Origin of the sequence: Rhodococcus mengyinensis (genome assembly GCF_048381435.1) — a bacterium.
GTDB classification, from domain to species: domain Bacteria; phylum Actinomycetota; class Actinomycetes; order Mycobacteriales; family Mycobacteriaceae; genus Rhodococcus_F; species Rhodococcus_F opacus_D.
The window spans coordinates 118092-233434 of the sequence record NZ_JBLWIT010000133.1; the positions used below are offsets into that span (position 1 = coordinate 118092).

Here is a 115343-nt window from a genome sequence, read left to right on the forward strand (position 1 = left end):
GCCCCTCCGCGTCGGTTCAGGCGCGTTTGCGTTCCGAAGTGGACGACTTGGAGGTGGCCTTCTTCGCGGCGGTCTTGGCCGGAGCCTTCTTGGCCGGCTTCTTCTTGGCGGGTGCGGCCTTCTTCCCGGCGGCGTCGACGCTGCGCTGCAGTGCCGCCACCAGGTCCACCACTTCGGCGTCCTCGCCGCTCTTCTCGACTTCGGCGACGGGGATGACCTTCTTGCCGCCCGACTCGATCATCTCGTCGAGCAGTTCACGCAACTGCACCTGGTAGTCGTCGGTGAATTCGGTGGGGTCGAAGTCGTCGGCCATGCTGTCGACGAGCGTCTCGGCCATGGCGAGTTCCTTCGCCTTCGGCTTGTCGACGCCGTCGAGCGAGGAGAACTCGGCGGCGCGTACCTCGTCCGGCCACAGCAGCGTCTGGATCACCAGCACCCCGTCGCGTGACCGCATCGCGGCCAGTCGGGTGCGCTGCCGGAGGGTGAAGTGGACGAGGGCTGTGCGGTCGCTGTTCTCGAGGGCTGTCGCGAGGAGGACATACGCCTTCGGAGAGCTGGAATCGGGTTCGAGGAAGTAACTCTTCTCGAACAGAATGGGGTCGATCTGTTCGGTCGGCACGAACTGCAGAACGGGAATCTCGTGTTTCTCGGCGGCGGGCAGTTTCCCGAAATCATCGTCCGTCAACACCACGCGCACGCCGTCGTCGGAGTCGTAGGCCTTGTCGATATCGGCGTATTGGACGACGTTGCCGCATTCGGAGCAGACGCGGTTGTATTTGATCCGGCCGCCGTCCTTGGCATGGACCTGGTGAAACCTGATGTCGTGATCCTCGGTTGCCGAATAGACCTTGACCGGCACATTCACGAGTCCGAACGCTATCGAGCCCTTCCATATCGACCGCATGCGTTCCATGATGGTCTCCTTTTCGCGTTCGCGCGACAGTTCATCGAACTTCCCGGCGAAGCGTCGAACGGAGAATTACACTGCGGATATCGCCGGAGGATGCCCGAAACATCCGCCCCATTGCGGACAGGGTTCCGCGCGGATTCGACCGTTCGGACAGATATGCCGCCTGGAGTTGTGGCGGTAGATCGAAGAAATGCTCGAAGAATTCGGGGACGTGTTCTGCATCCAGATTCAGGAGGACGCGAAGACCGACCGACCGCAGGGACGCGACGGTGCGGGCCTTCCATGGCCACAGTCGCGCGTTCGAACCGTCACGAAGATCGTGGGCCAGAACGTCTGCGCACAGGAGCGACGCTGCGACGCTGTAACCCGTTCCGGGGTGCATCAACCCGGCGCGGGCCCCAAAGCGCACCTGATCCGAGCTGTGGGCACGACCCGCCTCAGGGGGTGGTTCGACGGCGAATCTGACTCTCTCGACGTCCGAATGGGACGGTACGATGACGCCCCGCTGTCGGAGTCGGTCGTGGAGTCGGGTGGCGAGTTCCGAGATCGGGAGTGGCGGGCGACCGACCAGGCAGGTCTCTTCGAGCAGGAACCGGTCGTGCGCGAGGGGGACCCCGTAGAGGAAGGACGGCGCGTCCGAGGGCGATGCGCCGTTGTCGCGTCGCCAGTCCATCAACACCGCGGCGTCGCCGGCGAGCGCATGTGCGGCCGTGTCGGGGTCCACCACCACGCCGTAGGCCGTCTGCTGGGCGAGGTCGGGGCTGTCGCCGGTGCCGCGAGCGTCGACCACGACGTGCGCCTCCAGCGTGGACCCGTCGTCCAGCAGAACGGACGTGGGGGAGAGGTCCACGGCTCTACCTGCGAGTACAGTTCCGCATTCCCTACTGAGTATTGATTGCAGTGACGATGTATTCAAAACACAATATGTGCGATCGATGGTGTGGCGACGTGTCGTCCAGGCCGCTGGGCGAGAAGTTCTCGTTTCGATCGCGCCCCGAGGGAGCCAGTCGGGGAGCTCGTCTTCCCACGCCGCGTACGTCGCGGTCCACGACCTCCGGGGGAGTGGGTCGACCGAGACGACCGTCGCGCCGAGAGCTGTGGCCCGGTGGGCGAGGGCGCGGCCGGCAGGACCGAGGCCCACGATCGCAACGTCCCAGATCGCTGGACGGGGAGAAGCTGTCACGCAGCCAGCCTGACACGAGAGCCGAGTTTCCTGCCGCAGAATAAATCCATGCTCCAGAGTCGGACACGGACGGAAGAGCAATATTTCCTGAACTTATCTGGTGCGCTCCAGATAGCGCGGGGTAGTGGGGGCTTCGCCGGCGCACGTCACGACCTCGTCAACTCACCCTGGACGGCCCTGACCGGCCACGACGGGTGCTGGGGGGAGTGGGCGCCGCGGTCCGGCCTCGCCGACCGTGGGGGAGCGCGAAGGGTTGAGCGAGATCGAGTTGCGCGGGGTGGGGAACCTGAATGCGCCTGCGAAATCCCGGAAACGCCGGTCGGGCTTCCCGGCCCAGCAGGTTGGCAACCTGGTATAGACTCGGACCCGGACGGAACACCCTAATTTCCCGAATACTCATAGTGGCCATCTCTCCTGCCAACAATGGACGTCACCACGGTGCACACCTCTCGAACGCTTCACTCTCGAACAACAGGCCAATGACGAGGGGGCCAGGGCTTTCTGCGAGTCGGATACGGCCGCGAACGTTAGCGGGATCACTGGCGGGCGTGTTCCGAGTTGCCGGCGGTCGGGTAAAATTGCTGGTTCGTGTGTTCTTTGTGCAGTTTTTCTCATTCAACGCGAGCGTCATTTTCCTAGGAGTCTTGTTGATCACCGCTACCGACCTGGAAGTTCGAGCTGGAGTACGGACGTTGCTGTCCGCGCCCGGGCCGGCTTTGCGGGTGCAGCCCGGCGACCGCATCGGGCTGGTCGGCCGCAACGGTGCCGGCAAGACGACCACCCTCCGCATTCTTGCGGGGGAGGGGGAGCCGTATGCGGGTGCCGTGGTGCGCACCGGCGATCTCGGGTACCTCCCGCAGGACCCGAAGGAAGGCGACCTCGACGTCCTCGCGAAGGACCGCGTGTTGTCCGCGCGCGGCCTCGACTCGCTGCTGCGGGACATGGAGAAGCAGCAGATCCTGATGTCGGAGGTCGTCGACGACGCCGAGCGCGACAAGGCCGTGCGCAAGTACGGAAACCTCGAGGACCGCTTCTCGGCCCTCGGTGGTTACGAGGCCGAGAGCGAAGCTGCGCGCATCTGCAACAGTCTCGGCCTGGCCGACCGCATCCTCGGTCAGCAGCTGCACACGCTGTCGGGTGGTCAGCGCCGCCGTGTCGAACTGGCGCGCATCTTGTTCGCGGCGTCGGACGGTAGCGGCGGACGGTCGGACACGACTCTTCTGCTCGACGAGCCGACCAACCACCTCGACGCCGACTCGATCACCTGGCTGCGGGGATTCCTGCAGAACCACGAGGGTGGTCTGATCGTGATCAGCCACGACGTCGATCTGCTCAATGACGTCGTGAACCGGGTGTGGTTCCTCGACGCCGTGCGCGGCGAGGCCGACGTGTACAACATGAGCTGGAAGAAGTACCTCGACGCCCGCGCGACCGACGAACAGCGTCGTCGCCGCGAGCGCGCCAATGCGGAGAAGAAGGCCGGTGCGCTGCGCGCGCAGGCCGCGAAGCTCGGCGCGAAGGCCACCAAGGCGGTGGCGGCGCAGAACATGGCGAAGCGCGCCGACAAGCTGATGTCCGACCTCGACGCGGAACGCGTGTCCGACAAGGTGGCCCGGATCCGGTTCCCCGAGCCGGCCGCGTGCGGCAAGACTCCGCTGATGGCGGAGAACCTGACCAAGGTCTACGGTTCGCTCGAGATCTTCACCGGAGTGGATCTCGCGATCGACCGTGGGTCACGGGTCGTGGTGCTCGGTCTCAACGGTGCCGGTAAGACGACGCTGCTGCGCATTCTCGGCGGCGTCGAGACGCCGGACGCGGGCGGGCTCGTCCCCGGTCACGGTCTGAAGATCGGCTATTTCGCGCAGGAGCACGACACCCTCGACGACAACGCGTCGGTGTGGGAGAACATTCGCCACGCGGCCCCCGACACGGGGGAGCAGGAGCTGCGTTCGCTGCTCGGTGCGTTCATGTTCACCGGCCCGCAGCTCGAGCAGCCCGCAGGCACCCTGTCCGGTGGTGAGAAGACGCGCCTCGCGCTCGCGGGTCTCGTGTCGTCCGCGGCGAACGTCCTGCTGCTCGACGAGCCGACGAACAACCTCGACCCCGTCTCCCGCGAGCAGGTGCTGGACGCGCTCCGCAGCTACACCGGTGCCGTCGTTCTGGTGACGCACGATCCGGGTGCGGCCGAGGCACTCGACCCGGAACGGGTCATTCTGCTGCCCGACGGCACGGAGGACCACTGGTCGCAGGACTACCTGGAACTGATCCAGCTCGCCTGAGCGCTGCGCGTAGATATCGCCGTCGCGGGGCTCTACCGTGGAAACCACCGTCGCTCGCCGACTGGAGGAGTTCATGGCTGACATCGGGGTCTTCGCCAAGAGCGCTCGGATCACGGGACCGTCGCGCGCCGATCTGCAGGCGGAGCTGAAGGAGCGCTACCAGGCCGGAGCGAGTATTCGTTCCCTTGCCCGGGAAATGGGGAGATCGTACGGATTCGTCCGCAACATTCTCGCGGAGTCCGAGGTGGAGCTCCGCGGACGAGGCGGAGCTCACCGTCGCAAGACCTGACCGGTGTCGGTGGGGGAGTGCGGTGTCAGTCGCGGCGTCGGACGGATTCCTCGACGAGGTCGAGCACGGCCGACAGGTTGTCGCCGGCGTGCCCGGAGGCGATGCGCGCGACGAGGCCGTCGAGAACCAGGTCCAGGTAGCCGATCAGGACGTCGGTCGGGACGTCGTCGCGGAGGCGGCCCGCGGATTTCTGCCGCGCGAGACGCGCCATGGTCGCCTCGGTGAGTTCCGCCGACCGTTGTGACCAGCTTCTGCGGAAGTCGGGATCGTTCCGCAGCCGTCGGGCGATCTCGAGCCGGGTTCCCAGCCAGTCGAACTGTTCGGGCTGGGCGAGCATGTCCCGCATCACCTGGACGAGGCCCTCGTGGGCGACGACGTCGGCCATCCTGGTCGCGTCCTCGTGGGCGAGCGCCAGGAACAAGCCGTCCTTGTCCTTGAAGTGATGGAAGATCGCCCCGCGTGACAGTCCGGTCACTTCTTCGAGTCGGCGGACTGTGGCGCCGTCGTAGCCGTATTCGGCAAAGCAGCGGCGGGCGCCGTCGAGGATCTGACTGCGCCGTGCCGCGAGATGGTCTTCACTGACCTTGGGCAAAGTGCCTCCTTCGTCGGCCTGTGAGTGTTTTCGGCCCTCGACATCTGAGGGTCACCGAATGCACGAAGCGCGCACGACCACCTCGATCGGGAACAGCGGAGCTCCCCTGAAACTGGTCGTGCGCGCTTCGTGCCTGCCATGGCCGAAAACACTCACAGGTGCGTAGCGCCTGTGGGCCCGAAAGCTCGCACAGGCGCGGTAGCGCCTAGCCCTTGATCATGTTGCGGAGCACGTACTGCAGGATGCCGCCGTTGCGGTAGTAGTCGGCCTCGCCGGGCGTGTCGATGCGCACGACCGCGTCGAAGACGACCTTCTCACCGTTCTCGCGGGTTGCCGTGACCTTGACGGTCTTCGGCGTGACACCCTCGTTCAGCTTCTCGACGCCTTCGATGTCGAAGACCTCGGTGCCGTCCAGCTTCAGCGACGCAGCGGACTCGCCGGCCGGGAACTGCAGCGGCACGACGCCCATGCCGATGAGGTTGGAGCGGTGGATGCGCTCGAACGACTCGGTGATGACGGCCTTGACGCCGAGGAGGCTGGTGCCCTTGGCGGCCCAGTCACGGGACGATCCGGAGCCGTACTCCTTGCCGCCCAGCACGACCAGCGGGATGCCGGCCTTCTGGTAGTTCTGCGACGCGTCGTAGATGAACGCCTGCGGGCCGCCGTCCTGGGTGAAGTCGCGGGTGTAGCCACCGGAGACGTCGTCGAGGAGCTGGTTGCGCAGACGGATGTTCGCGAACGTGCCGCGGATCATCACCTCGTGGTTGCCGCGACGCGAGCCGTAGGAGTTGTAGTCCTTGCGGTCGATGCCGTTCGCGTCCAGGTACTGCGACGCAGGCGTTCCGGCCTTGATGTTGCCTGCCGGGGAGATGTGGTCCGTGGTGACCGAGTCGCCGAGCAGCGCGAGGACGCGGGCGCCCTTGATGTCGCTGACCGGGGTCGGCTCCTTCGGCATGCCGTCGAAGTACGGTGGCTTCCGCACGTAGGTGGAGTTGGCGTCCCACTCGAAGGTCTTGCCCTCCGGGGTGGGCAGTCCACGCCAGCGCTCGTCGCCCTTGAAGACGTCCGCGTAACCCTTGACGTACATCTCCTGGCTGATCGAGGAGTTGATGGTCTCCTGGATCTCCTGGGGAGAGGGCCAGATGTCCTTCAGGAACACGTCGTTGCCGTCGGCGTCCTGGCCGAGGGCGTCGTGCTCGAAGTCGAAGTCCATGGTGCCTGCGAGGGCGTACGCGATGACCAGCGGCGGGGAAGCCAGGTAGTTCATCTTCACGTCGGGGGAGATGCGTCCCTCGAAGTTGCGATTACCCGACAGCACCGCGGTGGCGGTGAGGTCGTTGTCCTGGATCGCCTGCGAGATCTGCTCGTCCAGCGGGCCGGAGTTGCCGATGCAGGTGGCGCAGCCGTAACCGACGAGGTAGAAGCCGAGCTTCTCCAGGTACGGCCAGAGGCCGGACTTGTTGTAGTAGTCGGTGACGACCTGCGAACCGGGAGCCATGGAGGTCTTGACCCACGGCTTGGCGGACAGGCCCTTCTCGACGGCGTTGCGGGCGAGCAGGGCCGCGCCGAGCATGACCGACGGGTTGGACGTGTTGGTGCAGGAGGTGATCGACGCGATCACGACGGCACCGTGGTCGAGGATGAACTCGCCCTTGTCCTCGGACAGAACTTTGACCGGCTTGGTCGGGCGGCCCTCGGATCCGTTGGCGGCCGACTGCACGTCGACGGCGCCGTCGTCGGCGAACGACAGGGCGGCGGGATCGCTCGCGGGGAACGACTCCTCGACGGCCTCGTCGAGCTGCGAGTGACCCGTGGGGTGGTGCTCCTCCACGTAGTTGTGGATGTCCTTGCGGAACGCGTTCTTCGAGTCCGACAACAGGATTCGGTCCTGCGGGCGCTTCGGGCCTGCGATGGACGGAACCACGTCACCGAGGTCGAGTTCGAGGTACTCGGAGTACTCGGGCTCGTGGTCGGCGTCGTGCCAGAGGCCCTGTTCCTTCGCGTACGCCTCGACGAGTGCGAGCTGCTCCTCGGAGCGGCCGGTGAGGCGGAGGTAGCTGACGGTCTCGGCGTCGATCGGGAAGATCGCGGCGGTGGAACCGAACTCGGGGCTCATGTTGCCGAGCGTCGCGCGGTTGGCCAGCGGAACCTCGGCCACGCCCTTGCCGTAGAACTCGACGAACTTGCCGACGACGCCGTGCTTGCGCAGCATGTCGGTGACGGTGAGGACCACGTCGGTGGCGGTGACGCCGGGCTTGATCTCACCGGTCAGCTTGAAACCGACGACGCGCGGGATCAGCATGGAGACGGGCTGGCCGAGCATGGCGGCCTCGGCCTCGATGCCGCCGACGCCCCAGCCCAGCACGCCCAGGCCGTTGACCATGGTGGTGTGCGAGTCGGTGCCGACGCAGGTGTCGGGGTACGCCTGGCCGTTACGGACCATGATCGTCCGGGCCAGGTGCTCGATGTTGACCTGGTGGACGATGCCGGTGCCCGGGGGGACGACCTTGAAGTCGTCGAACGCGCCCTGGCCCCAGCGGAGGAACTGGTACCGCTCACCGTTGCGGGAGTACTCGATCTCGACGTTGCGCTCGAATGCGTCCGCGCGGCCGGCGACGTCGATGATGACCGAGTGGTCGATGACCATCTCGGCGGGTGCGAGGGGGTTCACCTTGTTCGGGTCGCCGCCGAGTGCGGTGACCGCTTCACGCATGGTGGCGAGGTCCACGATGCAGGGGACGCCGGTGAAGTCCTGCATGATCACGCGGGCAGGCGTGAACTGGATCTCGACGTTCGGGTCGGCCGAGGGATCCCAGCTCGCGATGGCGCGAATGTGGTCGGCGGTGATGTTCGCGCCGTCCTCGGTGCGAAGCAGGTTCTCGGCGAGAACCTTCAGTGCATAGGGCAATTTTTCGGTGCCGGGCACGGCCGAGAGGCGGAAGATCTCGTAGGAGTTCTCACCGACCTCGAGGGTGCCTTTGGCGCCGAACGAATCAATACTCGTGCTCACGTCAGCTCCACTCGTCTATGAGGGTCGCCGCCGACGGGGCTGTGTCGACGGCTGCAGGCACTGCGGGGCACGGCTGATCCGTGTGCGCTGTCGTGCTAGCGATGACGGAATCGGCCCATACCGCGGTACCTCCGATAGTCTAACAGTACGCTTGTCCTGTGAGAATTCCGGGGGGATCGAGCGTGTACCCCCCGGCGATTCTCCTCGTCCCCGACGCGGGACGCGCGCGGACGGAACGGAACTTCGGGGACTCCTCACGTAGTGTTCACGCGAGGCTTACGTTCCTACAGCAAACCCGGATGAGAGATGCCTGCCCCTATCGCCACCGCACTTCCTGCCAGTGTCATGCTCCCCGTCCAGTCGGCCCTCCCGTTGTCGACGGACCTTCCGGAAGACATCGACGTCTCCGACGTGGTCGCGGACGTGTCCGACGACGGCGTGTCGGCGCCGTCCGACGAGGCGAGTGAACTCGCCGCCGTGGTCGACCGCGCCGCCGACCACGGGATCAAGCTGAGCATCGTGGTGCTGGACGAGGATCCCGGCCGCGATTCGCAGCTGCGCGACCTCGCGACCGAGGTCGGGGCGGAAGAAGGCGGCACCGTTCTGGTGCTGAGTCCCAGCTGGGTCGGCACGTACAGCGATTCGATCAGCCGGGTCCTGCTCGAATCGGGTCAGGACCGCACCTACACCGGCGATGCGGTGGTCTCCGCCAATCACTTCGTCGACGAGGTGATCGAGCCGGGACCCCCGTGGGCCCTGATCACGGCCGTCATCGTCGCGATCGTCGTGATCGCGTCGGCCGCCACGTTCTTCGCGAAATCGCGCCGGGCGTCCGGATCGCGTGACGACACTGCGGAAAAGGGCGACAACGCCGCGGGGGCCGGCACGTCGTACGAGCGACAGAAGCCCTGACGCCTGCCGAATTTCCGGGATAACTCGGCGGCAATTTCACGATTCGCCCGACTGTGGCCGCTGCCTGCGTCGATGCGCGTAAATAGCGCCGACGATTCACAGTTCGACATTTCCGCTGGTCAAATTACTCATGTGTTATTTGTGACTAAAGTTTCCATAGAGTCCGGAAGTGTCGTACGGTGCATTTGGCGCTCTTGGGGAAGAAGTGTCGCAGGCTGGTGATTGACGTCCAAAGTGACGACGATCCGGCGTATGTCGGTGTCGCCGAAGCACGGGAAGGTGTGGCTGCCGCAAATTTCTCCCCACGACGAGCACGGCGCGGTGTGCGTGATCGGTGCAGAACCGAGGGAGAGAGTTGTGAAGCGACAAGCACGAGCTGGAGTGGGGCACCGTAGCTTCTCCCGCGGGCACACTCGCACGGCGCGCCTCCTGATCGGATTGGGCATCGTCGGAGCCCTGGTCGGCAGCACACCCGGCCTGGCCGCAGCCGTACCGCCCCCGCCACCGAATCCGTCCGACAACGACATCGCGCAGGCCCAGACCCAGGTGTCGGCGGGCCTCGGGCAGGTCAGCGAACTGATCAACCAGGTCGCCTCCGCGGATCAGCAGCTCGCTCAGCTCGACAACGAGGTCGCCATCAAGCGCGAGGACGTGAACCGGGCTCTGGTCGATCTGCAGAACGCCCGCAGCGCCGCCGATCTGGCGGCCAACGTGGTCGGGGCCTCGCAGCAGGCGCTGCGCGACGCCGGGGCGCAGATCGAACTCGCGCAGAAGGACTTCGACAAGTACGCCCGGTCGAGCTACACGCAGGGCACCAACGTCTCCTCGATCTCGACGTACCTGGGCGCCCAGGGGCCCGGCGACGTCCTGGATCGGGCGCAGGTTCTGAAACTCCTGGCCACCAGCCAGAACGCGGTGCTCGAGGGTCTGCAGCGGGCACGGACCGCGCAGGCCAACAAGGATTCCGCGGCACGCGAGGCCAAGCAGCAGGCGGACGTGGCCGCCGACCAGGCCGCGGCGAAGAAGTCGCTCGCGGAGCAGGCGATCGCGATCGCCCGTTCGGCGCTGCAGGATCAGGCTGCCAAGAAGGCACAGATCGAGAGCAACCGCGCCGCCGCCCAGGCTCAGCTCGACGCCGCCCGAGGGAACGTCGCGGGGCTGCAGGGGCAGCGTGAGGCGTACGCGACGTGGGAGGAGCAGAAACGCGCCGAGGACGCGCAGAAGGCGGCCATCGCCGCCGCGGCCCGGGAAGCCGCGACACAGGCCGCCGCGACACAGGCCGCCGCGCGGGTCGCCGCCAACGAGGCGGCTCGACAGCGCGCCGCGGAACTCGCCGCGGGGCAGCGCGCGCACACCACGATCGAGGAAGACTCGGAGGACGAGGACTCCGACTATTCCGCGGACGGTGGGACGACCACACCGAAGTCCACCCCCAAGTCGAAACCGTCGACCAGCGGTGAGGACCTGACCGGTAGCGAGGCCATCGAGACCGTCATCGACCGGGGTCTGTCCCAGATCGGTGTGGAGTACGCGTGGGGCGGCGGCGACGAGAACGGCCCGACCCTCGGCATCCGCGACGGCGGTGTCGCCGACAGTTACGGCGACTTCAACAAGGTCGGTTTCGACTGCTCCGGCCTGATGATCTATGCGTTCGCCGGGATCGGCATCTCCCTGCCCCACTACACCGGGTATCAGTACACCGCGGGCGAGCAGGTTCCCTCGGAGGAGATGCAGCGCGGCGACATGATCTTCTGGGGCCCGAACGCCAGCCAGCACGTCGCCCTGTATCTCGGAAACGACGAAATGCTGGAGGCCCCGCAGTCCGGATCGACCGTCCAGATCTCCCCGGTGCGATGGGATGGCATGACCCCTTACGCTGTCCGTATGGTGTCGTGATCCATGATGTCGATGAAGTAGTCCGCAGTGCGGATCGTGCTTGGTTGCGGCGGGGGTTGCTTGCACCTGGAATAGTTGAGCAAGTACGTGAACGGGCGGAACGATCTAGGTGAAAGCGGTGGATTCTTGGTGACCTCACGTGATGATGCGGTATCGGAGGGTGCAGCCCGGAAGGAGTCGCCCGCGAAGGCCGCTCCCGAAGGTGTGAAGAATGGGGGTGCGGCCAACGGATCGGGTCCCCAGAACGTCACCGCGCCGAATGCACCCTCACAGAACACGGGCACGCAGAGCGCGACGACGAAGACGGTCGCGCCCAATCTCGCCGCCGACGTCCAGACGCTGGAACGCGCGATCTACGAGGTCAAGCGCGTGATCGTCGGGCAGGACCGGCTCGTGGAGCGGATCCTGGTCGGTCTGCTCGCGAAAGGGCACGTGCTGCTCGAGGGTGTGCCCGGTGTCGCGAAGACCCTGGCCGTCGAGACGTTCGCGAAGGTGGTCGGCGGATCCTTCTCGCGTGTCCAGTTCACCCCCGACCTGGTGCCCACCGACCTGATCGGTACGCGCATCTACCGGCAGGGGCGTGAGGAGTTCGACACCGAACTCGGACCCGTCGTCGCGAACTTCGTGCTCGCCGACGAGATCAACCGCGCGCCGGCGAAGGTGCAGTCGGCGTTGCTCGAGGTGATGGCCGAGCGGCACGTCTCGATCGGCGGCAAGCGGTACCACATGCCCGACCCGTTCCTGGTGATGGCGACGCAGAACCCGATCGAGAACGAGGGGGTGTACCCGCTGCCGGAGGCGCAGCGCGACCGCTTCCTGTTCAAGATCCTCGTCGACTACCCGACGGTGGAGGAGGAGCGCGAGATCGTCTACCGGATGGGTGTCGATGCGCCGGAACCCCACCAGGTCCTCGATCCCGAGGAGCTCGTCCGCCTGCAGAAGGTCGCGAGCGGTGTTTTCGTGCACCACGCGCTGGTCGATTACGTGGTGCGGGTCATCGCGGCCACGCGCACGCCGGCCGAGTTCGGTCTCCCCGAGGTCGACGGCTGGATCGCGTACGGCGCGTCGCCGCGCGCGACGCTGGGCATCATCTCCTCGGCCCGGGCGTTGGCGTTGCTGCGCGGGCGTGACTATGTGGTGCCGCAGGACGTGCTCGAGGTGATCCCGGACGTGCTGCGTCACCGTCTCGTGCTGTCCTACGACGCTCTCGCCGACGAGGTCAGCCCGGACGACGTCATCTCCCGTGTGCTGCAGACCGTGGGTCTGCCGCAGATCGCCGCACAGCCGACGACGGTCCCGGCCGCTCCCGCCGGTCACCACGGACCGCCCGTCCCGTCCACGTCGGTGCCCGGACCGACGGCGATGAGCCAGCCACGGTGAGTGCGCGTACCGCCGGTGCGCAGAGTTCCGGCCCGCCGCCGTCGTTTCGCTCCGGCGAACTCCGTGATCCCAAACTGTCCGCCGCGCTGCGGACGCTGGAACTGACCGTCCGCCGCCGCCTCGACGGGGTGCTGCACGGAGACCATCTTGGCCTGATCCCGGGCCCGGGCTCCGAACCCGGTGATGCCCGCGAGTACCAGCCGGGTGACGACGTGCGTCAGATGGACTGGTCGGTGACCGCCCGGACGACGCACCCGCACGTCCGGCAGTCGGTGGCCGACCGGGAACTCGAGACGTGGCTCGTCGTCGACCTGTCGTCGAGCCTCGACTTCGGTACCGCCGGCTGCGAGAAGCGGGACCTCGTGGTGGCGGCTGCCGCCGCCGTCACGCACCTGACCAGCGGCGGCGGGAACCGGATCGGGGCGATCGTCTCGACCGGCGCCCAGACCACCCGGATCCCGGCCCGCGGCGGCCGCATCCACGCGCAGGCGATGCTGCGTCAGATCGCGACCACCCCGCACGCCCCGGACGGGGTGCGGGGCGACCTGCAGGGGGCGGTGGAGTCGTTGCGCCGACCCCAGCGTCGCCGCGGTCTGGCCGTCGTCATCAGTGACTTCCTGGGGCCGATCGACTGGGAGCGGTCGCTGCGGGCGATCTCCGGCCGCCACGACGTACTCGGGGTCGAGGTGCTCGACCCGCGAGATCTGGAATTACCCGACATGGGGGATGTAGTGCTGCACGATCCGGAGTCCGGACGGACCCGCGAGTTCACGACCACACCGCAACTGCGCGCCGACTTCGCGCGGGCCGCGGACGAGCACCGCCTGCAGGTGGAGCAGTCGTTGCGGCGCTGCGGCGCCCCGCTGCTCAGTCTGCGGACCGACCGGGACTGGATCTCGGATGTCGTGCGGTTCGTGTCCGCCCGGAAGCACAGTTACGGGACCGCGACGAACCAGAGGTCCCGCCGGTGAGCCTGTCCCAGTTCACCTCACCGTGGTGGCTGCTGTTCCTCCTGGTCGTCGTGGCATTGGTCGCGGGATACGTGTGGGTGCAGCGTCAGCGGCAGAAGCACACCCTCCGGTTCACCAACTTCGCGCTCCTCGAGAAGGTGGCGCCGTCGCGGCCGGGCCGGGCCCGGCACATTCCGGCGCTGCTCATGGTGCTGGCGCTGGTGTTCTTCAGCGTGGCGCTGGCCGGACCGACGGAGGACAAGCGGGTTCCGCGGAACCGGGCCACCGTGATCCTCGTCATCGACGTGTCGTTGTCGATGAAGGCGACCGACGTGGAACCGACCCGGCTGGCCGCGGCGCAGGACGCCGCGAAGTCGTTCGCCGACGGGCTCACCCCCGGCATCAACCTCGGTCTCGTCGCGTTCGCAGGCACGGCCTCGGTGCTGGTGTCGCCGACCACCAACCGGGAGGCGTCGAAGGTGGCGATCGACAATCTGCAGTTGAGCGAGCGGACCGCCACCGGTGAGGCGATCTTCACGTCGCTGCAGTCGATCGACACCCTGGCCGCGGTGCTCGGCGGCAGTGATCAGGCGCCGCCCGCCCGCATCGTGCTGCTCTCGGACGGCAAGCAGACGGTCCCCGAGAACCCGGACGATCCGCGCGGCGGATTCACCGCCGCCCGGCAGGCGAAGGACAAGGACGTCCCCATCTCGACGATTTCGTTCGGCACCAGCTACGGCAAGGTCGAGATCGAGGACGAACGCATCCCCGTGCCCGTCGACGATCCGTCGCTGCGGGAGATCGCGAATCTCTCCGGGGGCAGCTTCTTCACGGCGTCGAGCCTGGAGGAACTGCGCGACGTCTACGACACCCTCGAGGAGCAGATCGGTTTCGAGACCACCCGCGGCGACGCCAGCCGCCCTTGGCTCGTGCTCGGTGTCCTGTCCGCCACGGCGGGGCTGATCCTCGCGCTGGTCCTGCGTCAACGGCTGCCGTGATCTGCGTTCCACCGCGGCCCCGCGCTTCCACTCCTGCACATCTGAACAGATAGGTTGATCCCCATGTCTACCCCACAAACTACTGACGCGTCAGTTAGGACGGTGTCCACTCCCCGGTCGGTGCTCGTCACCGGCGGCAACCGCGGGATCGGCCTCGCTGTCGCGCAGCGCCTCGCGGCGGACGGCCACAAGGTCGCGGTCACGCACCGCGGCTCGGGTGCGCCCGACGGGCTGTTCGGCGTCCAGTGCGACGTCACCGACACCGAGTCGGTCGACCGCGCCTTCAAAGAGGTGGAAGCGCACCAGGGTCCCGTCGAGGTTCTCGTCGCGAACGCCGGCATCACCGACGACACGCTGATCATGCGGATGACCGAGGAGCAGTTCACCTCCGTCGTCGACGCCAACCTGACCGGCGCGTTCCGCGTCGCGAAGCGGGCCACGCGGTCGATGCTGCGGGCGCGGTTCGGCCGGTTCGTGTTCCTCGGGTCGGTCGTCGGTCTGGCCGGTGGTCCCGGCCAGGTGAACTACGCGGCGTCGAAGGCCGGTGTGGTCGGCATCGCGCGGTCGCTGACCCGTGAGCTCGGTTCCCGGTCGATCACCGCGAACGTGGTGGCCCCGGGATTCATCGACACCGACATGACCGCGGTCCTCGACGACAAGTACAAGGACATGATCACCGGCGCGGTTCCGCTGCAGCGGCAGGGCAAGCCCGAGGAGGTCGCCGCGGTGGTGAGCTTCCTGGCCTCCGACGATTCCGCCTACGTCTCCGGCGCGGTGATCCCCGTCGACGGCGGCCTCGGCATGGGCCACTAGCTCTCCCCACCCCACTTCCCGGACTTTTTCTTCACAGGAGGACACCTCATGGGCGGATTGCTCGAAGGTAAGACCATTCTCGTCACCGGCATCATCACGGACGCGTCCATCGCGTTCCACGTCGCCAAGGTCGCCCAGGAACAGGGCGCCAAGGTGATCATCACCGGCTTCGACCGTCTCCGGCTGATCGACCGCATCGCGCAGCGCCTGCCGCAGCCGGTGCCGCCCGCGCTGGAACTGGACGTGCAGAACCCGGAGCACCTCGCGAGCCTCGCCGACCGCATCCGGGAGATCGCGCCCGAGGGTGTCGACGGCGTCGTGCACTCCATCGCGTTCGCGCCGCGGTCCTGCCTGGGCAGCCCGTTCTTCGACGCACCGTGGTCGGATGTGGGAGTGGCGTTCGAGGTCTCCGCCTACTCGTACGCGTCGCTGTCGAAGGCGCTGCTGCCGGTGCTGAACGACAACGCGTCGATCGTCGGCATGGACTTCGATCCCGCGCGCGCGGTGCCGTTCTACAACTGGATGGGCGTCGCCAAGGCGACGCTCGAGTCGGTGAACCGGTATGTCGCCAAGGAGGTCGGCGAACGCGGTATCCGCTCGAACCTCGTCGCGGCCGGCCCGATCAAGACCCTCGCCGCCAAGGCCATCGCCGGTACCGCCACCGACGACGCCAAGCAGATGAACGAACTGAACACGGCGTGGGACGAGCGTGCGCCCATCGGCTGGAACGTCGACGACCCGGAGCCGGTCGCGAAGACCGTGTGCACCGTGCTGTCCGACTGGCTTCCCGGCACCACCGCGTCGATCATCTACGTCGATGGTGGCGCCCACGCGATGGCCGGCTAGGGCACTACCCGGGGAGTGCGCCCCGAATGGCACCACGGAAGATGGGGATCATGATCGCTGCGAATTCGACGGACGGTTCCGGTTCCCGGTTCGATGCCCTTCTCGTGTTGTCGTTCGGGGGTCCGGAGCAGCCCGCCGACGTGCGCCCGTTCCTGGAGAACGTCACCCGGGGCCGGGGGGTGCCGCCCGAACGTCTGGACGCGGTCGCCGAGCACTACCTGCACTTCGGGGGTGTGTCGCCGATCAACGCCCTCAATCGCGACATCATCTCCCGCGTCGAATCCGAATTGGCAAGCGCCGGAATGGATCTGCCCGTCTATTTCGGTAACCGGAACTGGTATCCGATGGTTGAGGACGCCGTCGCCCGGATGGGCGCGGACGGGGTGCGGTCCGCTCTCGTGTTCCCGACCTCGGCGTGGGGCGGGTACTCGGGCTGCAGGCAGTACCACGAGGATGTCGCCCGGGCGCGGGCCGCGGCCGGGGACGGGGCACCGCACCTGCTGAAGCTGCGGCAGTACTACGACCACCCGCTGCTGATCGGGGCGTTCGCCGACGCCGTCCGCGAGGCCGCGGCGCAGCTCCCCGCCGGGCGCCGGGCCGGCGCCCGGCTGGTGTTCACCGCGCATTCCGTGCCGGTGTCCGCGGACGTCAACGCGGGACCGCCCACGGAGGGCGGTCATCTCTACAGCAGGCAGGTGGCCGAGGCGGCCCGGCTCACCGCCCGCGCCGCCGGCTTCGACGACTTCGACCTGGTGTGGCAGTCCCGGTCCGGGCCACCCCAGGTGCCGTGGCTCGAACCGGACATCTGCGACCACCTGGACGCCCTCGCCGGCCGCGGGGTGGGCGCGGTGATCGTGTGCCCGGTGGGATTCGTGTCCGATCACCTCGAGGTGGTGTGGGATCTCGACACCGAGGCCCGGGACAGGGCTGCCGAACTCGGCATCGACTTCGTACGCGCGGCCACCCCCGGAACGGATCGGCGGTTCGCGGAACTCGTCGTCGCACTCGTGGCCGAGCAACTGGCCGGCGCACCCGCCGCGCGGCTCGGTTCCGAGCCGCTGCTCGGTTCGACCCTCGACGGTCGGTCCTGCGCGGTCGACTGCTGCAAGGCCGTGGTCAGGCCGTCAGGCCGTCCCGCGCACACGCATTGACGGCGGCGGTGCGCGCCGAGCGCACCGCCGACCGCAGCGGCCGCAGTAGGTCTTCGAGCGTGGCCGCACCCGACGCGGACACGGTGCGCGCGGGGGCCATCTGCTCGGCGACCGTGAGAATCGCGGCCACCTGATCGGCCGAGTCCAGGATCCGCAGCGCCCGCGGGGCGATCGTCGTCGGATACCGGTGCCGCGCGGACTGCGCCAGCGCGTCGGCGATCAGCGCGCGCGGGTCGGCGCCGAAACCGGAATCGAGCATGTGCAGCGCCTCGAGCGCGGCCGCGGCGTCCCGCACCGCCTGCCGCATCGTGAACTCGGCCTCACCCAGCCCGGTGTGGTGGGCGTCGAGGGGAAGCCGCTCGATCGTCGACACCGTCCAGCGCAGCACGTCCGGACCCTCGACGTGCGGGACCAGCCCCGTTCCGGACCGGCCGGGCGGTCCGACGAGCACACCCTCGCCCGCGCTGATCGCGGCGGACGCGAACTCGGTGCCCGCGGGAAGCCCGCGCACGTCGCCCGGCCCGGGCAGCACCAGCCGGATCTCGGTCTCGGGCTGCGACACGGAGCGGCGCATCGTCTGCAGCAACGCCGTCACCCCGGCGTCCTGCGGGTGGGGCCACGGCAGCCCGGTGCGGCCGGCCGTCCCCTCGTCCTCGGCGCAGGCGAGATGCATCGGCGCCCACGCGTGGAGGGCGTCGATGACGTCGTCGGGTGCACTGTTCCCGGCGAGCCAGGAACTGGCCCACACGGTGAGAGTGGCGCTGGGTGAAGTCACGATAAACGAGCATATGTCGGCGTGGCGGCGTGTGCGTAACGGCGCCGCTGGCATAGCGTCAGCGCCCGTGAGCGGAGGCGACAGATACGGCGACATCTTTTCCGGACACCCACGCGCGCGGAAGCCCGTGACGCCGACGGTCCCGGCCGAGCGGGACCTGGTGGTCGAGGACGCCGGCACCGGTTTCTGCGGGGCGGTGGTCGGGTTCGAGCGCACCTACGACGGCGATTTCGTCCGCCTCGAGGACGGGGCGCGGCGCACCCGGTTGTTCGCGATGCGGGAGGCGGCGTTCCTGATCGACGGGAAACCGGTCACCCTGGTCCGCCCGGCGGCCAAGCCCGCCGGACCGGCCACCACCCGATCGGCGTCGGGATCCACCAAGGTGGAGGGGCTGCGGGCCCGGACGGCGCTGGCGAGCCGGATCTGGGTGGAGGGCGTGCACGACGCCGCCCTCGTGGAACGGGTGTGGGGGCACGACCTGCGCGTCGAAGGTGTCGTCGTCGAGCACCTCGAGGGTCTCGACAATCTCGGGGAGCGGCTCGCCGAATTCCGGCCCGGCCCCGGACGGCGCGTCGGGGTCCTCGTCGATCACCTCGTCACCGGATCGAAGGAGACCCAGCTGACCCAGGGCCTCGGGCCGAATGTGCTCGTGACCGGGCACCCGTTCATCGACGTGTGGGAGGCGGTCCGCCCGTCGGCGGTGGGCATCGAGGCGTGGCCGAAGATCCCGCGCGGTGAGGACTGGAAGACCGGGGTGTGCCGCGAATTGGGGTGGGGGACACCGCGCGACGGCTGGCGCCGGGTCTATTCGGCCGTCAACACGTTCCGGGACCTGGAGGCACCGCTGATCGGGGCGGTCGAACAGCTGGTCGACTTCGTCACCGTCGGTTCCGGAGATTCTGGTTAGATGGTGTTGTGGCTGCATTGATTTGGCTGGTAGCGGGGGTGCTGCTCGCCGCCGCGGAAGCGTTGACGGGGGATTTCTTCCTCCTCATGCTGGCGGGCGGTGCGCTGGCCACGGCCGGGGTCACCGCGATCACCGACTTCCCGGTCTGGGTCGACGCGGTGATCTTCGGGGTGCTGTCCCTCGCCCTGATCCTCGGGGTGCGGCCGGTGTTGTTGCGTAAGTTCGAGACCCCTCCGCCGACCCCGACCGGGATCGAGGCGCTGACCGGCAAGCAGGCCCTGGTGCTCCAGGAGGTCGCCGAACACGCGGGGCAGATCAAGCTCGGCGGCGACGTCTGGACGGCCCGCCCGCTCGACAGCACGGAAGTGTATCCACCGGGAACGACCGTGACGGTAATGCAAATTGACGGCGCGACCGCCGTCGTATGGAGGGGACCGTAGATGGCAGCGCTCATCGTGTTGATCGTGCTCGTGTTGTTCGTCGCCCTGGTGGTGGCCAAATCGGTGGCGCTGGTGCCGCAGGCCGAGGCCGCGGTGATCGAGCGACTGGGCCGGTACGCGCGGACCGTGTCGGGCCAGCTGACGTTCCTGATCCCCTTCGCGGACCGCATCCGGGCCAAGGTGGACCTGCGTGAACGGGTGGTGTCGTTCCCGCCGCAGCCGGTGATCACCCAGGACAACCTGACGCTGAACATCGACACCGTCGTGTACTTCCAGGTCACCAACCCGCAGGCCGCGGTGTACGAGATCAGCAACTACATCGTCGGTGTCGAGCAGTTGACCACCACCACGCTGCGCAACGTCGTCGGCGGGATGACGCTGGAGGAGACGCTCACCTCCCGTGACTCCATCAACGGGCAGCTGCGTGGCGTGCTGGACGAGGCCACCGGCCGGTGGGGTCTGCGCGTGGCCCGGGTCGAACTCAAGAGCATCGATCCGCCGCCGTCGATCCAGGAGTCGATGGAGAAGCAGATGAAGGCGGACCGCGAGAAGCGGGCCACCATCCTCACCGCCGAGGGTCACCGGGAGTCGGCCATCAAGACGGCGGAGGGCGACAAGCAGTCCCGCATCCTCGCCGCGGAGGGCGCGAAGCAGGCGTCGATCCTCACCGCGGAGGGTGAGCGGCAGTCCCGCATCCTGCGGGCGCAGGGTGACCGGGCCGCGAAGTACCTGCAGGCGCAGGGGCAGGCGAAGGCGATCGAAAAGGTGTTCGCCGCAATCAAATCCGGCAAGCCCACCCCCGAACTCCTCGCCTACCAGTATCTGCAGACGCTGCCGCAGATGGCGCAGGGCGACGCGAACAAGGTGTGGCTGGTGCCCAGCGACTTCGGTGACGCCCTCAAGGGGTTCGCGAAGACCCTCGGCGCGCAGGGGCAGGACGGGGTGTTCCGGTACGAACCGTCCACCACGGAGGAGGATCTGCCCAAGCCCGAGGACGATTCGGAAGAGGTCGCCGACTGGTTCGAGACCAAGTCCGACCCGGCCATCGCGCAGGCCGTCCGCGCCGCCGAGGTCGAGGCACGTCGTCCAGTCGACGGTCCGGGACCGCTCGCGAACCCCGGTGGCGCCGACGAGCATCCGCCGCTGGATCCGGGGGGAGCGCCCGGGCAGCTGCCGCCGCCCGTCACCCCGCCGGGACAGTAGCGGCGTACCGGCGCAGCACCGGCCGGAGCACACGGAAGAGTTGTTCGGGTGTGTGCTCGAGGTAGCAGTGATCGCCCGTCATGATGCGCACCTCGCGCAGCTCGGTGGTGTGCCGATCCCAGGCGCGGAGATCCCGCTCGCCGACCAGCGGATCGGCGTCCGCGCCGAGCACGTGCACCGGACAGGGAAGCGGCGGGTCTGCGGGATCGCGGTACCCGGTGCAGAGGCGCAGATCGTCGCGCAGTGCGGGGAGGCAGTGGTCCCGCCATGCCGGCCGGGCCGGGAGGTCGGCGGGCAGACCGCCCGTGGCGCGCAGCAACTCGATCAGGGACGGGTCGTCCAGGTCGTCGACCGGCGGCAGCGGCGAGGGCAGGTGCGGCGCCGAGTACGCGGACAGCAGCAGCGCGCGCGGGAGCGGGCGCCCGGCCGCGCGCCGGCGGCACGCGAGCCGGTACGCCACCAGCGCCCCCATGCTGTGCCCGAAGAAGACGTGCGGCTGCGTGAGCGGTTCGGCGAGTTCGGACTCGAGTGCGGTGACGAGGGACTCGACGTCGGTGAATCCGGTCTCGCCGGCACGGCTCTCCCGGCCGGGCACGTGCACGGGCCACACCGACACGTGCGGGCTCAGGGCGCGGTGCCAGTGCCGGTACGTCGAGGGTCCGCCGCCGGCGTGGGGGAAGCAGAACAGCAGGAGGGGGCCGGGCACGGCGCTACGCGGCCGCGACGAGCGTGGCGAGTTCGTCGGCGAGAGCTGCCACCGTGGACCGGATCTGGTCCTCGGTGTGGCACGAGGTGACGAAGAAGCGCAGCCGCGCGAGGTCTTCCGGCACGGCCGGGTAGAGGATGGGGTTCACGTTGATGCCGCGCCGGAGCAGTGCGTTGGACAGGGCGAGGGTGCGGAGTGAATCCCCGACGATGCACGGGATGACCGGGGTGTCCTTCGAGTCCCCGGTGTCGATTCCGGCGTCCGTGGCGAGCTGCAGGAAGAGCCGGGAGTTGCGCCGCAACCGGTCCAGTGCCTCGGGTTCGGCGCGCATCTGCCGGATCGCGGCCAGGGACGCCGCGGCATTCATCGGCGTGATCCCGACGCTGTAGACGAAGCCGGGCGTCGTGTACTTCAGGAAGCGGATGAGCTCGGCGCTGCCCGCGACGTAGCCGCCGCAACCGGCCAGGGCCTTCGACATCGTGCCGGACCACAGCTCCACGTCGTCGCGGTCGACGTCGAAGTGCTCGCCGATGCCCCCGCCGGTGGCGCCGAGCACCCCGATGCTGTGCGCCTCGTCGATCATCATCAGCGCCCGATGCTTCTTCTTCACCGCGATCATCGCGGGCAGGTCGGGGATGTCGCCGTCCTGGCTGTAGACGCCCTCGATGACGATGAGGACCCGCCGGTACTGCGATCGGATCGCGGTGAGGAGGGCGTCCAGCGCGGCGTGGTCGTTGTGCGGGAAGGGACGCCGGGTGGCGCCGGACAGGGCGCAGCCCTGCAGGATGCTGTCGTGCGCGAGGCTGTCGTGGATGACCAGGTCGCCCTCCCCGAGGAGATGACCGATGACCGTGACGTTGGTGGCGTGTCCGCTGACGAGGGCGATCGCGTCCTCGGTGCCGAGCAGGCCGGCCAGTTCGGCCTCGAGTTCCTGGTGTACCGGTTTCTCCCCGGACAGCAGCCGACTGGCCGAGCAGGAACTGCCGTAGCGGGCGACCGCGTCCTGCACGGCCGAGACGACGGCGGGGTGCCCGGACATGCCGAGGTAGTTGTAGCTGGAGAAGTTGACGACGTCCGCGCCCCCGATCGTCGACGTGTCCCGGGTGACGCCGTCGTTGACGAGGAAGTACGGGTTGGTGACCCCGAGCCCCTCGGCGGAGGTCAGCCGTGCGGCGAGCGCCTGAACCTCCGGGAACTCCGCGATGCGGAACTCGGGTGCCACGGTCCGTTCCGGTTCCGGGACAGCCGTCACCGTGCGGCGCGACCCGGGTGCGTGGTGCGCGGTCACGTGTTCGATCACATCGCCGAGTGTGCGGCTCGGTGAGAACCAGTGCGGTTCGACGACGAGACCGGGGAATGCGCGGCTCACCCCGCCGAACAGGTCGGTGATCATGATCGAGTCGAATCCGAGGTCGCCGACGATCGTCTGCGTCGTCTTCAGTGCGGCCGCGGGGAATCCGCTGACCCGGGCGACTTCCGTGCGGACCCTGGTCGCGACGTCGCCGACCGCGATCGCGGGACCCGGCCCGGCGTCCGGCGTCGCCGCCGGCGCGGGCGCGGGGAGGGCAACCGTGGGAGCGCCGTTGGCGGCAGCGGCGAGAACGGCGGCCTGTTCCCGGAAGAGCGCGATCAGCTGGTCCATGGTGGTGTCCTCGGGTTCTCGTGTGACGGTGGGCGATGCGGTGACGGTGGCCTGGGCCGCGGCGGCGGGTGCGTCCTCGGGTGTCCAGAAGCGGGCGGTGGTGGCGAACTGGTATCCGCTGAGCCGCCGCCGGACCCGTGAGTCCGGTTCGTACAGCGCATCCCACACGGGGTTCAGTCCGTCCCGGTACAGGGCGGCGACGGTGTCGGGGAGTTCGGCTCCGGTCGCGGCGGGACCGGGGCACGGTGCCAGGTGCCGCGCGGGCGAATCGTGATGGGCGCGAGCGACGAGCGGCAACAGGATTCGTGCGGGGCCCACCTCGATCAGGTGGGTCGGATCGCAGGTCAGGGCGGCCGCGGTGGCGTCCGCGAACCGCACGGTCGCCGTGATGTGGTCGGTCCAGTAGGCCGCGTCCATCGGCTCGTCGACGTCGAGCAACCGGCCGCGTGTGGTGGAGAAGATCGGGATCTCGGGCTGTCGGTACGTGCAGCCGGCGGCGACCTCCGCGAACGCGTCCTGTATCGGCGCCATGGCGGGGGAGTGGAAGGCATGCGACACGGTGAGCCGGCGGACGCGGAGTCCGGCCGCGGTCAGTGCGGCGCCGAGGCGTTCGAGTGCGTCGGCCGCCCCCGACAGCACCACGTCCCGCGGCCCGTTCACCGCTGCCAGCGCGGCCGCGGGTTCGCCGGCGAGCAGGTCGGCGACCTCGTCCGGGGTGGCCCGGACCGCGAGCATCGTGCCGGCGGCGGGCAGTTGCTGCATGAGCCGTCCCCGCGCGACGATCAGCCGGCACGCGTCGTCCAGGTCGAACACGCCGGCGTGCGCCGCGGCGGCGTACTCGCCGACGCTGTGACCGACCAGCCACGCCGGTTCGACACCCAGCTCGCCGAGCGTCCGGGCGAGCGCGTATTCGACCGCGAACAGGGCGGGCTGCGCGAACTCGGTCCGGTGGATGTCGTCACCGGCATCGAACAGCATCTCCCGCACCGAGCGGCCCAGATGCGGTGTCATCCGCTCGTCCACGTCGGACAGTGCACGCCGGTAGCCGCCGTGGTGCTCGTGCAGCGCGCGGGACATTCCCGGGTGCTGCGCGCCCTGACCGGTGAAGAACCAGCCGATGCTGACGGGGCGGGCCGCGCCGGACAGCGACGCGCGCAGGTCTTCGTCGGCCGCGACCGCGCGCAGCGCCGCGACGGCCTCGTCCCGGTGGTGTGCGGTGAGCGCGAGGCGGTGGCGCCCGGATGCCTTGACCGTGTTGGTGGTCCAGCACACCCGGCCCAGATCCGCGCCGGGTCGTGCGAGATCGTCGGCCAGGACGGCGGCGGTGCGGGCGAGGCCGTCCGGGTTGTTCGACGACAGGGTGAGCACGCCGCCGCCGGTGCTCGGCGCGGCCGGGGTGGTGGCGGGCGCGGAGGCCAGCAGCATGTGGGCGTTGGTGCCGCCGAGGCCGAAACTGCTGACGGCGCCGTGCGCGTCGTCGTCGGGCAGCGTCATCGGCTCGGACAGGAGTCGGAGGCCGTTGTCCGCCAGGCGGAGTCGCGGGTTCGCGTCCTCCGCGTAGCGGCTGGGGGGTACCACGCGGTGGTGCAGGGACAGGGCCACCTTGATCAGGCCGGCCACGCCGGCCGCCCCCTCCGTGTGGCCGAGATTGCCTTTGATCGATCCGATCGCGCACGGCTGCGGCCGGGTCACCCCGTGGACGTGGCCGAGGGCCTTGACCTCGATCATGTCGCCGAGCACCGTCCCGGTGCCGTGGGCCTCGACGAACGCGACCTGGGCGGGCGTGACACCGGCACGCCGGTAGGCCGTCTCGACGACCTGCTGCTGGGCCCAGCGGTTGGGTGCGGTGATCCCGTTGCTGCGGCCGTCGTTGTTGACGGCGCTGCCCTTGATCACCGCGTAGATCGGCAGGCCCTCGGCCTGCGCGTCCTCGAGCCGGCGCAGCACGAGCACCGCGACACCCTCGCCGCGACCGATGCCGTCCGCCGTCCCGCTGAACGGTTTGCACCGGCCGTCCGGTGCGGACAGCCCGGCCTGGGTGTAGAAGACGTTCACCGTGGGGGTCAGGGTGAGGTTGACGCCCCCGGCGAGGGCCTGATCGCATTCCCCGGACCGCAGCGCCGCGCAGGCGAGATGGACGGCGACGAGGGACGACGAGCAGGCCGTGTCGATCGCCATGCTCGGGCCCTGCAGGTTCAGGTGATAGGACACCCGGTTGGCGGTCATGAAATAGCCGTTGCCGCTGCCGAGTTGGGGGGTGATACGCGTGGTGTCACGCATCTGGAGATTCCACTCGTTGGCCATGACGCCCATGTACACGCCGGTGTTCGACCCGGCCTGCGCCCGCGGGTCCAGGGTGGCGTCCTCGAGCGCACGCCACGCCGCCTGCAGCAGCAGCCGCTGTTGTGGGTCCATCGCCGCGGCCTCGCGGGGCGCGATGCCGAAGAATTCGTGGTCGAACGCGTCGGCGTCGGTGAGGAATCCGCCGTTGCGGTTGTTGACCGCGCCGGGACCACCGGCGGCGTCGAAGACGTCGTCCGCGTTCCATCTCGAGGTGGGGACATCGGTGATTCCGTCGCCGCCGCCCATCAGCAGCGCCCACAGCGCGTCGGCGTCGGGTGCCTGCGGGAAGCGGCAGTCGAGGCCGACGACGGCGACGTCGGTCATGAGGCCGTCCGGTACCGGGCTGCGGCCTCGCCGACGACGAAGACGGCCATTTCGGCGATGGTCGGATACTCGAACACCACGGTGGGATCGAGTTCGAGGTCCCAGCGGTCCTCGATCTCGCCGCACAGGCTCACCGCGGACACCGATTCGATTCCCAGTTCGGCGAGGGGCAGGTGGGGGTCGACCTCGCGCACCGGTTGTTCGGTGTGGAAGGCCACCCTGCCGGCGAGCCAGTCGATGACGGGTGCGTGGTCGCGCGGGGTGCTCTGTTCGGGGATACGCATATGTGTTCTCTCCTGGTCGGTGATCGGGGGTCAGGCGGGTGCTGCGACGGCGGTGGTCCGGAGGCGTTGCACCGCCGGGTCGATCTCCTCGTGCAGCACCGCGTCGACGCGGGACTGCAGGAACGACGCGCGCATCGATCTGCGCTGGACCTTCCCGCTCGTGGTGCGGTGCACCCCGTGCCGGTCGACGAGCACCACACTCGGGGCGTGGACGTCGAAGTCGCGGGCGACGGCGAGCCGGATCCGGCGTGCGAGGCCGGGCAGCGTCAGGTCGTCGATCAGCGCGGTCTTGACCTCGTGGATCACCAGCAGCCGCTCGTGCTGCCCGGTATCCATCGACAGCACCACCCCGGTGGCACCGGTGAGCGCCGGGTGCAGGTCCCGGACGGCCTCCTCGATGTCCTGCGGGTACAGGTTGCGGCCGTTGACGATCAGCAGGTCCTTCAGGCGGCCGGTGACGTAGAGGTGACCGTCGTCGTCGGTCACCCCGAGGTCACCGGTGCGCAGGTACGGTCCGTCGCCGGCGAGGGTGGCGCGGAACTTCTGCTCGGTCTCGTCCGGCCGGTTCCAGTAACCGGCGGCGACGCTGCCACCGGAGATCCAGATCTCCCCGACCCGGCCGTGCGGCAGCTCCCGGCCGGTGTGCGGGTCGACGATGCGGATGTCGCACCCGAACGGCCGGCCGCTGCCGACCAGCCGGACACCGCCGACCCGCGGGGTGAGCTCGTGGCGCTCCAGCGCGGCGGCGTCGACGTCGAGATACTTTGGGGCGCAGCCCACCTCGCTCGCGGTGGCGAGCAGGGTCACCTCGGCCATCCCGTACGCGGTCAGGAACGCGCCCGCCGGGAAGCCGTAGGGCGCGAGCCGGTCGGTGACGGCGTCGAGGGTGCGTGGCCGGATGGGTTCGGCCCCGTTCAGCGCGACCCGCACCGAGGAGAGATCCAGCCCGGCCAGTTGGTCGTCGGAGATCCGGCGGGCGACGAGGTCGTACGCGAAGTTCGGGCCGAGGGTCATGTCGGCGCGGTACCGGTCGATCAGCTGCAGCCATCGCACCGGGCGCTTGAGGAAGGCCATCGGCGACATGAACACGAGATTGCCGCCGACGTAGAGCGGCAGCAGCAGCATCCCGATCAGCCCCATGTCGTGGAAGTGCGGGAGCCAGCCGGCGCCGGTCACCGTGTCGTCCGCACCGTTGGCGAGGGTCATGGCCGCGGCGTTGTGCAGCAGGTTCCCGTGGGTCACCATCACGCCCTTCGGCTCGCTGGTGGAACCGGAGGTGTACTGGAGGAACGCCAGGGTGTCGCCGTGCAGGTCCGGGAGCCGCCAGTCGTCGGGATCACCCGGTTCGGTGGTGTCGGTGGCGGCGACGGAGACCGTGGCGGCGAGCCCGGAGTCGCGGATCCAGGTGTCGAGCGGCTCGGCGACCGCGGCGGTGGTGAGGACGAGGCGCACGTCGGCGTCATCGAACATCGTGGCGACGCGCTGCATGCTGCGCGCGTCGTGCGGGACGGGCGCGGGGACGGCGACCACCCCGGCGTAGAGGCACCCGAGAAACGCGCGGAGGAAGTCGATTCCGTCGACGTACAGCAGCATCACCGGATGTTCGACCTCGGGCCGGGTCGACAGCCACACCGCCAGTGCGCGGGCGTCGCGATCCAGGTCGCGGTAGGTCACTTCCTCGGCGACGAGTTCCCGGCCGACCTCACGGTGGTAGATGTAGGACCGGTCGTCGCCGTAGACGGCGACCTGGGCGCGGACGTGGGACACGAAATCGGTAGGCACGAAACTTTTCTCCCTCGATGCGGACGAGTACGACTCTCGTCCGCGTCGAGGAGGGATCCCACCACCCCGAGGGCTGGTTCTGCGCACCCCTGGGGTGACGGTCCTGCACCGGTGGATGCCGCCGGGAACGGCTTACGTGATGAGGGCGCGTCCCGTTCCGCACACCGCGATCGCCCAGAGCACGCTGGTGAACGTGCCGATGATGAATTGTTCCGACGCGTGCGGTTCGCGCAGTTCGGGGTAGCGGGCCAGTCCCTTGACCGCCAGGACGACGGCGATGCCCTCCGGCCAGGCCGCGAGGATCGCCACCGCGACGGCGGCACGCTCGAGGAGTCCGATGATCCGTCCTCCGCGCAGCGGCCCGGCGTCCGGCCGCGGGTCGGAACCGGCGTCGGGCTGGCGGCGCGCGATCCGGAACGCGGCGAGCACGAGGGGCGCCCCGCCGGTGGCGGCGGCCGCGACGCACAGGACGAGGGTCGCGGCGAGCGCGAAGCCCGTGACCGGGGTGGTGGCGGAGGCGGCGAGCGCGGCGACGGCCAGGGCGAGCGCGACCACGATCGGTGCCGCCCACTGCGACATCCAGCGGGGGCTGCGGGGCGCCGCGAGGGCCAGCGGTGCGACGGCGGCGACGCCGAGGGCGATGAGTGCGAGGGTCGTCACGTGTCCGCCTTGCGTAGGAGTCGTTCGGCCAGTCGTCGTCCGGCGGTCTCGACGTGCCAGCCGGCGGTGGAGAGTCGTTGGGAGACCGCCTGCTTGCTGATGCCCAGCGCGCGGGCCGCCTCGGTCTGGGTGGAGCCGTGCCGCATCTGTTCGACGGCCTCGCGGCCCTCCTCGGTGCGGCGCGCGACGAGGATCGCGACGAGGGTGAGGGCGGTGTCGGCGTCGGCGGCGCCGTCGGGGTCGGAGCCTTCGACGGCCACCCGGCCGGGGGCGTTCTTGGCGCGGTCGACGGCGACCCGTGCGGATTCGAACGCGGGGCCGCGCCCGGCCCGGGTCTCGGCGGGGAGGGGTTCTTCGACGGGGCCGGCGCCGATGCCGATGCTCCAGTGTTCGCGTCCGACGAGGTCGAGTGCGAGGTCGACGACGGTGGCCGGGTCCGCGACCACGGCCTGGACCTCGTCGCCGGCGGTCCGCTGGAACGGGCGGACGAGGTCGCGGTGCGCGAATTCGGTGAGGAGTTGCGCGACGCGGTCGACGTCGCGGCGGCTTCCGCGCTGGTCGACCGTCAACACGAACATGGGTCAAGGTTAGAAACTGGATACCACGATGTCAAGACTCAAAGCTTGACTTTCCTGGTTCAAGGCTGCGCGATTGACTCGTCCTCGGTGGGGCGGTCCACGGCCCCGTCCGGCATCGCGTCGCCGGAACCGTCCAGCGGCCGCCGGGAATCGACCACCAGCCCGGCGATTCCGACGACGATGCACACCGCGGACAGCACGAGAAGGCCCGGCTTCGTCTCCCCGGTGAGGGCGTCGCCGAGAACGACGATGCCGACGGTCCCCGGCAGCACACCGACCACGGTGGCCAGCACGTACGGGACCAACCGGATCGAGGACACCCCGGCGCAGTAGTTCACCACCGAGAACGGGACGAACGCGATCAGGCGCAGCGACCCGACGGCGAGCCAACCGCGCCGGGCGATCCGCTCGTCCACCCGGCGGATCGTCGGATTGGAGATGCGCTGCCACACCACGTCCCGGCCGACGGCGCGCACCAGGTAGAGGGCGAGTACGGCACTGACCGTCGACGCCAGTACCGCGATCGCGATGCCCAGCCACGCACCGAACAGCAGGCCGGCACTCAGCGTGAACACCGTGCGAGGGAACGGGAACACCGTCACCACCGCGTGCACGGCGAAGAAGACGAGCGGAAAAGCCGGCCCGACGGATCGCGCCCATTCCCGCACCTGCAGCACGGACGGGTGCGGGGCCAGCAGCGCCACGACGACCAGCGCGACTGCCAGTACTGCGACGCCGATCACCCTGCGGTCCCCGAGGCGTCTCTTCACAGGGCACCAGGCTACCCGGGTGACCGGTGCGGGGCGCCGCGAGCGGCGGGTCAGGACGGGCGGCGGCGACCCGTCACGGTCGCCTCGACGCAGATCCGCCCGCCCGAGGTCCCGGCCACCCGGGCCACCGCCACCGAGCGGCCCGCCCTGACCACGTCCGCGGTGAACGTGGTGTCGCGGTCGAGAGGAATCGGGCGGAAGTAGTTGATCCGCGCGGACGCCGTGTCCGTGTCCGCGCCGGCCCGGCTCAGGGCCGCGTTCGCCGCGAGGTCCATCGCGCATGCCTGGACGCCGCCGTGCATGAACCCGAGCTTGTTCGCGATCAGCGGGTTGGCCGGCACCACGATCCGGGCGCCGGGTCCGTCCTCGATCCGCCCGCCGATCCAGTCGAGCGGCGCGACCCCCGGTTCCGGGAAGTCGGGCAGGGCCGACCCGTCCGCGCCCGGTGCCGGCAGGTCCACGAAGTTGCCCCACAGGGTGCCGGTGGCGATGAGGGTGCCCGCCGAGTCGTGGACGCGGGCGGTCGAGGTGCCGCCGTCGGCGGTGAGCGCGAGGAGCCGGCTCTCCGCCCGCAGCGTCGGACCCTGCCACCGCCGGGGTGTGAGGACGTCCACCGACAATTCGGCCGTGACCAGGCCGTCGCGTGCTCCGCGGCGGTCCCACACGGTGAATCCGAGGAGATCGTCGAGCAGCACGGCGAGGACACCGCCGTAGGGGGTGCGGGCGGTGTTCGAGGCGAGCGCACCGATGTCCATGCTCATACGATTGAGTGGTTCGCCGCGGTCGTCGACGTCCCGGGTCGGCGCGCCGAGACCGAACAACCGCTGCGTGGCGGTGCGATCGGTGACCACCGGTTCGTGCGCAATGCTCATGACCTGAGGTTATTCATCGTGTGGTGATCCTCACGATAGGGGTCGCCGAACTGCGGCTAGCATCACAGTCACACAATGTATTGATCGATCGCTCATCAGGGAGAGGAAGCCGACACCGTGTCATTAGCTTCAGAAGCCGAGGAAGCTGCGCGGGCATACGCCGACTGGCAGCACTCCGTGGCCGGAGTCCTCGCGAAGTCGCGTCGGATCGACGCCGCGGAACTCGGTCCGGAACCCCAGAAGCTCCTCGAGACCGTCACCTACGACGGTGTCACCGTCGCGCCGCTGTACAGCCCGCGCGACGAGCGTCCGGAGCAGCCCCTGCCCGGCACCTTCCCCTACGTGCGTGGCGCGGACGCCACCCGGGACGTGAACGCGGGCTGGCTGGTCAGCGCCCGCTTCGGCGAGGGCGCGGACGCGTCGGACGTCAACCGCGCCGTCCTCGACTCCCTGGAGAACGGTGTCAGCGCGCTGTGGCTCGCCGTCGGCGGCGCCGACCTTCCGGTCCGGTCGCTGGAGACGGCGCTCGACGGGGTGCTCCTCGACCTGGCCCCGCTGACCCTCGATGCCGGAACGGACGCACCGCTCGCGGCGCAGGCACTGTTCGCGCTGCTCGACGCGCGTGCCGCGGCGGGGGACGGGGTCACCGACCGCACCGCAGTCCGCGTCGACCTCGGGACCGCCCCGCTCACGAGCGCGTTCTCCGGTGCCGCCGACGTGGCACTCGGCGACGCGGTGGCCCTCGCGGCCGAGGCCGCGGCGCGCTCGGAGAGTGTGCGGGCAATCGCCGTGGACGGCACGGCATTTCACAACGCCGGCGCGTCCGACGCCGAGGAACTCGGCGCGGCGATCGCGGCGGGCCTCGAATACCTGCGGGCGCTCACCGAGAGCGGCCTGACCATCGGGCAGGCGCTCGGGCAGCTCGGCTTCCGGTTCTCGGCCACCGACGACCAGTTCCAGACCATCGCCAAGTTCCGGGCGGCGCGGTTGGTGTGGGCGCGGATCGCCCAGGTGTGCGGCGCGTCCGACTTCGGCGGCGCCCCCCAGCACGCGGTCACCTCGGCCGCGATGATGGCGCAACGCGATCCGTGGGTGAACATGCTCCGCACGACGCTCGCCGCGTTCGGTGCCGGCGTCGGCGGCGCGGACGCCGTCACGGTGCTGCCGTTCGACGCCGCGCTGCCCGCCGGGGCGCTGGGTGTGTCGAAGACCTTCGCCGCTCGCATCGCCCGCAACACCCAGCTGCTGCTGCTCGAGGAATCGCATCTCGGCCGGGTGCTCGACCCGGCGTCCGGGTCGTGGTACGTCGAGGACCTCACCCAGCAGGTGGCGGCCAAGGCGTGGGAGTTCTTCCAGCAGATCGAGGCGGCAGGCGGCTACCTCGCCGCGCTCGACGCCGGCCTGATCTCCGAACGCATCGCGGCCACCCGCGCCCAGCGTGATTCGGACATCGCGCACCGCAAGACCACCGTCACCGGGATCAACGAGTTCCCGAACCTCGCGGAAGCACCGCTGCCCGCGGGCGCCGCCGAGACCGGCAGCGTCGCCCGGTACGCCGCCGCGTTCGAGGCCTTGCGGGACCGCTCCGACGCCTACCTGGCGGCGCACGGTGCGCGACCCGCCGTGTTCCTGGCCCCGCTCGGCCCCGTCGCCGAGCACAACGTGCGGACCACGTTCGCCGCGAACCTGCTGGCGTCGGGCGGCATCGAGGCCCGCAACCCCGGCCCCCTCGCGGTCGGTGACGGCAGCATCGCCGCCGCCGCGAAGGACTCCGGCGCCGGTATCGCGGTGATCTGCGGTACCGACAAGCGGTACGCCGCCGAAGCCACCGCCGCGGTGGAGGAACTGCGCGCGGCCGGTGTCGGCACCGTGCTGCTCGCCGGCCCGGAGAAGGTCGTCGCCGACGCGGACGGCTCCGCCCGGCCCGACGGATTCGTCACCGCCCGTATCGACGCAGTCTCGGTCCTGTCCGGCCTGCTCGACACCATCGAGAGCTCGAGCGACTCCTCGGGCGACACAGGGAGCAAGAAGTGACTACTCGCGAGGTCAAGCACGCGATCGGCAGCTTCGCCGAAGTGCCACTAGAAGATCCGCAGTTTCCGCAGCCGTCCGCCCCCACGCCGGAGCAGACGGAGGAGCTGATCGCGGCCGCCGCGGCCGCGAACCACTACAGCCCGGAACAGGTGGTGTGGTCCACCCCCGAGGGCATCGACGTCAAACCGGTGTTCACCAAGGCCGACCGCGACGCCGCCGAGGCCGAGGGCTACCCGGTGGGCAGTTTCCCGGGCGCCGCACCGTTCCTGCGCGGCCCGTACCCCACCATGTACGTCAACCAGCCGTGGACGATCCGGCAGTACGCGGGCTTCTCCACCGCCGCCGAATCCAACGCCTTCTACCGCCGCAACCTCGCGGCCGGGCAGAAGGGTCTGTCGGTGGCGTTCGACCTGGCGACGCACCGCGGCTACGACTCCGACCATCCGCGGGTGCAGGGTGACGTGGGCATGGCCGGGGTGGCGATCGACTCGATCCTGGACATGCGTCAGCTGTTCGACCACATCCCGCTCGACAGCGTCAGCGTGTCGATGACCATGAACGGTGCGGTGCTGCCGATCCTGGCGCTGTACGTTGTGGCCGCCGAGGAGCAGGGTGTCGCCCCGGAGCAGCTGGCCGGAACCATTCAGAACGACATTCTGAAGGAGTTCATGGTCCGCAACACCTACATCTATCCGCCGAAGCCGTCGATGCGGATCATCTCCGACATCTTCGCGTACACCAGCGCGAAGATGCCGAAGTTCAACTCGATCTCCATCTCCGGGTACCACATCCAGGAGGCCGGGGCCACCGCCGACCTGGAGCTGGCGTACACCCTCGCGGACGGTGTGGAGTACATCCGCGCCGGCCTCGACGCCGGCATGGAGATCGACAAGTTCGCGCCCCGGTTGTCGTTCTTCTGGGCGATCGGCATGAACTTCTTCATGGAGGTCGCGAAGCTGCGGGCGGGTCGCCTGCTGTGGAGTGAACTGGTCGCGAAGTTCGAGCCGAAGTCCGCGAAATCGCTGTCGCTGCGCACCCACTCGCAGACGTCGGGCTGGTCGCTGACCGCGCAGGACGTCTACAACAACGTGGCCCGCACGTGCGTCGAGGCGATGGCGGCGACGCAGGGGCACACCCAGTCGCTGCACACCAACGCGCTCGACGAGGCCCTCGCCCTGCCGACGGACTTCTCCGCCCGCATCGCCCGCAACACCCAGCTGCTGCTGCAGCAGGAGTCGGGGACCGTCCGTCCCATCGACCCCTGGGGCGGATCGCACTACGTCGAGTGGCTCACCCACCAGCTGGCCAACCGGGCCCGCGCACACATCGCCGAGGTCGAAGAGGCCGGCGGCATGGCGCAGGCGATCAGCGAGGGCATCCCGAAGCTGCGCATCGAGGAGGCCGCGGCCCGCACGCAGGCCCGCATCGACTCCGGCAGGCAGCCGCTGGTCGGCGTCAACAAGTACGTGCCGGACGAGGCCGACGAGATCGAGGTCCTCAAGGTCGAGAACTCGCGGGTCCGCAAGGAGCAGCTCGAGAAGCTGGACCGGCTGCGCGCCGACCGCGACTCGGACGCCGTCGAGGCGGCGCTCGCCGAGCTGAGCCGCGCCGCGGCCACCACCGAGGCCGGGGCGAGCGAAGCGACAGGTCATGTCTCGATGGAGAACAACCTGCTGGCCCTGGCGATCGATGCGGCCCGCGCGAAGGCGACGGTCGGGGAGATCTCCGAGGCCCTCGAGAAGGTGTACGGGCGTCACCAGGCCGAGATCCGGACCATCAGCGGGGTGTACCGGGACGAGGCCGGAAAGGTCGACAACATCAGCAAGGCAACGGAACTCGTCGAGAAGTTCGCGGAGGAGGAGGGTCGGCGTCCCCGTGTCCTCATCGCCAAGATGGGGCAGGACGGCCACGACCGCGGGCAGAAGGTGATCGCCACGGCCTTCGCGGACATCGGATTCGACGTGGACGTGGGACCGCTGTTCCAGACCCCGGAAGAGGTCGCCAACCAGGCGGCCGACAACGACGTCCACGTGGTCGGTGTGTCGTCGTTGGCTGCAGGCCACCTCACGCTGGTGCCTGCGCTCCGGGAAGCCCTCGCGGCGGTGGGACGTCCCGACATCATGATCGTGGTCGGCGGCGTCATCCCGCCCGGCGACTTCGCCGAACTGTACGAGGCGGGTGCCGCCGCGATCTTCCCGCCCGGGACGGTCATCGCGGACGCCGCCAGCGGTCTGCTCGAGAAGCTGGCCGCGCAGCTCGGCCACGACCTGACGGGCACCCCGGAATAGCATGGGGCGCCCTCCAGTCGACATCGATGCCCTCGCCCAGGCCGTGCGCGCCAATCAGCGCGCCGGCCTGGCGAAGGCCATCACCCTGGTCGAGTCCACCCGGACCGATCACCGTGAGGCGGCGCAGCGGTTGCTGCTCGAGCTGCTGCCGGAGTCGGGGAAGGCACACCGGGTGGGTATCACCGGTGTGCCCGGCGTCGGGAAGTCCACGTTCATCGACGCGCTCGGGATGCACCTGATCGGCAAGGGGCACCGGGTGGCGGTCCTGGCCGTCGACCCGTCGTCGACGCGCACGGGTGGGTCGATCCTCGGCGACAAGACGCGGATGGCGCGACTGACCGTCGAGAAGGACGCCTACATCCGGCCGTCGCCGACGTCGGGCACCCTCGGCGGGGTCGCGAAGGCGACCCGCGAGACGATCGTGCTGCTCGAGGCCGCCGGATTCGACGTGATCCTCGTCGAGACGGTGGGTGTCGGGCAGTCCGAGGTGACGGTCGCGAACATGGTGGACTGCTTCTGCTTCCTCACCCTGGCCCGCACCGGCGACCAGTTGCAGGGCATCAAGAAGGGTGTCCTCGAACTCGCCGACCTCGTCGCCGTGAACAAGGCGGACGGCAAGCACGAGCGGGAGGCGAAGGGCGCCGCCCGGGAACTCGCGGGTGCGCTGCGGCTGATCTACCCGCACGACGCCGTCTGGACGCCGCCGGTGATCACGATGAGCGGCCTCGAGGGCGTCGGTCTCGAGGACTTCTGGGACACCGTCTGCCGGCATCGTGAGGTGCTGACCGCGGCCGGGCAGTTCGAGGAGAACCGGCGCCGCCAGCAGGTGGACTGGACGTGGACGATGGTCCACGATCAGCTGCTGCGCCGGCTCGCGTCCAACACCCGGGTCAAGGCGATCCGCGGCGAGGTCGAACAGCGGGTGCGGGACGGTTCCCTGACGGCGGCGCTGGCCGCCGCCGAGATCCTCGACGCGTTCGACGGCCCGGACGCGTCAGCCGACTGATTTCGCGAAGCGCCCGACCCGGTCGACGAGATCGTCGAAGAACGCGGCCGGGTCGGTGCGCACCGCGATGTCGACGTTGGGTTCCCGGTTCCAGTGCCCCACCCAGTCGGCGACCGTGGTGCCCCGGGTGAGCCGGCCGTGCAGTTCGACGTCGACGGTGGCCGGACGGGTCCTTGTGATCGCCGGGTTCAACGCCACCGCCGCCGCGAACGGGTCGTGCATGTGCGCCAGGAAACCCTGGTCGTGGGTGCGGTGAAAGTCCATGTAGAAGCGGATGGCGTCGGACAGGTGCCGGATCACCGGGTTGGACGCGGTCGAGCGCACCTGCGGTCCGTCGTCGGGGGAGATGATCTCGGCGGGTGTGCTGCCCGCCGCCTCCGCCAGCCGCCGGACGTGGTCCGGTGTCATCTCGATCGTTTCGGTGACGTCCAGTCCGCACAGGATCGGGCGCCTGCCCGCCGGCAGCCCGGAGAACGCGTCGAACACCTCCTTGGCGGCCTCCGGATCCACCGACACGTTCCATTCACTGGTGGGGGTGGTGTTGCCGGGGTGGTTGAACGCCCCGCCCATCACGACCAGGCGCCGCAGCAACCGGGGCAGCGCGGGTTCCTCGCGGATCGCGAGGGCCAGGTTCGTCAGCGGTCCCGTCACCAGCCCGGTCAGCTCGCCGGGGTGGGCGCGGACCAGGTCGACCCACAGGGCGGTGGCGTCCCGCTCCGACAGCGACCGCCCGGACGGGGGGAGGACGGCGTACCCGATGCCCTGGGGTCCGTGCGTGTCCTCGGTGGTGCGCAGCGTGCAGTCCAGCGGCCCCCGGGCGCCGAGCGCCACCTCGATGTCGGGTGCGCCGCACAGGGCGAGCCAGTTCAGGTTGTTCGCCGCGACCTGCTCGACGGGCACGTTGCCGGCGGTGCTGGCGATGCCGGCGATCTCGGCCTCCGGGCTGGCCAGCAGGTACAGCAGGGCGAGGGAGTCGTCGATGCCGGTGTCGACGTCCACGATCAGCCGGTGGGCCGGGGCGCTCATGCGACGCGCACCGCGGGACGGTGCCGGACCGTGAAGTTGACCGACCGGGCGATGAAACACTTCTCGTGTGCGCGGGTGTGCAGCTGTTCGGCGCGCGCGGCCATCGACCCGTCGGCGACGGTCACGACGGGCGCCAGCACGACCTCGGTGAATTCGCCTGCACCGCCGGGGTGTTCGGACATGGTCCCGGTCGGCTCGTCGCGGTAGTCGACGACGACCACACCGGCCGCGGCGGCCAGGCCCAGATACCAGAGCATGTGGCACTGCGACAATGCGGCGACCAGCAACTCCTCGGGGTTCCAGCGGGTGGCGTCGCCGCGGAACGACGGGTCCGCGCTGCCCGGCAGATCGGGTTTGCCGGGCGCCGACACCACGTGGTCCCGGTCGTAGGCGTCCGGTCGGGTGGTGCCGTCTCCGCGGTTCCCGGTCCAGGTGACCGTCAGCGTGTAGTCGTGTGTGCTCACCCGACCATTCTTCACGGCCGCGCGATGAGTTTCGCCGGCGGGCACGGTCTGCCTACGTAGGGCACGACACGGCGACCGGAGGAGACGGACATGACACGGAACACGGCACCGGACTGGGTCGCAGGGGAGCGGCGCGACCTGGCGTCGATGCTGGCGGGACTGACGCCGGAGCAATGGGACGCGCCGTCGCTGTGCACGGGGTGGCGCAGCCGGGAGGTGATCGCGCACATCACCATGCCGTACCGCCTGTCGACGCCACGGATCCTGCTGAAGATGGTGAAGGCGCGCGGCAACTTCAACCGGATGTCGGACACGCAGGCCCGCGAGGACGCACGGACCCTGACCGCCGACGCGCTGCTGCACACGCTGGAGGAGAACGTCGCGCACCCGTGGAAGCCGCCGGGCGGCGGCTTCGAGGGGGCACTGTCCCACGACGTCATCCACGGTCTCGACGTGTCGGTGGCGCTCGGCCTGGGCAGGCGGGTCCCGGACGACCGCCTCGACCGGGTCCTCGGCGGCGTCGGCCCGAAGCACGTCAAGTACTTCGGCACCGACCTGACGGGAGTGCAGCTGACCGCGGACGATCACCCCTGGACCTTCGGTGCGGGTGCGCCGCTGCGCGGTTCCGCCCAGGACCTGCTCCTCGTGCTGTGCGGTCGCCGGTTGCCGCCGGGACATCTGAGCGGAGAACCGAGCGCACGGTTCACAGCGACGGGCTGACCCCGGACCAGGAGGGGGCGTCGCCGCCCCAGGGCCGGGCCGGGAACGGGTAGTCGTCGAATTCGGCCAGGGCGGGACGGGCGGTCACCAGGTCGCCGTGCGCGGTGAGGCACCGGGGCCCGGGCACCGCGGGCGGCAGCGGGTCCTCGGATCGGCCGTCCGCGGTCAGCAGCCACGCGCCGGTACGGGCGAGGGACACGTCGACCGTACGGCCGCGTCCATCGACGAGCGTCGCGGCGAGGGCGTCGACGACGCCGGCGGCGAGCAGATAACCGGTGGCGTGATCGAGTGCCTGCGCGGGCAGCGCGCCCGGGGTGGTGTCGCCGCCCTCGATCGTCGCGATCCCCGACGCCGCCTGGACGATGCTGTCGAAGCCGCGGCGGTCCGCCCACGGTCCGGAGCCGCCCCACGCGCACACCCGTCCCCGCACCAGATGGTCGGGGGCGTCGTCGAGCAGCCCGTCCAGCGCGCCCGGACGGTACCCGGTGACGACGACATCGGCCTCGGCGAGCAGGCTGTCCCACACGAGCCTGCCGTCCGCGGACCGCACATCGAGCAGCGCGGTCCGCTTGCCCTGCCCGGTGTCGAGGTGCTGCACGACGATCTCGGGAATCGACGGCGGATCGATCCGCAGCACGTCGGCGCCGAGCAGCGCCAGCGTGCGGGTGGCGACGGGGCCGGCGATCACCCGGGTCAGGTCGAGGACCTTCACCCCCGCCAACAGCCCCCGGTCGGGTTCCCGGTGAGAGCGGTGCCGTGTTCGCGGACGGGGGCTCTCGGCGTGCACGACGGTGGACACGAGGTCGCCGGACGCGGCGGCCGCACCCTGCGCGCTCGCCGCCCACTCCGCCGCGGTCCGCACGCGCACGGCGATAGCCTGCGCCGCGGCGGCACGGTCCTCGACGTCGGCGGCGGTCAGGCGCCCGATCCGGGCGGCCACCGCGTCGCGGCCGGCGTCGTCCGAGAGGTCGAGTGCCGCCAGCAGTCTCGTGCGGTGATGCGGGTAGTTGGCGTGGGTCCGCACCCAGCCGTCCGACGCCGCGAAAAACCCCGACAGCTCCGCGAAACCGGACACCGGGGCCCCCGATACCCGCAGCAGCCGGTCGCTCGCGAACGAGGCGGCGATCCGCTCGGGATCGAGCCGCCACGACCGGGGGTCACGGCCGTGCGCGCTGTCTAACCGGTCGACGGCGCCGGTGAGCGCCGCCACCGACCCCGCCGCCAACGAGAGCACGGGGAGGCGGGCCGCCAGGTAGTCGCCGGGGTCGCCGTAGTCGATCACGGTGGGGATCATCCGGGCACCGGCACCGTCATGTCCGCGCCGTCGATGGTGGCGGCCGGCAGTTCGGTCTGCGTGACGATCTCGGAACAGTCGCGGTCGTAACCCGTGAGAGTCATGGGCTCACGGTAGCGAGCAACCGGTTGCACCGGTCGCGCAACGCGGCACGAAGCGGTGCGGCGCGGTCGGCCAGCGCCGACTGCTCCCGGACGTACTCGGCGCGGCCGTGCGGGGTCTCGATCGGGATCGGGGTGTACCCGTAGGCGGTGAGGTCGTACGGGCTGGCCCGCATGTCGAGTTCCCGTGCGGCGAGCGCCAGCTCGAAGCAGTCGACGGTCAGGTCCGAGTCGATCATCGGCGCCAGTTTGTAGCAGAACTTATACAGATCCATGGACGCGTGCAGGCACCCGGGCTGTTCCCGCCCGAGCTGGTCGTCGCGGGTCAACGGCTCACTGTTCCGCGGTTCGGCGGCGGGGGTGAAGAACCGAAACGCGTCGTAATGGGTGCACCGCAGGTTCAGCGACTCCACGACGGAGTCGGTGCCGCCCGGCCCGAGCCGCAGCGGGACGCTGCCGTGCCGAACCTCGTCGGAGCGGTAGACCATCGCCCACTCGTGCAGCCCGAAGCAGGACAGGTGGGTGGGACGCCCGGCGGTCGCCTCCATCAGGCGTGCGGTGAAGGCGACCGTGTCCGAGCGGCGCTGCAGGAATTCCGGGTCGACGGTGACGCCGGCATCGGTGCGGTGATACCCGCGGAGTTCGGCGTACTCCTGCCCGCCGGCGAGGACCGTTCCCCACCCGGGGTGCCAGCGCAGCAGCTGATTCGGCCGATAGCTGTAATAGGTGAAGAGGAAGTCGATCACCGGGTGGGGCTCGCCGCGTTCCCGGCGCTCCAGGTGCGGTCCGATCAGCGCGGATACCCTCGCCCGGTGCCGGTCGCGGCGAGGGATCCACTCCGACGCGTCCAGAACGTCCATCCGATCAGCTCGTTCGCTGTCCCGGATTGACGCCGTTGACGCGGTGGGTGCCGTCGCGGACGGTGCCCACGTATTCCTCGACGAGGTCCTCGAGGGCGACGATGCCGACGATCTGCCCGGACGCGTCCGCCGCCGCCCCCAGGTGCGAGCTGGCGCGCCGCAGACTCGCCAGGGCCTCCGCGAGCGGGGTGGTGGTCGACATGCACGGCAGCGGACGGATGTCCGACCGGGGGATGACGGTGTCGGGTCCGGCCTCCTCGTCGAGGATGTCGTCGAGGACGTCCTTGAGGTGCAGGTACCCGACCAGTGAGCCGTCGTCGGCGCGCACCGGGTACCGGGAGTACCCGGTCTCGACGACGGCCTCCTCGATGGCGCCGAGCCGGGTGCCGCCGTCCGACAGGGGGATGGTCCGGGCCTCGTCGAGCGGGATCATCACCTCGCTGACCGTGCGGTCGGTGGTCTCCAGCGCCTGGGTGAGCCGACGGTGTTCTTCCGCGTCGATCAGTCCCTCGGAACGGGACTCGCCGATCATCTCGGACAGTTCCACCGCCGACACGGTGACGTCGAGTTCGTCCTTCGGCTCCACCCGCAGCAACCGCAGCGTCAGGTTGGCGCACAGGTTGTAGAAGGAGATCAGCGGGCGGGCCAGCTTGATGAACAGCAGGTGCACCGGGACCAGCAGCATGGCCGTCCGCTCCGGGCCCGCGAGCGCGATGTTCTTCGGCACCATTTCACCCAGCAGGATGTGCAGCACCACGACCAGCGCCAGCGAGATCGTGAACGCCACCGGGTGCAGCAGCCCGGCGGGCAGGCCGACCGCGTGGAGCGGGACCTCGAGGAGATGCGCGATCGCCGGTTCGGCGACCTTGCCGAGCAGGATCGAGCAGATGGTGATGCCGAGCTGCGCGGCCGCGAGCATCAGCGACAGGTTCTCGCCCGCCGTGATCACGGTGCGGGCGCGTTTCTTGCCCTGCGACTCGAGGGCCTCGAGCCGGTCGCGGCGGGCCGAGATCAGCGCGAACTCGGCGCCGACGAAGAAGGCGTTGCCTCCCAGCAGCACGAAGGTGAGCAGCACACCGAAGAGGTCACTCATCGTCGTCCTCCTCGCTGTCGGTGTCGCCGGTCTCGTCGGGCTTGGGGGTGAGCAGCACCCGGTCGATGCGCCGGCCGTCCATGTGGGTGACGGTGGCGACCCAACGGCCGCCGGGGTCGTGCGCGCCCTCGGGCAGTGGCAGTTCCACCTCGTCGCCCTCGTCGGGTATCCGCCCGAGTTCGGTGAGGACGAGTCCGCCGAGGGTTTCGTACTCACCCTCGGGTGCGGTGTAGCCGGTGGTGTCGGAAACCTCGTCCACCCGGAGGAGCCCGGAGCAGGACCAGCCGTCACCGACCCGCTGGACGTCGATCTCGGATTCGTCGTGCTCGTCGCGGACGTCGCCGACGATCTCCTCGATCAGGTCCTCCATGGTGACCATCCCGGCGGTGCCGCCGTATTCGTCGACGACGAACGCGACCTGCATGCCGTCGGACCGGATCCGCTCCATCAGGGCGTCACCGTCCAGGCTGGAGGGCACCACCGGGACCTTCTGGGCCAGCGAGTTGAGGCGGGCGGTGCGCCGACGGTGGGCGGGCACCGCGAACGCATGCTTGATGTGGACGACGCCGACGGCGTCGTCCAGGTCCCCGTCGACGACGGGGAAGCGGGAGAACCCGGTGCGGGAGGCGGTGTCGATCAGGTCGGCGACGGTGTCCGTGGTGGACAGGGTCTCGATCTTCACGCGCGGGGTCATCAGTTCCTCCGCGGTGCGTTCCCCGAACCGCAACGATCGGTTCACCAGCAGCGCCGTGCCCTTGTCGATGGCGCCGCGCTGCGCGGACGTCCGCACGAGCGATCCCAGCTCCTGCGGGGACCGCGCCGACCGCAGCTCCTCGGCCGGTTCGATGCCGAGGCGTCGCACCAGCCAGTTCGCGGATCCGTTGAGCCCGTTGATGGCCCACTTGAAGATGAGCGAGAACGCCGCCTGCATGCCGGCCGTCGCGCGTGCCGTGGGCAGGGGGTGGGCGATGGCGAGGTTCTTCGGCACGAGCTCGCCGAACACCATCGAGAAGGAGGTCGCGAGGACGAGTGCGATCACCAACGACGTTGCCGCGGCAGCGGATTCACTGAACCCGATCGCGGACAGCACCGGGGTGATGAACCGGGCGAGGACCGGCTCGGACAGGTAGCCGGTGATCAGCGTGGTGATGGTGATGCCGAGCTGCGCCCCGGACAGCTGGAAGGACAGCGTGCGGTGGGCGTGCTGCACTTGCCGGGCCCGGCGGTCACCGTCGCGGGCGTGCGAGTCGACGGTGCTGCGTTCGAGGGCGGTGAGGGAGAACTCGGCCGCCACGAACAACGCGGTACCCGCGGTCAGGGCGAGAAAGCCGAGCAGGGCGAGAATGCTGAGCGCGATGTCCATGTGTCATCGCCGCCGAGCTGAGGAACGGGGGTCGCCGGGTTTGTCACCCGGCTCGCTAGAGGAGCCCTCCGAACCGGCGGAATCGGAGTCCGATTCCACGGAGCAGGAGGCGACGGCACTCCCGGAAACGGCGGGTGGGGCGCTTGCTTCGTGTGTGGGTGCCGCGGGCACCGGAGTCCTCTCGTTCGGCCTCGACGGCCCGGACGGGTCCGGCGCCGAGAACTGGTGTGGTTGAGCGACCCATGATACCGGTGGATGTCCGGTTCCGTGGAACAGGACACCCACCGGCGCATCAGGATGCGGTCGTCACCAGCCGGCCGGCAGCGGGCGGCCCTCGGCGAACCCGGCGGCGGACTGCACACCGAGAACGGCACGCTCGTGCAGTTCGGCGAGCGTCCGCGCGCCCGCGTACGTGCAGGTGCTGCGCACACCCGAACAGATGTGGTCGATCAGGTCCTCGACGCCGGGGCGTTCCGGGTCCAGGCGCATCCGGGAACTCGAGATACCCTCCTCGAACAGGCCTTTCCTGGCCCGGTCGAACGCGGTGTCCGTGGCGGTGCGCGCCGCGACCGCACGCTTGGAGGCCATGCCGAAGCTTTCCTTGTACGCGTTGCCGGACTGGTCCACCCGCAGGTCGCCGGGGGACTCGTAGGTGCCCGCGAACCACGACCCGATCATCACGTTCGACGCGCCGGCGGCGAGGGCGAGGGCGACGTCGCGGGGGTGACGGACGCCTCCGTCGGCCCACACGTGCGCGCCCATCGCGCGGGCCTGCGTGGCGCATTCCTCGACGGCGGAGAACTGCGGCCTGCCCACTCCGGTCATCATCCGGGTGGTGCACATCGCGCCCGGTCCGACCCCGACCTTTACAATGTCGGCGCCCGCGTCGATCAGGTCCCGGGTGCCGGCGGCGGACACGACGTTGCCGGCGACCAGCGGGACACCGAGGTCGGCCTTCTTCAGTGCGCCGAGGACGTCGATCATCTTCTGCTGGTGGCCGTGCGCGGTGTCGACGACCAGCAGGTCGGCCCCCGCGTCCACGAGGGCGCGGGCCTTCGCGGCGACGTCGCCGTTGACGCCGACGGCCGCGGCGACCCGCAGCTTCCCGTTGCCATCGACGGCGGGCTGGTAGATGCCGTCCCGGATGGCGCCGGTGCGGGTGAGGACCCCGGCGAGGGTGCCGTCGGGGTGGACGATCACGGCGAGGGAGTCGTGTTTGCCCTCGAGGAGTTCGAACACCTCCCGCGGCGACGCGGAGTCGGGGGCGGTGACGAAGTCGGTGAGCGCCACCGAGCGCAGTCGCGCGAACCGGTCGACGTCCGTGCAGGAGCCCTCGGTGACGACGCCGACGGGGCGGTCGTTCTCGACGACGACCACGGCGCCGTGCGCCCGCTTCGGCAGCAGCGCCAGGGCGTCGGAGACGGCGGCGTCGGGGCCGAGCGTGACCGGGGTGTCGGCGACCAGGTGCCTGCTCTTGACGAACGACACGGTCTCCGCGACGGCGGGTGCCGGAAGGTCCTGGGGGAGTACCACCAGACCGCCGCGGCGGGCGACCGTTTCCGCCATGCGCCGTCCCGAGACCGCCGTCATGTTGGCGACGACGATCGGAATGGTGGTGCCCGACCCGTCCGAGGTGGCCAGGTCGACGTCGAATCGCGAGGTGACCTCGGTGCGGTTCGGCACCAGGAACACGTCGTCGTACGTCAGGTCATAGGGAGGGCGATGCCCGTCGAGGAACTGCACATGTCAGGACGATACCGGGGAAGTTGCGGCGGTGTCGGATGTCCGCTGGGCCTGCGACCTGGACAGTCCGATCGTGGCCACCAGCATCACCGCGACCGCGCAGCCGACCACCACCAGTCCGGGGCCCGCCACCCGCAGCCGCTCGTCGAGGACGGTCATGCCGAGGAACACGGCGGCGAGTGGTTCTGCGATGGTCAGCGCGGGCAGCGACGCGGACAGCGGTCCCACCTGGAAGCCGCGCTGCTGCAGGTACACCCCGACCAGGCCGGCGGCGACGAGCGCCCATGCCTGCCAGCTGCTCAGCACCGCCCACAGTCCGTGGGGCACGAGTTCGACGACGTATTTGGTGAACGCGACCGCCACCCCGTACAGGATGCCGCCGGCCCCGCCGAGCAGCAGCGCCCGCCATCCGGGGTCGATCTTCGACATCCCCGCGGCGGCCGCGACCGCCACCACGGCGAGGAGGATGCCGAGCGGCACCACCCATTCGCGGAACGGGGCGTCGATGTTGCCCTCGGTGGGGTCGCCGATCACCAGGAACACCGCGAGCGCGACAGCCAGCGCGACGGCGAGGGCCCAGGTGGTGCGGCTGAGCCGGTACCCGGAGAACTTCGCCGACAACGGCAACGCGAACAGCAGCGCGGTCACCAGCAGCGGCTGCACCACGAGCACCGATCCGAGCGCCAACGCCACCGCCTGCATCGCGTACCCGCCGCCGTCCCCGACGAAGCCGGCCCACCAGCGGGGACTGCGCAGCAGGGTGGTCATCAACGCGGCGTCCTCGGGGACCGCGGACGCCGCGCTCTGCTGGGCGACCGACGCGCACGCGAACAGCAACGCCGCGATCAGCGCGCACACGATCGACGCGAACGGCAGGGACATGCCTCTCAGTGTGCCCCGCGGTTGCGGTGTCCGTGCGGAGTTGACGCAGGTCCGGGTTTCCGGCCGCGTCGGGCACCCGCCCGTGGTGCTCCGCCGTCCCCGGGGCGGCCGCGGCGGGCCGGGCGACCCCCGGTGTCGTGCGCCTGCCTGCCCTTCTTCGGGGTGTCCTGCGCCGGTGCCCGGGTGTCGGGCGCGGGGACCGCCTTCCCGGTGGGGCGGCGGGCGCCGGTGATCTCGGCCAGCACCGTGTCGCCGGGCCGCACCCGCACGCCGTCCACCTCGATCCCGGCCTTGCGGGTCAGCTTCTCGACCTCGGCGCGCTCGACCTCGGTGACGAGGGTGACCACCACGCCGGACTCGCCGGCGCGGGCGGTGCGGCCCGCGCGGTGCAGGTAGTCCTTGGGGTCGGCCGGGGGGTCGACGTGGACGACGAGCGAGATGTCGTCGACGTGGATGCCGCGGGCCGCCACGTCGGTGGCGACCAGGACCGGGGTGGTGCCGTCGGCGAACGATTCGAGGGTGCGGGTGCGGTTGTTCTGCGCCTTGCCGCCGTGCAGGGCGCCCGCGGAGATGCCCGCCTCGTGGAGTTGCTGCGCGAGCCGGTCCACTCCGTACTTGGTGCGCACGAACATGAGGGTCCGCCCCGCACGTGAACCGATATGTGCCACAACGGATCTCTTGTCGGCCCGGTCGACGAACAGCAGGTGGTGGCGCATGGTGCTCACCGACGCGGTGACCGGCGCCGTCGAGTGGGTGACCGGGTCCCGCAGGTACCGGCGGACGAGGGTGTCGACCTCCCCGTCGAGGGTCGCCGAGAACAGCAGCCGCTGACCATGCGCCGGGGTCTTGTCGAGGATCGTCGTGACCTGCGGCATGAACCCCAGGTCGGCCATGTGGTCGGCCTCGTCGAGCGTCAGTACGGTCACGTCGTCCAGGGACACCGACCCCTGCGCCACGTGATCGGCGAGGCGTCCCGGCGTCGCGATCAGCAGGTCGACCCCCCGCGACAGGATCTCGACCTGACGTTTGATGGGAATCCCGCCGACGACGTTCGCCACCCGCAATCCCACGGACAGGGCCGGCTCGTCCAGCGCCCGCTCGATCTGCAACGCCAGTTCACGGGTGGGCACCAGCACGATGCCGCGCGGGAAGCCCCGCCTGCTCGCGGCGCCCTTGAGTCGCACGAGCATCGGCAGTCCGAAGGCGAGGGTCTTCCCGGACCCGGTCGGCGCGCGGCCGAGTACGTCGCGGCCCGCGAGGACGTCGGGAATGGTGGCCGCCTGGATCGGGAACGGCGCCCCGATGCCGCTGCGGTCGAGGGCGTGGGTCATCACCGCGGGGAGACCGAGCGCGAGGAACGTCTCACCCACCGGTGCGGGGGAGGAGAACTCGTCGTCGGGCATATCGAGAAGGCTACCGCCTCCGAGAGGGGCCTCCGACGCCTCGGCCGTGACGTACACGCGGTACGTCACGGCCGGGGACGGGCAGTGTGCGAGGCTCAGGCCTGCACTTCGCTGCGGTCACCGCTCCAGAGGGTGTGGAACTTGCCGTCCGCGTCGATCCGCTCGTAGGTGTGGGCGCCGAAGAAGTCGCGCTGCCCCTGTGTCAGGGCGGCGGGCAGCCGCTCCGCGCGCAGGGCGTCGTAGTAGGACAGTGACGACGCGAACGCCGGCACCGGGATCCCCAGCAGTGTGGCGGTGGAGACCACCCGGCGCCAGCTGTCGATGGCCGTCTCGATGGCGTCCCGGAAGTACGGGGCCAGGATGAGGCTCGGCAGCTTCGGGTTCTCGTCGTATGCGTCCTTGATGCGGTTGAGGAACCGGGCGCGGATGATGCAGCCGCCACGCCAGATGGTCGCGAGGTCGGCGGGGTGCAGGTCCCAGTCGTATTCGGCGCTGCCGGCCGCGATCTGGTCGAATCCCTGCGCGTAGGCCACGACCTTCGACGCGTACAGGGCCTGCCGGATGTCCTCGGTGAACTGGGCGGCATCGGTGGGCTTGTCGGCGAGGACGCCGGACGCCAGCCCGACCGCGGCCTTGCGCTGCTCGCGGGACCCGGACAGGGCGCGGGCGAACACGGCCTCGGCGATCCCGGTGACGGGGACACCGAGGTCGAGCGCGGACTTGACGGTCCAGCGGCCGGTGCCCTTCTGCTCGGCGGCGTCGACGATCACGTCGACGAGCGGCTTGCCGGTCTTGGCGTCCTTCTGCCGCAGCACCTCCGCGGTGATCTCGACGAGGTAGCTTTCGAGGTCGCCGCCGTTCCAGTCGGTGAACACGTCGGCGATCTTCCCGGCGTCGTAGCCGAGGGCGGATCCGAGCAGGTTGTACGCCTCGCCGATGAGCTGCATGTCGGCGTACTCGATGCCGTTGTGCACCATCTTCACGAAGTGGCCGGACCCGTCGGGGCCGATGTGCGTGCAGCAGGGGGTGCCGTCGACCTGCGCGGCGATCGACTCGAGCAGCGGTCCGAGGGCCGCGTAGGACTCCTTCGGGCCGCCCGGCATGATCGACGGACCGTTGAGCGCGCCCTCCTCACCGCCGGAGATGCCGGCGCCGACGAAGTGCAGGCCACGCTCCCTCAGTGAGGCCTCGCGGCGGATCGTGTCCGTGTACAGGGCGTTGCCGCCGTCGATGATGATGTCACCGGGCTCCATCGCCGCGGCGAGTTCCTCGATGACGGCGTCGGTGGGGTCGCCGGCCTTGACCATGATCAGCACGCGGCGCGGCTTCTGCAGCGCGCCCACGAACTCCTCGATCGTCTCGGTGCGGACGAAGTCGCCCTCGCTGCCGTGCTCCTCGATGAGGGCGTCGGTCTTGGCGATGCTGCGGTTGTGCAGCGCGACCGTGTGACCGTGCCGGGCGAAGTTGCGGGCGATGTTCGAGCCCATGACGGCCAGTCCCGTGACGCCGATCTGGGCGCGGGCACCCTCAGTGTTGTCGATAGTCATGGATACAGCATTCCCTCTCGCTCGGCGGTAGTGAAATCGGCGGCTACGAAAAGCTCGACCGCCTAACCCAAACATACGAAGGCCGGCCGTCGCACATGCGACGNCCGGCCTTCTCTCACACTTCGATATTCGGTTGTCGGATCAGCGATCGATCAGCTGCGGCGCTCACGCCGCGGGCCGTCGAAACCGTCGTACGAGCGACGCTCCGTGCGGCTGCGGAATCCGCCACCGGTCGTCGCCGCGGGGCGACGCTCCGACGTGGCCGCGGGGCGGCGATCGTCACGGCGGTCATCCCGGCGATCGTCGCGACGGAACCCGCCTGCCGCACCGCGGTTGTCGCCGAAGTCGCGGCGGGGTGCGCTGCGGTCGAAGCTGCGCTCGCCGGTTCCGCGGTGGCTGTCGCCGCGGTCGCCGAAGTCGCGGCGCGGGGCCCGATCCGTGAACGTCCGGTTGTCCCGGTCGCCGCGGTAGCCGCCGCCACGGTTGTCACCGTCGCGCTGCGGACGGTCGCCCCGGTAGCCGCCGGACCGGTTGTCGGTCTGGTCGCGGCGCGGGCCGCGACCCTCGAAGCTGCGACCACCCGACGGACGGTCGCCGAAGCTGCGCTCACCACGGTCGCCGCGGTCGTTGCGATTGCCGCGGTAGCCGCCGCCGTCGCGGCCGGCGTATCCGCCCTCACGGCGGGGTCCGCGGTCACCGAACTTGCGGTCGCCGCCACGCTCACCGCGGGAGTAGGTGTCGCGCACCGGTTCTCCGCTGGGCGCCTTGGCGCCGGTGATGCTGGCCAGCTTCTCCGAGCCGGGGGTGACGGGTACGGCGGTGGCGTCGACACCGGCCATCCCGGTCAGGCGGCGGAACGTGCGCTTCTGGTTGGGGAGCACGATCGCGACGACGGTGCCCTTCTCGCCTGCACGGGCGGTTCGGCCTGCACGGTGCAGGTAGTCCTTGTGGTCGGCGGGCGGATCGACGTGCACGACCAGGTCGATGCCGTCGACGTGGATGCCGCGGGCGGCGACGTCCGTCGCGACGAGCACGGGGGTGCGGCCGTTCTTGAACCGTTCGAGGACCCGGGTGCGCTGGTTCTGCGCCTTGCCGCCGTGCAGCGCCTCGGCGGCGATTCCCACCGCGCGGAGGCGGTCGGTGATGCCCTCGCAGCCGAGCTTGGTGCGGGCGAACATGATCGTGCGGCCGTCGCGGGCACCGATTTCCGCGAGGACGTTGTCCTTCTGGCCGCGGTCGACGAGCAGCACGTAGTGCTCCATCGTGTCGACGCTGGCGCGACCGTCCTCGGTGGAATGCTGCACGTGGTCGGGCAGGAACTGGCGGACCAGCGACTGCACCTCACGGTCCAGGGTGGCCGAGAACAGGAGACGCTGGCCGTCGGCCCGGGTTTCCCCGAGGATGGCCCGGACCTCGGGCAGGAAGCCCATGTCGGCCATCTGATCGGCCTCGTCGAGCGCGGTGATCTCGATGGAGTCGAGGATGCAGGTGCCCTGACGCAGGTGGTCGTTCAACCGGCCGGGGGTGGCGACGAGGATGTCGACGCCGCGGCGCAGCTGGTCGACCTGCTTGCTGAACGGGGTGCCGCCGACGGCGGGGCGGACGGTCAGTCCCATGGCCCCGGCGTACGAGTTGAGGGAGTCGACCACCTGGAACGCGAGTTCACGGGTGGGAACGAGCACCAGCGCGCGGGGACGCTTGGGTGCGGGCCGGTCCTCGTGCCGGGACAGGCGGGTGAGCATCGGCAGGCCGAATGCGAGGGTCTTGCCCGATCCGGTCTGTGCGCGGCCGAGGACGTTGGTACCGGCCAGCGCGTCGGGGACGGCCAGCGCCTGGATCGGCGACGGGACGGTGATGGAGTTGCGGGCGAGGGCCTGCACCAGGGGTGCGGGCAGGCCGATCTCGGCGAACGTCACGGTGGCGTTCTGGTCAGGGGTTTCGGTCTCGGTCTGCTCTAGTGGGGCAGACGTCGTCTGGACAGCGTTGGTCACGCAAATACCTCTCCGGGCATAGGGCGCGTCGCGGAGCGGGGGCTGTCATGCAGCACGCACAAAGGGACGAGCCAGGGCACATGTCACCTGGTCAATCCATTCGCGGAAGTGCGGGGAATTGGGCTGTGTGCCGTTTCAGTGTTGATGGGCCGCAGTGGCGACCGTCGACCAGTGTACGCGACGGGGCACCCGGTTATCGAACCCGGCGGGATGTGAGCTGGGTGACTACACGGCGCTGAACAACCGGCTCAGTTCGGTGAGCCAGGGGACGGCGACGGCGATGGTCGGCACCACGAGGATGGCCACCGACGCGGCGTAGGCGGCGAGAGCCACCGGGGTTCCCGCCTCCGGGGAGGCCAGGCGCTGCACCCGCAGCAGGGTGCTGGGACCACCCGCGGCCATGGCGCCCTTGGGGGCGATCGACCCCGAACAGGCGACGAGCGCGCGGGCCAGCGCGGTCGGTCCGGTGGCGCGGACGGCGGAGTCGTCGGCCAGCATCTCGACCAGCAACTGCACCGACCCAAGCGCGGACTTGCTGCGCACGACGGTGGGGAAGGCGGCGTTGACCGCGGTGAACGCCTCGAGGACGAGGTCGTGCCGGGCCCGCAGATGGGACCGCTCGTGGGTGAGGATCGCGGTGATCTCCGCGTCGTCGAGATTGGTGAACGTGCCCTGGCTCAGCACCACCCGCTGGCGCAGACCGGGCAGGCAGTAGGCGATGGGCTCGGTGACGTCGAGGACCCGCAGGTCCGGGGTGCGGGCGAGCGGTGACGAGGAATCGCAGCGGTCGAGGAGGTCGACCAGCATGCGGTGCCGGGCGCGTCGGCGACGGGTGCGGACCCCGACCTGCACGATCGCGAAGATCAGTTTGGCGCCGACGAGGAGGGTGAGCGCAAAGACCACCACGTACAGCAGCCACAGGGGCAGGCCCAGGGCGTCGATCTCGGCGACCGGCGCCGTGGTCGGGCGTCCGTCCGGTCCGGGGACCAGGAGCTGGCTGGCGATCGCGAGGCCCGAACTGAATGCGGACAGAACTGCGGCGAGGGCGATTGCCTGCCACAGCACGAGTGCTGCTCGGGGGGCGCGATGCGGCCATCGGGCACGACTCAACAGCGCAGGGACAGGCCCTGCGAGTAGAAGTGCGAGTACTCCGAATACCAGCGCGGTGGTGGCGTCCATGTCCTACTCATCATGCATGACGAACGTCAGCCGGCGCGAACGGTTCCCGACTGATTGTCTCCGGTGGACCGCTCCTTGGCCTCGAGCGCGGCGAGGGCCTCGCGGAGCGCGTCGGCCTCGTCGGCGCCGACCTGGCCGACGAAGTGCACGAGTGCGGCGGCGCGGCTGCCGGACTTGTCGGCCTGCTGCAGTGCGTCCACCATGAGGCTCGCGACGAGCTCCTCACGCTGGTGCACCGGCAGGTATCGGTGGGCGCGGTCGTCGCGCTGCTGAATGACGAGGTGCTTCTTCGCCAGTCGCTGGAGCACTGTCATGACAGTCGTGTACGCGAGTTCACGGCGTGCCGCCAGTGCCTCGTGTACCTGCCGTACCGTCTGCGGTTCCGAAGTGGACCACAGGTGATCCATCACTGCGCGTTCGAGTTCGCCGAGTCCAGCCATAAACCGATTCTACGGATACGACGACGCAGATACGTACTACTGGTAGTAGTAAAACTGCGTCACAGCGTGTGGTATTGGCCATACTTCGAAGGGGTGGATTACGGTCGGGTTGGCAGCGGCCGACCCGCCGGGCAAGCGTTCGTTCTCGACATCGCGGAGAGTGGGGACCTGGCGGATGAAGACCGACGACAGCGCGACGACCGGGCACGATGCGGCGGCCAGGGTCAAGGGTCAGACCGGGCGGGCAGCGGAACGGGTCTGGGGCGGGGTGCGGGGTGCACCGGTCAGCATTGCGCTGCTGGTGGTGATCTGGATACTCGCGATCGCCACGTCCAGTGTGATCAGCGGCCCCTCCCACGACCTGTCCCAGCACGTCGCGATCGGGATCCGGGCGTTCCAGAACGGGTGGGTGTGGACCCTGCTCACGGCCGGGCTGTGGGGCGACGACGTCCTGGCGTACCTGTCGACGACCGTCCTCGTCCTCGTGGCGGCCGCACCGCTGGAACGTCGCATGGGGTCGGCGCGGTTCGCGCTGGCCGCGGTCGCCACCCAGGTGCTCGGCGGGCTGCTCGCACTGTCGGTGGCCGCCGTCGCGAAGGTCGTCGACGCGAACTGGGGTTTCCGGCTGCACGTGGGCATGGCCGTCGGCCCGAGCACGTGGATCGTCGGTGCCGCGATGGTCGCCAGTTCGAACATGGGCACCCTGTGGCGTCGGCGGATCCGCGTCGGCGTCCTCGTGTTCACCATCACCCTGGCACTGTTCAGTGGGTCGCTGCAGGACGTGGTCCGGCTCGCCGCGGCCGTGGTCGGGCTGGTGATCGGCCGCTGGATCGTCGGCCGCTCCGCCCGCGGCGAACGGATCGCGGGCACCCAGCGTGAGGGCCGGGTGCTGGTCGCGATCATCGTGGCGGCCAGTGCGATCGGCCCGATGATCGCGGCGCTGTCCGCGGAGGCGGTCGGACCGCTCGCCGTGCTCCGTGACCTGTTCCGCGGCATCCCCTACACGGCCGGCGAGGTGCGCGACCTGTGCGAGGTGTCGGCGTCGGACCCCGAATGCCGGCGCGGGCTGCTCGAACTGCGCCTGTCCGGGGTCGGGCCGACCCTGCTGAGTCTGATGCCGTCCCTGTTCCTCCTCACCCTCAGCGACGGCCTCCGACGGGGCCGTCGCTTCGCGTGGGTCGCGTCCGTGATCGCCCAGGTGATCCTGCTGGTGCTGTCGCTGCTGAACTTCGCGGTCCGGTTCGTGGACTCCCTCGACGAGGACTCCCTGTTCTACGGTCTCGCCGACCCGAACCTGTACCGGACGCTGGTGCCGTTCCTGACGCCGCTGGCGATCCTGATCGTGCTGCTCGCCACCCGGCGGTTCTTCGACGTCTCCGCCCCGGCCGGCACCTACCGGCGGCTGGCCGTCGTCCTGGTGTCCGTCCTGGGCGGGCTCGCCGTCCTCTACGTCCTGGGCGGGCTGTGGGCGCGGAACGGTTTCGACCCCCGGCCCGGCATGGCGACGCTGCTCGCCGACTTCCCGGAGCGGCTCATCCCGCCCGTGTACCTGCAGTGGCTCGACCCCCGGCTGCTGCCGGTGAGCATTCCCGCGACCCTGCTGTACGAGTGGACCGGGGTGGTGTTCTGGGTGGCGGCGTGCGCGCTCGTCGCCGCGACGTTCCTCAGTCCCGCCATCGGATCGGACTCGGAGTCCGCCGAACGGGCCCGCGCCCTGCTGAAGTCGGGGAGCGGAAGCCCGCTGTCCTGGATGACGACGTGGCGCGGCAACAACTACTGGTTCTCCGCCGACGGCACCGGCTACGTCGCGTACCGTGTCCTCGCCGGTGTCGCACTCACCACCGGCGACCCGGTCGGCCCGCCGGACCGGTTGCGGGACAACGTCGAACACTTCGCCGAATTCGCCGCCGCCAACGGGTGGATCCCGTGCTTCTATTCGGTGACCGGGGAGGTCCGCGCCGTCACGGACGCCCTCGGCTGGAGCGGCATCCAGGTCGCCGAGGAGACGGTGCTGGATCTGGGGCAGATCGCGTTCACCGGAAAGCGATTCCAGGACGTCCGGACCGCCCTGAACAAGGCGAAGAAGTCGGGGATCACCGCGGAATGGGTCAGCTTCCCCAGCGCCCCCCGGTCGATCACCGACCAGATCACGGCGATCTCCGAGGAATGGGTGGCCGACAAGGGGATGCCCGAGATGGGGTTCACGCTCGGCGGACTCGACGAGGTCGACGACCCGGAGGTGCGCTGCCTGGTCGCCGTCGACGAGGACCGCACCGTCCACGGCGTCACGTCCTGGTTGCCGGTGTACCAGGACGGGCGGGCGGTCGGCTGGACCCTCGACTTCATGCGGCGGCGCTCGGAAGGGTTCCGGCCGGCGATGGAGTTCCTCATCGCGTCCGCGGCGCTGAAACTGGAGGAGGAGGGGGCGCAGTTCCTGAGCCTGTCCGGCGCCCCGCTCGCCAAGGTCGAACAACCGGACGGCGACGCCGACGAGCAGGAACGGTCGGAGTCGTCGAGCCTGTCGGCGGTGATGGACAGCGTTCTCGATCTGCTCGGCCGGACCCTGGAACCGGTGTACGGGTTCCGTTCGCTGCTGGCGTTCAAGTCGAAGTTCCAGCCCCGGTACGTGGCCATGCACATGACGTTCGCCGACCCGGCCGCCCTGCCGAGCATCGGCAACGCCGTCGGCAGGGCGTACCTGCCGACGGTGTCGCTGGGACAGAGTTACCGGCTGGTGCGGACGATGATCGGCGGCCGACGCTGACAGCCGCTACTTCGACTCCGGTCCGCCGACCGCGCCGTACACGTGGCGGGTGCCGATCGGCACCACCAGCGGGCGATCGGACACCGGGTCGGCGATGACCGCGGCCTCGAGACCGAACACCTCGAGCAGGAGTTCGGCGGAGATGATGTCCTTCGGCGCGCCGGCCGCGACGATGGTGCCGTCCCGCATGACGATCAGCTGATCGCTGTAGCGGATCGCGAGGTTCAGGTCGTGGAGCACCATCACCACAGTGCGGCCCAGCTCCTCATGCATCCGGTCCACCAGGTCGAGCACCTCGATCGAGTGCGCCAGGTCCAGGTAGGTGGTGGGCTCGTCGAGCAGGAGGATGTCGGTTCCCTGCGCGAGGGCCATCGAGATCCAGGCCCGCTGACGCTGACCACCCGACAGTTGGTCGACGGGGCGGTCCGCGAGGTCGGACACCCCGGTCAACGCGAGCGCCTCGGCGACCTCGCCCTCGTCGTCGGACGACCACTGCCGCAGCCACGACTGGTGTGGGTGCCTGCCGCGGGCCACCAGGTCGGCCACCGTGAGCCCCTCGGGGGCCAGCGGCGCCTGGGGAAGCATGCCCAGTGTGCGGGCGACGTCCTTGGTGCGCATCGAGCCGATGGCCTTGCCGTCGAGCAGCACCGAACCGTTGCGCGGCTTCAGCAGCCGCCCCAGCGCGCGCAGCAGCGTGGACTTGCCGCAGCCGTTCGGCCCGATCACGGTGGTGATCACCCCGGTCCTCACCTCGAGGTCGAGGTTGTCGACGATGACCCGGTCGCCGTACCCGAGGCTCAGGTTCTCGGCGATCAGTCGAGAGTCAGTCTGCACGGTCATGCCGAGACCTTCCGATTGTTGCGCACCAGCAGATACAGCAGGAATGGACCGCCGAGTGCGGAGGTGACGATACCCACCGGCAGCTCGACGGGCAGGATCGTGCGGGCGACGACGTCGCTGCCCACCACGAGCACGGCGCCGGTCAGGGCGGACGCGATGAGCGGCGGGCCGGCGGACCGCACCAGCCGCAGCGCCACCTGCGGTGCGGCGAGCGCGACGAAGCCGACCGGGCCCGCTGCCGCGGTCGCGATGCCGGCCAGGGCGACGGCCATGAGCAGGAGCCGGGCCTGCGACCACTGCAGCCGCACACCCAGCGACACCGCGTTGTCGTCGCCGAGGCGGAGCGCGCCCATCGTGAACGACGAGATCACCGCGTAGCCGCCGACGAGGACGACGGCGATGGTGACGGGCCACACCTGACTCCAGGCGGCGCCGTTGAGGGACCCGTTGAGCCACACCTGGGCCCGCGACGCGTCGTTGATGTCCGCGGAGATCAGCAGCCAGCCGGTGACGGCGATCAGCATGGCGTTGATGCCGATGCCGATCAGGATCAGCCGGTAACCCTCCACCCCGCCGCGCCACGCGAGCAGGTAAATGACCAGCGCGGTGAGCAATCCGCCGAACAGGGCGGCCAGCGGGATGCCCAGGGTGGCGAGGAGGCCGACGAAGCTGCCGCCGCCGCCGAGGACGATCAGCGCGACCGCGGCGGCGCTGGCACCGGACGTGATGCCGAGGATGTCTGGGCTGGCGAGGGCGTTGCGGGCGATCGACTGGGTGATGGCGCCGGCCAGGCCGAGGGCCATGCCGATGAACACCCCGGTCAGCGACCGCGGCAGCCGGAGGTCCATGACGATGAAGTTCTGGGCCTTCGTGCCGCCGCCGAACAGCACCCGGGTGACCTCGGGGATCGACAGCGGGTAGTCGCCGCGACCGATGTTGAGGCACAGCACCAGGAACAGCGCCACCAGCAGGGCCACGTTCACGGCGATGCCGAGGGGGCGCAGGACCAGGGAGATCGGTCCGAGCCGGAACGCGGGGCGGGCCGGGACGCGGGACGCCGGGGCGGCCCCGAGGTCGGGGCGCACTTCGTCGCGAGTGATCACAGGCTTGCCAACTTTCTGCGCCGAACCAACGCGATGAAGAACGGTGCACCGAACACTGCCAGCACGATCCCCACCTGCAACTCACCCGGCCGGACCACGACGCGTCCGATGACGTCGGCGGTCACGAGCATGACGCCGCCGAGGAGCCCGGCGTAGGGGACCAGCCACCGGTAGTCGGGGCCGGTGATCGCCCGCGCGACGTGGGGGACGACGAGACCGATGAACGCGATCGGACCGCACGCCGCGGTGGCCGCACCGGTGAGGAGGGTGATCGCGACGATGCCGAGTGCGCGGCTGGCCGCGATGTTCGTGCCCAGCGACCGTGCCACGTCCTCGCCGAGGCTGAGGACGTTCAGGCCCGGTGTGCTGACGAGGGCGAGGATCAGTCCGATGACGAGGAACGGCAGCACCTGCCACAGCACGTCGAAGCCGCGGCCGGCCACCGACCCGACCACCCAGAAACGGTAGGAGTCGAGGCTGGACTGGTCGACGATGATGATTGCGTTGGTCATCGCCTGCAGGAAGAACGCGACGGCGGCGCCGGCCAGGGCCAGGCTCAGCGGGCTCGCCGCCCCGTTCCCGATCGATGACAGCCCGAACACGACCACGCTCGCCGCGAACGACCCGGCGAACGCGAACCACAGGTATTCACTGGGCGCGCTGAACCCGAACAGGTACATCGACAGCACCACGAGGAATGCGGCGCCCGCGTTGAGACCGAGGAGGCCGGCGTCGGCGAGCGGGTTGCGGGTGTGCCCCTGGATGAGGGCGCCCGCGACACCGAGCGCCATTCCGACGATGAGTCCCAGTGCGGTGCGCGGGCCGCGGAGGGTGCGCACGATGATGTCGGTCTGCGAACCGTCCGCGTCGAACAGTGCATGGAAGATCTCCGCGAACGACAGCGGCCGCGCCCCGACGGCGACGCTGGCGAGGAGCACCAACCCGAGCAGGACCACGAGGACGCCCAGCCCGACGAGCCGACGTCGCCGGATCGCCGCGACCGACACGTCCTTCTCGCGGACGGTGAAGCCCTCGTCGGACGCGGTGCTCTCCCGCACGACCTCGGCTCCGGAACGCCGGAACACCCGCTGCAGCGACCGTTTCGGGCCGATCGCGTCCTGGGTGTGGGTGTCGCGGGTGACCAGGCCGACCCAGCCCTTGCCCGAGCTCTGGCCGGTGTTGCCCTCGCGGAAACCGCGGTTCCACAGGGCCAGTCCGAGGGCGATCGCGACGGCGGCGCCGCCGAACACGACCCGGTCCGCCTGCCCGCCGCCGTTGTCGTCGCGGAGGGACTCCACGATGTACCAGCCGAGGACGAGGGGGATGGCCACTATCCCGATGTCGAGCAGTCCCGCGAGTGCCCGGAGGTACAGGGGGGCGGGACCGCGCGGGACGTCGCGCTTCCCGTAGGGCTCGTCGGTCGGCAGGTGCGGGATGTCGCTGCCGAACTGTCTCGTCGTCGTCACTGGCGGGGGAAGCTCCTGACGTGTGTGCCTGTGCACCGGATCTGCACCGAATTCAACTACTTAGGTTACGGAACCCTATCTCTGATGCCACATCCGGCGGGACGTCCCGGGCGTTGCGGTCGGCGGGGGTGCCTCACATCACATGATGTCAAGTCTTGATATTTGGTTAGGCTCACCTATGTTTGGTGGTGTTCCATCCCGACCGATTGGAGTGCACGGTGACCTCGACCCTGTCCGCCCCCGCGACCGCACTGGACGTGTCCTGCACACGACTTCGCGCGCTGAACGCCGAATATCCGCGCATGTACGCGGTCGCGACGATGGCAGACGAGGGTAAACGCCGGTGGTGGTCGCTGGCGGACGACCTCGACGGCGACCGGGTGCCCCGGATGTGGGCCCGTTCGCTCGAGGACGTTCCCGACCCGGACGTCGCCGCGATGCAGGTGGCCACCGCGCTCATACACGCCGTGGTCGGGCGCGTCACCGCGCTCGTCGTCCTGGAGGGCCGCGCGTGGGACCCGGGGCTCGAGAACCTGTGGATCCACATGGACAGCGACGAGGGCATCGACTGGGCGGGTGTCGCCGACGACACCATGCGCGTCCTGCCGGACGACCCGTACTCAGGCGCACCCCGGACGGTCACCGTGCCCTGCGAGCGGGCGCTGCTGCTCTGGACGGTGCACCGCAGTCTCACGTCGCTGCACGCGGTGTTCGACGCCATCGCCCGGCTGACGCCGATCGACGCGTCCCGCTTCTGGGGACTCGTGGGGGAGGCCGTGCTCGGAGCCGCGACTTACGTGCCGATCCTCGCCGGTGGCGGCGAGGCGGCCGCGCAGCGCCGCGGGCAGGGGATCCTGGACGCCTTCGTGGCCGCCGGGGTGCCGGTCCGCTCGAAGAGCCGGATCACGCGCCCGCACTGCGGCCGACTCGGGCAAGCCAGGAAGCGCTTGCTTAATTAGGGCAGCCTTGCCTATACTCGTTCCAGGCGCCGAGCAGAAATGCCGGCGCCGAGAACCGAACTACCGGACCGCGCCGGAGTCCTGAGGGCTGCAGTGACTCCCAGGTCCATCCCACGGCGGGCCTCACGCTGACACAGTGTGAGGCCCGCCGATCCGTTTGCCCCACCTGCTTTTCCCGCCTCCCTTCCCGTCGTGTAGGCAGGAGATCGGGTGCGCCGCGAGAGCGCACAGCGATCCGATGGAGAGTGTGATGGTGGATTCCGGGGAACAGCAGGCATCGAACGGTGACGGGCGGATCGACACTGCCGCGTTGGCCGATCAACTGGGCAAGGGCTTCGACGCCCTCATCGGGCTCGAATACACCGAACTCTCACCCGACCGCGTGCGAGCGCAATGGACGGTCACCCCGGACCTGCAGCAGCCGGCCGGAATCCAGCACGGCGGCGTCTACTGCTCCGTCATCGAATCGGTGGCCAGCGCAGCGGGCACGGTGTGGCTCGGCGGCCGCGGACACGTCGTCGGTGTCAACAACAACACCGACTTCCTCCGCGCGACCCGGGAGGGCACGCTGACCGCCGAAGCCAGCCCCGTCCACCGCGGACGCACCCAGCAGCTGTGGGAGGTCCGGATCACCGACGAACAGGACCGACTCGTCTCCAAGGGGCAGGTCCGGCTCGCGAACATCACCGACACCGGACGCCTCGGCAACTGACGACCACCCACGCGCACGGCGGAGGGGACGGACCCGACAGGTCCGTCCCCTCCGCTCTGTTCACGTCATGGGCGCGCCTGCGTCACCCCGCGGCTTTGCGCTGCGCGCCGCCGGACGACTTCTCGGCCTCTTTCTCCCGCTCGTGCCGCTCCAGCTGCTCCATCGCGTTGCGGGCGAACACCCACTGCTCGGTGGACGCCATCTGCGCGCGCCCGCGGCCGAGGAACGTCACCGTCCACGACAGCAGAGTGGACAGCCGGCTGCGGAACCCGACCAGGTACATCAGGTGGATCGCCAGCCAGGCCACCCAGCCGATGAAACCGCTGATCTCGAGCTTCCCGACCTTCGCCACCGCACTGAATCGCGAGATGGTGGCCATGCTGCCCTTGTCGAAGTACTTGAATGGCGGCCGGTCCTCCGGCTTCTGACCGCTCAGGCCGGCCTTGATCTGCTTGGCTGCGTACTTGCCGCCCTGCATCGCGACCTGCGCCAGACCCGGCAACTTGTCGAGCGCCATCATGTCGCCGATCACGAACACCTCGGGGTGGCCGGGCACCGACAGGTCGGGTTTGACCAGGACGCGACCGGCCCGGTCGATCTCGGCGTCCGACTGCTCCGCGATCTGCTTGCCCAGCGGGCTCGCCTGCACACCGGCCGACCACACCTTGCACTGCGACTCGATCCGGCGTTGCGTGCCGTCCTTGTCCTTGACGACGAGGCCGTCGACGTCGACGTCGACGACCATCGCCCCCAGCTGGATCTCGATGCCGAGCTTCTCCAGCTGCTGGCGGGCCTTGCGGCTCAGCTTGCCGCCGTAGACGGGCAGCACGTCGTCCGCGCCGTCCAGCAGGATCACGCGGGCCTCACGGGGATCGATGTTGCGGAACGCCCCCGACAGGGTGCGCCGCGACAGTTCCGCGATCTGGCCGGCGAGTTCGACACCGGTCGGACCGGCGCCGACGACGACGAACGTCAGGAGCCGGGCGCGTTCGGCGGGATCGTTCGACAATTCGGCCTGCTCGAACGCGCCCAGGATGCGGCCGCGCAGTTCGAGGGCGTCGTCGATGGTCTTCATGCCCGGCGCGAACTCGGAGAAATGATCGTTGCCGAAGTAGGACTGGCCCGCGCCCGCCGCGACGATCAGGCTGTCGTACGGGGTGACGGTGGTCCGGTCCAGGAACCGGGAGGTGATCGTCTTCGCCTCGAGATCGATCTCGTCGACATCCCCGAGCAGAACCTTGGTGTTCTTCTGCTTGCGCAGCACCAACCGGGTGGCGGGAGCGATGTCGCCGACGGAGAGAATGCCGGTCGCCACCTGATACAGCAACGGCTGGAACAGATGGTGAGTGGTGCGCGCGATCATGGTGATGTCGACATCGGCATTCTTCAGCGCCTGTGTGCCGAACAACCCACCGAAGCCGGATCCAATGACCACGACGCGATGGCGGCGTGACTCAACCGACTTGATACTCATTCCGTGCTCCTCGAAAAATAGACGACTCCTGTCACGGTAGTCGCCTTGTCCCCGAGCGTCTCAGTAAGCGTTGCTTCGCCCCGCCTGCACAGCGGAATCGATCCAGAAACCGGCGGCCCGTCCATACGTGAAGGCGGGCAGCCCCTCCGTGAGGAACTGCCCGCCTTCCGGTGCGTACGCGGCTATTCCGCCCGGCCGATCCGCTTCCGCCCCGTGGGAGTTCCCGGCGATTCCGGCGGAACGAAATCCGATTTGATCGAGAACACGAACAGTGCCGACACCCCGACCACGACGACAAGAATGGTGAGGACTACGACCACGTAGCCGAAACCGACACCAATTGCTGTCAAGTCCATCAGACCTACCTCCTCAGTCGCTGCTCACGCTACTGCGGAGGGTAGCCGCTGTCACCGCGTCGGCGGGGAAGAACGATTCGATGGCCAGCTCCGCGACCGTCACGTCGAGGGGAGTGCCGAACATCGTGGTCGTGCTGAGGAACGTCAGCACCGTGTCGTGGTGCCGGATACGCAGCGGCACGACGAGCGACCCCGGCAGTCCGGCGCCGTCGACGGTGCCGCCGGGGTAGCCCTCCAATTCCCGCAGCAGGTCACGCAGTCCGTCGTCGCCGGTGACCGCGATCTGGTGCCGCAGCCGGTGCAGGAGATGCCCCCGCCACTGCGCCAGGTCCAGGATGCGCGGTGCCATGCCGTCCGGGTGCAGGCTCAATCGCAGGACGTTCACGGGCGGCTCGAGCAGCTCCGCGGCGCAACCCTCGGTCAGCACCGCGACGGCCTCGTTGGCGTCCACCATGTTCCAGTGCCGGTCGACCACCACCGCCGGGTAGGGGGAATGCGCGGTGAGGATCTTCCCGATGGCGTCGGCGATCGACGCCATCGGCACCTCCGACAGTCGGTGCTCCGGGAAGGCGGGCGCGAAACCGCCGGCGAGGAGCAGTGCGTTGCGTTCACGCAGGGGAATGTCGAGATGGTCGCTGAGGCGCAGCAGCATCGCCCGCGTGGGATTCGACCGCCCGGTCTCCAGGAAGCTGATGTGCCGCGCCGAGATCTCCGCGCGGTTCGCCAGTTCCAGCTGACTGAGCCGCCGGCGTTCCCGCCACGCCCGCAGGTGGGTGCCGACATGCGACGTGCGCCGATCGTCGAGGGTGGTCATTCCGCCAGCTTAGGTCGGGCGGATCGCCGCGACCATTACCTCGGACGTCATGGTCAGCGGTCACGTGAGGTGATCGAACTCCCCGGTCACCCACGCGCAGTGCCGGGTGGCCGAGTATTCGAGCGCCTCCCGGCCGTCACTGTCGATCACGTTGTCGAAGTTGCCGATGATGCGGTCGAACTCGAGATGCGACAGCTGGTCCGCGATGCGCCGCACCACCGCCGCGGACAGCGGCAGCCGGTTGGGATACGACCGGAGGAACGACACCGTGCGGCGGTCCGGGTTGGGGAACACGCCGTCCCCGGTGAGGAGGACCCCCCGGCCGTCGGCGCCGTCCCGCCAGTGCGCGACGGCGCTGCCCGGAAAGTGCCCGCCGATCTGGTGCAGGGTCAGACCCGGCGTCACCTCGTGGGTGCCGGACCAGAACACGATCGGGCCGTCGGACCGCGCCAGCCACGCGCGGTCCGCGTCGGCCACCAGGATCGGCACGCCGCCGAGCGCCTTCGACCACTGCGTCTGGACCCCGAACATGTGCGGGTGGCTGCCGGCGACGGCGATGACCGGGCCGTGCGCGGCGACGGCGTCGACAGCGGCGTCGTCGACGAACCCGATCGGATCCCACAGCAGCGACCCGGCGGGGGTGCGGATCACGAGGGACTGCTGGCCGATCGCGGTCTTCGGGTCCACGTACAGGCCGTGCAGCCCCGGCTCGACCTCGTGCTCGATCGCGCGGTACCCCGCACCGGCGAGCTTCTCCACGGTGGTCCACTCCTGACCGCCCAGCGGAATGTACTGGCGTTCGTCCGCGCAGATCGCGCACTCGTCGGGGAGCGGGGTGTTCGGGTCCTGTTCGACGCCACACGTGGCGCACAGATGAAATAACACCCCTCGATCATGCATCCTCACGGCACCCCGAGGAGCCGCAATCCGGCAGTCGCTGCGGCCGCGGACAGGACGATCACGACGAAAGGTGCCTTCCGCCAAGCGAGTATGCCCGCGACGACGACGCCGGTGGGACGCGCCACTCCGGCGAGGTCGTGGCCTTCGGTGAGCGCGGTCGTGCCCACCAGTGCGGTGAGCAGAACCACGGCGGCCGTCGCCATGGTCCGCTCCACCCACGGCCGGGTGGCGATCCGTGGCCGCAGCACCGGTCCCGCGAACCGGAAGGCGAACGTGCCCGCCGCAAGGACCCCGACCGACCCGATCAGCACGAGGTTCCCGGTCACGGCAGCACCTTCCGCCGCACACCGGCAAGCAGCCCCACCAGCGCCGCCAGCACCGGAAGCCCTGCGGGCAGGAAGGGCGTGGTGGCCAGGGCGATCACGCCGCCGGCCAGTGCCGGCACCCGCACGTCCCGATCGCGCAACGCCGGCAGCACCAGCGCCAGCAGCACCGCCGGGAACATGGCGTCCAGTCCCAGCACCGCGGGGTCGCCGATCGCCGAGCCCGCCACCGCGCCGAGCACGGCCCCGAGCGGCCAGCACACCGCGATCCCTACACCGCACGCCCAGTACGCGGCGCGCCTGCGGTCGGCGTCCGTCTCACCGAGGGCGAACACCACCGACTCGTCGTTCATCAGGTGACTGCCGACGACGCGGCGCAGCCCGCGCCCCAGCACGTCACCGACCGCCAGACCGAACGGCAGGTGCCGCGCGTTCACCAGCAGCCCGGCGATCGTCGCCGCGACCGGGCTGCCGCCTGCCGCGACGATGCCGACGAACAAGAACTCCGCAGATCCGGCGAGGACCAGGACCGACAGTGCGACGGGCAACCAGGCGTCCAGGCCCGAACCCACCGCGATGGCGCCGTACGACATGCCGACCAGTCCGTCGGCGAGGCACACCAGCGCGATGTTTCGGAGGACCCGCGAATCGAGTGTTCGCTTCATCGAACGCATGACTTCTATACTGAACACATGGTGCATCGTTCGTCAAGACGAACATCGCGACCAAAATAATGAACGGGTTGTCGGGAAGGGAAACCATGGCAGGGCAATCCCCACTGGGCTACATCGGACCCTCGCTGCGCCGCGAACGCGAACGCTCGGGTATGTCCCTGACCGAAGTCGCCCGCCGCGCCGGGGTTGCGAAATCCACACTGTCCCAACTGGAATCGGGGGGCGGCAACCCGAGCGTCGAAACCCTGTGGGCCCTCTGCGTCGCACTCGACGTGCAGATGTCGCAACTGTTGGACCCGCCGCGGCCGCGCGTGCAGGTCATCCGGGCCGACGAAGGACCGGAACTGACATCCGACCGGTCCGACTACCGCGCCACCCTCGTCGCGTCCTGCCCGCCGTCCGCGCGCCGGGATCTATACCGCCTCGCCGTCGAACCCGGCCCCGCCCGGGAGTCCGAACCGCACTTGCCCGGGGTGGTCGAACACGTCATCCTCAGTGCCGGGCGCGCCCTCGTCGGCGTCGCGGGCGATCCGGTCGAACTCGGACCCGGCGACTACATCGCCTACCCCGGCGATGTCGCACATGTGTTCGAAGCGCTGGAGCCGGGCACCCGCGCCGTCCTGGTGTCCGAACACAACTGAGGACATTCGGCGAAATTTCTCCGCCCAGGGTGTCGATTCGGAAGGGTGACGTTCGTATAGGAGGTGAGAGCCGGCCACATCCGCAGTCGCCGGCTGTCCGATCCGAGGAGGAACCCGAGATGACCCAGTACCTGTTGAGCGTGTACCAGCCCGACGGACCCGCTCCCGACCCCGACGTCCTCGCGAAGATCGGCGACGACCTCGACGCCCTCAACCAGGAGATGGTGTCCGCGGGCGCGTGGGTGTTCAGCGGGGGACTGTGCGCCCCCACCACGGCGACCGTGCTGCGGGCCCAGGGCGGGGACGTGCTCCTCACCGACGGCCCCTACACCGAAGGCAAGGAACATCTCGGCGGATTCACCATCGTCGAGGCGCCCGACCTGGACGCCGCCCTCGAATGGGGTCGCAAGCTGACCCGGGCGACGACCCTTCCGATCGAGGTCCGGCCGTTCGTACACCACGGTGGAGCCGGCGACTGACGTGGTCGGGTCCGCCGACATCGAACGGGTGTTCCGTGAGGAACACGGCCGCGCGGTGTCCGTCCTGGTCGGCGTGTTCGGCGACCTCGACATCGCCGAGGACGCCGTCCAGGACGCGTTCACCGAGGCGGTGCGGCGCTGGCCCTCGTCCGGGCTGCCGCCGAGCCCGGCCGGATGGATCATCACCACCGCCCGGCGCCGCACGATCGATCGGCTCCGGCGCGAGGCCACCCGGCACGACCGCCACGCGCAGGCCGCCCTGTTGCTCGCCCGCGACGAACCGGTGGAGGAGGGCGTCGTGCACGATGACCGGCTACGCCTGATCTTCACGTGCTGCCACCCGGCGCTCGCCCCCGCCGCCCAGGTCGCGCTGACCCTCCGCCTCCTGGGCGGGCTCGGCACCGCGGAGATCGCGCGCGCATTCCTGGTCCCCGAGCCGACCATGGCGCAGCGCCTCGTCCGGGCCAAGGGGAAGATCCGGGACGCCCGGATCCCGTACCGGGTGCCGAGCGAGACCGATCTGCCGGACCGCCTCCGCGCCGTCCTGGCCGTCGTCTATCTGATCTTCAACGAGGGCTACACGGCCAGTTCCGGGGACCGGCTGACGCGGGCGAACCTGTGCGCCGAGGCCATCCGCCTCGGCCGGGTCCTGGCCGCGCTGATGCCCGACGAACCGGAGGTCACCGGGCTGCTCGCGTTGATGGTGCTGATCGAGTCGCGGCGAGACGCCCGCACCGACGGCGACGGCCGGCTCGTGCTCCTGCCCGATCAGGACCGCAGTCGGTGGGATCGTGACCTCGTCGCCGAGGGGCAGTCGCTGGTGCGGGAGTGCCTGCGACGGAACACCCCCGGGCAGTATCAGATTCAGGCCGCGATCAACGCCGTCCACAGCGATGCGGAGACGGCCGCCGACACCGACTGGTGGCAGATCCTGCATTTGTACGACCAGTTGATGTCGGTGGCGCCGAGTCCGGTGGTGGCCCTGAACCGGGCGGTCGCCGTCGCCGAGGTCAGGGGACCGGAGCAGGGGTTGGCCCTCGTCGACCAGCTCGACCTCGGCAAATACCACCTGTACCACGCGGTGCGGGCCGATCTGCTCCGCAGACTCGGACGTCCCGACGAGGCGGCGCGCGCATACGAGACGGCGCGCGACCGCACCGAGAACGCTGCCGAGCGGGAATTCCTTCGGGAACAGCGCGATTCGCTCCGGTGACCCGGACTGCCGGTCAGAGACCCAGGCCCGGCGGCAGGCACACCGACCCGAAACACGTTTCCGTGCTCACGGTGACGGGGAGAGGCTCCGCCGTCGCCGGCTTCGCGTATGCGGTCTCCGGGAGCGGCGCCGAACCCCACACCTCGTCACCGGGGCCCGCGTTCTCACTGCAGATCCAGTGGACCAGGTAGTCGCCGTCGGGCACCGCGTCGAACACGAAGTCCCGCGGTCCCGGCCCGATCACCACATTCGATGCGTGGAACACCGCCACGGACTCGGGGTTCACGATGTCATCCGCCGCATGCAGCCCGCCGAGTCCGCACACGATGTCCGCACCGGTGTCGTTCGCGATCGTCGTCGTGACGGTGCTCCCGGCCACCGCGGCGGCCAGGGTCACGTCGGGTGGGTCCGCGGCGACGGGAGCGGCCAGGAACAGGGCGAGGGGGCCTGCGGCGATCAGCGTGACCGCGGCCCGGGGCACGAGTGTCATCAGCGGAACCTTCGTTCTCGGCGGTCTCACTCCGGACGTCACGGTGTTGATACCCGCGGTGCGGGCGGATAAACGGCGGCGGGCGACACGTCAAGTTCCCCCGGTGGATCATTCGACGGCACCCGCCGGGGATCGGAGCATTCAGTGTCGGCCGCGTTTGGCGCGGGCGGCGAACTCGTCCAGCACCCGGACGACGTCCTTGGCCTGCCAGATCCGGTTCCGTCGCCCGTCGGTGATCTGGGTGAGGATCCCGGCGTCGACCAGGCGGTCGATGGCGATCTGCGCGTTGGCGCCGGTCACCCCGAGCGTGGATGTGACGAGCCTGTTGTCGACGACCGGTTGACGAAGGAGCACGTCCACCAGCCGGTGTACCGCCGCGCCGCGCCGCGCCGTCACACGGGTGCGCCAGTCGGCTCGAACCGCTTCCAGGTCCTGAACGAGGGTGCGACCGTTGGCGACCGCACCGAACGATGCCTCCGCGATCGACCGGACGATCGGCTCGACGTTCCCGGACCGGTACTCGCCGAGCGCGTCGAAATACTCTGCGGTGTCGTGTAGTAGGCCCGCGGACACCGGAACGGCAACACTGCGGGTGAGCTGTCCGCCGCGCAGCATCGCCTGAATCAGGGCGCGTCCGACACGCCCGTTGCCGTCCGGGAACGGGTGGATGGTTTCGAACTGCGCGTGCGCGACCGCAATCTGGGCGATCACGGGCACATCGACGCGGTTGGCGAAGACGATCAAGTCGTCGATCAGTGCGGGAACCCGGTCATGGTGCGGGGGGACGAACTGCGCGGTGTGGGGTCCGAGGCTTCCGCCGCCGATCCAGACCTGCTGCTGCCGCCATCGACCGGCGATGTTCGGATCGCCGTGTTCGAGCAGCGCGCGATGCATCTGCAGGATCGCCTCGGCGTCGATGGAGTCGGACAACTCCAACGCGGCGTGCATGGCCCGGACGTTTCCGACGATCAGGCGGGCGTTGCGGGAGGCGTGCTCGCCGAGTTCGGCCAGCGCGATCTGCCGCGCCCCGCTGCTGAGGTTCTCGATCTCCGAGCTCGACGCACTCTCGGTGCGGAGCAGAATGGAGGCGAACGGGGCGGTGATGTGGCCGACCTCGACGTCGAAACGGGTGAGCTCGGTCGCCGCTTCCTCCGTCAGCGATTGCAGCTCGCCGCTCAGTGAGATGGTTTGCTCCGCGATGAACGCCGGTACTGCCGCACGGTAGGAGCTGGCAGTGAGGCGCCGCTCGCGCCGAGAGCCGTAGTCGCCGGCGGTGCTGACCCACGGATGCTGCTCGTAGGCGACAGGAGGCCACAAGAGTCCGCCGTTAACCGATGCCACCCAGCGAACATACCATTGGTTAATAAGTTATCCAATGGTATGGACCCAGGTAGTGACGGTGCGCAACGCGATCGAGCGCCAGTTCTACGACTTCGGTTCCGGCGCCCAATCGCGTTCCGCGTGATTCTCGGTGTTCCCGTGTTCATCACGCGGTGACCGGCGTCGCCGGGACGCGGTGATTCGGCGACCGATGATTCCGTGCTGAGGTGCGAACAGGTAGACCAGCGCGAATGCCGCACCCTGGGACAGCACCACCATGCCGCCGCTGGCCGTGTCGAGGTGATAACTCAAGTACAGGCCGATGACGGCGCAGGCCGCCGAGATCGCCGGGGCGATGACCAGCATCCGGTGGAAGCTGTCGGTCAGCAGGTACGCGGTGGCCCCGGGAATGATCAGCATCGCGACGACCAGGATGACGCCGACGGCCTGCAGGGCCACCACCGCCGTCAGGGCCAGCAGCCCCAGGAGCGCGGCCCCGAGCAGGCGCGGGTTCAGGCCGATCGCGTGGGCGTGGGTGGGGTCGAAGGCGTACAGCGTGAAGTCGCGGCGCTTGACGATCAGTGCGACGAAGACGACGGCCCCGAGTATCGCGATCTGGACGAGGTCGGACCGGCTCACGCCCAGCAGGTTGCCGAAGATGATGTGGTTGAGGTCGGTTTGGCTCGGGGTGACCGAGACCAGCACCAGCCCGAGCGCGAACAGGGTGGAGAACACGATGCCGATCGCGGCGTCCTCCTTGACGCGGCTGGTGTCGCGGACCACCCCAATCAGTGCCACGGCAAGGAACCCGAAGATCACCGCGCCGATCGCGAACGGGGCGCCGACGATGTAGGCCAGGACGACGCCGGGCAGGACAGCGTGCGAGACCGCATCACCCATCAGTGACCAGCCGATCAGAACCAGCCAGCACGACAGCACCGCGCACACCACGGCGGCGATCAGGGTGGTGATCAGCGCGCGGACCATGAAGTCGTAGCGCAGCGGGTCGACGAAGAAGTCGATGACATCCATTGATTCTCAGGTCCTTGTCATGACGTCGAGGCCGAATGCGGCCGCCAGGTTCTCCGGTTGCAGCACGACCGTCGGGTCACCGTGCATGAGGACGGTGCGCATCAGCAGGATCGCCTCGTCGGCCAGGGTGGGCAGTGCGTGCAGGTCGTGGGTGGAGACCAGGATCGCCGCACCCGCGGCCGCGAGTTCACGCAGCAGTGCGGTGATGGTGGCTTCGGAGCGTTTGTCGACCCCGGCGAACGGTTCGTCGAGGAGAAGGATGGTGGCGCCCTGTGCGATTCCGCGGGCGACGAAGGTGCGCTTCTTCTGGCCGCCGGACAGTTGCCCGATCTGCCGGTCCGCCAGTTCGGTCAGTTCGACGCGTTCGAGGGCGTGGTCGACGGCCTCGCGGTCAGCTCTGCCGGGCCGCCGGGTCAGCCCCATGTGCCCGTAGCGGCCGGTCATCACCACGTCCCGCACCGAGAGGGGGAACGTCCAGTCCACGTCCTCGCTCTGCGGAACGTAACCCAGCACACCGGTCTTGCGTGCCGCGGCCGACGCCGTGCCGTTGATGCGGACCGTGCCGGAGTCGGGTTTGACCGTGCCCATGATCGTCTTGAACAGGGTGGACTTTCCGGAACCGTTCATGCCGACGAGGCCACAGACGCGTCCTGGCTGCAGGGCAAGTGAGACCTGGTCGAGCGCAAGGACATCGCCGTAGTGGACGGTGACGTCCTGTACCTCGACGGCCGGCTGGGTGGTCATGATTGCTGCCCGTTCAGTGCGGAGGTGAGGGTGTCGGCGTCGTGCCGGATCAGATCGAGGTACGTCGGCACCGGCCCGTCCGCCTCGGACAGGGAATCGACGTAGAGGGTGCCACCGAACGCGGCGCCCGTGGCTTCGACGACGCGTTGCATCGGCGCATCCGACACCGTGGATTCGCAGAACACCGCCGGAACCCGGTTGTCCTTGACGAACTCGATCGTCGAGGCGATCTGCTGGGGCGTGGCCTGCTGTTCGGCATTGACCGGCCAGATGTATTTCTCGGTCAGCCCGGCATCCCGGGCCAGATACGAGAACGCTCCCTCGCACGTGACCAGCGCCCGTTCGTTGACCGGCAGTGCCCCCAGCTCGGCGACCAACTCGTCCTGCACCTTCTGCAGCTGCGCCTTGTACGCGTCGCCGTTGATGCGATAGTCGGCCGCATGTGCCGAATCGAGTTCGCTCAACGCGGCGACCATGTTGTCGACGTAGATCTGCACGTTCAACGGTGACATCCAGGCGTGCGGATTCGGTTTGCCCGCGTAGGCGTCCTCGCCGATGGCGATCGGCTCGACGCCGTCGCTGACGACCACGTGCTCGACGTCCACACCGTCGACGAACTGGGCGAACCACGCCTCCAGGTTCATCCCGTTGTCGAGGATCAGGTCGGCCTCGGCTGCCTTCTTGATATCGCCCGGGGTGGGCTCGTATCCGTGAATCTCCGCGCCCGCCTTGGTGATCGACTCGACGGTCACGTGCTCACCTCCGACGTTCGCGGCGATATCGGCGAGAACGGTGAACGTCGTCAACACCACCGGTTTGTCGTTTTCCGGTCCGTCACCCGTGCCGCATCCCGACAGCATCAGCGCCGTGGCAAGCGCTGTCAGCACCGCGGCACCGGCTACCGGCCGTCGTCGCGCACCCACCTTGAAGCCCATTGTTTTCACGGTCGAATCATAATGTTCGGCTCGCCGAAACCACAAGGGCGGCACCTCTCAGTCACGTCGTCGGTCGACGGAAGTCGCCGTTGGAGCCCGCCTGGGAGCGCCGTGCCGCGACTGTGTCGGCGGTGGACCCGATCGTGGGCGCGAGCCGCCACAACCCAGCGGCGGCGAGAATGTGCCACAGCGCGTGGCCCTGCAGGACACTGCCCGGCCGGCAGATCGACGTCCGGTCGCCGATGGTGCCGAGCAGCGCGCCGGACACGAGAAGCAGTGCCGCGACGACGGTCGTGCGCCGCAGCTGCGGACGGACGCGGGCGCGTTCCAGACCGAGTCCCACGGCGACCGCGGCGAGTATTGCCTGCACGGCCGTCGAGGCCGTCGGGCCCGCCGCCACCGCGGGGATCATCACGACCGGGACGGCAAGCCACCACACCGGCGACAGCCGCCGGCCGAACCGGTCGGAGGCGGCGTCGACGGCGATGAAGGCCAGCAGTGTCGCGATCGGGATGTCGTGTGCGTAGGCCTGCCATGGTGGGTTGGGTCCGTGTGCAACGAGCGACCCGGCACCGACCGCGATGACGAGGAGGCCGTACGTCACGGTCGGCGCGCCGTGCGGACGACGCGCGACGACCGTGAGACCGGCAATCACGAAGGCGAGGCTGGTGACGGCGGCCGCCGTCTGCCCGATGAAACCTGCGTCGCGATACAGCTCGCAGGCATTCGCCAGCATCATGTCTTCGAGGTTTCCAAAGAGGTCCGCCGGCCGCAATCGCGGTAGCGCCGGCGGGAAGATGGGCTGGCAGTCATACGGTGCCCCCGTGCGGACACCGAAGTCGGTGTCGTGTCAGCTCGCCCGCGCGACGTCGGCTTCCGTGTCCTCGATGCGGCGTTCGAGGTAGTGCAGTTGCGCGATCGCGTTGCGGGCGGTGATCTGCTGGTGGGTGTTGGTCAGTTGACCGCGCCCGGTGCCGAGAAAGGTCCAGGCCCACGACAGCAGGGTCGCGAGGCGGCTGCGGAAGCCGACGACATAGACGACGTGCACGGCCAGCCACATGATCCACGCGAGGAAACCGGTCAGCTCGAGGCCGCCGATCTTGGCGACCGCGTTGAATCGGCAAATGGTTGCCATCGAGCCCTTGTCGCGGTACCGGAAGGGGTTCCGTTCCGGTACCGGGCGTCCCTTGGCTGCGGCGGTGACCTCGGCGGCGATCTGTTTCGCGGCGTAGCGGCCCCCTTGGATCGCGACCTGGGCGACGCCGGGCAGACGATCGCGCGACATCATGTCGCCGACAACGAACACATTCGGATTGCCCGGCAGGGTGAGGTCTTCGTCGACGGCCACGCGGCCTGCGCGGTCGATGTCGGCGCCGGACTGTTCGGCGAGCTGGCGGCCGAGGGGACTCGCGGCCACTCCCGCGGACCAGACCTTGCAGGCGGATTCGATGCGGTGCTCGGTGCCGTCGGCGTCGCGAACGGTTAGTTCGCGGGCGTCGACGTCGGTCACCGACGCACCCAGCCGCACCACGACGCCCAGCTTTTCGAGGGTTTCCGCCGCCTCGGAGCCGAGGTTGTCCCCGAACGGCGGCAGTACCGCCGAGGCGGCGTCGAGCAGGACGATCCGCGCATCCCGGGGATCGAAGTTGGAGTACGCCCCGACGAGTGTGCGGTGTGCGAGTTCGGCGATCTGGCCGGCCATCTCGACGCCGGTGGGGCCGGCACCGACCACGACGAAGGTGAGTAGGCGTGCCCGCTCCCGCGGGTCGGTGATGACCTCTGCCTGCTCGAACGCGCCGAGGATCCGGCCGCGGAGTTCGAGGGCGTCGTCGATCGTCTTCATGCCGGGTGCGTGCTCGGCGAAGTGGTCGTTGCCGAAATAGGACTGCTGCGCCCCGGCGGAGACGATGAGGCTGTCGTATCCGGTGACGGTGATCTGCCCGAGGTGTTCGGACGTCACCGTACGTTCGGTCAGGTCGATGGTGGTGACGTCGCCGAGTCGGACGGCGGCGTTGGCCTGGTCCTTGAGGATCATCCGCGTCGAGGGGGCGATCTCGCCTTCGGAGAGGATGCCGGTGGCCACCTGGTACAGGAGGGGTTGGAACAGGTGGTGGGTGGTGCGGTCGATCACCGTGACGTCCACGTCCGCGCGGCGGAGGGCCTTCGTCGCGAACAGCCCACCGAAGCCAGATCCGATGACGACGACGCGGTGGCGCGCGGGCGGGGACTGGGGGTTGCTCATGGTGAGCCTTTCCGATCACGCCCAGGGGCGACGATCTCGGTGTCGGGGAGATGGATGTCCAGGGTTCACGACCAGCAATTCGACTGACAGGCATCAATAGTGAACAAGCGGCGCAGGGAAGCCAAGGTGAGAGAACAAAATTCTCTAGACTGAGCCGATGAAGAAGAATGTTTCAGGCGCGCCGTATGCCGAAGGCTCGGGATCGAATGATGTTCGAACGGGGGCGCCGATCGATGAGATCGACCGGATCCTCCTCGATCAACTCTCGCGCGACGCGCGTACCCCGAACAACGCCCTCGCCGCCCTCGCGGGCATCGCCCCCTCGACCTGCCTGGGCCGAGTGCGTTCGCTGATCGATCGCGGAGTGATCCGCGGATTCCATGCCGACATCGATCCCGCCACCCTCGGCAGGGACCTGCAGGCAATGATCGCAGTGCGAGTACAGGCCAACGCAAGACAGCATCTCGGGCAGCTCGCCGAGCAACTCGCCACCCTCGACGAGGTGCTGAACGTGTACTTCATCGCCGGCGCCGACGACTACCTCATCCACGTCGCCACCGCGAGCAGCGAAGAGCTGAGGCGCTTCGTCCTCGACCACCTCAGCGCACATCCCGCGGTCGCCTCGACGGAGACCATCCTGATCTTCGAGCACGTGCGCCCGCGGCACCGAGCGCCCCGGGCCGAGCAATCGTCGGGCCGATGAGGACCTCCACCGTCGACGCTGCCGTCGTCCGGGGGCCGAGACCGGTACCCGTCAGGCTGCCGTGAGCGCCTTGATGCGGTCGGGCCGGAAACCCGCCCAATGGTCGTCACCCACCACGACGACAGGGGCCTGCAGGTAGCCGAGACCTCTTACGTAGTCATGGGCGTCGGGGTCTCGGGTGATGTCGACGATCGTGTAGTCGAGCCCCTCGTTGTCCAGGGCGCGGTAGGTGGCGGTGCATTGCACGCAGGCCGGCTTGCTGTAGATCGTGATGGTCATGGTGCACTCCGCTCCGTGATGTGTGCCGGCGGGGGACCGGAAGCATATGCTCTCCGGCCCGGGCTCGCGCGCTGACAGCGCGGAGCCGCCGAGTCCCGCCAACTCATCGAACATACATTCGATTATCTGTTATGGTGACCTTTCGGCGCCGGTGACGGTGTAGGGAAGACTCCGTCACTGGCGCCGTCAACGCAGCGGAAAACACGAGAGACGTTGTCGCGCAATGCTTGTCGGATAGATTCCGGAGTATCGGCACGGGGGAGAAGCGTCAGGACGCGGCCCGAACGTCCGTCCCGGCGAGTCGGGCGCTGTGCCGTTCCGGGCCGCTGTGGCTAGGACGCATCCATGACTTCGTGCCGGATTCCTCAGCGTTCAGGGACGGACGCACTCGTTCTCGGTTCCCGCGCGCGTTCTCGAGGCCGAAAACGGGTGCGTCTACGGAAAGGGTGCGCGGCTGTCGCCCGGAGCTCGACGCGCCGACGCTGCCGACCCGTCGTCCGGGTGTGGAGGTCGCCGGTGGCGCGGGGCAGGCCCTGCGATCCACTAGTTGACATAATGTCGATTATCGGCAAAAAGTGGCATTCTATCGCCGCAGGTCTGAGGCCTGGATTTGGCCTGCCTGTATACCCGCAGCCAGTTCTGCGTCGACCTGGCCCTCGGGCCCGTCCGGCGCTCATTCGCCACGTATTCGACTCGGCGCGTCGACGTCGAACCGTCGCGGCTGATGCACCCGTCGGCGCGCTGAATAATATTCACGCCGCCGGATGTGCGGCCCCGGACCGCTAAGGCCAATTCGGCGGTGTCGTCGAGTGGCCCGCTTTTCTGAATGAATGTTCGGTTTCGGGTCTCCCCTCCCTCCGACCCATGCACCCTCATTACGTCACTGTGACGTAATGAGGGTGCGCCCGGTCCACTCGGAACGTGGCCGGCTTCGGTATCACCCGTGCCAGGATCGAAGCACTCCACAACACGTTCGGAAAGGGTGTGCCGGTGTCTGAATCGCTGGTCTTCGACGATGAGCCCGAACCCCGGACTGCGCTCTGGCATGCCTGCACGCGGTTTCCGACCGGCGCCCCGGGCGACTCCGTGACGGCCGTACTGAGCGACATGGCCACGAAACGGTACGACTGCGCTTCGGTCGTCGCCGTATTGGACGGAGGCCGGCTCGGGGGTCGGGGAGCAGTCGCGTCAGATCCGGCGCTTAGAGCGATTATCGAGCGGCCCTGATCTTGGGGTGATTTCATGTCGTCGTGATCGATGATGGTGGCTACGGTCGGTTCGGTGCGCTGTCGCGGCAGGAGCTGGAGCGGTTCTGCTACCTCGATGATGAAGATCGGAGGTTGATCTCTGCTCGGCGGCGGGACTACAACCGGCTCGGGTTCGCCGTGCAGCTGGTGACCGTGCGTCACCTGGGCATGTTCCTGCCCGGTCCGCTGGACGTTCCCCCGGAGCTGGTCGACTATCTTGCCGAGCAGCTGGGCATCGACGACCCGTCGTGCGTGAAGCGCTACCCGGACCGGGAGAAGACCAAGCTCGAACATGCCTGGGAGATCCAACGCGAATACGGGCTGGCGCCGTTTACCGATGTCGAACCGGAGCTGAAGGCATGGATCGCCGACCAGGCGTGGATGACCGGTGACGGTCCGAAGGCGATCTTCGAGGGTGCGGTCACTTGGTTACGGGAGCGCCAGGCGCTGCTGCCATTTGGTGTCACGACGTTGCAGAAGCTGGTCGCGGCCGGCAGGGCGGCAGCCGATCAGCGGCTGTGGAATGAGTTGGACGGCCAGCTCACGCCGGTCACGGCGTCGGCGCTGCTGCGGTTGCTCGACGTGCCCGAGGGTGGCAAGCAGCGGGTCAGCGAGCTGGACCGGTTGCGCAAGGGTGTGTTCCGGCCCTCGTCGAAGGGGATGCTCGCCGCGCTGCACCGGTTGGCCGACCTGCATTCCCTCGGTATCGGGACGTTGGACGTGTCGGCGGTGCCGCCACGACGGTTGGCCGGATTGGCTACGTACGGCCTGTCGGGTAAGGCGAACGCGCTGCGCCGCCTGCCGCGTGAGCACCGCCTGGCGGTGCTGGTCGCCACTGTGGTGGCGTTGTCGGCGCGGGCGGCCGACGACGTACTGGAGCTGTTCGACCTGCTGATGACCACTGATCTGTTGTCGAAGGCCGAGCGTGAGTCCAAGGACGAGAAGCTGCGCCGATACCCGAGGGTCTCGCGGAACGCCGGCAAGCTGGCCACGGCGGTGAAGGTGCTGTTGGAGATGGCCGAGGTGAACCCGGACCTCGGGGTGGGCGTGGTGTGGGATCTGATCGAGAACACCGTCACCAAGAAGGAACTGCGCTCCGCGGTCGCGGTGATCGACGAACTGGTGCCGGCCAGCGACGCCGAACTCGACGGGCAACGCCTGCAGGAGCTGGCCGGCCGCCTGGCGACGGTCCGCCCGTTTCTGCCGGTGCTGATGAAGACCGTCGAGTTCGGCGCGACCCCGGACGGCGCACCGGTGCTTTCGGCGATGACTACGCTCGCGGAGTTGCTGACCGCGAAGTCGAAGCTGCCCGCGTCCTACCTGGATGCGCGTCGGGTCGACCACGATCTGATCACCGGCGGCTGGCAGCGCCTGGTCTATGCGCCGGGCCGCCCGGAAGCCACCGTGGACCCCGCCGCCTACACGTTCTGCGTGCTCGAGCAGTTCCATCGACATATCAAGCACCGCAACATCTTCGCCGCATCTTCGTCGCGGTGGCGCGACCCACGAGCGCACCTGTTGTCGGGGCAGGCGTGGGAGCAGGCCCGCGAGGCGGGCATGAACGCGCTCGGCCTGCCCGCCGTCCCGGCGGGGATGCTCGACGAGCACGCTGCCGCCCTGGACACCGCCTACCGCGAGGTGGCGTCCCGCCTGGACGCCGACACCCCGGCCACCATCGACGACGACGGCAAGCTGCACGTCGCCGCACTGGTCGCCGTGCCCGACCCGCCGAGCCTGGTCGATCTGCGGCGCCGCGTCGAGGCAATGCTGCCGCGTATCGATCTGCCCGAACTGGTGCTCGAGGTCATGTCCTGGCATCCCGGCTTCACCGAGGCGTTCACCCACACCTCCGGGAACGACGCCCGCGTGGCCGACCTCGGGCTGTCGGTCGCGGCGGTGTTGTGTGCGCACGCGATGAACGTCGGCTTCGGTCCGGTGACCGGCCGGGGCGTGGAAGCGTTGACCCGTGACCGGCTGCTGCACGTCGACCAGTGCTACGTGCGGTCCGAGACCCTGACCGCGGCGAACGCCGTGCTGGTCGAGGCGCAGGCGGAGATTCCGCTGGCGGGGGCCTGGGGCGGCGGAATGGTCGCGTCGGTGGACGGGATGCGGTTCGTCGTCCCGGTCCGCACCCACCACGCACGGCCGAACCCGAAATACTTCGGCCGCAAACGGGGTATCACCTGGTTGAACATGATCAACGACCAGGCTGCCGGGCTGGCCGCCAAGGTGTTGTCGGGAACCCCGCGCGACTCGCTGCATACCGTGGACGTGGTGCTGGCCCAGCACGGCGGAAGGGTGCCCGAGGCGATCATCACCGACACCGGCTCGTACTCCGATATCGTGTTCGGGCTGCTGCACCTGCTCGGTCGCCAATACCGGCCCCAGCTGGCCAACCTGCCCGATCAGCGATTGTGGCGCATCGACGGCAGTGCCGATTACGGCCCGCTCGACCGCGCCGCCCGCGGCAAGATCGACACCGACCGGATCGCGCGACACTGGGAGGACATGTGCCGGGTCGCGGTGTCGATCCACTCCGGCGAAGTGTCCGCGCACGAGGTGACGCGGATGATCTCCCGCGACGGCAACCCGACCTCGCTCGGGCAGGCCATCGCGCACTACGGGCGGATCTTCAAGACAATGCACATCCTGCGCCTGGCCGACGACGAGCCGTATCGGCGCGAGGGCAAGACGCAGTCCAATCTGACCGAGGGTCGTCACGATCTCGGCCGAAGGGTCTACCACGGCAAGAAGGGTGAGATGACCCGCACTTACTACGAGGGCATGGAAGACCAGCTGTCCGCGCTCGGGTTGGTGCTCAACTGCGTCGTGCTGTGGAACACCTTCTACATGGACCGTGCCCTGGACGAGTTGCGTACCCAGGACTACCCGGTGCTCGATGCCGACGTGGAACGGCTCTCGGCGTTCGTGCGCACCCACATCGGCATCGACGGGCACTACAGCTTCCACCTACCCGACCTCGCCGGCGCCCACCGGCCGCTGCGCGACCCCGACGCCCCCGATACAGAATAGGACCCGAACAACCCATCTGTTTGCCAGTGCGGCTCTTGTGCTCGCGGGCACGCCTGCTACCAGGTCCGCTACACGCTGGCGACGTGCATTGATCGCCTGATTCACGGGCGTGGTCGCGACCGCATCGTCGCACCGTTTTCGGGAAATTACCCCAGACGCTGGTAACACTTGAGCAGCACAATCAACGCGAGCAGATTCCGCTCGGTCTGCGTACGCCCCCGCGCCCACCCGGCCTTGTCGGCAGTCTCAGCTCCCGAGCCGAGACCACTGTTGAACTGCGGATACGCGGTCCGATCAATCGACGCCACCAGCACCCCGGCACCCGACCAACATGACGAAGTGCACCCTAATCAGTTCCCCCGTCCGCCGCCGACCCGGGCCAGCTCAAGTCAAACGAGCGTCCAACCTAGCTAGACCATGGGGTTCTTCGTTTCAGAAGCACCCTATCCATTTCCCTGGTCCACCGTTCGCACCAGAGTCTCCGTACCATCCGGCCTGTTTGTTATAGAAGCGACACCTGTGACAGGTGATGCTCCTGTGATCTAGCGCTAAGTTGCTGAGAAGCGTCGGGCCCGCCGCTGACCGAAGTCCCTCTCACAGGAACGGGATGTCAGATGGCCAGAACCATCATGCATCGGGATCACCCACGCCCGAAACGAGATTCACCGACGAAGAGCCTCCTCACTGCCGCGCTGATCGCCACGATGATCGCGGCGGGCGTCGGAATTGCCGCGGCTCAGCCGACCACCACGCCGACGCCGACACCAAGTACCAGCACCACAACGGAAGTGGCGCCGTCAACCACGACAACCGGACCGGCCTCGTCCCCCGCTCAACGGGTCGCGCCGAGCACCACGATTCCGGTCGAAACGCCGGCATCCTCTGATGCGCGTTCGTCGGCAGCCCCGCCGCCCACTCCCACGACGGAAGTGGCGCCCGCCACCCCCACCGCAGCCGGAGAGCGCGGCACCTGCTCCCGTCGATGTGCCGCTACCGGCTCGGCCGGGACCGAATGAGCCGATAGCACCGGAAGATCCGGAGCTGTCGTCGAAGACCGCCGAACCGGACCCGGACTGGGCTCCTACCCAGAATCCGAAGTCCACGATCATCCCCGGCCAGATGCGCTCCGACCGGGAAGAGGTTCCCGCTCCGTTCACCAAGGAAGACGCGGACAAGGCCGAGATCCTCGAGGCACAGGACCTCGCCAAGCGAAGTACCTCGCGCGCAGCCGTGACCTGTCAGCGGTACTGGCCGTCATGGTTTGACGTATGCGGAGCCATTCGGGACAAATACAACAGCCTCGGCGGCCCCGGCAGCTTCCTGTCCTACCCGTCCAGCGGAAACATCATCAACCCCGGCAACACCGGCGAACGCGTCACCTTCCTCAACGGACCCATCTACTGGTCCAACGCCACCGGCGCACACCCCGTCGTCAACAGCTTCCTCAACCGCTGGGGCATCCATGGCTACGAAGCCGGCTGGATGGGCTACCCCACCACCGACGAAATCGTGCACACCGACGGCGTCGGCCGCCACCAGGAATTCTCCAACGGCGCCATCTACGTGGCGTTCGTTAACGCGATCGGTTCCGCCATCCGCAATGGCCCGATTCGGGACAAATGGAACAGTCTCGGCGCCGAGACCGGCTGGCTGGGATACCTCACGTCAGATGAGTTCACCCTCGGGACCACCCGCTACCACGATTTCATCGGCGGGAGAATCTATTCGACACCTTCAGGTGGAGTTCAAGCTGTCCCCTGGGTGGAGAGTTGGAAGACCAATGCCGCCCCAGATGACGATTACTGCACCAGGATAAAGTACGAATCAGGCGATTGTTATCCCTCAGGTGATTTCGCGTTTGTGCTCGATCAAATGGCCGACTGCAGGTACGGCGACATGCCGTACGACACCTATATCATCGGCCTGTTCGACCCGACAGGGAATCAGCCCGATCTTCGCATGACCTGCGAAGTCTATGACCACATCTCCGATCGTCACCTCGCCCATACAGATCCGGAAAATTTCCTCACCTGCCTCATGGTCACCTATGGCAACGGCGGTCCGTACAGCCAAGTCGGTGACGGATACACCGGAATTCGGTGGACCAACCTCTCCACCAACGTCCCGGGAACTATTGTGTACAGCCTCCCGACCTCAGAGATTGTCACTGCGTACGCCGGGCCGGACGACGACGAAGACGAGCACGGCAATAATTTGGGGAGGGTGTGCGAGCGGGCTCGTCCAAGATCTACCTGAACCGTAAGGAGCAGCATGAGCTGGTTAATGCGCGAGGATCAGCGAATGGTGGAGGATCTACTTCTCCAGCAGGTGGTCACGCTCGCCGAAGCACGTCGGCTCCGGACGCCGTCTTCACCAGATCCGTTTCTCAGGGACGCGATCGACAACCTCCTAATGGTTCTTTCGGGTTACCCCCTCGGGGAAGGCGGTCCTCGCTCTGGCCTGGACCAGCTCGAGTACTTCGGTAAGGCCATTGCTCGCGAGCCCGCCGAGTTCGCGAAAGGTCTGGACACGCAAGTCGGTCGAATCATCCTTGAGGCGACGTCTGGGCTTACCCGCGAGAACCGTGTGGAACGGCGATGGGCGATTCTCGAACCACTCGGAGCGCCGGCGATGGACCGAAAAGAGGCCGGGCTGAATGTTTGGGTCCGGACTCTAGCTTCCCGCGGAGCGGATGGACTGCTGCACCCGGCATTGTGCGCCGGCCAGATGCGAGTTGGGTCATTGTCTAGAGAGGAAGGGTACAACTCGCGGGAGCTGAAAACCCGTCTATCCGCACCCAATTTGTATTCGGAATGGTGCTCCGATCCTTCGAGTCGGAAAGACCTTGAGAAGACCATGTTGGATCTGTTCGCCTCAGTGAGTTGGTCCCAGGCCCTGGGCTGAGTGGACGGGAGCGGGTCAGGCATTTGCCCGGCCCGCTCTCGCTTTGTCCGAATCCGGTACGCAGCGTGCACCCGGTGCCGGGCGATCGCTCCTACAGGTTCCGCACTCCTATGAGAGAGCTCCACGGTGGAACAAATCAGCGCACCTTGCGAGCGACCCTGCTAGCGCTGTCGATCTCCCAACGTCGTCCCGGCTCCGCCAGCCAACAACGAGCTGGGCAGGACCACTGCTCGCCGCTTCCGACCATCCCACCGAGGCCGGCGCACTGCTCGACGAGGCCCGGGCATGGCTACGCGACCGCCACTGGCAGCTCGAACCCGCCCTGACTTGTCCACACACCCCAGCCCCACCGCCACTAACCAGCGGAAATCGCACAAGTCCCGTCGTCGCGGAAGTTTTTCCCGTATTCCGATCCGCCCCCATCTAGGTGTTTTCGCCGCGACAGCGCGCCAACTACCGAGGCAGGCTGGCGACGTCGGAGATCGTATAAATGTTCTTCCCGCTTTCGGTTTCAGAACCTACGATGGACTCCAGCCAAGGTAACTCGATCTGGCTTCTCTTTCGCTCTCCAGTGAGCAGGTCGAACTCCGAAAATACCGGCGTTCCACGGTAATTGACCGTCGTAACCGTTGTACCATCGACTGACACAGCAGTCTTGTCGTCTCCTTCTGGGATCGTCCATTCCCGCGTGACTGTTGGCGAGCCGGTGACGTCAACGGATAGCACATCCCCGTCTCCGCTAATCCAGTAGAGCCTATCGCCGATTGCGGTCGGTGTCCCTCGGCGGACATTCCAAATGTAACCGGGCATATCGAGTGCGGTTTCGGACCGTGAGCCATCGGTCACGTTGATGCGAACCAACGTCAGTCCGTGATCGCCTCTCTCATTCCTTCTCGTCTCTCTCGATGAATAGAGGGCGAGTATTGTTTGTCCGTCCGAGGAGCAGGCCGAGCCAACGTCCGCGGGACGAAAATCGGATGGATGTTCCCATTCCGCCCGCACGACGGGCTCTCCGCCGGGGAGCAGTTCGTACAACTGGTTTCTGGTGGGGTCGCCCGTGGTACCGATGAAGGACTCGTTGACAACGGTGAAGTTGCGTCCGCCGCAGTAGGCCGATGTCCGCACGATGCCGGGTACTGAGCCTGAGTGTGCTTGGTTGTCTGCATCGATCGAAACGAAGCTGTTGGAGTAATGTCCCTCCGCCGCTCCACTGTTGAACCAGATTGTTGCGGCACCGTCTTCTTGCTGGTTTACGGCGGCTTGGACGATATTCTCGTAGTCGATGGGGGTTTCGATCCGTGCCGTGTCGGTGAGCGTAATCACGGCACGGGAGGACGCTGAGACAAGTTTGTGCGCTGCGGTCAGAATGCTGTTTCCGTAGATTGCATTTCCCTCTACCTGTCCGATGACACTCCCACTTTCGTCGAACGCATACACCGTCGTCCGATCCTGGTCATCGACCGCTTCGAGGAGTTCCGGTCCTACGGACACCGCCCCTATGGCATCCGCAGGCAGTGCTTCCAACTCATCGCCTGGCTCCTTCGTTGTGCTGCACGACACCGTGACAGCCAACATGGTCGTGAGGGCAGCGGCCCGTAATACTTCGCACGAACGTGGCATATTCGATCAGACCATCCTTGTGGCAGCTACTGCATGAGCGGGCTCGCGCGAGCCCCAGTCGAGGCTCGCGCGAGCTGAGGCGGATTAACTCACGGGTAGTCCGTTACCCAGATAGACCGAGCGATTTCTCTCGGGAAGATCCCGTCTGGGGTCGCCTCTTCCCCTGCAGAGACGTCCAGATCGATGGGGTCCATTGCTGATGCGCTGTAGTACGCAGCCCACACCAGCTGCGAGCAATTGTAGCGATCGTCCCAGATCTTCTGCTTGTTGTAGAGGAAGTTGCTGTTGTAGTCATCGCCGACTTGACTTCGAGCGAAATCGACAGCCCGCCCACGATTGACGTCCGAGGTGTTAACCCACTGCATTCGAGGCCCATATACCGTTCGGTGGCCACCAGGCACCGCAGTGTTATCAATCAGCTGAACCCCTTTTTCCGGGTTCGAAGCTTCGACAGTCTCATCCTCGGAAACGAAAATTCCGTTGTGGCCGTGATTGATATTCGCAGTGTCTACTTCGGAGAAGAAGATGTCGCCCGGTCCGCGCGCACTCGGGAGCTCGGTAGGTGAGCCTGTCACGGGATCGGAAACGGAGACTTCTTCGTGGTTCCCGGCCAATGCGTCTTGCAGGACATCGATCACTGACGCAGACCTCTCCGCTGCGACACGTTGGGCATGGGCAAGCATCTCTTCGGGCGTGGTGCCGGGATTAAGGAAGGCCATTTCAGTCGCATACGGCCCCGGCGCCGTGATCTTGCCTCGTTGAAACTGCTGTTCGACAGTGACATTGCCATCCGTGCTGGTCTGGTCACCGGTGGGGAAACCATAGGTGCCGGTCTCGTAGCCAGCTGCAGTCCACTTGTCGAGGATCGGTCCCGTTACGGGATGCGCACCGGTAGCCGCGGACCAATAGAGGACGCCGCGTTCGAAGCGGTTCATCCGCCCGCCACCGGAAACGACGATCTCATCGCTGATGGGGTAGCCGAGAAGGCTGTCATTCCGTTCGGAGCCGACGGTGTCCCACTTGTCGCGGATGGCACCACCGATGGAGTACGCCTCGTTGAGCTTCCAGTAGATGACGGCACCGGTGAAGTGCTGACGCCGACCGATCCCGTCGGGGTTGACGATCTCGTCGGTGGTCGGGTAGCCGATGTAGCCACCCTCGTAACCCTTTCGCGCCCAGGCGGCGAAGAAGTGGTTCACCACCGGGTGTGCACCGCCGGCCGCGGACCAATAGATCGGGCCGTTCTGAAAGACGGATCTGCGTCCGAATCCGTCGGGATTTACCAGTTCGGGGCTGGTGGGCAGCAGCAGGAAGCTGAACTGTGCGCCGAGGGAGTTGTACTTGTCGCGGATGGCTCCGCAAACCTCGAACTCCGACGGCCAGTACAGCTGGCATCCCGGCGCCACTCGCGCCTGCAGCCGGTCCGAGCCTCCTTCTGCAGCCGAGCTTCCTTCATTTCCGCAGTGTCGGCCTGCTCCTTGGTCCAACCCTCCGGCAGCTCTTCGCGGTCCGAGCGCATCTTGCCCGGGACCAGGGTCTCGTTGGGGTTCTCAGTCGGTTTGCCCGTGTAGGGGATCTTCTTCCCGGTTGACGGCGGCTCCGGCGCGACACTCGGAACAGATTCTGAGGTCGCCGCCGGGAGCGTTGTCGTCGACTGGACGGATTCCGACGTCGGAATCGGAAGGGGCGTCGTCGACTGGACGGATTCCGAGGCCGCAACCGGAATGGTTGTCGTCGATTCAGGTGCAGTCGGCACCGTCTCACACGGCACAGGTGTCGCTGTCGTGGTCGGTGTCGCAGTTGTCGTGGGTGCTGCGGTTGTCGTGGTCGTCGCACACGGGTCAGTGGTGGCATCGGACGGTGATTGCGCCGGCGCGAGTTCCGGTGCACCCGACGGGGACGGTGTAGGGGTGGTGGTCGGCTGTGCCGCGGCGATCCCTCCGCCCGTCGCGATCAACACCGACACCAACGAGGCCATCACCAAGGCTTTTCTCGGAGAGGCACGTTTGGGGCATGACAAATTCAGGTACTTCGCTGTTCTGGCCATCTGGCGCCTGTCTGCAAAGGGGATTGGGTAGGCGACGGGGCCCGTCACTCGTTAGCCACATAAACCAATAATTCTCAGGAACCTCACAGCAGGAAGGTGACATATGTAACAAACCGGACATTCTCCCAGGTCGTCCCATTTGTCCTCATCGGCAGAAGGCCAGTGGGCGACGACGCTGGCAGCACTCGATCGGTCACCGTGGTCGTCCGGCCGCGCAAGGGGTTACCGAACGCACCCGCTCGGTTCCTTGGTCGTGTCGGAACGCCCGAAGCGAGGGCGTGAATACGGACTGGTCCCCTGGGAGGACGGTGCCCCGCATTCGGGGGTCGCATGCCTGTGAGTCTCTCGTCGTCGGCCGACGCAACCCGCCACTCGTGTCGAGAGTTTGGCCGATAGCGATTCGACTCGACAGCTATGAGGTTGCGGCCCGACCTGTTTCGCGAATTGCGGGATCCATTGTGCCGGTGGGACGAATTAGTCTGGCGCGATGGAGAATCAGCGCTGGTTCGGGGCCCTGGTCGAACGTCGGCGGCGCGAACTGGGACTGACCCGGGCACAGATGCGGACGCTCGGTGGACCGTCGGATATGACGATGGGCAAGATCGAACGCGGTGAGGGCCAGCTCACGCACACCACCCTGGTGCGGATCGATCAGTCCCTGGGATGGCCCCCCGGTGCTTCCGGACGAATCTTGGCGCGCGGCACAGACTCCGGCCATCGTGTCGGCGGTGGGACCCAGCCCGGACGTATTCCCGCGGGGACAGAGGACATGCGTGTTGGCAACGACAGCCGCACCGCAGTGGTTCCCGGTACGGCAGAACGACCCTGCCGTACCGCCCCAGCAGACGAGCGAAACTGCGCGTGTGCCCCCCTCCTGCGGGTGCCCGTCGATTTCGAGCGATTCTTCGCCGAACTCGGCTTCGATGCCGTGGTCGAGCAGGAGAAGGCCCTGGTCGCCTTGGAACTCGACGCGGTCGACGAGCAGTTCCTCGCGCTGCGCGAACTGTACGGTGCCGCCGCCGGAACGAATGAGCAGCTCTCCCGCCTGTCCCGTCGGCGGGAGGAACTCGAGGCTGACTGCCTGTGGGTCGAGGACCGCTTCCTGCGGGACGTCGCCGCCTATACCGCCGCCTATGCCACCGCTGTGGAGGAGGAGTGCCGTCGACTGGGTGTGATCGGGCCGATCATCGTCGAGAACGCACCCGGTACCGGGGGTGATGATTCCGAGTACGCCGCGTTCCTCGAGCGCCTGCGGGAGCATGCCCGTCGGAACACCCCGCTCCCGGGCAGCGCCTACGGTCCGCGGGACTCGTACGCCACGACCGAACGCTACGCTGCCGCCCGCTACCGCGAACGGCTCCGCAGCAACAGGTCCGCAGGGAAGCGGCAGCCGGGTGCATAGGTACACCAGGAAACCGGCGCCCATCTCTCCCCGCGGCGACCACGACGCCGAGGCGCACTCACCCGCGGCAGGCACGCGAGCTCATTTCCCGCCATCCTCACCTACGGTGAGCTAGGTTTATGGCGGCGCCGAGCTGCCGGATCGTTCTCGGCCTGCCACCGCGCGAGTCCTTCGACGGAAACCTTTGCGTACTTGGCCAGCGACCGCACCGACGTGTGGCCGCTGAGCTTCATCAGCATCGGCGTGGATGCTCCCGCCTCGGCGGCGTGCGTGAGCTTCGAGTGCCGCAACCGGTGCAGCGTGAACGGCCCGCCCGCCAGGTCGGCGGTGTGGATCTCGAACAACTCCGCGGCCCGCCGGTAGGACAACCTCGCTCGACCCGTGGACGGGTCGACGTCGGCGAGCGCCACCGAGGGTTTCGCCCTGCGGTCGGTCAGGAACACCGCGCCGGTGCGTCGCCCGGCAAGCAGCCGAGGCAGCAGTCGCGCTGTCCCGGTCTGCCACACGATCACGTCGCGGGCGCCGCCCTTGCGGGTGACCGTCGCGCACCGGTTCGCCGTGTCCAGGTCGGGCACGTCGAGCATCAGCACCTCCTCGGCCCGCGCCGCGGATTCGTACAGCAGCTGCCACAGCACCCGCTCCCGCAGCGGCACGTCCAGACCCAGGACCTCGGCGATCTGCCGCTGGGTGAGCGCCTTGCTGTTGTCCGGTGGCATGGGCCGGGCCCGCAGCCGGACCAGCGGGTCGCCGGTCAGCCAGTCCTGCTCACGCCAGTAGCCGCACGCCGTGCGCAACGCCGCCAACCGGACGTTGAACGTCGTAGCCGACCGACCACCCCACACGAAGGTGAACCAGCCCGACACCCGGTCCGGGTCCAGCAGCGCCACGTTCGTGTCGGGACCGAAGTCGCGCATCAACCGATCCAGCGCGGCGGCATAGCCGCGGCGGGTGTTCGCCACAGAGATCGTGCCGAGGAACACCGCCACCGCGTCGGCCAACCGCACACCGCTCACTGGAGTCGGAAGCGTCCGGACCGTTCCCACCGAGAACCCCCTCCCCGCTACCGCAGATAATTTCGCGAGTCGACCCAGACGGTAACCCCTTCGAGCCTGGCGATCTTCAACTCTACCGCAGATAAAGAGCTATTGTCTGCGGTAAATCGTTAGCGCCGGATCTGACGCGACTGCTCCCCGACCCCCGGCTCGTGGGCGTCGCGACGATAGAACGTATGTTCGGCGCCGCGGACCGTGAGGTTCTGCGCGATGTCATGGATCCGAATCCGCCGACGGTCCGACCCGATACTCACCAGGAACGGGCCGCGTGGCAGGCGGTCCAGCACGGGGAGCCGGGGCTGGCGGTGGTCGATGACGACGGTCGGTTCCGTGGTCTCGTCGCACCACAACAACTTCTCGCAGTACTGCTCCAGGAACACGAGGAGGACCTCTCGCGCCTCGGAGGCTTCCTCCATTCGGTCGAGACCACGCGCGAAACGAGCGTGGAGAACGTACGGCGCAGGCTGTGGCACCGTGTTCCCTGGCTCCTCGTCGGATTGCTGGGTGCCATGGTCTCGGCCGTGTTCATGGCGGCATTCGAAGTCACTCTCGAAGCGAATGTGGCCGTTGCCTACTTCATCCCCGGAATCGTGTATCTCGCAGACGCAGTCGGAACGCAGACCGAGACCCTGGCGATCCGTGGATTGTCAGTCGGGGTGGGAATTCGACGTATCGTGGGGCGCGAGGCGCTCACCGGTCTGTCGGTGGGTGCTCTCCTCGGAGCCGTGATGCTCCCTGTCGTCAGTCTCATGACCGGTGACACGATGCTTGCGCTCGCGGTGGCCGTGGCGGTTCTCGCCGCGAGTGCGATCGCCACCATCGTCGCCATGGTGCTGCCGTGGCTCCTGCAGCGGCTCGGCAAGGATCCGGCATTCGGCTCCGGTCCACTTGCGACTGTCGTTCAGGACCTGCTGTCGATCATGATCTATTTCGCGGCCGTCACGGCGCTCGTCAGTTAAATCCCCCTGCCCGAACCTGCAGCGAGGAGGCGGGACACCGAAAGCGCCTACCCTGCAAGGACCTTGAAAAGGTCGTAGACCATCCACGCCGGCCAGAACAACCCTTGGATGATCGCGAGAACATACTCCCAGAATGCGTCCGCCTGCTGCCAGAACCACACCCAGGCTCCGAAGATGCCCAGCGCGTAGATCGCTCCGCCGCCCGCGGCGCCGGTGTTGCCGTCGCTCATGGTCACATACCTTCCCCAGGCCGAAGTGCGTGACACCGGATCGCGAGAAACACGATTGGGCGCCTCGTCTCAGTGTCATTACCGCCGGTCTGCGGTGACAGAGTCATTGGTCACCCGCGGCGCTGCGGCTTTGCCGTAGGGAATCGGGTCCAGGGTCTCAGCCTGGTGACCTTCTCCCCTACGGGCATCACCGGCGGGCCGCAACGATGAAGGTCGAGGCAGAAATTCGGCGCCAGCAACCCTGTAGGAGTGCACCATGTCCGGCCACCGCCCGATCGTTGTAGGGATCGACGGCTCCCCATCGTCGCTGCAGGCTGTTGCATGGGCGGCGAGGGAGGCCGCGCTCCGCAGCTCGCCCCTGTCACTGGTCACGACGATGTTCGTTCCCGGAAGGTACGGCGTCCCGATCGGTGTGCCTGCCAGCTTCTTCCAGGACGAGGAGCGCGACGGTAAGGACAGGTTGGAGCGCGCGGCGCAAACCGCCCGTGCCGCAGTGCCCGAACACCACATCGAGATCGAGACCACCGTCTGCTCCGGGACGCCGGCCGGTGAACTTCTGGAACGTGCGGCGGATTCCACGATGCTCGTTGTGGGTGCGAACAGACGGGGAATCGTAGAGCGCGCCGTCCTGGGATCGGTCAGTTCGGCAGTGGCGACCCACGCCTCATGCCCGGTCGCGGTGATCCGCGGTGAACCTGATCGCAATATCAACGACATCCCCGGACCGGTTGTCGTCGGTGTCGACGGATCACAGCACAGTGAACCGGCCATCTCCATGGCCTTCGAGGAAGCAGGTCTGCGGCAATCGGAACTCGTCGCCGTTCATGCATGGTCCGACATCGTTCTGCAGTTCTCCCCGGACGGAGGCAGCGAGGCGGAGTGGCTGCGGGATGCGGCCAACGAAACGGCCCTGTTGTCCGAGAATCTCGCCGGTCGTGCGGAGAACTATCCGGATGTGAAGGTGCGCACCCTCGTGGTCAGGGATCGCCCCACCCGGCACCTGCGTGAGCAGGCCGAGAATGCGCAGCTTCTCGTGGTGGGGAGCCGGGGGCGAGGAGGGTTTTCCAGCATGCTGCTGGGGTCGACCAGCAGGGCGTTGATGCATTCGGTCGTCTGCCCACTTCTCATTGTTCGCTAGCCGTACCGCGGGGATGCCGCCCAGGAGGAGATGTATCGTGCACGACCCCAGCCTCGGATCAAGCCTGATCGAGTCTCAGCTGCCGAGGTATGAGCAACGCATTCTGCGCACGCAGGTCGTCCGTGCGTCTGCGCCGACGACCTTCGCCGCCATCCGCCGCGTCGACTTCTTCCGGTCGCCGGTGGTCGCGCTCCCGAACCGGGCCCGAATTGCGATCGACACCGTCCGCGGACGTCGGGGCGCCCATCTTCAGGGGAGTCGGTCCGAATTCAGGTTCGACCAGCTGCTGGAACCCGACGGCGGGTTCCATCTTCTCGCGGAGGAGCCGGGACACGCGATGGTGCTCGGGTTCATCGGTCGCTGGTGGGAGAAGGGCTACGGCCGCGTCGAGTGGTCGCCAGCAGACTTCGGCCGGTTCGCCCTTCCCGGATATGGCATCGGCGCTTGGGGTTTCACAGTTCTCACGTACGACGCCCACACGTCTGTCCTGGTCACCGAGGTGCGCGTACACGGCACGGACGACAAGGCACGGCGGAGCTTCCGCGCGTATTGGACGGTGGTGGGCCCGTTCGTCAAGGCGATGGGCGGGCCGGTACTGCGCCTGATCCGTGACGAGGCCGAGTCTCTCTGAGTCGCGGCCCAGCTCGTCACTCGATGGCGGCCCGGAATTGTTCGTGCAGAGCTGCGGCGAGCTCGCGGACCTCGGGTACAACGTCGGGGTCGACGATGATCGTTACTGTCAGCGTGCCCGCATAGGATAGTGCCGCGAACGCGACGCCGACGTTCCCCGCGGTGACGGTGATCGGGGTGATGCCTGTGATCGGTGCCCCGGCGATGACGAGTTGCCCAGGGGGACCCGGGAGGTTCGTCAGGAACGAGTTGACGAGTCGCTGACGGTCGACGAACCACCGAAACAACCGCAGCGCGGCCAGGATCCGGAAAAGTGGTCCGATCAGTGCCGAGGACGAACCTCGGGTTCGCATCTTCTGAACGCGGGTGACGCCCGAAACAGTGGTCAGCCGTTCCTGGAAACTTCCTACCAGCGGTACACGTACCGGCATTACACCGACCTGGTTCCCCAGGTGCCCACTCGTTGCCGAACTCCGGGCCGAGACGGGCACCGACACCACCAGCTCCTGCGGAAACTCCATCCGCTCACGTAGGAGTTCGGCCAATGCCCCAGTGACGGCGACCAACAGAACATCGTTGACGGTGGCACCCGACCTCCGCCCCGCTGCCCGGACACCGTTGAGACCGACGTCGACGGTCACTACCCTGCGACGGGGGCCGGTGGCAGCGTTCAGGGAACACCGCGGTGCCCACCCGCCGCGACCACGACCGAGTTCGGCCCAGCCGCCTCGTATACGAGCAACCCTGTGCGGAAGTCGGCGCAGCGTGCGGAACCGTTCGGAAATGCGGTCAACCAACCGGCCCCGAGGCGGTGCCGCGGTATCGTCGGCCGGCCCAGCCGGGTCCGCGCCGTCGACCAGGCGCGCGAGCACGGCGAGGCCACCGATCCCGTCGGCCACGACGTGATGCAGCACCAGTACCAGACCGGTGTGATCGTCGATGAGACCGGTGACGACGACCGCCCGCCACAATGGTCGTGACCGGGGCAGCGGCCGGGTCACCGCGTCCACCGCGATTGCCAGCGCAGCGTCATGGCCCCCCGGGCTCGGGCACCGGACTCGGGCCACATGGGCGCGGACATCGAAATCGGAGTCGTCGACCCAGTACGGCCGTCCCAGGCCCCGCCGTGGCGTGGCCAGGCGCTGTTGCAGGCGCCGAATGCTGGTGAGCCGCCGTGTGAACGTGGCCTCGACGGTCGCTGCATCCACGTCACTTTCACCGGCAACGAAAAGTAAAGCGCCGACGTTCATGGGTACCGGTCCGACGTCCGAGACGAGCGTGATCAGGTCGCCCGAGCCGAGTTGCTCGCGACGGTCGTCGGCCGTCATTCGGAGGCTGCGTCAGCCGCGCGCGACGAGGCGAGGAGGGTCAGGACACCGCGTTCTATCGAGTCGGAGAGGTCGGTGAGGTCCGGTGTGGTGTCGTAGTCCCCGGTGAGACCGAAGGCGAGATGGTCGCTGTAGCTGAGGATCGCGATCCCGATCCGCAGCCGCAGCGCGATCGGCACGTACGGAAAGATCTCCAGGATCGTGCGGCCTATCACGTGTCGTGTGGCTTTCGGACCGGGGACGTTGGTTGCGACGGCGACGACACTGTGCTGAGGAAACCGGGTGGCGAGTCGAACGGCCCAGGCCATGGGCATGAACGGTCCGTACTGGGCCACCGCGGTGAACGCCTTGCCCCCTTCCGCTTCCTTGCTCGCCTTGTGCGTCGTGAGGCGTTCGTGGACGGCGACCAACTGCTCGACCGGGTCTTCGATGTCGACTGGCAGAAAGGGCAGCATGAGCGAGACCTGATTGTGGATCGCATGTTCCTCGGTTGCGGAGCGGACGGACACGGGAACGAGCGTGCGGACCGTGTGGGGTTCGGGACGCTCGCCCCGTTTCAGGAGCAGCTGCCGTAGTCCGGTGGTGATCGCCGCGAGTGCGACGTCGTTCACGGTGACCTGGTACGTGGCGCAGATTTCGCGAACGTCATGCATTCTGACTCGCGCGGCGCAGTAGCGGCGCTGGCGACCGATCGGTCCGATCAGCGAAGTGTCCGTGGATGAGGTCAGTATCTCGGACAGCAGGTGGGTGAGGCCGGTTGCGACGCCGATACCGGCGGCTGTCAGCCGACGTGGAATTGCCAGTGCCGCCGAGACGAGCCGGAGTTGCCGCACCGGGGACAGGAACTCGATCGTCGAGCGGACCAGGCTCTCGACGCTCTCGAGGCGTGTACCGACGGTCGGTACCGGCTCGGCGTCGGTGTCGGGCTCTGCGGTCGTCGACGTTTCGGCCACGACTTCGTCGCACATGGCCTCGAAGAGTTTGGTTCCGGTGATCCCGTCCGCCATGCAGTGATGAATCTTGGTCAGTATGGCCCAGCGGTCGTCGGTGAGGCCTTCGACGACCCAGCATTCCCACAAGGGGCGGTCACGGTCGAGTCGGTGCGCCATGACCCGGGCAACGAAACCGAACAGGGACTCCTCCTCCCCTGGTTCCGGGACGGCGACCCGTCGCAGATGATGGCCGAGGTCGAAATGCGGATCCGGTGACCAGGAGGGTGAGCTGAAGTCGAGTGGGACCGTGTGAACCCTGTCTCGGGCGTGCGGGAGCTTCGCGAAACGTGCGGCGACCGTGTCACGAAATTCGTCTTGCCCGGGAACGGGGCCCTCCATGATGGCGAGAGCACCGATCGTCAGGCTCGCGTGTGGGTCGGAGTCCTCCGTCTCGAGAAAACCCGCGTCCAGGAAGCTCAAGTTGTCGTCCACTGGCTCTGGCCTCACCATTCGGAAATCGTCGTCGTCTTCTTGTGTTCGACATCAATGGGCGTCAGCTGACCGGCCACCCGGGGGCCTTTCCGAGGTTCCTCCACTCGCGGTCCCACTGTGACATCCGGTATCTCGTTCCTGCCCAGCGGATTCCGATCAACATCGTGAGACAGATCGTCGCACCCATTGTCCACAGTGCGAGTGCGGCGCCCACGGCCTCGAATGCGTTCTCGGTGCCTGTCTTCGGCGCATCGACGATCTTGCCGGCCGGGTCGATCCACATGCTGATCGTTTGTCCCGCCTTCGCTTCCGGCGCGGTCAGTACCTGGCCGGTGCGTGTGGTCCCATCCACTGCCCACCGGGCCGGTGCCTGCCCCGTGGCACCCGTTGCCGGGGTGGTATCCGCCAGGTTCACAGTGGCGTCCTCGAGGAGCACTGCCGCGATCTGATGCCGGTTTTCGCGGTCGGCGCGGGATTGGTCGTCGAGGCGTGTGTGAGTGGCAGTTCCGAAGGCTGAGGCGAGGGGAACCAAGATCAGCACCAGGGCGACGACGGCGAGGAAGACCGAGGATTCGAGGCGATGGCCTCCCCGCATCAGTCTGTTCCCGCTCCACGGCCCCAATCGCCACATCCGCGATACCAGTGTCTGTTCCCCGATCATGACGACCTCCTGCGATTGCTCCTTCGAGTGTCGCGCCGGGACAGATGCCGATGTAGGGCCCAAGGTCATCGCTCTGGTCGGATCGGTCCGGCGATCAGGAGGGGACACGGGGTTATGTGCACCAAGGCTGCGCTGGTCGAGCCGAGCGTCATCCCGGAAAAGCCGCCCCGTCCGCGGCTGCCGACGACGATCATCTGGGCTTCGTCGGCCATTTCGAGGAGGTGGCGAACCGGTCGGTCCCGAACGAGGGTCTGTCGCACCCGGACCTCGGGGAATCGTTCACACCATTCGGCGACGCCGGCTTCGAGCACTGACCGCTCCATGGTCTGCTCTTCACCGACGGGGAGTATCGACAGGTCCTGGTCGGACCACGCGTGCAGTGCGATCAGTTCCGTGTTGTGGAGGGAACACTCCTCGAACGCCAGCCCGACGGCCCGTGCACTGCTCGGAGATCCGTCGACGCCGACGACGACGGGGCCCGTGCCGTCCGCGACTCTCGACCAGCCGTCGATCACTGCTACAGGGCACTGCGCATGACGCGCCACGGCCGAGGTCACGGAGCCGATCAGCCCGTCGGTGAACTCGCCGAGTCCGCGTCTGCCGAGTGATCCCGGGGCGTTCTGATGGGACACTTCGGCCCGAATATCGATGTCTGAGTCTGCAAATCCGGCTCGGGCGGTCTCGAGTGCTTCGGCAACGTCCCGCTCGGCTCGGGCGTGGAGGATTTCAGCGAGTCGGGGCCCATCTTGTGCACCGAGGTACGTGATGCAGGACAACAACAGTAGCGGCGCCCCGCGCACTTCTGCCTCACGTGCGGCCCACCGCACCGCATCCAGCGACGACCGGGATCCGTCCACTCCCACGACGATCCCCGGATCGACCATGGTGACCTCCTCATCGCTTCCCGTCGACGTCCGGATGAGTCAGCATTCCCTACTCACCGGGCGGGTTGCTCGGAGCAGGCCGCTCTCGAACCAGGACTTCCGATAACGGGCGTCTGGGTGTGGGCGACGGTTCCCCCACCCCGGTGCCCGCTCCCACCCTGATCAGAACTTGCGGCATCCCGTCCCCGGAAGACAGCTCCCGCAGCATTGTCCGTGTCGCGGCGCGTTCGGTCAGATGGGTGACGGGGCAGGTGGCGAGTCCGCGGTCCGTGCAGGCGAGCAGAACGGCGGAGAGTGCTTCGCCGCTCCGTAGCCAATCAAGTCTCGAATCCGAGGATGTGGAGAGCAGGAGGATCGCGGCGCTGTCTTCCGACGGGCCGCCGTCGGGTGTGCTCGCGCGGCCGGGTGGAAACTCACGTGAGAGGTGCACCGAGTGCTGCTGCGAGTCGGACAGGCGCGCCTGTTCCGGCACACCGTCGGGGAACAGTCCGCGCCCCGACCACCACCGCAGTTCGGCTTGGTAGGTGGGGTCGTCGTGCCGTAAACCGGTCATCCGGCGTGATGCGTCCTCGAGTGCGGGACGGCTTCGCTCGCCGAGGTCTTCGAGTTCGACGCCTGTTCCTGCAATGATTCGCACCAGCTGTTCGAGTGTCTCCGTCCACGCGGGCGGTGCGTCCAGTGGCAGTCGTTCGGTTCGCCTTCGTTCGATCGCCGCCGCCATTCGGGCGACGAAATCTGTCGGTGTCGGAGCCGGGACGAAGCCGATCGTCGACAGAAGTTGCCGGTCGGAGGAACGCGGCAGCCGTTCGATCACAGGACGCCAGCGATTCGCCGCGAAGGCGTACTCGAGGTGATTCAAGGCCGCACCGCAGGAGATCACCATCTGACGACCGAAGCCATCGGTGGCGGGTAGCAGCCGGTCGGGATCGCTGTACAACCGCAGGGCAGTGCCCATCACCCAACGCCACGGTTGGCTGTTGTGCAGTGACGGCGCGCGACACGCCAGCGCCACAGCTGACTCGACCGTACGTCGGTCGGGTACCACGGGCAGTTCTCGCGTGTTCACAGTGCGTCCGTGAATGTGGTGGGTGCTCCGCCGATCATCGTGTCTCCTGAGTTGTACTGGCTTCGAGTGTTGTGCTCGCAGCTCGGTGACTCTAGGGCCGTTGGTCATCGACGCCGCCGAGGAAGGTTGCACCATCTGACCGGCACATTTGCGGTGTAGCGGTCGCCGAACTCCACGACCTGATCAGGGACCGTGTCGGTGTCACAGTGAACCTTGCTGATCATGACCGGACACCGAGCCCGGTGCAGCATGTCCCGACTCGTCGACCCGAGGACCGCACGGCCGAGCGCGCCGTGCCCGTGGCTTCCGGCGACGAGAAGCTGCGCGTCCACACACCAGCGGAGCAATACTTCGCCAACTCCACCGGACTCGACAATCTCTCGCACGGCGACGTCGGGGTATCGTTCGGCCAGTCCCGCGAGACTTTCCGCCAGAACCGCAACGCTCCCGTTGACGGGCCGCGACCTCATCCGGTGCGTTCTCGGTTTCGGGCCGCACCACGACCCGGCACCGGGAGTGATGGGCGAGTCGCAACGCCGTCGCATTCAAATATCCTTCCACCGGGCCTCGTGCCGTCGACCCGATCACCACCATGGACGCCGAGTCCGCCAACGGCAACAGGGCGCAGGGCGCCGTCGATCCGGCCGGTAGGAAACACTCCACGGCGAGGGCACTCCGGTCGGCTCTGATGCTGCGCACCGCATCGGCCAGCAACGTTTCCCCTGCGATGTGGTCCTCGTCTTCCGACGGCAGGGGCCGCGGTTCTGTGTAGAAGACCGGGTGTGGGGGAAGCACGTGAACCAGGTGCAGCGTTGTTCCCTGCCTCTCCGCAACCGCGGCGGCCCAGTGTGCAGAGGCTCTCGCTGCCGCCGAGTCGTCGACTCCGACGACAACCGGGGCGAGAGAAGGTGTCCCCGCGTCGGTCACGGTCGACTCACCGCGTGCACACCATGCGGATGGCGATAGCGCCGGACGTCTTCCCAGGTTTGCAGCGGGCGCATCCCCGTCGGTGGTCTTCCGGCCCGAATCGTCGACAGGTCTCCGTCAGTGACCATCGGCCCTAACCTCGGGCCACGGATAGGCGAACACTGAGGTGGACGCACCGACTGTCCGACCCAGGTCAGGGCGGAGTGCGATTCACCGAGGAGGCGATCGTGGACAGCACCATTCCCGACGAGAACGTCGTTCGCATTGCCGTGGACCTCGCCTGCCGGGCACCGTCGGTACACAACAGTCAACCGTGGCAGTGGACGTACGCCGACGGCCAGCTCGACCTCTACACCGAACGCGGCCGCCTCTTGGCTTCCACGGACCCGTCGGGCCGACAGTTGGTCGTCAGTTGTGGTGCGGCGCTGAATCATCTCCAGACGGCATTGACAGGGCTCAAATGGTCCGTCGACATTCGGCGCGTCCCGGAGGGTCCGCACTCGGGGCACCTGGCGACGATTCGGTTCCGCCACGACGCCCGGCCTCAGTCGCACGACTTCGATCTGCTCGCGGCGATCCGGCACCGGTATTCCGACCGCAGGCCATTCGGCCCGATCAGCGTGAAAACCCCGTTGCCCACGGCATTGACCGACATGGCGCGGGGCATGGACGTCCACCTGACACGGCTGGGACAGGATGCTCGGCCGACCCTTGCGAAGGCGACGGAGTTGACTGCGGCGGTACGGAAATACGATTCCGCGTACCAGGCCGAGCTCCACTGGTGGGCCGGTCATTCGATTCCTCAGGGTGGAATACCCGCAGATTCGCTCGCGACCGCGGAGAACCGTGACCGCGTCGACATCGGGCGCCGCTTTCCCGCAGGCCGCGACAACAACGCGGCCGCGGAGATCGACCGCTCGACGGTTCTCGTGCTGAGCACCGACACCGACAGCCGCGATGCGTGGCTCAGGGCTGGTGAGGCCCTGTCCGCGGTGCTGTTGGAGGCTACCGTCGGCGGTCTCGCGACCTGCCCGCTGACGCACACGACCGAACTACGGCAGAGCCGGGAGATGATCCGCGAACTGCTTCCCGACCGCGGCTTCCCGCAGGCCCTGATTCGGGTGGGCACGACTGAGAAGAAGTCTCCGCCGCGTCAGACCCCGCGACGCCCTGTCGAGTCGGTGTTCTCGATCGGCCGCCGCCATTCCGCTCGTTGACGCTCCGGAACGCGTGTACACGGTCACGACCTTTCCGCGTACGCGAGCACCGACAGGACCGTCGACACCGCGGTGTCGACGGCACTATCGACCGCGGGTGAAAGCCCGCGGCCACCGCCCAGATCAGCGACCTCCACAGCCAGGACGATCGTTCTGTGGGGCAGCCGATTGAGTACGGCGCCGAGCTGAATGGTGTGGTCGAGCGGGATTCCGTGCGTGCTGAACGTCCCCGCCCGAACGTCGCCGAGGTCGTCCGGAGTGAGCCGATAGACGGTGCCGGGTCGCGGCGGGTCGCATACGACGGCGTCCACCGATGACGGCCAGCTGCGCACCGGTCCACGCTTCGAGCAGAGTGGCCGGGTCCCCATCGGATACCGACACGCACACGTCCGGGGCGACGTGGTCCGCGACCTGCCGCGCAACGATCGGGCCGATCCCGTCGTCGCGGCGGAGATCGTTTCCCAGCCCGATCACCACGACGGTCATCGGCGGTCGACCGTGAGGGTCAGAAAGTGGGTGGCGCAGGAGATGCACGGATCGTAGTTGCGGATGGTTCGTTCGCACAGCGTTGTCAGATCGTCATCGGCCAGCATGAGATTTCCGTCCACCGCGCGCCGTAGATCGTGTTCGATGGCAGCCTGATTCTGCGAGGTCGGAGGAATGATGATGGCGGCGCGGATCGATCCGGTCGGATCGAACTCGTATCGGTGATACAGCAGTCCACGGGGTGCCTCGCTGACCCCGTGCCCGACCGTGCGTATCGGTAGCCCGGCGGTGAAGGGCTCCGCAGGCCGCTCGTATCGGTCGATGATCCGCAACGCTTCCTCGACGGCGTAGACGACCTCGACGGCGCGGACGACGATGCTGCGGTACGGGTTCCGGCACTGCGCGCCCAGCCCGGCATCGGCGGCGGTCTGCGCCGACACTCCGGCAAGCTGCGACGACTTGAGTGAGTATCGAGCCAGTGGTCCGGTGAGGTACCGGCGGCCGTCGAGCTCGGCGTGGAGCGCGGTCGAGTGCGGGACCTGACGCTCGACCACGTGCTTCGGAAATTCGTCAGCGGTGCAACGTAATCCGGTCGACGACCAGATCTCGCCGTCGTCGATCGCGTAGCTGGAGTCGTCGTGAAGTGCGAGGAGGTCGTGGTCGAGTTCGACGTCGGGGAAGTCGAAGGACGACACCCATCGGACGGTTGCCACGGCGTGATCGAGTGCCGTGCACAGTTCGTCGGACAGGGGAATCAGTTCGGCTGTGGTCGGCATCCGGTGGAACCCGCCGATTCGGACGTTGACCGGGTGGATCGGTCTGCCACCGATCACATCGAGGATCGCGTTTCCGGCCTTCTTCAACGACAGGCCCCGCTCGACGGCCTCCCGATCGCGCCGGGCGAGGGCAATCGAATCCGGGAGCCCCAGAAAGTCGGGTGCGTGCAGGAAGTAGATGTGCAGCACGTGACTGGCAATCCATCCGCCGCAGTACAGAAGTCGCCGCAGATCCCTCACCGCGTCGTCGAGTTCGAGTTCGCATGCCTGCTCGATGGCATTGCATGCGCTCACCTGGTAGGCGACCGGGCAGATACCGCAGATACGCGAGGTGATGTCCGGGGGTTCGAGAAAGTGGCGGCCGCGGAGGAAGGATTCGAAGAAGCGGGGCGGCTCGTAGATGTTGAGTTCGACGCGTTCGGCTCTCCCCTCGCGCACGGTTACGTCGACCCGGCCCTCACCCTCGACCCCGGCGAGGGCGCGCACGGTCAGTTCCCTATTCCGGGGCGCCACGGTCGTGCCCTTCCGATCCGTAGGCCGCTACGTTGAACGTGGCGAAGATGCGGCCTATGGCGTCCTCGTTCATTCCGCACGTGCGCAGCCACCCGCTCATCGCGGCGAGATTCGGGTCGGTGGTGGGACCGAAGCAGCCGTAGCACCCGCGGGAGACCGACGGACACAGCGCGCCGCACCCGGAGTGGGTCACCGGGCCGAGGCACGGTGTTCCGTCGGCGACCATCACACACGTCAGTCCGCGCCGCTTGCACTCGGTGCAGGTTTCGAGTGCGACGGTGCCGCGGCCGGGTACCAGCGTGGTCAGGACGACACTTCCGGTGCCGAGCAGCCAGCACCGGGTCGCCGGTTCGTTCTCGCGGAAGACGAATTCCCCCGCGGCGAATCGAACCGGGGTGCTGAGTTCTGCGAGCCGCAGCCGGTGCCTGTGGTCGAGGTGGCCGAGGGCAGGGGCAGCGGCGCTTCGTCGGCGTTCACCGTTGCTCCCGGTCGTCCTCCGGCCGATACGCCGGCATGAGCTGGACGAGCCGTGCGGCCTCTTCGGTGATGTCGATACCGACTGGGCACCAGTCGATGCACCGTCCGCATCCCACGCACCCGGAGCTGCCGAACTGGTCGAACCACGTGCCGAGTTTGTGGGACATCCACTGCCGGTACCGGCTCTCCCCTGACGTCCGGATGTTCCCGCCGTGGACGTGGCTGAAATCGGGTTCGAAACACGACGGCCAATGCTGCCAGCGCTCGGCGTGCTCGCCGGTCAGATCGGTGACGTCCTCACTGGTGGTGCAGAAACAAGTAGGGCATACCATCGCACAGTTTCCGCAGGTCAGGCACCGGCTGGCAACGTCCTCCCAGACGTCGGCTCCGCGCGCGTCGCGGAGCAGTGCACGAAGATCCACCTCGGGCATTGCCCGTCCCATCCGGCCGGCTGCGGTGCTCACGGCGTTCCGGGCCTCGTCGACCTCTGCGGTCGCGGCGGTGTGGTGGTCGACCTCGGCGAGGACGGCGGCACCGGATTCGGTGCCGGCCTCGACGACGAAGCGGTGACCGTTGTCGTCGATGCGCTCGGTCAGTGCCAGGTCGTATCCGGGGCCGGCCGCCGGTCCGGTCCCCATCGAGGCACAGAAACACACACCTCCGGGTTCGGTGCAGTGGGCGGCCACGATGAACAGGTGCCGGAACCTGCGGGCGGTGGTGCTGTCGGAATCAGGGTCCGGGCACAGCACCCGGCGCAGGACCGCGATCGCCGCGAGATCACAGCCTCGAACCCCCACGAATGCGTAGGGCCGCTCGTCGGGTGCCGGTGCGATGAAGGCACCGTCCCGGTCGACGGACCACTGCTGCTGTCGTGGCGGATGGAGGAAGCGTTTCCACGACTGCGGGCCGGCCGAGTGGCCGAAGACCGCGGCGTCGTCCCGCCGACGCAGCCGATACGTCCCGGGCCCGGTTGTCACACCCCAGCCGGACGGTAGCCGCGCGCCGGATTCGAGTTCGGCGAGAACGATGGCCGAGTCCTCGACGGTGGGACCGACAACGCAATAGCCGCGGGCGCGGAGGGCCTCGATCAGTTGGTCGAGGCCGCGGCGATTCAGAACACTCGCATCGGTGTGCACGGTCGATTGCCCATCCATGCGCTCACTCCTTTGCCTTACCGGCGGGTCCGGTCACTCGGTGAGGTGAACGCGGCTGTGCGTGGCCGCTTCTACGTCGGACGCGGTGAGCTCGATCAATTGGTGGGCCAGGTCGGCCAACGCACGTGCCGTGGCCAGTTCGTCCCCGATCTCGGGGATCTCGGTGTCCGCGGGATTCCGGCGGGCGAGCCCGACCCCGACGAGGGTGTGGGTATCGCGGGTTCGGAGCCGGGCCTGTGCCCGGGTCCTGGATCCACCCTCGTCGGCGTCGTGTTCGTCGATGACGATCTCGACGGACCACTTCTTCTCGTTCATGTTCATCGGCCTCCGTTCGGTGTGGACGCGGTGTCGCGCCCTCGATGTGGTTCTCGGGTATGGGGTGTGCCGCGATCACGAGGCCACGACCACCCTCGTATCGGTTGTCTTCGCGCACAGCCCGAGGACGGCGCGAAACCCGTCGGCTATCGAATCGGTCAAGGCGGCGAGATCCGGGACGGCATCGGCGTCGGCGTTGATCGCGACACAGCATCGTGAGGTGTAGGACATCAAGGTGACGTTGAACGCCGATCCGAGTGTGGGGCTGAACGCGTAGTAGTGCAGAATCTCCGACCCGGCGACGAACAGTGGCACTGGCGATCCGACGACGTTCGAGGCGACGAAGTCGACGTGTTTGAGCATGTTTCCGAGTGTCGAGGCCGGAAGCAAGTTCAAGGCGCCGGCGATCGTCGGTGACAGCGGAATCGCGGACTCGTGGCGCCAGGCATCCACCGTGGCGTGCACCCGGCGCATCAACTCGGCGGGGTCGTCGATGTCGGTGGGTAGTGCAAAACGTGCCAGGGTGATGCGGTTGCCTCCCACCTGGTCCGTCTCGGCACGCAGGCTGATCGGCAGCGTCATCCGCAGTTCGCTGATCTCGGCGCCGTGCAGTCGGTGGTACTTCGCCATTCCCAGCAGGACAGCAGCCAGAAACGCGTCGTTGATCGAACCGGCACCCGCCGCGGCCGCCTGAGCGAGCGCCTCCACCGGCACGTCGAGCACCGCACAGTGACGCCGCGTGCTGCGTTTCGACATCACCGGGGACAGCGTGGACACCACGGGACGCGTGAGGCGCAGTGTGGAGCCGGCTAGTGCGGCTGCGTCGCGCCAGGTGGCCCTCGGAGTCCGGACCAGTCGAACACTGTTGCGGCCCAGCGCGTTCGATGCACGGCGGGCCACGTCGGCGGCCGTGTTCCGGTACCAGGAGAGGCGGCCCGGCGGAGTGGGCGATTCACCGTTCGGCGCGGCCGTCCGATGGTCGGTCCGGTCCGGCCGCGGCCTGCCGTCGCGGGTGAAATCCACGATCTCCCGGGCAATCTGCATTCCACTGACACCGTCGGTGAGAGAGTGATGCACCTTCATCACGAGGGCGGACCTGCCGTCGTGGAGTCCGTCGAGAACGGTGAACTCCCACAGCGGACGGCGCTTGTCGAAGGCGGTCATCTCGGCGGTCCGGGCGAAGTCGAGAACCCCGTCCCATGTTCGTGGTTCGGGGAGGGTGTAGCGGCGCAGGTGCCAGCTGAGATCGAAATCGTGATCGTCCGCCCACCTCGGCGGCGCAAAGCCCATCGGAGCCTCGATCGCCGTCCGCCGGAAGAGGGGAACCAGGTCGACCGCCCTGCGCATCATGTCGACGAATCGGTTCTGGTCCGGACTGCGGTCGAGCAGCGCGACCGCCACGATGGTCGACCGGAGGATCGGGTCCTGCTCCATCCGCCACGACATGAAGTCCGTCTGGGTCATGTAGCGCTGATTCGTCGTGCTCACGTCGGTCAACTCGCTCGTCGATTGGGTCTGCGGTCGGTGGTCTTCGGTGTGTCCCGCCGGGGCCCGGTCCCTTGGGGTTCCCGGCGGCCACGGGTCACATCGGCATCATGGGCATGGGTGGCAGAACACCCGTGCTGTGCAGCCACACCATGAACATGTGGAACATCTGCATCGCATCCATCACGGTCACCTCCTTCGCCGTGCGCTCGTGTCAGGGTGTCGTCCCGGCGCGCAGAATGGTCAGGCGACTCCGGTATTCCTGCTCGTCGATCTCGCCGCGCGCGAACCGCTCGGCAAGGACCGCTTCAGCACTGCGAAGCGGCGGCGACCCACCGGGCGGTGCCGGGAACGGGTGACTCACATAACGGATCAGCAGGATGATCCCCACGATCAGCAGCCCCCAGAAAAGCGCCATACCGGTGAACATCAGTGCATACCCCCAACCGCCGAAATCATCGTCGTACATCACGGGGCGGCCTCCTACGGTCTGTTCGGCGGTGTGTGTCCGGGTCGGCCCGCCGTACTACCAGTGTCCAACCGTGCGAGGGGTGGTTCACAGGGTCTTTCGGCCGTTTCCGGTGGTTTCGCTCCGGCGGAATCAGCGCGCCGTATCCGGCGTTGTATACAAGCGATGGCGGTGGCGTACCTGCACGGTGAGCCCGTGGTCGACATCTGGTCGGGATGGGCCGCGCGCGACACCCGCTGGCAATCCGACACCGTGTCGGTGTCCTTCTCCACGGGCAAGGGAGTTGCGAGCACGGTGCTCCACCGGGCTGGTGGACCGCGGACTGATCGACTACGACGCCCGTCGCCACGTATTGGCCCGAGTTCGCGAGTGCCGGCAAGGAGTTGGTGACGGTGCGGGAGCTGTTGACGCACCAGGCCGGTCTGCGCCGCGTGCGCGGACTGGCACCGGGACCCTCGGCGCTGTTCGATCACGACAGCGTCGTCGGCGCACTCGCATCCGCGGCGCCGGATCGTCGCTGAGCCGTCATGCCGGGCTATCACGCCGTCACGTTCGGATCACTGGTCGCGGAACTCACCACTCGGGCGACCGGCTCGTCGTTCACCGACCTCGTCCGCGCCGAGATCGCCGAACCCCTCGGAATCCGGGAGTTCTGGTTTCAGGTTCCCGCGGAGGAACGTCACCGCATCGCGAAGTCCTTCCCGCGCATCACTCCCTTCGGGGTGCCCCTGGGAGACCGTGTCCTTCGCCCTATCGTGCCTGCCCGTGCTGCGAAACATCGCACACGCAGGCATGCCGGAGGGGCCAGGGGCGTAGGTCATCTGGCTGCAATGCGGCAGGCTCGACGCTTGGCCGCCTGGCACAGTCCGGAAAGTGACGGTTGACCCTACTCGGTGGACGACATCGTTGGTTGAATCCGAAGTGACACGACACCCCGGAGTTCGTCATGAATCCCCCACGGCACCATCGTCGACCGGAAGATCAGTCGACACCGAGACACACGCGCTCACCAGCGCCGGACACCAGACGACCGAATCGACTGGCCCGACCCGAGCCCACTGGCGGACTGGTGGGCGCGTGTGATGTCCGGTGCACACCCATCGACGAGAACCGTCGGCTAGAACATGCTCGGGCACCGAGCGCCGGGATCGAGCCCACCAACCGCAGAAGGAGTCGACATGCGAGCACTCGTGGTCTACGAATCGATGTTCGGAAATACCCGGCACGTCGCAGAGGCGATCGCCCGAGGTCTCGAGTCCACGGGAACCGTCACAGCAGTCCCGGTCGCCCGAGCCGGTGACGAAGACTTGTCCGGCTACGATCTCGTGATGGTCGGCGGCCCGACGCATGTCCACGGGATGAGTCGCGAGTCGACCCGCCACGGAGCCGCCGTGACAGCGCACAAACCCGACAGCACTGTGGCACTGGAACCTGACGCGGAAAGCGAGGGCCTCCGCGAATGGCTCGACGGGCTCCCCCCGACCCACGGGAAGGCGGTGGCGTTCGACACTCGCGCCGACGGCCCTGCCCTCCTGACCGGACGAGCATCGAAGGGTATCGGCCGAAAGCTACGCCGGCACGGGTTCGATCTCGTCGCCGAATCCGAGAGTTTCCTCGTCGACAAGGAATCGCGGCTCGAGGAAGGTGAGGAGACACGCGCCGAGCAGTGGGGTCGGACACTCGCCCAGCAGGTCACTTCCGGTCGCGCCTGATCATCGTGCTTCCGACGTAATCTGGGCATACCGACGTCGCGGCAGTTCGGAAAGCAGTTGACATGCGTCCACCACCCGGGGGCTGAGCCCATGTCACACGCTGCGATCGATCTGCGACGGCACGATGCGGTGCTCTTCGACCTCGACGTCGTGATGGCCGAGTCCGCGCGGGCCGACACCACGAGAGCACTCGTCCGTCAGTTGCAGAGTCTCGGGGTGGCGACGGCGGTCTTCTCGACCGATCGCGACGTTCGACCGGTGCTCGACGCCGCGAGAATCGCCGACGTGTTTCCCGTACGGGTCGACGGCGCCTCACCGGTCGACGCCGCCGACCGGCTGGGGGCGCGCCCGGGCGGTGCGGTGGTCGTCACGGCCTCCGGAGAAACGGCTGCCGCGGCCACGCGTGGCGGCTTCGCACTCGTCATCGGGGTCGGTCACGACCACCGCGCCGACGACTTGAGAAGATGCGGAGCAGATATCGTCGTCGTCGACCCCTCCGAGATCCCGTTCCGTGCAGGCGATCTCCGGCTATCCGAAATTCCGGACGCTCTGACCTCTCGGCACGAACTCCCCGCCGTCCTCCGTGTCCGCAGGCCCGCAGTGTTTCTCGACTTCGACGGCACCCTCGCGAATATCGTGTCCGATCCTGCGAAGGCCGTCCTGGTCGACGGTGTGGCCGCCGAGTTGGCCCGATTGACACGCAAGTGTCCGGTGGCCGTGATCAGCGGACGCGACCTCGCGGACGTGCAGACACGGGTCGGTATGGCGGAGATCTGGTATGCGGGCAGCCACGGGTTCGAATTGGCCGGACCGCAGGGGCAGTACTACCAGAATCCCGACGCTCTCGCCGCGGTACCGGTGCTGCATCACGCCACCCGCGCCCTCACCGACCGCCTCCGTGGCGTGCCGGGCGTGTTGATCGAGCCCAAGAAGTACACCGTCGCCGTGCACTATCGCAACGTTGCCGCCGATCGGATAGACGAGGTCGTTGCCACGGTCCACGATGTCGCCACGTCCGGGGAGGTCCGGCTCAGAGTCACCGGGGGTCGCAAGGTCGTCGAACTCCGTCCCGACGTCGATTGGGACAAGGGACGCGCACTGAACTGGGTCCTCGAGCACATCCACGACGCGAGATCCCTACTGCCGATCTACGTCGGCGACGACTTCACCGACGAGGACGCATTCGACGCCGTGACGGCGAACGGGGTGGGGATCGTCGTCCGCAGCAGTGAGGTCGGGGATCGACGGTCTGCGGCACGCTTCGCCGTGACCGATCCAGTTCAGGTCCGCGTACTGCTGCAGCGGCTGGCGGATCGTCTCGGCCGCGACCCCGAGACCGCGTCTGCCGCCGATGCATGGATGCTGTTCTTCGACGGCTATGAACCCGCGACCGAGAAGCTACGGGAGGCCGTCTGCACTCTGGGGAACGGCTACTTCGCCACTCGCGGGTGCGCACCCGAAGCAACCGCCGGCCCGGTCCACTACCCGGGCACGTATCTCGCGGGTGTGTACAACCGCTTGCGCGACGAGCGGGCCGGGATGGAGATCGTGAACGAAAGCATGGTGAACGCGCCGAACTGGCTGACGACGACCTTTCGTATCGAGGGCGGGCCGTGGTTCGACGTCGACGCCGTCGACCTGCTCGAGTACCGCCAGTACCTCAATCTGCGTCGCGCCGTACTCACCCGCCAGTTCCGGTACCGCGACGAGACGGGGCGAACGACGTCGGTCATCCAGCGGCGATTCGTCGCCATGCACCTCCCCCACGTGTGCGCGCTGCAGACGACGATCATCGCCGACCTCGACGTCGGTGTGCCCGCCCGTGGGTTGCACGGTGAGGCGTATCGGGGCCACGTCTTCTGGGACGAGTTGTTCGTCTTCCCGGTCCTGAATCTGCGGGTGCCAACCTTGACCCGGTCGTTGCTGCGCTACCGGTACCGTCGTTTGCCGGAGGCCCGCCGGGCCGCGCGGGCGGCCGGATATCGCGGCGCGATGTTCCCGTGGCAGTCGGGCAGCGACGGCCGGGAGGAAAGCCAGCAACTGCATCTCAACCCGCGGTCCGGTCGTTGGCTCCCGGACCCGAGTTGGCGCCAACACCACATTGGCATCGCGATCGCCTACAACGTGTGGCACTACTACCAGGTCACCGGGGACCTCGAGTTTCTCAGTGATTTCGGCGCCGAGATGCTGGTGGAGATCGCCCGATTCTTCGCAGGCCTCGCCTCCTACGAGGCGCCCCGGGGGCGCTACACGATCCGCGGGGTCATGGGACCGGACGAGTTTCATTCCGGCTACCCCGAGGCTCCGCACGAGGGAGTCGACAACAACGCGTATACCAACGTCATGGCCGTGTGGGTGATCCTCCGGGCGAGAGAGGCGCTCGATGTGATTCCGGCCCCGGACCGGTCCGATCTCGTCGACTCCATGAGCTTGGACGTGGGCGAGATGGCCCGGTGGGCGGACGTGAGCCGCCGCATGTTCGTTCCCTTCCACGATCGGGTCATCAGTCAGTTCGAGGGCTACGAGGCGCTGGCGGAACTGAACTGGGCCGGCTACCGGGAGCGGTACACCGACATTCAAAGGCTCGACCGCATCCTCGAGGCGGAGGGGGACGACGTCAACCGGTACCGGGCATCGAAGCAGGCCGACGTGCTGATGCTGTTCTATCTGCTGTCGGCCGACGAACTGCGTGATCTGTTCGAGCGACTCGGATATCAGCTCGAACCGGAGGCGATACCGCGCACCATCGACTACTACATCGCCCGGACCTCGCACGGTTCCACACTCAGCGCGGTGGTGCATTCCTGGGTGCTGGCCCGCGCCAATCGCGACAAGGCCATGGAGTTCTTCGACAGGGTGCTTGCATCCGACATCACTGACATCCAGGGAGGTACGACCTCCGAGGGGATCCATTTGGCAGCCATGGCGGGGAGTATCGACCTGCTTCAGCGCTGCTTCACGGGACTTGAAACTCGTGGTGATCGCCTCGTTTTCAATCCGGAATGGCCGAGAACGCTCGGTGCGCTCGAATTCTCGATCGTCTATCGCGGACATCAGTTGTGGCTGACCATCAGCGGTCGCCGCGTTCAGGTCAGTGCGGGCGCCGGAAATCAACGCGCGATCGAGATCTCGTGTCGTGACCAGGTGGTCCGACTGGAGCCGGGGTGCACGGTCAGTCTGGGCTAGCCACCGTCGGCGCTGCCCGTCCGCGACCGGCGCCTCCCACGGTCAGCTGACCGGCCATCCTGGTGTGCGGCCGCGATCGTTCCACTCTCGATCCCACTGGCGCATCCGGCGTCGGCCGTTCGTCCAGAGCACCCCCGAGTACAGCAGGAGGGAGCCGACCGCCGCGGCCGCCCAGACCGACAGTGCCGCGCTCACGGCGATCGCCGCGTTCTGCACTCGAGAACGGGGCTCGGCGACGACGTTGCCGTTCGTGTCCACCCATACGGTGACCGTGTCGCCGCTGTGCGTGCCGGGTCTGGTTTCCACGGCGGTCGAGCGCAGGGTGCCGTCCACCGAACGGAACCACGATCAGGATGAATGTGATCAGGACGGCCGCGACGACGGAGTCGCATCGGTCCGTGGCACGCATGAGGGGATTTCGGCTCCAGGGCGCCAGGCGCCACCAGGGCAGTGCCTGATCAGGATCATCACAGCCTCCTCGGACCGTCCTCCTGTTTTCGAGCCTTGCGCGCACGAGGTGAGTGGCTAGGGCCCAAGGTCATTGGCAGGGATGACCGGGGCCGGACCGGCCTCGGAAGAGTGGCCGAGAGTCACAATTGCCGCGCCGTTCTCCCGCGAAAAACCGAGAAGAGTGACTTTCGGCCCTGGAATCGAGCGCGCCGTTATCGCACCGTTGCGGAAGAGCCGGCGCACGACATCGGAACCACCCGTCGGCGAGGGAACGAGGAACATCATGTTCGAAGGCCACGCCACCGCATCGCCGCGCGATGATCGTCACCGCCGAGACGACGAACCTGAGGAGTTTCTGTACGTGCATCCCGCCGGCTTCGCGCTCTCAGTGGTGTCAGGGGCAGCGGCCGCAGGCCTGGTCGTCCTGCTCGGCGCCTGGCTCGCAACCCCCCTCGTCGGAGTCGGCGCCGCCGCGACACTCATCGCCACCGTCGGTCTGGCGGCGGCGATGTTGATGCCCCACCGGCCACGCCGGCATGGGGCGAGCCAGGTTCGTCCAGCTGCTCGATAACCGCCGGAGGCCCTCGAGTGGGACGCTTCGGATGCCTGCGGATCTCGGCGTAGTCTGATTTTCCGGAGCGATCACACAGCAAGACTGGAGGTTGCCGCATGATCAACGTCTTTCTCGTGGACGATCACGAGGTCGTCCGGCGCGGAATCGCGGACCTCCTCACCGCCGACCCCGACCTGACCGTCGTCGGTGAAGCCGCCTCCTACTCTCAGGCGATGGCACGAGTGCCCGCACTGAAACCGGACGTTGCAGTCCTTGACGTAAGACTCCCCGACGGCAATGGAATCGAACTGTGCCGCGAACTGCACTCACTGATGCCGGAATTGCATTGCCTCATCCTCACTTCGTTCACGGACGACCAGGCGATGCTCGACGCGATTCTCGCCGGGGCCAGTGGATACGTCGTGAAGGACATCCGGGGTATGGAACTGACCCAGGCGGTCCACGACGTCGGGGCCGGCAAGTCGCTCCTCGACAGTCGCGCCGCCGCTGCTCTGATGGTGAAGGTCCGCGCGAAAGCCAGTGAGAAGGAAGGAATCTTTGGGCATCTGACCAATCAGGAACGGACACTCCTCGCCCTGCTCGGTGAGGGGCTGACGAACCGTCAGATTGCTGCGCGGATGTTCCTTGCCGAGAAAACCGTCAAGAATTACGTGTCCAGGCTGCTGACCAAACTGGGGGTGGAGCGCAGGACTCAGGCAGCGGTACTTGCCACGAAGATGCCGTCGAGACCGTCCGACACCTGACGGGCGAAGCCCTGAGTCCAGTAGCGGTTCCGTCATGCGGCAACGCCACTACGTGGGAGAATCCGTCTCGTGACCCGTCAACCGGATGAGCACGACCGGGGTCCGCTACTCGGTAGCCTGTCCGAGCTGCGGCTCCGTGAGCTCCTGACCGAGGTGCAGGAACGCATCGCGCAGATCGTCGATGCCCGAGATCACGTCGACGGGCTGCTCGAGGCGATGCTCGCGGTCACGTCAGGACTCGACCTCGACGACACGCTTCGCACCATCGTCCATGCCGCGATCAATCTGGTGGATGCCCGCTACGGCGCGCTGGGGGTGCTCGGCCCGGGTGGGGGCTTGAGTGAGTTCGTCTTCGAGGGCATCGACGAGGAGACACGCGAGCGTATCGGCGACCTGCCCCGTGGTCGCGGGGTCCTCGGTTTTCTCATCACCAATCCGAAGCCGGTCCGGCTGGAGGACCTGTCTCATCACTCTGCATCGGTGGGATTCCCGGCCGAGCACCCGCCGATGAAAACGTTTCTGGGAGTTCCCATTCAGATCCGGGACGAGGTGTTCGGGAATCTCTATCTGACGGAGAAGGCGAACGGTGCACAGTTCACCGAGGACGACGAGGTGCTTCTCCGCGCGCTCGCGGCCGCCGCCGGGATCGCGATCGAGAACGCCCGCCTGTACGAGGAGTCCCGGACGAGGCAAGCCTGGCTCGAGGCGACACGTGAGATAGCGACCGAACTACTCGCGGGCAGCGAGACGGCGGAAGTGCTGCGGGTGATCGCCGACGACGCGCTTGCCCTCACCGGCGCCGACAGTGCTTTCCTTGCGGTGCCGGACGATCCCGACATCCCGTCGGACGAGGTCACCGAACTCGTGGTCACGGCGTCGGCCGGCACAGTGTCGGATCGCATCATCGGCCGGACTATCCCGATCGAGAAATCCACTTCCGGTGAGGCATTCCGCGAGCGGACACCGCTTCGGGTCACCGCGCTGGCCTTCGATCCTGGGTTCGAGACCGGAACCCGGTTCGGCCCGGCGCTGGCGCTGCCCCTGCGCGCCGCGCAATCGGTGGCAGGGGTTCTGGTGACGCTCCGTCACGTCGACGCGTCGCCGTTCACGGACGACCAATTGGCGTTGATGTCGGGGTTCGCAGATCAGGCGGCGGTCGCGCTGCAGCTCGCCAACAGTCAACGCCGAATGCGTGAGCTCGATGTCCTGTCCGATCGCGATCGGATCGCGCGGGACCTCCACGACCACGTCATCCAGCGACTCTTCGCGGTCGGCCTGTCAATGCAGAGCACCTTGCAGAGGGCGAAGGCTCCGATCGTCAAGGAGCGACTCGAACAGTCGATCGACGACCTTCACGACATCGTGCGTGATATCCGTACCGCCATTTTCGACCTTCACGGCGGTTCGGGTGGTATGACCCAGTTCCGACGGCGGCTGCACGAAATCGTCGCCGAGACCACCGCGGATTCCGGGTTACGCACGACGGTGCACATGTCCGGGCCACTGTCCGTCATCGACGCCGGGCTCGCCGAACACGCCGAGGCAGTCCTGCGTGAGGCGCTGAGCAACGCCGTCCGACACGCGCGAGCCGACACGGTCACGGTCAGCATCTCCGTCTACGACGATCTCACCATCGAGGTCGCGGACAACGGCACCGGCATTCCGAAGAACGTATCCCGGAGTGGATTGGACAATCTGGCTGTCCGGGCTCGGGAAGTAAACGGGCACTTCACCATCGACACGACCCCCGGTGGCGGAACCACGCTCCGGTGGTCGGCGCCGCTGCCCTGAACCGGGATCGGCTCCCCCCGGCTCACAGAAGGTGAGGACCTTCTCCCCTACGCCGGTGACGGACGCACCGTAACGATGAGAGGTAGCGGCATTTTCTGCCGCGCGCTTCCTGGAGGAGAACACCATGACCGCCCGACGCCCGATCGTTGTCGGAACAGACGGTTCACCGTCGTCCCTCCAGGCCGTCGCGTGGGCCGCGCAGGAGGCGGCGTTGCGTAATGCCCCACTGTCGGTGGTCTCGACCACGTTCGTGCCCGGCGCCTACGGTGTCCCGATCGGCATGCCGGAGAGTTTCTTCGACGACGAGGAACGCAACGGGAAGAACCGGCTGGCCGCCGCCGCGGAGATCGCCGTCCGAGCGGTACCGGGACATTCCCTCGACATTCACACCACCCTCTGCACCGGAACGCCGTCCGGTGAACTCCTCGAAAGATCGAAATCCGCAGCGATGGTCGTCGTCGGCTCGAACCGGCAGGGAATCGTCGAGCGCGGCTTCGTGGGATCGGTCAGCGCCGCGGTCGCCACCCACGCACCGTGCCCGGTCGCGGTCATCCGCGGCCTACCCGATTCCGACGTCACCCGACTCGAGGGCCCCGTCGTCGTGGGCGTGGACGGGTCGGCACACAGCGAGCCCGCCATCTCGGTGGCCTTCGAGGAGGCCGACCTGCGGCAGTGCGAACTCACGGCCGTTCACGCCTGGTCCGACGTCGACCTCCCCGTGCACTACGCGGGCGGTAGCGTTTCCGGGTGGAAGAAGATCGTCACCCAGGAAACGGCCCTCCTGTCGGAGAGTCTCGCCGGCCGGGCCGAGGATTTCCCCGACGTCAAGGTTCGGACGATGGTCGTCATGGACCGACCGGTACGCAATCTTCGCGAACAAGCCGACAACGCACGACTTCTCGTCGTCGGTAGTCGCGGACGCGGCGGATTCACCAGCATGCTGTTGGGATCCACGAGCCGCGCCCTGATGCACTCGGTGCGCTGCCCGCTCCTCATCGTTCGGTAGGGAGTCACTGTCCGAAGGGGGTCATGGAGGCTTGAATGAATTCCGACGGCCGACGACGGAGGTGACGGTGAATGAAGGCTCGGAGGCCACACGCGGTCACCACGGGCGTCGTCGTGTGCTCCCTTCGCCCCACCGACAGAATCGACGTGCAGGATCTGCACGAGCGGATGGATCAGCACGCCGCCTACCTGAGGTTCTTCGGAGCCCGTCCGAAGCATCTCGAGGATCTGGCCGAGTCACTGTGCCGGCAAGACCCCGGGCGTTGCGCAGTGGGTGCCTTCATCGGCGGCATCCTGGTCGGAGTCGCGAACTACGTGAGCCCGCCGACCAGTCGGACAACGACTCTCCGTTGGTCGAATTCGCGCTGGTGGTCGATCACGAGTACCAATCGCACGGAATCGGAACGATGCTGTTGACGCGGCTCGTCGACGCAGCGCGGGCGCACGGCATCGACAGGATGACGGCGGAGGTGCTGGCGCAGAACACCTTGATGCTCGAGGTGATCCGAGACCGGGGGTGGGCACCGGACGTCGCCGCCACGACCCGCCACAACATCGCGGCCGCGGAACGCAGGATCCTGCTCGACGCAGCGAGATCAGATCTGCGAACGTCGGCGGATGGGGACCGCCGAGGAGGAACCCGATGAGCGAACCGTCACCGTGCACCGTCCCGGTCCCGGTGGCACTGACACTGTGACTGCCGATGGTCGTGTGGCACACGCGTGACTATCCGACGGTGGTGCCGGCAGCGGATCCGTCGGTGAGCAGGGCGTAGAACCGCTCGACGTCGGCTCGCCGGCACAGGGCGGTGCCGGGTGCCTGCAGCATCGCCGCCCCCGCCGCGACGCCGTACCGCACCGAGTCGCTCAACGACCGACCGCACGCCAGGCCACCCACCACACCGGCGACCATGCTGTCGCCCGCTCCGACACCGCTGACCACGGGGACTTCGACCGACGGGAAATACTCGTCGCGGTCCCGCGTGACCAGCAGGGCGCCTTCGGCACCGAGGGAGAGGACCACGACCTCACAGACCCCCCGGTCGATGACCTCCCGAGCCGCAGCCACCTGGTCGTCGATCACAAACAACTCCCGCCCCGTCCAGTCCCGAAGTTCGCGAATGCTGGGTTTGACGAGAAAGACCCCGCCCCCGAAGCTGTCTCAGGGCCGGACCGGAAGTATCCACGATCACTCGCGCACCGAGCTCGCCTACGACGTCCGCCACCTGCTGGCCACGTAGTCGGCCCCTGACGCGACCTCGGTGACGAGGTCGAGACAGGCCATCTGTTCCCTCGCGGTCACTGTCGGTCCCGGCAGGACGAATCGGTACTGCAGACCCGGACACCGACGTGATGCCGTTACGTACGAGATGTTCCGCGAGAGCGAGATTGGTCGACACCGCCTGCCCGCACAGGGAGGTGGTGAGGCCCGCGCGGGTGGCACGCTCGATGATGACGTCGATGGCGTCGAGCACGGCTGGGTCCATGGTGTCGAACAGATCCCGGCAGATCTCGGAATCCCGATCGACTCCGAGAACGAGCTGAGTGAGGCCGCCAGTACCGAAGCTGCACGACCACGCTGAAGCGGTACCCCGCCGTGTCGAAGTGGTGTCGCGGCCCCGGGAGCCCTTCGGTTCCAGTGCGGTGGGAAGGACCTGATCGCTTCCGGTGTCAGGGGTGTTCCCTGTACAGCGCGGCGCCGGCGGTGACCCCCGCACCCACGGCGATGATCAGGACTCGATTCCCGGCCGGGATGCCACCCGTCCGGCGGTCCAGGGCTGCCACGAGGGACGCGGTATGCATCCGTTCGTCATCCGCGACCACAATCCGCGGCACGGGGACACCCAGGTGCTCGGCGAGCATCGCACGGAATTTCCGCCGGGCCGGAGCAGCCACGATCAGATCGACGTCGGCGCGGTCGACGGAGGATGCCTCCAGGCATTCCCGTGCCGCCTGCGCTGTGGCGGCTGCGAATCGCTCGTCCATCGAATCCGATTCCCGGAACCGCAGGACATTCCGCGAGTCCTCGAGTCCGACGGTGGCGCAG

At 68.1% G+C, this 115343-nt stretch carries 99 protein-coding genes and 7 pseudogenes (1 of these 106 only partly in view); 41 read left to right on the forward strand and 65 right to left on the reverse strand.

Annotated features, from left to right (window positions below):
• Positions 1–16: 16 nt before the first annotated feature.
• Positions 17–904: a non-homologous end joining protein Ku gene (gene ku / locus ACNJ7E_RS31665; protein WP_443706314.1), complete on the reverse strand. Its 888-nt coding sequence runs from the start codon at positions 902–904 to the stop codon at positions 17–19.
• Positions 905–944: 40 nt separating this feature from the next.
• Positions 945–2093, reverse strand: a complete 1149-nt coding sequence (locus ACNJ7E_RS31670) for a lycopene cyclase family protein (RefSeq protein ID WP_418341778.1) — start codon at positions 2091–2093, stop codon at positions 945–947.
• Positions 2094–2740: 647 nt separating this feature from the next.
• On the opposite strand from ACNJ7E_RS31670, the gene ACNJ7E_RS31675 reads away from it, so the two are divergent.
• Together ACNJ7E_RS31675 and ACNJ7E_RS31680 are read left to right on the forward strand one after the other, a co-directional pair.
• Positions 2741–4372, forward strand: coding sequence for an ABC-F family ATP-binding cassette domain-containing protein (locus ACNJ7E_RS31675; protein ID WP_072942064.1), 1632 nt, complete (start codon positions 2741–2743; stop codon positions 4370–4372).
• Between the two features lie 73 nt (positions 4373–4445).
• The gene (locus ACNJ7E_RS31680; RefSeq protein WP_005255033.1) at positions 4446–4661 is read left to right on the forward strand and encodes a helix-turn-helix domain-containing protein; all 216 of its coding nucleotides are present in this window, start codon (positions 4446–4448) and stop codon (positions 4659–4661) included.
• Positions 4662–4686: 25 nt separating this feature from the next.
• On the opposite strand, the gene ACNJ7E_RS31685 is transcribed toward ACNJ7E_RS31680, so the two are convergent.
• Together ACNJ7E_RS31685 and acnA are read right to left on the reverse strand one after the other, a co-directional pair.
• Positions 4687–5253, reverse strand: a complete 567-nt coding sequence (locus tag ACNJ7E_RS31685; protein WP_009480470.1) for a TetR/AcrR family transcriptional regulator — start codon at positions 5251–5253, stop codon at positions 4687–4689.
• Between the two features lie 205 nt (positions 5254–5458).
• A complete protein-coding gene (gene acnA / locus ACNJ7E_RS31690) occupies positions 5459–8263 on the reverse strand; it encodes an aconitate hydratase AcnA (RefSeq protein ID WP_280784552.1) in 2805 nt (934 codons plus the stop codon).
• Positions 8264–8569: 306 nt separating this feature from the next.
• Here acnA and ACNJ7E_RS31695 point away from each other — a divergent pair, with 306 nt between their 5' ends.
• From ACNJ7E_RS31695 to ACNJ7E_RS31730, 8 genes are all read left to right on the forward strand, one after another.
• Positions 8570–9175: an Rv1476 family membrane protein gene (locus ACNJ7E_RS31695; protein WP_317567307.1), complete on the forward strand. Its 606-nt coding sequence runs from the start codon at positions 8570–8572 to the stop codon at positions 9173–9175.
• Positions 9176–9532: 357 nt separating this feature from the next.
• Positions 9533–11071, forward strand: coding sequence for an NlpC/P60 family protein (locus tag ACNJ7E_RS31700; RefSeq protein WP_418341779.1), 1539 nt, complete (start codon positions 9533–9535; stop codon positions 11069–11071).
• Between the two features lie 204 nt (positions 11072–11275).
• On the forward strand, positions 11276–12451 hold the full coding sequence (locus ACNJ7E_RS31705) for an AAA family ATPase (RefSeq protein WP_280784554.1): 1176 nt from the start codon (positions 11276–11278) through the stop codon (positions 12449–12451).
• Positions 12448–13422, forward strand: a complete 975-nt coding sequence (locus ACNJ7E_RS31710) for a DUF58 domain-containing protein (protein ID WP_280784550.1) — start codon at positions 12448–12450, stop codon at positions 13420–13422. Before ACNJ7E_RS31705 ends, ACNJ7E_RS31710 begins: the two co-directional genes overlap by 4 nt.
• Positions 13419–14399, forward strand: coding sequence for a VWA domain-containing protein (locus ACNJ7E_RS31715; protein WP_009480477.1), 981 nt, complete (start codon positions 13419–13421; stop codon positions 14397–14399). The genes ACNJ7E_RS31710 and ACNJ7E_RS31715 overlap by 4 nt, the downstream gene beginning before the upstream one ends.
• 63 nt (positions 14400–14462) lie before the next feature.
• Positions 14463–15212 carry a 3-oxoacyl-ACP reductase FabG1 gene (gene fabG1 / locus ACNJ7E_RS31720; protein ID WP_005241843.1) on the forward strand — a complete coding sequence of 250 codons (750 nt, stop codon included), beginning with the start codon at positions 14463–14465 and terminating at the stop codon, positions 15210–15212.
• A 48-nt stretch (positions 15213–15260) separates the two neighbouring features.
• Positions 15261–16058, forward strand: coding sequence for an NADH-dependent enoyl-ACP reductase InhA (gene inhA, locus ACNJ7E_RS31725; protein WP_005241845.1), 798 nt, complete (start codon positions 15261–15263; stop codon positions 16056–16058).
• Positions 16059–16099: 41 nt separating this feature from the next.
• Positions 16100–17209: a ferrochelatase gene (locus ACNJ7E_RS31730; RefSeq protein ID WP_418341834.1), complete on the forward strand. Its 1110-nt coding sequence runs from the start codon at positions 16100–16102 to the stop codon at positions 17207–17209.
• Here ACNJ7E_RS31730 and ACNJ7E_RS31735 read toward each other — a convergent pair.
• Positions 17175–17984, reverse strand: a complete 810-nt coding sequence (locus tag ACNJ7E_RS31735; protein WP_280784548.1) for a hypothetical protein — start codon at positions 17982–17984, stop codon at positions 17175–17177. The two genes, ACNJ7E_RS31730 and ACNJ7E_RS31735, sit on opposite strands and share 35 nt — an antisense overlap.
• A 67-nt stretch (positions 17985–18051) precedes the next feature.
• Here ACNJ7E_RS31735 and ACNJ7E_RS31740 point away from each other — a divergent pair, with 67 nt between their 5' ends.
• The 3 genes from ACNJ7E_RS31740 to ACNJ7E_RS31750 are packed head-to-tail and all read left to right on the forward strand — an operon-like array spanning position 18052 to position 20534.
• A complete protein-coding gene (locus ACNJ7E_RS31740) occupies positions 18052–18891 on the forward strand; it encodes a DUF3097 domain-containing protein (protein WP_280784547.1) in 840 nt (279 codons plus the stop codon).
• An 8-nt stretch (positions 18892–18899) separates the two neighbouring features.
• On the forward strand, positions 18900–19331 hold the full coding sequence (locus tag ACNJ7E_RS31745; protein WP_280784546.1) for an NfeD family protein: 432 nt from the start codon (positions 18900–18902) through the stop codon (positions 19329–19331).
• Positions 19332–20534, forward strand: a complete 1203-nt coding sequence (locus tag ACNJ7E_RS31750; protein WP_280784545.1) for an SPFH domain-containing protein — start codon at positions 19332–19334, stop codon at positions 20532–20534.
• Here ACNJ7E_RS31750 and ACNJ7E_RS31755 read toward each other — a convergent pair.
• From ACNJ7E_RS31755 to ACNJ7E_RS31790, 8 genes are all read right to left on the reverse strand, one after another.
• Positions 20515–21240 (reverse strand): thioesterase II family protein, encoded by a 726-nt coding sequence (locus tag ACNJ7E_RS31755; protein ID WP_418341780.1) that lies wholly within the window; start codon positions 21238–21240, stop codon positions 20515–20517. The two genes, ACNJ7E_RS31750 and ACNJ7E_RS31755, sit on opposite strands and share 20 nt — an antisense overlap.
• Positions 21241–21244: 4 nt before the next feature.
• On the reverse strand, positions 21245–25549 hold the full coding sequence (locus tag ACNJ7E_RS31760; protein ID WP_418341781.1) for a type I polyketide synthase: 4305 nt from the start codon (positions 25547–25549) through the stop codon (positions 21245–21247).
• Positions 25546–25833, reverse strand: coding sequence for an acyl carrier protein (locus ACNJ7E_RS31765; protein WP_283353651.1), 288 nt, complete (start codon positions 25831–25833; stop codon positions 25546–25548). Before ACNJ7E_RS31765 ends, ACNJ7E_RS31760 begins: the two co-directional genes overlap by 4 nt.
• Positions 25834–25863: 30 nt before the next feature.
• Entirely contained in the window at positions 25864–27615 is a 1752-nt protein-coding gene (locus tag ACNJ7E_RS31770; RefSeq protein ID WP_418341782.1) for a fatty acyl-AMP ligase, read from the reverse strand.
• Positions 27616–27747: 132 nt separating this feature from the next.
• A complete protein-coding gene (locus tag ACNJ7E_RS31775; protein ID WP_280784540.1) occupies positions 27748–28275 on the reverse strand; it encodes a hypothetical protein in 528 nt (175 codons plus the stop codon).
• Positions 28272–28853 carry a hypothetical protein gene (locus ACNJ7E_RS31780; protein ID WP_009480494.1) on the reverse strand — a complete coding sequence of 194 codons (582 nt, stop codon included), beginning with the start codon at positions 28851–28853 and terminating at the stop codon, positions 28272–28274. Before ACNJ7E_RS31780 ends, ACNJ7E_RS31775 begins: the two co-directional genes overlap by 4 nt.
• A gap of 59 nt (positions 28854–28912) precedes the next feature.
• Complete coding sequence (locus tag ACNJ7E_RS31785; RefSeq protein ID WP_280784539.1) at positions 28913–29623, reverse strand: TVP38/TMEM64 family protein; 711 nt, start codon at positions 29621–29623, stop codon at positions 28913–28915.
• A gap of 50 nt (positions 29624–29673) precedes the next feature.
• Entirely contained in the window at positions 29674–30495 is an 822-nt protein-coding gene (locus ACNJ7E_RS31790) for a PaaI family thioesterase (RefSeq protein WP_280784538.1), read from the reverse strand.
• Between the two features lie 117 nt (positions 30496–30612).
• Here ACNJ7E_RS31790 and mutA point away from each other — a divergent pair, with 117 nt between their 5' ends.
• The 3 genes from mutA to meaB are packed head-to-tail and all read left to right on the forward strand — an operon-like array spanning position 30613 to position 35823.
• Positions 30613–32529, forward strand: a complete 1917-nt coding sequence (gene mutA / locus ACNJ7E_RS31795) for a methylmalonyl-CoA mutase small subunit (protein WP_418341783.1) — start codon at positions 30613–30615, stop codon at positions 32527–32529.
• Positions 32526–34817 carry a methylmalonyl-CoA mutase gene (gene scpA, locus ACNJ7E_RS31800; RefSeq protein WP_105418581.1) on the forward strand — a complete coding sequence of 764 codons (2292 nt, stop codon included), beginning with the start codon at positions 32526–32528 and terminating at the stop codon, positions 34815–34817. The genes mutA and scpA overlap by 4 nt, the downstream gene beginning before the upstream one ends.
• A 1-nt stretch (position 34818) precedes the next feature.
• Positions 34819–35823 carry a methylmalonyl Co-A mutase-associated GTPase MeaB gene (meaB, locus tag ACNJ7E_RS31805; RefSeq protein WP_280784534.1) on the forward strand — a complete coding sequence of 335 codons (1005 nt, stop codon included), beginning with the start codon at positions 34819–34821 and terminating at the stop codon, positions 35821–35823.
• Here meaB and ACNJ7E_RS31810 read toward each other — a convergent pair.
• Positions 35812–36849 (reverse strand): nucleoside hydrolase, encoded by a 1038-nt coding sequence (locus ACNJ7E_RS31810; protein ID WP_418341784.1) that lies wholly within the window; start codon positions 36847–36849, stop codon positions 35812–35814. The genes meaB and ACNJ7E_RS31810 overlap by 12 nt on opposite strands.
• Positions 36846–37313, reverse strand: coding sequence for an OsmC family protein (locus ACNJ7E_RS31815; RefSeq protein ID WP_280784532.1), 468 nt, complete (start codon positions 37311–37313; stop codon positions 36846–36848). Before ACNJ7E_RS31815 ends, ACNJ7E_RS31810 begins: the two co-directional genes overlap by 4 nt.
• Before the next feature lie 90 nt (positions 37314–37403).
• On the opposite strand from ACNJ7E_RS31815, the gene ACNJ7E_RS31820 reads away from it, so the two are divergent.
• Positions 37404–38033, forward strand: a complete 630-nt coding sequence (locus tag ACNJ7E_RS31820) for a maleylpyruvate isomerase family mycothiol-dependent enzyme (RefSeq protein ID WP_418341785.1) — start codon at positions 37404–37406, stop codon at positions 38031–38033.
• Here ACNJ7E_RS31820 and ACNJ7E_RS31825 read toward each other — a convergent pair.
• From ACNJ7E_RS31825 to ACNJ7E_RS31875, 11 genes are all read right to left on the reverse strand, one after another.
• Entirely contained in the window at positions 38017–39327 is a 1311-nt protein-coding gene (locus ACNJ7E_RS31825) for a CoA transferase (RefSeq protein WP_418341786.1), read from the reverse strand. The two genes, ACNJ7E_RS31820 and ACNJ7E_RS31825, sit on opposite strands and share 17 nt — an antisense overlap.
• Before the next feature lie 100 nt (positions 39328–39427).
• On the reverse strand, positions 39428–40288 hold the full coding sequence (locus tag ACNJ7E_RS31830) for a 3-methyladenine DNA glycosylase (RefSeq protein WP_418341787.1): 861 nt from the start codon (positions 40286–40288) through the stop codon (positions 39428–39430).
• 4 nt (positions 40289–40292) lie between these two features.
• Entirely contained in the window at positions 40293–41381 is a 1089-nt protein-coding gene (locus tag ACNJ7E_RS31835) for a hemolysin family protein (protein WP_280784528.1), read from the reverse strand.
• A complete protein-coding gene (locus ACNJ7E_RS31840) occupies positions 41374–42744 on the reverse strand; it encodes a hemolysin family protein (RefSeq protein ID WP_005566225.1) in 1371 nt (456 codons plus the stop codon). Before ACNJ7E_RS31840 ends, ACNJ7E_RS31835 begins: the two co-directional genes overlap by 8 nt.
• A gap of 306 nt (positions 42745–43050) precedes the next feature.
• The gene (locus tag ACNJ7E_RS31845; RefSeq protein ID WP_009480507.1) at positions 43051–44487 is read right to left on the reverse strand and encodes a GuaB1 family IMP dehydrogenase-related protein; all 1437 of its coding nucleotides are present in this window, start codon (positions 44485–44487) and stop codon (positions 43051–43053) included.
• A 3-nt stretch (positions 44488–44490) separates the two neighbouring features.
• Positions 44491–45369 carry a DMT family transporter gene (locus ACNJ7E_RS31850; protein ID WP_283332382.1) on the reverse strand — a complete coding sequence of 293 codons (879 nt, stop codon included), beginning with the start codon at positions 45367–45369 and terminating at the stop codon, positions 44491–44493.
• Between the two features lie 5 nt (positions 45370–45374).
• Entirely contained in the window at positions 45375–46772 is a 1398-nt protein-coding gene (locus ACNJ7E_RS31855; RefSeq protein ID WP_418341788.1) for a DEAD/DEAH box helicase, read from the reverse strand.
• Between the two features lie 95 nt (positions 46773–46867).
• On the reverse strand, positions 46868–48319 hold the full coding sequence (gene gndA / locus ACNJ7E_RS31860; protein WP_280784524.1) for an NADP-dependent phosphogluconate dehydrogenase: 1452 nt from the start codon (positions 48317–48319) through the stop codon (positions 46868–46870).
• Between the two features lie 152 nt (positions 48320–48471).
• Positions 48472–50310, reverse strand: a complete 1839-nt coding sequence (locus ACNJ7E_RS31865; RefSeq protein WP_280784523.1) for a DEAD/DEAH box helicase — start codon at positions 50308–50310, stop codon at positions 48472–48474.
• Positions 50311–50535: 225 nt separating this feature from the next.
• Positions 50536–51489 carry a M56 family metallopeptidase gene (locus ACNJ7E_RS31870; protein WP_418341789.1) on the reverse strand — a complete coding sequence of 318 codons (954 nt, stop codon included), beginning with the start codon at positions 51487–51489 and terminating at the stop codon, positions 50536–50538.
• Between the two features lie 26 nt (positions 51490–51515).
• Positions 51516–51929 carry a BlaI/MecI/CopY family transcriptional regulator gene (locus ACNJ7E_RS31875; protein WP_005246077.1) on the reverse strand — a complete coding sequence of 138 codons (414 nt, stop codon included), beginning with the start codon at positions 51927–51929 and terminating at the stop codon, positions 51516–51518.
• A 175-nt stretch (positions 51930–52104) separates the two neighbouring features.
• On the opposite strand from ACNJ7E_RS31875, the gene ACNJ7E_RS31880 reads away from it, so the two are divergent.
• The gene (locus tag ACNJ7E_RS31880; protein ID WP_418341790.1) at positions 52105–54693 is read left to right on the forward strand and encodes a phosphatidylglycerol lysyltransferase domain-containing protein; all 2589 of its coding nucleotides are present in this window, start codon (positions 52105–52107) and stop codon (positions 54691–54693) included.
• A gap of 6 nt (positions 54694–54699) precedes the next feature.
• Here ACNJ7E_RS31880 and ACNJ7E_RS31885 read toward each other — a convergent pair whose 3' ends face one another.
• The 3 genes from ACNJ7E_RS31885 to ACNJ7E_RS31895 are packed head-to-tail and all read right to left on the reverse strand — an operon-like array spanning position 54700 to position 58102.
• Positions 54700–55533 (reverse strand): ABC transporter ATP-binding protein, encoded by an 834-nt coding sequence (locus ACNJ7E_RS31885; RefSeq protein WP_280784521.1) that lies wholly within the window; start codon positions 55531–55533, stop codon positions 54700–54702.
• Positions 55530–56636, reverse strand: a complete 1107-nt coding sequence (locus ACNJ7E_RS31890) for a FecCD family ABC transporter permease (protein ID WP_280784520.1) — start codon at positions 56634–56636, stop codon at positions 55530–55532. Before ACNJ7E_RS31890 ends, ACNJ7E_RS31885 begins: the two co-directional genes overlap by 4 nt.
• On the reverse strand, positions 56633–58102 hold the full coding sequence (locus tag ACNJ7E_RS31895; protein ID WP_418341791.1) for a FecCD family ABC transporter permease: 1470 nt from the start codon (positions 58100–58102) through the stop codon (positions 56633–56635). Before ACNJ7E_RS31895 ends, ACNJ7E_RS31890 begins: the two co-directional genes overlap by 4 nt.
• Positions 58103–58287: 185 nt before the next feature.
• On the opposite strand from ACNJ7E_RS31895, the gene ACNJ7E_RS31900 reads away from it, so the two are divergent.
• The gene (locus ACNJ7E_RS31900; protein ID WP_418341792.1) at positions 58288–59061 is read left to right on the forward strand and encodes a hypothetical protein; all 774 of its coding nucleotides are present in this window, start codon (positions 58288–58290) and stop codon (positions 59059–59061) included.
• Positions 59062–59311: 250 nt separating this feature from the next.
• Complete coding sequence (locus ACNJ7E_RS31905) at positions 59312–59773, forward strand: PaaI family thioesterase (protein ID WP_005255099.1); 462 nt, start codon at positions 59312–59314, stop codon at positions 59771–59773.
• 82 nt (positions 59774–59855) lie between these two features.
• Here ACNJ7E_RS31905 and ACNJ7E_RS31910 read toward each other — a convergent pair whose 3' ends face one another.
• The 6 genes from ACNJ7E_RS31910 to ACNJ7E_RS31935 form a co-directional block, all read right to left on the reverse strand.
• Positions 59856–61247, reverse strand: coding sequence for an NAD(P)/FAD-dependent oxidoreductase (locus ACNJ7E_RS31910; protein WP_317567295.1), 1392 nt, complete (start codon positions 61245–61247; stop codon positions 59856–59858).
• Positions 61248–61429: 182 nt separating this feature from the next.
• On the reverse strand, positions 61430–61603 hold the full coding sequence (locus tag ACNJ7E_RS31915) for an adenylate cyclase (protein WP_105418619.1): 174 nt from the start codon (positions 61601–61603) through the stop codon (positions 61430–61432).
• Positions 61604–61616: 13 nt separating this feature from the next.
• The gene (locus ACNJ7E_RS31920; protein ID WP_418341793.1) at positions 61617–62417 is read right to left on the reverse strand and encodes a helix-turn-helix domain-containing protein; all 801 of its coding nucleotides are present in this window, start codon (positions 62415–62417) and stop codon (positions 61617–61619) included.
• A gap of 60 nt (positions 62418–62477) precedes the next feature.
• Complete coding sequence (locus ACNJ7E_RS31925) at positions 62478–63302, reverse strand: MBL fold metallo-hydrolase (RefSeq protein WP_418341794.1); 825 nt, start codon at positions 63300–63302, stop codon at positions 62478–62480.
• 17 nt (positions 63303–63319) lie between these two features.
• Positions 63320–63643, reverse strand: a complete 324-nt coding sequence (locus ACNJ7E_RS31930; RefSeq protein WP_317567293.1) for an AzlD domain-containing protein — start codon at positions 63641–63643, stop codon at positions 63320–63322.
• On the reverse strand, positions 63640–64314 hold the full coding sequence (locus tag ACNJ7E_RS31935) for an AzlC family ABC transporter permease (protein ID WP_061043108.1): 675 nt from the start codon (positions 64312–64314) through the stop codon (positions 63640–63642). Before ACNJ7E_RS31935 ends, ACNJ7E_RS31930 begins: the two co-directional genes overlap by 4 nt.
• Positions 64315–64400: 86 nt before the next feature.
• Between ACNJ7E_RS31935 and ACNJ7E_RS31940 the strand changes: the two genes are divergently transcribed.
• From ACNJ7E_RS31940 to ACNJ7E_RS31950, 3 genes are all read left to right on the forward strand, one after another.
• On the forward strand, positions 64401–64955 hold the full coding sequence (locus tag ACNJ7E_RS31940) for a helix-turn-helix domain-containing protein (protein WP_418341795.1): 555 nt from the start codon (positions 64401–64403) through the stop codon (positions 64953–64955).
• 119 nt (positions 64956–65074) lie between these two features.
• Positions 65075–65434: a YciI family protein gene (locus ACNJ7E_RS31945; RefSeq protein ID WP_418341796.1), complete on the forward strand. Its 360-nt coding sequence runs from the start codon at positions 65075–65077 to the stop codon at positions 65432–65434.
• Between the two features lies 1 nt (position 65435).
• On the forward strand, positions 65436–66647 hold the full coding sequence (locus ACNJ7E_RS31950) for an RNA polymerase sigma factor (RefSeq protein WP_418341835.1): 1212 nt from the start codon (positions 65436–65438) through the stop codon (positions 66645–66647).
• Positions 66648–66660: 13 nt separating this feature from the next.
• Here ACNJ7E_RS31950 and ACNJ7E_RS31955 read toward each other — a convergent pair whose 3' ends face one another.
• The 7 genes from ACNJ7E_RS31955 to ACNJ7E_RS31985 all read right to left on the reverse strand — a co-directional run bounded on the left by ACNJ7E_RS31955 (position 66661) and on the right by ACNJ7E_RS31985 (position 73410).
• Positions 66661–67137 (reverse strand): hypothetical protein, encoded by a 477-nt coding sequence (locus tag ACNJ7E_RS31955; RefSeq protein ID WP_061043110.1) that lies wholly within the window; start codon positions 67135–67137, stop codon positions 66661–66663.
• A gap of 141 nt (positions 67138–67278) precedes the next feature.
• Complete coding sequence (locus tag ACNJ7E_RS31960; protein ID WP_418341797.1) at positions 67279–68478, reverse strand: Fic family protein; 1200 nt, start codon at positions 68476–68478, stop codon at positions 67279–67281.
• Between the two features lie 84 nt (positions 68479–68562).
• Entirely contained in the window at positions 68563–69489 is a 927-nt protein-coding gene (locus tag ACNJ7E_RS31965) for a metal ABC transporter permease (RefSeq protein ID WP_283332398.1), read from the reverse strand.
• Positions 69490–69495: 6 nt separating this feature from the next.
• Positions 69496–70233 carry a metal ABC transporter ATP-binding protein gene (locus tag ACNJ7E_RS31970; protein WP_418341798.1) on the reverse strand — a complete coding sequence of 246 codons (738 nt, stop codon included), beginning with the start codon at positions 70231–70233 and terminating at the stop codon, positions 69496–69498.
• On the reverse strand, positions 70230–71168 hold the full coding sequence (locus tag ACNJ7E_RS31975) for a metal ABC transporter substrate-binding protein (RefSeq protein ID WP_418341836.1): 939 nt from the start codon (positions 71166–71168) through the stop codon (positions 70230–70232). Before ACNJ7E_RS31975 ends, ACNJ7E_RS31970 begins: the two co-directional genes overlap by 4 nt.
• 61 nt (positions 71169–71229) lie before the next feature.
• Positions 71230–71907 carry a hypothetical protein gene (locus ACNJ7E_RS31980; RefSeq protein ID WP_418341799.1) on the reverse strand — a complete coding sequence of 226 codons (678 nt, stop codon included), beginning with the start codon at positions 71905–71907 and terminating at the stop codon, positions 71230–71232.
• A 111-nt stretch (positions 71908–72018) separates the two neighbouring features.
• Positions 72019–73410: an NAD(P)/FAD-dependent oxidoreductase gene (locus ACNJ7E_RS31985; protein WP_418341800.1), complete on the reverse strand. Its 1392-nt coding sequence runs from the start codon at positions 73408–73410 to the stop codon at positions 72019–72021.
• Positions 73411–73567: 157 nt separating this feature from the next.
• Here ACNJ7E_RS31985 and ACNJ7E_RS31990 point away from each other — a divergent pair, with 157 nt between their 5' ends.
• A complete protein-coding gene (locus ACNJ7E_RS31990; protein WP_418341801.1) occupies positions 73568–74113 on the forward strand; it encodes an Lrp/AsnC family transcriptional regulator in 546 nt (181 codons plus the stop codon).
• Between the two features lie 51 nt (positions 74114–74164).
• Here the strand turns inward: ACNJ7E_RS31990 and nrdH are convergent, their stop codons facing one another.
• Complete coding sequence (gene nrdH / locus ACNJ7E_RS31995; RefSeq protein ID WP_283353623.1) at positions 74165–74392, reverse strand: glutaredoxin-like protein NrdH; 228 nt, start codon at positions 74390–74392, stop codon at positions 74165–74167.
• A 1250-nt stretch (positions 74393–75642) separates the two neighbouring features.
• Here nrdH and ACNJ7E_RS32000 point away from each other — a divergent pair.
• From ACNJ7E_RS32000 to ACNJ7E_RS32010, 3 genes are all read left to right on the forward strand, one after another.
• Positions 75643–78672, forward strand: coding sequence for a Tn3 family transposase (locus tag ACNJ7E_RS32000; protein WP_418341802.1), 3030 nt, complete (start codon positions 75643–75645; stop codon positions 78670–78672).
• 1119 nt (positions 78673–79791) lie between these two features.
• Positions 79792–80928, forward strand: a complete 1137-nt coding sequence (locus ACNJ7E_RS32005) for an LGFP repeat-containing protein (protein ID WP_418341803.1) — start codon at positions 79792–79794, stop codon at positions 80926–80928.
• Positions 80929–80943: 15 nt separating this feature from the next.
• Positions 80944–81576, forward strand: a complete 633-nt coding sequence (locus tag ACNJ7E_RS32010) for a hypothetical protein (protein ID WP_268790218.1) — start codon at positions 80944–80946, stop codon at positions 81574–81576.
• A gap of 453 nt (positions 81577–82029) precedes the next feature.
• Here ACNJ7E_RS32010 and ACNJ7E_RS32015 read toward each other — a convergent pair whose 3' ends face one another.
• A complete protein-coding gene (locus tag ACNJ7E_RS32015; protein WP_268790219.1) occupies positions 82030–83151 on the reverse strand; it encodes a hypothetical protein in 1122 nt (373 codons plus the stop codon).
• Positions 83152–83285: 134 nt separating this feature from the next.
• A complete protein-coding gene (locus tag ACNJ7E_RS32020) occupies positions 83286–84602 on the reverse strand; it encodes a YiiX/YebB-like N1pC/P60 family cysteine hydrolase (RefSeq protein WP_418341804.1) in 1317 nt (438 codons plus the stop codon).
• 318 nt (positions 84603–84920) lie between these two features.
• Here ACNJ7E_RS32020 and ACNJ7E_RS32025 point away from each other — a divergent pair, with 318 nt between their 5' ends.
• Positions 84921–85274: a hypothetical protein gene (locus ACNJ7E_RS32025; protein ID WP_418341805.1), complete on the forward strand. Its 354-nt coding sequence runs from the start codon at positions 84921–84923 to the stop codon at positions 85272–85274.
• A 456-nt stretch (positions 85275–85730) separates the two neighbouring features.
• Positions 85731–86645 carry a hypothetical protein gene (locus ACNJ7E_RS32030; protein WP_268790222.1) on the forward strand — a complete coding sequence of 305 codons (915 nt, stop codon included), beginning with the start codon at positions 85731–85733 and terminating at the stop codon, positions 86643–86645.
• A 101-nt stretch (positions 86646–86746) separates the two neighbouring features.
• Here ACNJ7E_RS32030 and ACNJ7E_RS32035 read toward each other — a convergent pair whose 3' ends face one another.
• Complete coding sequence (locus ACNJ7E_RS32035) at positions 86747–87649, reverse strand: tyrosine-type recombinase/integrase (protein ID WP_268790223.1); 903 nt, start codon at positions 87647–87649, stop codon at positions 86747–86749.
• Positions 87650–87843: 194 nt separating this feature from the next.
• Between ACNJ7E_RS32035 and ACNJ7E_RS32040 the strand changes: the two are divergent.
• A pseudogene (locus tag ACNJ7E_RS32040) lies at positions 87844–88656 on the forward strand (magnesium transporter); the annotation flags it as partial.
• 47 nt (positions 88657–88703) lie between these two features.
• Here the strand turns inward: ACNJ7E_RS32040 and ACNJ7E_RS32045 are convergent.
• A complete protein-coding gene (locus ACNJ7E_RS32045; protein WP_007298843.1) occupies positions 88704–88886 on the reverse strand; it encodes a hypothetical protein in 183 nt (60 codons plus the stop codon).
• Between the two features lie 256 nt (positions 88887–89142).
• On the opposite strand from ACNJ7E_RS32045, the gene ACNJ7E_RS32050 reads away from it, so the two are divergent.
• Both ACNJ7E_RS32050 and ACNJ7E_RS32055 read left to right on the forward strand, forming a co-directional pair.
• A complete protein-coding gene (locus tag ACNJ7E_RS32050; RefSeq protein ID WP_280783228.1) occupies positions 89143–90024 on the forward strand; it encodes a universal stress protein in 882 nt (293 codons plus the stop codon).
• Between the two features lie 37 nt (positions 90025–90061).
• On the forward strand, positions 90062–90655 hold the full coding sequence (locus ACNJ7E_RS32055; RefSeq protein ID WP_283353621.1) for a hypothetical protein: 594 nt from the start codon (positions 90062–90064) through the stop codon (positions 90653–90655).
• A gap of 16 nt (positions 90656–90671) precedes the next feature.
• Here the strand turns inward: ACNJ7E_RS32055 and ACNJ7E_RS32060 are convergent, their stop codons facing one another.
• The 7 genes and pseudogenes from ACNJ7E_RS32060 to ACNJ7E_RS32090 all read right to left on the reverse strand — a co-directional run.
• Positions 90672–91982, reverse strand: a complete 1311-nt coding sequence (locus ACNJ7E_RS32060) for a wax ester/triacylglycerol synthase domain-containing protein (RefSeq protein ID WP_418341806.1) — start codon at positions 91980–91982, stop codon at positions 90672–90674.
• Positions 91979–93406 (reverse strand): wax ester/triacylglycerol synthase family O-acyltransferase, encoded by a 1428-nt coding sequence (locus tag ACNJ7E_RS32065; RefSeq protein WP_418341807.1) that lies wholly within the window; start codon positions 93404–93406, stop codon positions 91979–91981. The genes ACNJ7E_RS32060 and ACNJ7E_RS32065 overlap by 4 nt, the downstream gene beginning before the upstream one ends.
• 61 nt (positions 93407–93467) lie before the next feature.
• Entirely contained in the window at positions 93468–94067 is a 600-nt protein-coding gene (locus ACNJ7E_RS32070) for an Rv1733c family protein (RefSeq protein ID WP_280783224.1), read from the reverse strand.
• A 65-nt stretch (positions 94068–94132) separates the two neighbouring features.
• Positions 94133–94951 carry a universal stress protein gene (locus ACNJ7E_RS32075; protein WP_418341808.1) on the reverse strand — a complete coding sequence of 273 codons (819 nt, stop codon included), beginning with the start codon at positions 94949–94951 and terminating at the stop codon, positions 94133–94135.
• A 49-nt stretch (positions 94952–95000) separates the two neighbouring features.
• A complete protein-coding gene (locus tag ACNJ7E_RS32080; RefSeq protein WP_418341809.1) occupies positions 95001–96017 on the reverse strand; it encodes an Acg family FMN-binding oxidoreductase in 1017 nt (338 codons plus the stop codon).
• A 104-nt stretch (positions 96018–96121) separates the two neighbouring features.
• Complete coding sequence (locus tag ACNJ7E_RS32085; protein ID WP_418341810.1) at positions 96122–96562, reverse strand: universal stress protein; 441 nt, start codon at positions 96560–96562, stop codon at positions 96122–96124.
• A 10-nt stretch (positions 96563–96572) separates the two neighbouring features.
• A pseudogene (locus ACNJ7E_RS32090) lies at positions 96573–96944 on the reverse strand (universal stress protein); the annotation flags it as partial.
• Positions 96945–97147: 203 nt separating this feature from the next.
• Between ACNJ7E_RS32090 and ACNJ7E_RS32095 the strand changes: the two are divergent.
• Positions 97148–98161, forward strand: coding sequence for an Acg family FMN-binding oxidoreductase (locus tag ACNJ7E_RS32095; RefSeq protein WP_280783220.1), 1014 nt, complete (start codon positions 97148–97150; stop codon positions 98159–98161).
• Positions 98162–98184: 23 nt separating this feature from the next.
• On the opposite strand, the gene ACNJ7E_RS32100 is transcribed toward ACNJ7E_RS32095, so the two are convergent.
• The 7 genes and pseudogenes from ACNJ7E_RS32100 to ACNJ7E_RS32130 all read right to left on the reverse strand — a co-directional run bounded on the left by ACNJ7E_RS32100 (position 98185) and on the right by ACNJ7E_RS32130 (position 103836).
• Positions 98185–98493 (reverse strand): hydrogenase maturation protease, encoded by a 309-nt coding sequence (locus ACNJ7E_RS32100; RefSeq protein ID WP_280783218.1) that lies wholly within the window; start codon positions 98491–98493, stop codon positions 98185–98187.
• Between the two features lie 150 nt (positions 98494–98643).
• Complete coding sequence (locus ACNJ7E_RS32105; RefSeq protein WP_418341811.1) at positions 98644–99936, reverse strand: Ni/Fe hydrogenase subunit alpha; 1293 nt, start codon at positions 99934–99936, stop codon at positions 98644–98646.
• A pseudogene (locus tag ACNJ7E_RS32110) lies at positions 99920–100201 on the reverse strand (NADH-quinone oxidoreductase subunit B family protein); the annotation flags it as partial. The pseudogene ACNJ7E_RS32110 and the gene ACNJ7E_RS32105, both read right to left, overlap by 17 nt.
• A 208-nt stretch (positions 100202–100409) precedes the next feature.
• Positions 100410–101567 (reverse strand): 4Fe-4S dicluster domain-containing protein, encoded by a 1158-nt coding sequence (locus ACNJ7E_RS32115; protein WP_418341812.1) that lies wholly within the window; start codon positions 101565–101567, stop codon positions 100410–100412.
• Between the two features lie 33 nt (positions 101568–101600).
• Entirely contained in the window at positions 101601–101888 is a 288-nt protein-coding gene (locus ACNJ7E_RS32120) for a DUF1876 domain-containing protein (RefSeq protein ID WP_280783214.1), read from the reverse strand.
• A gap of 69 nt (positions 101889–101957) precedes the next feature.
• Complete coding sequence (locus ACNJ7E_RS32125) at positions 101958–103379, reverse strand: wax ester/triacylglycerol synthase domain-containing protein (RefSeq protein WP_418341813.1); 1422 nt, start codon at positions 103377–103379, stop codon at positions 101958–101960.
• Positions 103380–103581: 202 nt separating this feature from the next.
• Positions 103582–103836, reverse strand: coding sequence for an SHOCT domain-containing protein (locus ACNJ7E_RS32130; protein WP_164063258.1), 255 nt, complete (start codon positions 103834–103836; stop codon positions 103582–103584).
• Positions 103837–104010: 174 nt separating this feature from the next.
• On the opposite strand from ACNJ7E_RS32130, the pseudogene ACNJ7E_RS32135 reads away from it, so the two are divergent.
• The 3 genes and pseudogenes from ACNJ7E_RS32135 to otsB form a co-directional block, all read left to right on the forward strand.
• Positions 104011–104640, forward strand: a pseudogene (locus tag ACNJ7E_RS32135) (serine hydrolase domain-containing protein); the annotation flags it as partial.
• A gap of 374 nt (positions 104641–105014) precedes the next feature.
• Positions 105015–105548 (forward strand): flavodoxin family protein, encoded by a 534-nt coding sequence (locus ACNJ7E_RS32140; RefSeq protein WP_280783212.1) that lies wholly within the window; start codon positions 105015–105017, stop codon positions 105546–105548.
• A 90-nt stretch (positions 105549–105638) separates the two neighbouring features.
• On the forward strand, positions 105639–108734 hold the full coding sequence (gene otsB / locus ACNJ7E_RS32145; RefSeq protein ID WP_418341814.1) for a trehalose-phosphatase: 3096 nt from the start codon (positions 105639–105641) through the stop codon (positions 108732–108734).
• Positions 108735–108776: 42 nt separating this feature from the next.
• Here the strand turns inward: otsB and ACNJ7E_RS32150 are convergent, their stop codons facing one another.
• Positions 108777–109067 carry an Rv1733c family protein gene (locus ACNJ7E_RS32150; RefSeq protein WP_280783211.1) on the reverse strand — a complete coding sequence of 97 codons (291 nt, stop codon included), beginning with the start codon at positions 109065–109067 and terminating at the stop codon, positions 108777–108779.
• Between the two features lie 400 nt (positions 109068–109467).
• On the opposite strand from ACNJ7E_RS32150, the gene ACNJ7E_RS32155 reads away from it, so the two are divergent.
• The 5 genes and pseudogenes from ACNJ7E_RS32155 to ACNJ7E_RS32175 form a co-directional block, all read left to right on the forward strand.
• Positions 109468–109755 (forward strand): hypothetical protein, encoded by a 288-nt coding sequence (locus ACNJ7E_RS32155; RefSeq protein WP_280783210.1) that lies wholly within the window; start codon positions 109468–109470, stop codon positions 109753–109755.
• A gap of 98 nt (positions 109756–109853) precedes the next feature.
• The gene (locus ACNJ7E_RS32160; protein ID WP_280783209.1) at positions 109854–110501 is read left to right on the forward strand and encodes a response regulator transcription factor; all 648 of its coding nucleotides are present in this window, start codon (positions 109854–109856) and stop codon (positions 110499–110501) included.
• A 69-nt stretch (positions 110502–110570) separates the two neighbouring features.
• The gene (locus ACNJ7E_RS32165) at positions 110571–112292 is read left to right on the forward strand and encodes a GAF domain-containing sensor histidine kinase (protein ID WP_280783208.1); all 1722 of its coding nucleotides are present in this window, start codon (positions 110571–110573) and stop codon (positions 112290–112292) included.
• A 124-nt stretch (positions 112293–112416) separates the two neighbouring features.
• Positions 112417–113298, forward strand: coding sequence for a universal stress protein (locus ACNJ7E_RS32170; RefSeq protein WP_418341815.1), 882 nt, complete (start codon positions 112417–112419; stop codon positions 113296–113298).
• A 71-nt stretch (positions 113299–113369) separates the two neighbouring features.
• Positions 113370–113821, forward strand: a pseudogene (locus ACNJ7E_RS32175) (GNAT family N-acetyltransferase); the annotation flags it as partial.
• Between the two features lie 202 nt (positions 113822–114023).
• Here the strand turns inward: ACNJ7E_RS32175 and ACNJ7E_RS32180 are convergent.
• The 3 genes and pseudogenes from ACNJ7E_RS32180 to ACNJ7E_RS32190 all read right to left on the reverse strand — a co-directional run.
• A pseudogene (locus tag ACNJ7E_RS32180) lies at positions 114024–114431 on the reverse strand (PfkB family carbohydrate kinase); the annotation flags it as partial.
• A gap of 205 nt (positions 114432–114636) precedes the next feature.
• Positions 114637–114864: pseudogene (locus ACNJ7E_RS32185) on the reverse strand (putative PEP-binding protein); the annotation flags it as partial.
• 103 nt (positions 114865–114967) lie between these two features.
• Positions 114968–115343 carry the end of a 3-oxoacyl-ACP synthase III family protein gene (locus tag ACNJ7E_RS32190; RefSeq protein WP_418341816.1) on the reverse strand. Its footprint extends 500 nt past the window's final position, so 376 of the gene's 876 nt are visible here — the last part of the coding sequence; the start codon falls outside the window, past its right edge; the stop codon is at positions 114968–114970.

What these genes read in the sequence shown, in the direction of transcription:
- ACNJ7E_RS31835 (WP_280784528.1), bottom strand. Translation starts at nt 41,381, where the DNA reads ATGAGTGACCTCTTCGGTGTGCTGCTCACCTTCGTGCTGCTGGGAGGC.
- ACNJ7E_RS31880 (WP_418341790.1), top strand. Translation starts at nt 52,105, where the DNA reads ATGAAGACCGACGACAGCGCGACGACCGGGCACGATGCGGCGGCCAGG.
- ACNJ7E_RS31780 (WP_009480494.1), bottom strand. Translation starts at nt 28,853, where the DNA reads ATGTTCGTGTTGACGGTCGACCAGCGCGGAAGCCGCCGCGACGTCGAC.
- fabG1 (WP_005241843.1), top strand. Translation starts at nt 14,463, where the DNA reads ATGTCTACCCCACAAACTACTGACGCGTCAGTTAGGACGGTGTCCACT.
- ACNJ7E_RS31730 (WP_418341834.1), top strand. Translation starts at nt 16,100, where the DNA reads ATGGGGATCATGATCGCTGCGAATTCGACGGACGGTTCCGGTTCCCGG.
- ACNJ7E_RS31980 (WP_418341799.1), bottom strand. Translation starts at nt 71,907, where the DNA reads ATGATGCTGGCGAATGCCTGCGAGCTGTATCGCGACGCAGGTTTCATC.
- inhA (WP_005241845.1), top strand. Translation starts at nt 15,261, where the DNA reads ATGGGCGGATTGCTCGAAGGTAAGACCATTCTCGTCACCGGCATCATC.
- ACNJ7E_RS31910 (WP_317567295.1), bottom strand. Translation starts at nt 61,247, where the DNA reads ATGAGTATCAAGTCGGTTGAGTCACGCCGCCATCGCGTCGTGGTCATT.
- ACNJ7E_RS31850 (WP_283332382.1), bottom strand. Translation starts at nt 45,369, where the DNA reads ATGTCCCTGCCGTTCGCGTCGATCGTGTGCGCGCTGATCGCGGCGTTG.
- ACNJ7E_RS31875 (WP_005246077.1), bottom strand. Translation starts at nt 51,929, where the DNA reads ATGGCTGGACTCGGCGAACTCGAACGCGCAGTGATGGATCACCTGTGG.
- ACNJ7E_RS32010 (WP_268790218.1), top strand. Translation starts at nt 80,944, where the DNA reads ATGAGCTGGTTAATGCGCGAGGATCAGCGAATGGTGGAGGATCTACTT.
- ACNJ7E_RS31985 (WP_418341800.1), bottom strand. Translation starts at nt 73,410, where the DNA reads ATGAGCAACCCCCAGTCCCCGCCCGCGCGCCACCGCGTCGTCGTCATC.
- ACNJ7E_RS32155 (WP_280783210.1), top strand. Translation starts at nt 109,468, where the DNA reads ATGTTCGAAGGCCACGCCACCGCATCGCCGCGCGATGATCGTCACCGC.
- ACNJ7E_RS31840 (WP_005566225.1), bottom strand. Translation starts at nt 42,744, where the DNA reads ATGGACATCGCGCTCAGCATTCTCGCCCTGCTCGGCTTTCTCGCCCTG.
- meaB (WP_280784534.1), top strand. Translation starts at nt 34,819, where the DNA reads ATGGGGCGCCCTCCAGTCGACATCGATGCCCTCGCCCAGGCCGTGCGC.
- ACNJ7E_RS32075 (WP_418341808.1), bottom strand. Translation starts at nt 94,951, where the DNA reads ATGGTCGATCCGGGGATCGTCGTGGGAGTGGACGGATCCCGGTCGTCG.
- ACNJ7E_RS32025 (WP_418341805.1), top strand. Translation starts at nt 84,921, where the DNA reads ATGGTTGTCGTCGATTCAGGTGCAGTCGGCACCGTCTCACACGGCACA.
- ACNJ7E_RS31955 (WP_061043110.1), bottom strand. Translation starts at nt 67,137, where the DNA reads ATGACACTCGTGCCCCGGGCCGCGGTCACGCTGATCGCCGCAGGCCCC.
- ACNJ7E_RS31765 (WP_283353651.1), bottom strand. Translation starts at nt 25,833, where the DNA reads ATGCGTATCCCCGAACAGAGCACCCCGCGCGACCACGCACCCGTCATC.
- ACNJ7E_RS31975 (WP_418341836.1), bottom strand. Translation starts at nt 71,168, where the DNA reads ATGGGCTTCAAGGTGGGTGCGCGACGACGGCCGGTAGCCGGTGCCGCG.
- gndA (WP_280784524.1), bottom strand. Translation starts at nt 48,319, where the DNA reads ATGACTATCGACAACACTGAGGGTGCCCGCGCCCAGATCGGCGTCACG.
- ACNJ7E_RS32170 (WP_418341815.1), top strand. Translation starts at nt 112,417, where the DNA reads ATGACCGCCCGACGCCCGATCGTTGTCGGAACAGACGGTTCACCGTCG.
- ACNJ7E_RS31820 (WP_418341785.1), top strand. Translation starts at nt 37,404, where the DNA reads ATGACACGGAACACGGCACCGGACTGGGTCGCAGGGGAGCGGCGCGAC.
- ku (WP_443706314.1), bottom strand. Translation starts at nt 904, where the DNA reads ATGCGGTCGATATGGAAGGGCTCGATAGCGTTCGGACTCGTGAATGTG.
- ACNJ7E_RS32120 (WP_280783214.1), bottom strand. Translation starts at nt 101,888, where the DNA reads ATGAACATGAACGAGAAGAAGTGGTCCGTCGAGATCGTCATCGACGAA.
- ACNJ7E_RS31885 (WP_280784521.1), bottom strand. Translation starts at nt 55,533, where the DNA reads ATGACCGTGCAGACTGACTCTCGACTGATCGCCGAGAACCTGAGCCTC.
- ACNJ7E_RS31750 (WP_280784545.1), top strand. Translation starts at nt 19,332, where the DNA reads ATGGCAGCGCTCATCGTGTTGATCGTGCTCGTGTTGTTCGTCGCCCTG.
- ACNJ7E_RS32005 (WP_418341803.1), top strand. Translation starts at nt 79,792, where the DNA reads ATGCGCTCCGACCGGGAAGAGGTTCCCGCTCCGTTCACCAAGGAAGAC.
- ACNJ7E_RS31970 (WP_418341798.1), bottom strand. Translation starts at nt 70,233, where the DNA reads ATGACCACCCAGCCGGCCGTCGAGGTACAGGACGTCACCGTCCACTAC.
- ACNJ7E_RS32050 (WP_280783228.1), top strand. Translation starts at nt 89,143, where the DNA reads ATGTCCGGCCACCGCCCGATCGTTGTAGGGATCGACGGCTCCCCATCG.
- nrdH (WP_283353623.1), bottom strand. Translation starts at nt 74,392, where the DNA reads ATGACCATCACGATCTACAGCAAGCCGGCCTGCGTGCAATGCACCGCC.
- ACNJ7E_RS32140 (WP_280783212.1), top strand. Translation starts at nt 105,015, where the DNA reads ATGCGAGCACTCGTGGTCTACGAATCGATGTTCGGAAATACCCGGCAC.
- ACNJ7E_RS31915 (WP_105418619.1), bottom strand. Translation starts at nt 61,603, where the DNA reads ATGGACTTGACAGCAATTGGTGTCGGTTTCGGCTACGTGGTCGTAGTC.
- ACNJ7E_RS31790 (WP_280784538.1), bottom strand. Translation starts at nt 30,495, where the DNA reads ATGAGCATTGCGCACGAACCGGTGGTCACCGATCGCACCGCCACGCAG.
- ACNJ7E_RS32160 (WP_280783209.1), top strand. Translation starts at nt 109,854, where the DNA reads ATGATCAACGTCTTTCTCGTGGACGATCACGAGGTCGTCCGGCGCGGA.
- ACNJ7E_RS31760 (WP_418341781.1), bottom strand. Translation starts at nt 25,549, where the DNA reads ATGACCGACGTCGCCGTCGTCGGCCTCGACTGCCGCTTCCCGCAGGCA.
- ACNJ7E_RS32070 (WP_280783224.1), bottom strand. Translation starts at nt 94,067, where the DNA reads ATGATCGGGGAACAGACACTGGTATCGCGGATGTGGCGATTGGGGCCG.
- ACNJ7E_RS31830 (WP_418341787.1), bottom strand. Translation starts at nt 40,288, where the DNA reads ATGGACGTTCTGGACGCGTCGGAGTGGATCCCTCGCCGCGACCGGCAC.
- ACNJ7E_RS31920 (WP_418341793.1), bottom strand. Translation starts at nt 62,417, where the DNA reads ATGACCACCCTCGACGATCGGCGCACGTCGCATGTCGGCACCCACCTG.
- ACNJ7E_RS31905 (WP_005255099.1), top strand. Translation starts at nt 59,312, where the DNA reads ATGGTGGATTCCGGGGAACAGCAGGCATCGAACGGTGACGGGCGGATC.
- ACNJ7E_RS32060 (WP_418341806.1), bottom strand. Translation starts at nt 91,982, where the DNA reads ATGACGGCCGACGACCGTCGCGAGCAACTCGGCTCGGGCGACCTGATC.
- ACNJ7E_RS31870 (WP_418341789.1), bottom strand. Translation starts at nt 51,489, where the DNA reads ATGGACGCCACCACCGCGCTGGTATTCGGAGTACTCGCACTTCTACTC.
- ACNJ7E_RS32130 (WP_164063258.1), bottom strand. Translation starts at nt 103,836, where the DNA reads ATGTACGACGATGATTTCGGCGGTTGGGGGTATGCACTGATGTTCACC.
- ACNJ7E_RS31825 (WP_418341786.1), bottom strand. Translation starts at nt 39,327, where the DNA reads ATGATCCCCACCGTGATCGACTACGGCGACCCCGGCGACTACCTGGCG.
- ACNJ7E_RS32030 (WP_268790222.1), top strand. Translation starts at nt 85,731, where the DNA reads ATGGAGAATCAGCGCTGGTTCGGGGCCCTGGTCGAACGTCGGCGGCGC.
- ACNJ7E_RS32115 (WP_418341812.1), bottom strand. Translation starts at nt 101,567, where the DNA reads ATGGATGGGCAATCGACCGTGCACACCGATGCGAGTGTTCTGAATCGC.
- ACNJ7E_RS31695 (WP_317567307.1), top strand. Translation starts at nt 8,570, where the DNA reads ATGCCTGCCCCTATCGCCACCGCACTTCCTGCCAGTGTCATGCTCCCC.
- ACNJ7E_RS31965 (WP_283332398.1), bottom strand. Translation starts at nt 69,489, where the DNA reads ATGGATGTCATCGACTTCTTCGTCGACCCGCTGCGCTACGACTTCATG.
- ACNJ7E_RS31935 (WP_061043108.1), bottom strand. Translation starts at nt 64,314, where the DNA reads ATGCGTTCGATGAAGCGAACACTCGATTCGCGGGTCCTCCGAAACATC.
- ACNJ7E_RS32085 (WP_418341810.1), bottom strand. Translation starts at nt 96,562, where the DNA reads ATGCGACGGCGTTGCGACTCGCCCATCACTCCCGGTGCCGGGTCGTGG.
- otsB (WP_418341814.1), top strand. Translation starts at nt 105,639, where the DNA reads ATGTCACACGCTGCGATCGATCTGCGACGGCACGATGCGGTGCTCTTC.
- ACNJ7E_RS31680 (WP_005255033.1), top strand. Translation starts at nt 4,446, where the DNA reads ATGGCTGACATCGGGGTCTTCGCCAAGAGCGCTCGGATCACGGGACCG.
- ACNJ7E_RS31945 (WP_418341796.1), top strand. Translation starts at nt 65,075, where the DNA reads ATGACCCAGTACCTGTTGAGCGTGTACCAGCCCGACGGACCCGCTCCC.
- ACNJ7E_RS31810 (WP_418341784.1), bottom strand. Translation starts at nt 36,849, where the DNA reads ATGAGCGCCCCGGCCCACCGGCTGATCGTGGACGTCGACACCGGCATC.
- ACNJ7E_RS31990 (WP_418341801.1), top strand. Translation starts at nt 73,568, where the DNA reads ATGAAGAAGAATGTTTCAGGCGCGCCGTATGCCGAAGGCTCGGGATCG.
- ACNJ7E_RS32045 (WP_007298843.1), bottom strand. Translation starts at nt 88,886, where the DNA reads ATGAGCGACGGCAACACCGGCGCCGCGGGCGGCGGAGCGATCTACGCG.
- ACNJ7E_RS31855 (WP_418341788.1), bottom strand. Translation starts at nt 46,772, where the DNA reads ATGCCCGACGACGAGTTCTCCTCCCCCGCACCGGTGGGTGAGACGTTC.
- ACNJ7E_RS32015 (WP_268790219.1), bottom strand. Translation starts at nt 83,151, where the DNA reads ATGTTGGCTGTCACGGTGTCGTGCAGCACAACGAAGGAGCCAGGCGAT.
- ACNJ7E_RS31940 (WP_418341795.1), top strand. Translation starts at nt 64,401, where the DNA reads ATGGCAGGGCAATCCCCACTGGGCTACATCGGACCCTCGCTGCGCCGC.